Below are 110,247 nucleotides of genomic sequence, written 5' to 3'. Positions count from 1 at the left end.
ATGGCAAGGTTTCCTTCCTATCTGTCTGTAATCTCTGTCTCTAACCTAAATTATACTTCACGTAAAGAAAAAAAACACGCCAAGACCGCCTGCTTTCCAGATTTTGAGCTCCCCTTCGCCTTGTTAACGGAATCATTCTTTGTTAATATAGGAACATATATTCGTATTATGAACGGAGGGCCTTCCTATGAAGCGAAGAATCGAATACGACCGAATCACCACGAAACAGATTCTTAATCGGGTGACCACCCCCTCTATGCCTTTTGAATGGTCCATCAATCCCTACAGAGGCTGCCAACATGGATGCAGCTTCTGCTACGCCAGGGCGTTCCATTCTTTTCTCGGAATGGATTATGACGATACGTTCCAGAATCATATTCTTATAAAAGAAAACGCCGCCGCCTCACTGGAGGCTCAGCTGGCCAAGATGGCCAAATCTAAGGGAGGTCTTAAACAGATTGGCCGCATTGCCATCGGAACGGCGACCATCCCTACCAGCCTGCGGAAGCCGCCGAGAAGCTTACCCGGCAGTGTCTCGAAGTACTGATGCGTTATCCGGTCCCGCTCACCATTACCACCCGGTCTCCGCTCGTCCTAAGGGATCTCGACTTGCTGAAGCGGCTCCCGGTGTTATCGGTCAATTTCAGCCTTCAGACGATGAATACGGAGGTCTGGAAGGCGATGGAGCCCTCTACCCCATCACCCGCCAAGCGGCTGGAGGCGGTTCAGGCCTTGACGCAAGCCGGAATACCGGTCGGCGTCTTCATGGCGCCTATCCTCCCACGGTTAACAGACCGGGAAGCCGACCTGCGGGCCGTCATGGAGAAAGCGGCGGAAGCAAGCGTAAGCTTCGTTATGGCCTCCTACTTGCGGCTCACCCCGGATGTTAAGGTATGGTTCTTCCGCAACCTGGAGGAGAAGTATCCTCATCTCGTCCCCCTATATGCCGAGCTGTACCAGGCTTCCGCCTATTTGCCGAGAGCTTATAAGGATCCCAAGGATGCCCTCATCCGCTCGCTGCTTAAGGAGTACCGGCTGAACGATACGGACCGGGACAGCCGTTTTTTTGGAAGCATGACCGCTTCAAAGGGGATTACGGCCCCGCATGGAATGGCCTCCACAACCGAAGGAGCCTCCTTCGAGCCTGAACCGGAGCCTGTTCAGTTAAGCTTTACGTTTGCCTAGGGACCCTATAAGGGAGAGTTGTTCGGCTCCCTCTGATGATTTTTCGTTCATATATAATAAACAACCCCCTTCACGGCCTTTTGCAAAGCCGGAGGGGGTTGTTTTGTTAGATCTCATAAGGAAGATTAGGCTTATCGGTACAGCCAAACCCTCATGAGCGAAAGAAGCTGGGTGCTGTTGACCGGCTTGGTAATGTAGTCCGAAGCGCCGGCCTCAATACATTTCTCGCGGTCTCCCTTCATGGCTTTGGCCGTCAGGGCAATGATCGGCAGCGATTTGAATTTCGGAATTTCGCGGATCGCGCACATGGTCTCGTAGCCGTCCATTCCCGGCATCATGATATCCATTAGGACAATGTTAATGTCCGGATTCTTTTCCAGCAGGTCAATGGCATCCCGGCCGCTTTCCGCCGGAATGACCCTCATCTGGTGCCTTTCGAGAATGGTGGTAAGAGCAAAGATGTTACGGATGTCGTCATCGACGACCAGTACTTTTTTGTAGGCAATCATCTCGTCGGTTTGGTGAATTTTGGTGAGGGTCGATTTCTGCGTATCGGTCAGCTCGTCGGCTTTAAAATGCAGATAAAGCGCCGTTTCGTCCAAAATTCTAACCGGAGACTTGACTTCCTTCAAGACACAGGTTTTGAGCAGCTCCTCCAATTCAAATTCTTCTTCCTTCGTCAGCTTCTTCGAGGTATTCATAATGATCGGAATCTCTTTGTTCGGAGAAACCTTAAGCAGTTCCCGGATAAATTGGATCCCGCTCATGTCCTCCAGATCATTGTCGAAGATAACGGCGTCGAAATCTTTTTTGAGCTGGTTCAGAGCCTTTCGCGGCGTCTCTAAAGCCGTGATATTCACGTCACTGCCCTCGACGGCTTCCACAATCTCCTTCCGCTGGTCCGGATTCATGGCCAGAACCAGCAGATTACGCGTGGTTCTCTCCGAGAAGGCCAGGATCTTGTCCAGGGCTTTATCGAGCTCCTCGTTCGTCACCGGTTTACACAAATAAGCATAGGCTCCCCGTTGAAGAAGCGGGATCCGGTCGTCGTCAACCGTGATCACACAAATGGGAATATGACGTACGTCGATATCGTTCTTCATGTGATCGATCACCGACCAGCCATCCACTTCCGTCATCCGGATATCCAACGTAATGGCAGCCGGCTTGAAGTGACGCGCCAGCTCCAGGACACTATTGCCCTTGGAAGTAACAATGGCTTTCATCCCGCGTTTGCGGATCGTATCGAGGAGAATGCGGGCAAATTTCTGGTCGTCCTCCACGATCAGGAAAACGGTATCCCCAGGTAGAATATGGCCCCGATCATCCTCGAGCTCTTCCGTGCTGTTGCCGATAAAGACGCTTGGCAGATCGATCTTGGTCGGCTTGAGGTCAATGACCTCGGGCACATATTTCGTCGCCGCTACCTGGAACTCCACCTCTTCCGGAGTCATTTTGGGTTCCTTCTCCCGGAGCAGCGCCGGTTCGAGCTCAAGCGGCAGGAACAAGGTAAAGATACTGCCGCGGTTCGGTACGCTGAATACCTTGATTTCCCCATGAAGCATATGGCTGATCTCACGGGAAATGGCAAGGCCCAGCCCGGTCCCGCCGTATTCCCGGCTAGTGCTTCCATCCGCTTGCTGGAAGGCTTCGAAAATGATTTGCTGCTTGTTCTCCGGAATACCGATTCCGGTATCGCTCACTGAGAAGGCCAGCACCATTTTGGCGTTGTTAAGGATCTCGTTATCGTTCGCCCAGCCTTCCTTCACCTGACGGATCAGGAGGTGGACCTGCCCTTTGTGCGTGAATTTGAACGCGTTCGAAAGCAGGTTGGTCATCACTTGCTGGAGCCTTTTCGAATCCGTTGTGATCCTTTCCGGCAGGGTAGGCTCCATTTTGATCTGGAAGTCCAAGCCCTTGTCAACTGCCATGTGAGAGAACGTCCTCTCCAAACTGTCGGCCAGCTCGCTAAGCTTAAATTCGTTCATCTCCGGTGAGGCCGTTCCCGATTCGATCTTGGAAAGGTCCAAAATATCGTTAATCAGGTTAAGCAGGTCAAGCCCCGATTCATGAATCGTCTTGGAGAACTTAACCTGTTCCTCCGTCAGATTCTCGTCCACGTTATCCGACAGCTGCTCCGACAGAAGAAGCAGGCTGTTAAGCGGAGTGCGAAGCTCATGTGACATATTGGCAAGGAATTCCGATTTGTACCGGGAGGTCAGAGCCAGCTGCTCGGCCTTTTCCTCGAGGAATCGCTTGGCAAGCTCCACTTCCTTGTTCTTGCTCTCGACCTCGGCCTTCTGCAGCACGAGCATCTTGGCCTTCTCCTCGAGCTCCTCATTCGTGTGCTGCAGCTCTTCCTGCTGCTGCTGAAGCTCTTCGGTCAGGGACTGGGACTGCATGAGCAGTTCCTCCGTCCGCATATTGGCCTGCATCGTATTCAGAACGATCCCGATGCTTTCCGTCAGCTGATCCAAGAAGGCCAGGTCGATCGGCGTAAAGGACCGGAACGATGCGAGCTCCATAACGGCCAGCACCTGGTCCTCAAAAATAATGGGCAGAAGCACAATGTTGAGCGGAGTGGACTCCCCGAGCGCCGAATTGATGCTCACGTAGTCGCGCGGCACATTCGTCAGCAGAATCCTCTGCTTCTCGATGAGGCATTGCCCCAAGAGACCTTCTCCCGCCTTGAACTGGTTGGACAGATGCTTGCGTTCCTGGTAAGCGTAGCTTGCAAACAGCTTGAGCACCTGCTCGCCGTTAAGCGTTTCGTTAATGAACAGCACGCCGTGCTGAACGGACACAAGCGGAGCGAGCTCGGACAGAATCATGCGGCAGACGGCATAGAGATCCCGCTGCCCCTGCAGCATCCGGCTGAACTTGGCCAGATTCGTCTTGAGCCAATCCTGCTCGGTATTGATGCGGGTCGTTTCCTTCAGATTCCGGATCATCTCGTTCAGGTTATCTTTAAGGGTCGCCACCTCACCGGCGGCCTGAACATCAATCGCACGCGACAGATCACCGTTCGTTACCGCCGTCGCCACATTCGTGATGGCGCGGATCTGAGTGGTAAGTGTCTCGGCCAGCATATTAACGTTGTCGGTCAAGTCCCGCCACGTTCCCGATGCTCCCGGAACGCTCGCCTGGCCGCCCAGCTTCCCTTCTACGCCAACTTCCCGCGCCACGGAAGTAACCTGCTCGGCAAAAATAGCGAGCGTATCGATCATGTTGTTGATCGTTTCGGCCAGCTCGGCGATCTCGCCCTTCGCTTCCACCGTCAGCTTGCGCTTCAAATCCCCGTTCGCGACGGCGGTCACCACCTTGGCGATTCCCCGAACCTGATCGGTGAGGTTCGTCGCCATGATGTTAACGTTATCGGTGAGATCCTTCCAGGTTCCGCCGACTCCCCGGACCTGCGCCTGGCCGCCCAGCTTACCGTCCGTTCCCACCTCACGGGCCACACGCGTAACCTCGGAGGCAAACGAGTTCAGCTGATCCACCATTGTATTGATCGTATTCTTCAGTTCGAGAAGCTCGCCTTTTACGTCGACGGTGATCTTCTTCGACAGGTCGCCGTTGGCGACGGCCGTGGTAACGTCCGCAATGTTCCGCACCTGGCTCGTCAGGTTCCCCGTCATGTAGTTAACGGAATCGGTCAAATCCTTCCACGTTCCCGATACATCCTTAACGTCCGCCTGGCCGCCGAGCTTCCCTTCCGTCCCGAATTCACGCGCCACGCGCGTAACCTCCGAAGCGAAGTTGCTCAGCTGGTCGACCATTGTATTGATGGTGTTCTTGAGTTCCAGAATTTCCCCTTGAGTATTAACGGTAATTTTCTTCGAGAGGTTCCCGTTAGCAACAGCCGTGGTCACCTCGGCGATGTTCCGCACCTGATTGGTCAAGTTGCTCGCCATGTTATTAACACTCTCGGTCAAGTCACGCCATGTGCCGCCTACGCCTTTAACCTCGGCCTGGCCGCCCAGCTTCCCTTCGGTGCCAACCTCCCGGGCTACACGGGTTACCTCAGAAGCAAACGTACTGAGCTGATCGACCATCGTATTGATCGTGTTCTTCATCTCAAGAATTTCGCCCTGCGCATCGGCGGTAATCTTCTTCGACAGATCCCCGTTGGCGACGGCCGTCGTCACGGTCGCGATATTACGCACCTGATTCGTCAGATTGCCCGCCATGTAGTTAACGGAATCGGTCAGATCCTTCCATGTGCCGGCAATGCCTTTCACCTGAGCCTGACCGCCGAGCTTCCCTTCGGTGCCAACCTCATAAGCCACGCGCGTTACCTCGGAGGCAAACGTGCTCAGCTGGTCGACCATTGTGTTGATCGTATTCTTCAGCTCTGAAATTTCACCGCGCGCGGTAACGGTGATTTGCTTCGTCAAATCTCCCTTGGCGACAGCGGTAGTAACCTCGGCGATGTTACGCACCTGATCGGTCAGGTTGCTCGCCATGTTGTTAACGCCGTCCGTCAGTACCTTCCAGGTCCCGGAGACCCCCTGAACATCCGCTTGACCGCCCAGCTTGCCTTCAATTCCGACCTCGCTCGCGACACGGTTGACCTCGGAGGCAAAGGTGCTCAGCTGATCCACCATCGTGTTGATCGTGTTCTTCAGCTGCAGCATTTCCCCTTTGACGTCGACCGTAATTTTCTTGGTCAGGTCTCCACTGGCTACGGCCGTTGTGACTTCCGCCACGTTTCGCACTTGACCGGTCAGGTTGCTCGCCATGTAGTTGACGCTCTCGGTCAAGTCACGCCACGTACCGCCTGCGCCTTCCACCTCGGCCTGGCCCCCGAGCTTTCCTTCGGTGCCGACCTCGCGGGCCACGCGCGTTACCTCGGAGGCAAAAGTGCTCAGCTGATCCACCATCGTGTTAATGGTGTTCTTGAGCTCGAGGATCTCTCCCTGGAAATCCGCCGTAATCTTCTTCGATAGATCCCCCTTCGCCACCGCCGTCGTCACCGCCGCGATGTTACGCACCTGATCGGTCAGATTGCTCGCCATGTAGTTGACGCTCTCGGTCAGATCTCGCCATGTGCCTTCCACTCCGGCGACCTGGGCCTGGCCGCCGAGCTTCCCTTCGGTTCCTACTTCGCGGGCCACACGGGTAACCTCGGAAGAGAAGGTGCGAAGCTGATCCACCATCCGGTTGATCGTGCTCTTCATTTCCAGGATTTCGCCCTTGGCGTCCACGGTAATCTGCTTTGAGAGATCCCCGTTGGCTACGGCCGTCGTTACCTCGGCAATGTTACGCACCTGGTCGGTCAACGTGCTCGCCATGTAGTTGACGCTCTCGGTCAAATCACGCCACGTGCCGCCCACGCCTTGAACCTCGGCTTGGCCGCCCAGCTGTCCTTCCGTCGCCACCTCGCGGGCCACACGCGTTACCTCGGAGGCAAAGGTACTCAGCTGATCCACCATCGTGTTGATGGTGATCTTCATTTCAAGAATTTCGCCCTGTGCGTCGGCCGTGATTTTTTTGGACAGGTCGCCGTTCGCGACAGCCGTTGTCACCACCGCAATGTTGCGCACCTGGTTGGTCAGGTTGCTCGCCATCGAATTAACGCTGTCGGTCAGATCCTTCCAGGTTCCCGCTACACCCTGAACATCCGCTTGGCCGCCCAGAATGCCTTCCGTTCCAACCTCACGGGCCACACGCGTAACCTCGGATGAGAACCGCCGGAGCTGGTCAACCATCGTGTTCATCGTGCTCTTCAGCTCCAGAATTTCCCCTTTGGCGTCCACGGTGATCTGCTTCGATAGATCTCCGTTCGCGACCGCGGTCGTCACCTCGGCGATATTCCGCACCTGATCGGTCAAGCTGCTCGCCATGTTGTTAACGTTGTCGGTAAGGTCTTTCCACGTACCGGAAACTCCTTGAACGTCCGCCTGGCCGCCCAGGATCCCTTCCGTGCCGACCTCGCGCGCGACTCGGGTGACCTCGGAGGCAAACGTGCTCAGCTGATCGACCATGGTATTGATGGTGCTCTTCAGCTCCAGAATTTCCCCTTTGGCATCAACGGTGATCTGCTTCGACAGGTTCCCGTTCGCTACAGCCGTCGTCACATCCGCGATATTCCGTACCTGGTTCGTCAGATTGCTCGCCATCGAATTGACGCTTTCCGTCAAATCCTTCCACGTTCCATCCAAGCCGGTGACTTCCGCCTGGCCGCCCAGAATTCCTTCGGTACCAACTTCACGCGCCACGCGCGTAACCTCGGAGGCAAAGGTGCTCAGCTGGTCCACCATCGTATTGATCGTATTCTTCAGCTCCAGAATTTCGCCCTGGGCCTCTTCCGTTATCGTCTTGGTCAAATCCCCGTTGGCCACGGCCGTAGTGACCACCGCGATGTTCCGTACCTGATTAGTGAGGTTGCTCGCCATATAGTTGACGCTCTCGGTCAAATCACGCCACGTACCGCCTACGCCTTTAACCTCGGCTTGGCCGCCGAGCTTTCCTTCCGTCCCGACTTCACGGGCAACGCGCGTAACCTCGGAAGCAAAGGTGCTCAGCTGATCCACCATTGTGTTAATCGTGCTCTTCAACTGGAGAATCTCGCCCTTGGCATCCACCGTGATCTTCTTGGAGAGGTCGCCATTGGCCACCGCGGTGGTAACCGTCGCGATGTTCCGCACCTGATCGGTCAAATTGCTCGCCATGAAGTTGACGCTGTCCGTCAGGAGCTTCCAAGTGCCCGATACATTCTTAACCTGGGCTTGTCCGCCTAATTTCCCTTCCGTTCCTACCTCATAGGCCACCCGTGTAACCTCGGAAGCAAAGGTGGACAGCTGGTCGACCATCGTATTAAAGTTATTCGCCGTTCTCAGAAACTCGCCGGTCAAGGCGCGTCCTTCGGTCTCCAGATCGATCTTCTGGGTCAGGTCGCCGCGGGCAACCGCCCCAATCACCCGAACCATCTCAACGGTAGGCTGGGACAGATCGGCAACGAGTCCGTTCAAGGAATCGGTAAGGGTTTCCCAAGAGCCGTCACGATTCTTCAAGGTAAACCGGCGGCTCAGCTTCCCCTCCTTGCCGACGACATTGGCGACATCCTGAACCTCGCCTACCAGTTCCTGCTGCGTATCCATAATTTCATTGAAGGTATCGGCAATTTTGCCTGCCAGACCGCTCTTGTCATAAGGAAGCCTTACGGAGAAGTCTCCTTTCTTGAAAGCCATTAAAGCGTGGAGCAAATCCTTCGGATCCAAATGATTCTCATTCTGCTCCGGCGTATTCGTATCCTGATTGGCCATGGTCCGGTTCCTTTCGTATATAAAGTCGTTATCCCGCACCGTAATAGTGCAGCAAACTGAAACATATATTCTCACTCTTCATTTTATCGGTTTTTGTCATATCCGGGAAGAACCAATTTAATGGAACGCCAAGCTCCGGCAGCAGGCAGCCCCATCGTTATCCTTCCCGTTTTGCCACAAAAAAAGGCTTTTCCGCTGATAGGCTGTGCCTTACTAGCGAAAAAGCCAGACCGGAAATCCGTACCCGAGCCCAGGCCGGTTTCCTTATCCGTTTATAGAACTTTAGCCAAAAAATCCTTCGTCCGCGGATGCTTCGGGTTTCCGAAAAGCTCCTGCGGCTTGCCTTCCTCCACCACGACGCCCCCGTCCATGAAAACGATCCGGTTGCCGACCTCGCGGGCAAAGCCCATCTCGTGGGTAACGACAACCATGGTCATGCCCCCGGAGGCGAGCCGTTTCATGACGTCCAGCACCTCGCCCACCATCTCGGGATCCAGGGCGGAGGTCGGCTCGTCAAACAGCATCACATCGGGATTCATAGCTAGGGCGCGGGCAATCGCAATCCGCTGTTTCTGACCGCCCGACAGCTGTCCCGGGAAGCTCGACGCTTTGTCTTCGAGGCCTACGAGCTTAAGCAGTCTCCTCGCCTCCGTCTCGGCTTCCGCCTGGGGAACGCCTTTTACCTTGCGGGGGGCCAGGGTGATGTTGTCCATAATGGACAGGTGAGGGAACAGATTGAACTGCTGGAACACCATTCCCATCTTCTGGCGCAGCTTGTTGATGTCCTGCTTCGGATCCGTAATGGAGATCCCTTCAAAAACGATCTCCCCGCCGCTCGGAACCTCGAGGAGATTCAGGCAGCGCAGGAAGGTGCTTTTGCCGGACCCGCTCGGCCCGATCACAACAACCACCTCGCCCTTGGCGATCTCCATATCAATCCCTTTCAGAACGTGCAGATCGCCGAACGCCTTCTTCAGCCCTGTTACTTGGATCATTCCGTCCTCATCCTCCTCTCGGCAACACCCAGCAGCTTAGACAGCGTGAAGGTGAGAATGAAGTATAGAATGGCAGCCGCGACAAGCGGCTCGAAAGGCCGGTAGATGGCCCCTTTGACGACGTTGGCGTTGTACATGAGCTCATGAATCCCGATGACCATGACGATCGAGGATTCCTTGATGACGACAATAAACTCATTGCCTAGTGCCGGAAGAATGTTCTTGAAGGCCTGGGGCAGAATGATATGCCGCATCGCCATCCGTTTGCTCATCCCGAGGGAACGGGCCGCTTCCATCTGGCCTTTGTCAATGGCTTGAATCCCGGCACGGAAAATTTCCGCCACATACGCCGCACTGTTGATGGACAAAGCCAAGGCTCCGGCTACGAAATCCGGCATCTCGAGAAACTGCGAAAGCTGGGGGAGGCCGTAGAAGATGATGAATAGCTGAACGAGAAGCGGAGTCCCCCGGATGAACTCGATATAAGCGGTGGCCGCCCAGCGGAACGGCTTGATCTCCGACATTTTCATGAGGGCGAGCAGAATCCCCAAAAGGACCCCAAGCACGACCGTCACAATAGATAGGTAGATGGTGATTTGAGCACCCTTCAGGAAATAGTCGTAGTATTCAGGCAAAAAGGAAAAGTCCACTTACCCCACCCTACTCTGCCATTTGGGCGGAAGCGTTCTTCGTAAACTCATCGATCTTCTTCCCGCTGATCAGCTTATCGATGGTTTTGTCCACTTCCTTCACCAGGCTTGGATTGTTTTTCTTGATGGCCACCGCTGAGCCTCCCACCGCTTCTTTCGGCTTGAGACCGGAAACGGCCAGTTCTTTATTCTTATCGACATAAGCAGTGGCAACCGGCAGCTCGACGACGAGCGCATCCACTTTATTGGATTTCAGCTGAAGCATTAGGTCGGAGACGGATTGCAGTCCTTTAATATCCGCATTCGGAATTTGGGTTTTGGCGATTTCTTCCTGGATGGAGCCCGTTTGAACGCCGATCCTCAAGCCTTTCAAATCGTCCATGGATTTATATTTGTCTTTGTTGGCAGCCGGTACGACGACACCTTGCTCCGCCTGGTAATAAATTTTGGAGAAGTCCACGCTCTTCTTGCGCTTCTCGTCCGGTGTCATGCCAGCTAGGACGATATCGACGTTCCCGGCGGTGAGGGCCGCCAGCAGGCCGTCAAAGCTCATGTCCTTAATCTCCAGCTGTACCCCCAGATCGGCGGCGATCGCTTTGGCGATTTCCACATCGAATCCTACGATTTCATCTTTGCCATTCACCTTCTTATGAAATTCATAAGGAGGGTAGTCGGCGCTTGTCCCCAGCACGAGCTTGCCCGACTTCTGGATATCGGCCAGCTTGGTGTCCTTGGCCCCGCAGCCGGCAAGCATGGCGACAAGACTGACGGCGAGAAAGCCGGTAAACATTTTTCTAAACATGAATAATTCCTCCCTGATTGTCTATCGTGGTGTATAATTATACAATGGTCAATAACTCAGCCATTATAAAAGATTTCCCGGCCGGATTCAACTGTCATTTCTTAGGCTATTGTCGGCCGCGCGGATATTTCTTATGATATAGGAATAATCTTTTTTACACGAAATTATGGGGGATGCACCATGAAATCCATTATTCACCAAACCATCGATCATTACTCCACGCGCTTCAAGGAAATCTCCCACTATATAGGGCAGCATCCGGAGCTGGGGCATGAAGAGTTTTTGGCCTGCGCGCGCTTGACCGAAGAGCTGCGTATGCATGGGTTTACAGTGGAAACCGGTGTGCTCGATCTGCCTACGGCTTTCCTCGCCACCTACTCGTCGCCTAAGCCCGGTCCCACAATAGCCTTTCTGAGCGAATATGACGCCCTTCCCGACTTGGGGCATGCGTGCGGGCATCACCTGATCTGCATGATGAGCATCGGCGCCGCCGTCGGGCTTAAGGCCGTCATCAATCAGATCGGCGGGACGATCCGCGTATACGGAACCCCGGCAGAGGAGTCCAAAGGAGCCAAGGTCCCCATGGCGGCCGCCGGTCTGTTCGATGATGTGGATGTAGCCCTGATGGCCCACCCGTACCATTCGTACATTCCGTCCGGCACCTCCCTCGCCATGGACGCCATCGAGTTCGAATACTTCGGCCGTCCGGCCCACGCGGCAGCGAGCCCGCACGACGGAATCAACGCCCTGGACGCGGTGCTTCAGCTTTTCAACTCCATCAATGCGCTTCGCCAGCAGCTGCAAAGCCATACCCGGATCCACGGCATCATCACCGAGGGAGGCAAAGCCGCCAACATCATCCCTGATTATGCCGCGGCGCAGTTCTACATCCGTTCGGCCAACCGTCCGTATACCGACGAAGTGGCGGCTAAGGTGCTGCGGTGCGCGGAAGGAGCCGCGCTTCAGACGGGAGCCCGCCTCCAAACGTCCAACTATGAATATTCGTACGATGATCTCGTGACCAACGCGGCCCTTTCCCGGACCTTTACGGAGAATTTGATCGCTTCCGGAGTCCGTTCCGACGAAATTCTGGAGGAGAAGGACAGCGGATCGCTCGATCTCGGGAATGTCTCCCGGCATTGTCCCACCATTCACCCGTACGTGAAAGTCATCGAGGAGAAATACTTGCTTCATACGCAGGAATTCCGCGAATCCGCCATGACCGAACGCGCAATGGAAGGCATGCTTCTAGCCGCCAAAGTGCTCGCCTCCACGGCTTACGATGTTATGACCCGCCCCGGGCTGCTCGAGGAAATCAAGGAAGAATTTCGCCGCAGCATTCCGGAGAGAGCGTTCCTTGAGCTTCAGCCTGCGGGACGTTAGAGCGGACGGGGCTCTCGCCCTCTAAACGGCTTTCTTCGCAAGATCGTTTTGGGGATAAACCGACAAAAGGAACCTAGGAGCCCAACGGCTCCAGGTTCCTTTTTCGTGTATCCATCCATTCCTCTTAGCGGGCCATCCATCCGCCATCGACGCAAAGAATGTGTCCATTCATATAAGCACCTGCCTCGGAAGCCAGGAAAACGGCCGGCCCCTTCATGTCGTCAATGGTGCCCCACCGTCCCGCTGGAATCCGCTCCAGAATTTGCTGGCTGCGGTTCGGATCGTTCCTAAGCGCTTCCGTATTGTCGGTCGCCATATAGCCCGGAGCAATGGCGTTGACATTCACGCCTTTGCCGGCCCATTCGTTGGCCAGGGCCTTGGTCAGCCCAGCCACCGCATGCTTGCTGGCCGTGTAGCCGGGTACATTGATGCCGCCCTGAAAGGACAGCATGGAGGCGATGTTGATGATTTTGCCGGAGCCCTGCTTGATCATTTCCCTGCCTGCGAGCTGGCAAAGAAAATAAACGGAATTCAAGTTAACGTCCAGCACGTCGTGCCAATCCTTAGAGGAATGCTCCGCAGCCGGCGTGCGCCGGATAATTCCGGCGTTGTTAACCAGAATATCAATCCTGCCGAAGCGGTCCAGCGTTCCCCGGACGATCTCTTCCAGTTTGCTCTCGTCGCTGACATCGGCTTGAATCGCATGAGCCCGGCGGCCCAGCGCTTCCACCTGCGCCTTCGTCTCTTCCGCGCTGCTTCCGTTGGTCACGAGGACGACATCGGCTCCCGCCTCGGCCAAGCCTACGGCTAGACCTTGTCCGAGACCGCGCCCCGCTCCGGTAACGACGGCCGTCCGGCCGGTTAAATCAAACAGCTTCATCTCTTCACCCCATGGTTACAGGTCGATGCCGACTCCGGCATTCCGGTACCTTTCGGCCCGTTCCGGAGTCAAGCCCGAATCCGTAATAATCAAATCCAAATCGGAAAGCTTGGCAAAGGTCAGCAGGGCGCTCTTGTCAAACTTGCTGTGATCGGCCACCACATACACCTTCTCCGCTCTCTCCATCATCGTCTGCTTCTGCTCCACGAGAGCCCCGGTATAAATCGTCAGCCCGTATTCGGGATGAATCCCCGTGGCGGTAATGAACGCTTTGCGGATATTCATGCGGCGCAGGGCGTTCACCCCTTCTTCTCCCACAAGGAGATTGCGGGTCCGCTGCCCCCCGGGAACAACCAGCCGAATCCGGTCCTTTCGGGCAAGCTCTCCGATGATGTACACATCATTGGTGATGACGGTCAGCGGCTCGTTCTCGAGCAGCTTGGCCAGCTCCAGTGTCGTACTGCCGCCGTCAAGCGCTATGATATCGTTCGGCTCGATGTAACGGAGGGCCTTCCGGGCCGCCTGCAGCTTCTCGGGCAGGAGCTTGGTGTTGGGGGTTTCCACGGACAAAAGGCCCGCGTCCTCCTCCACTGCCAGAACCGCCCCGCCTCGCATCCGGCGCAGCAGGCCCTTCTGCTCGAGCTTCTCCAGGTCTTCTCTAACCGTTTTCTCCGTTACCCCAAGCAAGCTGCCAAGCTCCGAGACGGTAACCGACCGTTCCTGCAGCAGCTTCTCCATAATGATTTCATGACGTTTGACGGACAGCATAGGACCTCCCGATTGCCTTATTTCAAATCCTGCATCGCGACGGCATCCATATCCGAGAACTGCTGGTTCTCCCCGGCCATGGCCCAGATGAAGGTATAGTTGGAAGTGCCCACTCCGCTATGGATGGACCAGCTTGGAGAAATGATCGCCTGTTCGTTGCGGACTACCACATGGCGGGTTTCGGTCGGCTCGCCCATAAGATGGAACACCACACCGTCTTCCGGCATGTCAAAATAAAAATAAACCTCCGAGCGCCGGTTGTGCGTATGGCACGGCATCGTGTTCCACATGTTGCCCGGCTTGAGCATGGTCAGACCCATCACGAGCTGGCAGCTGCGGATTCCTTCTTCATGAATGTATTTGTAAATCGTCCGCTCATTGGAATTCGTAATGCTCCCGAGATGCTGAGGCGTAGCCTCACTGATGGCTGCCTTGACCGTAGGATATTCCTTATGGGCCGGTGTGGAGGTGAAATAGAAGCGGGCCGGCTCCGAAGCCTGGTCGCTCTCGAATACGACATTTTCCTTGCCCAAGCCGATATAAAGGCAATCCTTGCTGTCCATGGAGAACTTCTCGCCGTCCACGGTAACCGAACCTTTGGCGCCCACATTAATGATTCCGATCTCCCGGCGCTGGAGGAAGAACGGTGCCCCCATGGTCTTCGTGTCGGCTTCAAGCTTGATGCCTTTATCCGTGGGGATCGCCCCGCCGGTAATGAACCGGTCCACATGACTGTAAACGAGCTTCAGTTCTCCGGGAACAAACAGACCGGGAATGAGATACTCCTCGCGGAGCTTCTCGGTGTCAAACTGCTTCGTCGCTTCTGGATTGGTCGCATAACGAATTTCCATAATGGGATAAAGGCCTCCTTATTGGTAATGAGGTCATTATAACACTAAGGTTCGAAAATGTGTACTATCGTTCGATAATGTTTTAATTTCATACCTTAACGAACCCACCGATCCCTCTCTATCTCCTGAGCAAAAGAAAAACCCCCAGCGTCCGCCGGGGGTATCTGCCTTTTAGGCCTTGCGTTTGGAGAGAGAAACGAGGAGGGAAAGGGCTCCAAGGACAACGGCCGCGATGGACAGATACAGAGGAAGCTTGGCATTGTCCTGGGCCGGCTCCATGCTATGGCTGGAATCGGCTGCTCCGTGGCTGTCCGTGGCCGCACCGGCCGGTTTCGCCTTAACGATCGTCACGGAAGCGGGCTTGTCCGAGTCTGGGGCTCCCACCCACTCGACCTTGCTTCCGTCCGCAGCGGTCTGATAGGCCTTCCAGGAAAGAGAGGTAGCCGTATCTCCGACTTTTCCCTGCATATTGAACTCGGCGAATTCCGTCTTGCTCAAGCCCGGCCCCTCGGCGGTCCAGATCATGCTCGTATTCTTGCCGGAAGCGTCCTTAACGAACTCCACCTTCCAGCCCGGCTTTGGCTCCACGCGGCTAATTTCGGCTTCCGGCGGAATTCTCACCTCCACCTTCACCGTCGGGGAGTCGCTCTCCGTCGGAACCCTTACCGTGAATTTCTCATAAGCCCCTTGTACGGATTCTTTAGGCATCACCGTTACGTGCGCACTAGCCAAGCCGCTGAACAAGGTTAGCCCAAGCACGATGGCGGAAACGTAAACCGTCCATTTTTTCATTGTTAAAGTCCCACTCCTTTAGACTTGGTTGTTCCTTTATCAAGGTAACCCAAAAAGGGGCCAGGCACTATGACTCCTCTTGGCTATTTTTGTGACACAAAAAAGAACAAACCGCCCTGAAGGACGGTTTGATAAGAAGACGGCCGCTCGAAACAGGATACCCCTTAAACGCGGAACTTCGAGAGCGACTCCTGAAGCGACGTGGACAGCCCTTCCAGGTTCTCGGAAAGCTTCACCAGGCCCTCGCTGACGCTAAGCTGTTCGTTGCTCAGGGAGGCCACCTCCTGCGAAGTGGCGGAGGATTCTTCGGAGACGGCGCTTACGTTGCTCATGGCTTCGGTCAGCATGCTCTGGGAGTTCTCCAAATGCTGAATGGACTCGGTCACGTCGGAAAGCTGGTCGACGAACCCGCTCATCTGCTCCTGCACCTTGCCGAAGATCAGCTCGGCTTCTTTAACCGATTGGATCTGCTCCTTAAACAGCGGATAGGCGTCTGACAGAACCGCCACCGTCTCGTCAACTTCCGTCTGGATCGTCTCCGTAATTTCGCCCACCACTTGAATTGACTGCTTCGACTGCTCGGCCAGCTTGCGGATTTCATCGGCCACCACCATGAAGCCCTTGCCGGCGGCTCCCGCTCTTGCCGCTTCGATGGTCGCGTTCAGCGAAAGGATATTGGTCTGCTTCGTGATATTGTTCAGCATCTCAAGAATTTTGCGGATGGACGAGGTGCTTTCCTTCAGCCGGTCGACCTTCTCCACCATGGAACGGGTCATCTCCTCGGTGGCTCCCGTCTTGGTGGTCAGCTCGGCCATGTACTGCGTTCCCTGGCGGCTGGCCTTTTGGACCTCGGAAGCCGCGGCTCCCATCTGCACGTTGGACTGAACGACCTCTTTCATCTGGACGCTGATGTCATGTGTCAGCCCGTTTCCTCTCTCCGCTTCGACCGCGAGGCTGGATGCGCCGCTTGCAATCTCTTCGATGGCGACGGCAATCTCCTTAGCGGAGGTCGCCGTCTGCTTCGAGGCATTTAGAAGCACGCCCGCCGTCGTCAGCACCTCGGAAGCGGAATAATTCGTCTGCTGAACCAGACGGGTAATCTGGCTCATCATTTGATTGAAGCTGGCGCCTACCTGACCTATCTCATCCTTGCTGCTGAAGTTCGTTCGTACGGTAAGATTCCCCTGTTCGCCTTCCTTCATCAGGTTCCGCAGCGTTTGCAGCGGCTTGCCAATCATCCGGGCGACCAGCCAGCCTGCAAGGGAGACTACCACAATGGAGAGAAAGGCCATCCAATACGTGATGTCGCGGATCTTCTTAGCTTCGCTGATCAGTTCCGAAACCGGCTCCACGGCCGCGATGGTCCAGCCGGATACCTTCATCTGCTTATAGACGACCAGCTGGTCTTGTCCGTTGACCAACGCATTGGTCCGGCGTGCCCCTGACAAGCTTGCCTCTTTCTCTTCTTGCGAAAGAGGGATCTCAAAGGTACTTCCGACTTTGGCCGGATCCGCCGCCCGGACCAGCTGGTTGTCATTATTGAAGATGCTGATATAACCGGTTTGGCCGATTTTGATCTCGGAAACGTACTTATCCAGGTAGTTCAGCTGGACATCCATCAGGAGGATAAATTCCTTGCTGCCCATATTGGCATTTCGAAGAACGCGGGCGACACCGAAATAGTTCTGATCCCCCGAGACCGCATATCCGCCCTTGCGGCTTTCCAGCCAGACAAGAGCTCCGTCTGCCGCGAGGACCCTCTTGAACCAGTTTTCTTTCAGATAGGATCCGTCCCGGAGAGCCGCGTTGGTGGACATCGCCCCTACCCCGAGAACTTTGGAGTTCTCCGTCAGTCCAACCAGATGCAGGGCCGCAATCCCCAGCTTACCGCTGCTGACCGTATTCAGTTTGTCATTGATAACTTGGGTTAGAGCCAATTTCTCATAAGCGGTTGTCGATGGGTCATTGTAGCTGCTCAAGGTCTGCATGAAGGAGGAGTCCGTCAGAAGCTGCATGGACAAATCTTCGTAATTGTTCAGAATCAGCTCCAGCTTATCGCCCGTTTGCATCAGGGTCTGCTCGGTGGCTTCCCCCATTTTGGTCTGGATGATCTTTTTGGATTGATTATAGGAGAAAAGCCCTACGATCAGAACAAGGGAAGTGGTCAGGGCAAAAAAAGTCAAAAACAGCTTTAAGCCCACCGAACGGATCGGATTCTTAGCTTTAATCGCTTGAAGATTTTCCTTGTTAAGCCGGCTGATGCCCTCCTTTCCCGCCTTCGAGAAGGCACCTTTGAGCTTGGTATACATCGAATTCATTTGGGTCCACCGTCCTATTTCTTATTCGCTTTCCCTCTAAATTCGACATGGTTTTTGAAATTCCTTTCCTTCTTTACCCAATTTTAAGAAAAAATTTATGAAAAATTTCCTAACTTTTTCCAAGAGATTCTTTGTCCGCATAAATGACCTTTATTCCGCCGAACAAAAATCAGCTAAAAGTCCCATCCGGCAGCCGAAAGGACCAAGAAAAAACTCCCAAAGCCCATACGGGCTGCGGGAGCAGCAAGTTGTTCCGTTATTTGGTTTTTCCTGACTTTTTGCGCATCATATCGAATTCCTTAACGGGATGGTTGATCCGAAAGCGAACCCGCTGCATCGGGTGGCGGGCGGCGTCCAGCTCGTTGCCCTCTTCGTCCCAGAGCGTGTCTACCTTCTGCTTAAAGAAAGTGCCTCCGGGTCCGAAGAACTCGACCTCCTGTCCCGGTTTGAAGTGATTCCGCTGCTGAACCGTGACCATCCCTTCGGCTTCGTCATAGCCGACGACAAGTCCCGCAAAATCATATTCGTTCGGCTTGTCCTCCGGTGCGAAAATTTGGTCCTCATGGTCCGGCATTTCATAGAAGAAGCCGGTATTCAACGGCCGATTGGCCGCCTTGTTGATTTCTTCCACCCATTCCGGCTTAAGCACGTAGCCTTCCGGATCGGCCAGATAGGAATCGATGGCCTGCCGGTAGGCGTTGACGACAGTTGCCACGTAATGAATGCTCTTCATCCGGCCCTCGATCTTGAAGCTGTCCACCCCGGAACGAATCATGTCCGGAATATGCTCGATCATGCACATATCCTTCGAGCCCATGGAGAATGCCTCGTCCCCCTGCTCGAACAGCGGATTCTCTTCGGACTCCGTGAACAGATCGTACTTCCACCGGCACGATTGGCAGCATCCGCCCCGGTTGGAATCCCGGTCAGTGAAGTGATTCGAGAGCACGCAGCGTCCGGACCAGGAGGAGCACATCGCCCCATGGATGAAGGTTTCGATCTCAATGTCCACGTGTTTCTTAATATCCAGAATCTCTTGCATGCTGGCTTCCCGCGCCAGAACGACCCGGTCGACTCCATTCTCTTTCCACCATTGGACCGCCTGCCAGTTCATGGTGGACTGCTGGGTGCTCAGGTGAACCTCCAGCTTCGGAGCCGCCCGGCGGCACGTTTCAATAATGGCCGGATCCGCTACAATAATCGCGGAAATCCCGGCATCCTGAAGGTTGCGAAGATAGTCCTCGATTCCTTCGATGTCTTCATTATGGGCATAAATGTTAGCCGCGACGAACACCTTGGCCCCGTAGCGGTTGGCAAACTCTACGCCTTCCTTCATCTCCTCGAATGAGAAATTGTCCGCATTCGAGCGCAGGCCGTATTTTTGGCCGCCGATATAGACCGCATCCGCCCCGTAATGAATGGCGAATTTCAGCTTCTCCAGGCTGCCCGCCGGAGCCAGAAGCTCTGGTCTTGCGAGCGGCTTGGCCTTCGTCGGCACGACCGGTTGGGTTGTAGTTTCCATGATCCTCACCTCAATACACTTGTTCTTTATAGAAAAATCCGTACGACAGAGGCCGGTTCCCGGGCTGAACCCGTTCCACCGCCTCCAGCCATTCGTCTTGAAATTCATAGTGCTCCGGATCCGCCGTATAAGCATCGATTACCCGGCGGTAGGCTTTAACCACCGCCTCGTTATACTCCGGCGTCTTCAGGAGCCCTTCGATCTTGAAGCTGTCGATTCCGCCCTCCATCAATTCGTGAAGGTTCTCCAGCATACAAAGATCCTCGGAGCTCATAATATGCGTCCCATTGCGGTCTTCGTAAATCGGGTAGCGTTCATCCCGTCTCTCCGCTTCGATCAGGAAGAGTCCCTGCTCCGGGGAATAGGTTTCTCCTTCGGCTTTGCGGCCGAGATGATTCCGGTAATTGGCGACCAGTTCCCGCTTGGAATGGTAAATGTTCGTGATGCCGTGAACTTGCACCTGAACCTCGACCTCCGCCTTGCGCTTGATCTCGAGAACCTGTTCCAGGTTCAGCTCTCGGGCGAGCACGACCCGGGTCGCTCCCTTCGTCCCCCAGTAGTTGGCCGTCACGTAGTTGGTCGACGTCATCTCGGCGTTCCAGTGAAGCGGAAGGTTCACTCCCGCCTGCCGCATGGCGATCAGAACGGCCGGATCACCGAACACGAGCGCATCGGCTCCCGCCTGCTCCACCTGCTTGAGATAGTCCGGAAGGCCCGCCAGCAGATCGTTGCTCATGATATTGTTGACGACCACATAAACCTTGGCCTCCCGCTCATGTGCCCGCTTGGCCACTTCCCTTATTTCCTCTATCGTAAAATCGCCCGGAAGCCTCATTCCGTAAGTGGATTCCCCGATCGTTACGGCGTCCGCTCCCGCGTCTATTATCTTCGTTACTTCCTCTAACGAGCCTGCTGTCGCGAGCAGCTCGGGTTTGTATCCCAATGCGTTCACCTTCTTATAAAATTAGGCCTATCCTTTATCTTATCACAAAAAAGGGGGATGGAGCCATCCCCGCCTGCCGTTATTTTTTGCTAAGCTCGATGTTCTTCAAATGCTCGGCATACGTCACGGCAAAATAATGCTTATGCGAGCCGTCCTTCCGGGTTACATAGTACATGTAATCGGTAGCGGCCGGTTCCAGAGCAGCCTCTATCGCGGACAGGCCGGGACTGCCGATCGGCCCCGGAGGAAGCCCTTCCTTGCGGTAAGTGTTATAGGGACTGTCGACCTCCAGGTCCTTCTCCATCACCCGCTCGATGGGTAAGCCCAAGGCATAAATCACGGTGGCATCGATCTGAAGCCTCATGTTCTGTTTAAGCCGGTTGTAGATGACCCCGGCAACGAGCGGACGCTCTTCGGGAACCGCCACCTCCTTCTCGATTAGGGAGGCTACGGTCAACAGCTGGTGGAACGTCATGCCTCTTGCCTTCAGCTTGTCCTGCCACCCTTCAGGCAGAGCCTCCAATTGGCGGGACCATTCGTTCAGCATCCGTTCCAGAATTTGTTCCCCTGTGCTCGATTTCTTCATCTCGTACGTCTCCGGAAACAAGTAGCCCTCAAGCGGGTGCTTGGCTTCCGGAACGGCAGGGAGCGGCTCGGGAAGATGGACGCTTGCGGGAACGGGCTCGTCCGTCAGCTTGGTAAAGCTGGCGGCATCCAGGATGCCAAGCTCGGCCAGCCGGTCGGCAGCTTGCTGGATCGTGAAGCCCTCGGGTATGGTAAACCGGATCATCTCCTCCTTCACGACCTCTCCTTTATTGAGCTTGTCAACAAGGCCGTCCAAGGAGCTGCCGGGCGTCATCTCGTATAAGCCTGCCTGGAATCGGCTGCCCTGTTTCTTGTATTTCACATATCCGGCGAACACGGCGGCGTTCCGCACCAGCCCGCTCTTTTCGAGCAGCCGGGCAATCTGAAGTGTACCGGTTCCTGAGGGAACCGTGACCCGGACAGGCTCCCCTTTCGCGGCCGGCTGAAGATTGGCATAGACGTAGCCGGCCGCCGCTCCGATTATTCCCAGTACCGCGGCTGCGGCTATAAGCCATGCCCTGTACCTCCGCCGTCTAGGGCGAACCGGTGCCTCTTCCTTGCGCTCTTCCACGTAAGCAAACTCCTTTCCCCTTCAGAGGGATCAACGTTTAGGGTTGGGATTACCTTTTAAGGATAGACAAAAAGAGCAGCTTTTACGCCGCTCTTCTCATCCTATCATAGGCATGCTTTCAAAAGCTAATCCTCGTCAAAGGAAAAGGTCATTTCGTCGTACAACTCCGCCATGCTCTCCCACTCTTCGTCGTCTTCGACGGTTTCGAGCAGAAGCCGGCCGCTGCTGTCTTCCCCGATGTGGAACACTTCGACTTCGTCGAGCTTCCTCATCGCCTCCGACTGAAGCACCGCATACTTCCGCTCCCCAAGGGCGAATTCCGCCAGGATCCGGAACGGCTTGGAATCTCCCTTCCCGGTATCCAGAACAACTTCTTCGCCGTAAGTGTGCTTGAGCAGATCGAGCGGTTTGACGTCACTAACCCGGTACTCCGGCATGCTTACCCCTCTTCTTCCTCGGATTCAGCCATCAAGGTGTTGAAGGTTTCTTCCACGATATTCCATTCCTCTTCATCATCGATGGTGAAGAGCTGGAGGTCGTCGCCGTCTTCCTCATAACGAAAAGCATAGACTTCGTCCGTTTCTTCGTCTTCGGCCGCTTCCACCGGAACGACCATCATGTACTTCTTGTCGGAGCCGTCCACTTCGAATTTCATGATTACTTCGAATTCTTCTTCGTTGCCCTCGTCATCCGGAATATAAATGATTTCCGGCTCTTCCATGTTCAACTCGTCGTTTGCCATAGATAACCTCACCTCTTCGTCTTGGAATCGAGAAAATTTTGAAGAATAAGCGCCGCCGCCATTTTGTCGATGACCAGCTTTCGTTTCTTTCGACTGACGTCCGCTTCTATTAATGTACGCGTTGCGGAGACCGTAGTCAATCTTTCATCCCAAAGGTGGACCGGCAAAGATAGTATTTCCCTTAGCCTTTCCGCGAATTCCATGCAGATCTCTCCGCGGGGGCCTATCGAACCGTTCATATTCTTCGGGAGACCGACGACGATTTCCGTCACCTCGTATTCTTTAACAATTTGCTTCAGGCGATTCATATCCTGCTCTTCGTTCTTCTGTCTGCGGATGACTTCCAGCCCTTGGGCCGTCCAAAGCATCTCGTCGCTTACGGCAACGCCAATCGTCTTGTCCCCGTAATCCAACCCCATGATTCTCATGGCCCAACTCCCGGCTTTTTACTTGTTATGCTGAAGATAAGAGCGGACAAGCTCTTCGATCAGCTCATCCCGTTCTCTTTTGCGGATGATGCTTCTTGCGTTGTTGTGTCTGGGGATATAGGCCGGATCGCCGGACAGAAGATACCCGACAATTTGGTTGATCGGATTGTAGCCCTTCTCCTGAAGGGAATCGTAAACGGAAAGGATCACTTCCTTGGGCGAGTTCTCCAAGCCGTCCGCTTTGACGTCAAATTTCATTGTCTTATCCATGGAACTCATAACCGGCACCTCCCGAATAACTGGATTGATCTAGAAAAAGCTGCGGCCTATAGTAGTGATATATTCTTCACGACTGGGCGAATTCCTGTCATTCCCCAAAAATTCCTTCCTCTTTCGCCTTTGGAAAGGAAAGGATTACCGCTGAGCGGCTATCCATTCCTCCGCCTTACGTAGGGCGTCTCCCAGCTTGGAGGTGTCCTTGCCTCCGGCTTGCGCCATATCCGGACGGCCGCCGCCGCCTCCCCCGCAGGCCGCCGCCGCTTCCTTGACAATTTTGCCGGCATGGAAGCCTTGGCTCACGAGATCAGGGGTAACCGCCGCGACAAGATTGACCTTGTCATCCGCCGTGGAGCCAAGAACAATGACGCCGGAGCCGATCTGGCCCTTCAGCTCATCCACGGTCGTCCGCAGGGAATCCATGTCGGCCGAGCCAACCTGGGCGGCCAGCACACGAACGCCTCCGATCTCCTTCACCTGATCGATCAGGCTTCCGGCCTCTACCCGGCTCAGCTTGCTCTTCAGCGACTCATTCTCGCGGCCGAGGTCTTTTAGCTGCTGAAGCAGCCCGTCCACCCGCTTGGGCACTTCAGCCGTATTGGTTTTGAGGAGACCGGCGGCCTGCTTGAGCAGGTCGAACTGCCCGTCCATATATTCGTAGGCATGGCGCCCGGTAACGGCTTCGATCCGGCGGATGCCGGAGCCGATTCCGCTCTCGCTCACCAGCTTGAAAAGTCCGATTTGCGAAGTGCTTCCTACGTGGCAGCCCCCGCACAGCTCTATGCTGTAGTCGCCAACCCGGACAACCCGGACGATATCGCCATATTTCTCTCCGAACAAAGCCATGGCCCCCATCGATTTGGCTTCGGCAATGGGCATCAGGCGGATATCAAGCGCCGTTCCGGCCCAGATCTGGCGGTTGACCCGCAGCTCGATGTCCTGCAGCTCTTCGGGGCTGATGCTCCCGAAGTGGGAGAAATCGAACCGGAGCCGGGAAGCCGTGACCAATGATCCCGCCTGGTTGACGTGCTCGCCCAGTACTTCTTTGAGCGCCTTGTGGAGCAGGTGGGTAGCGGTATGGTTCTTGATAATGTCTTCCCGCAAGGAGCGGTCGACCATAGCCTCCACCGTCTCGCCTTTGCGCAGCGTTCCCTTTACGATCCGAACCGTCATGACGTGCTGTCCGTGCGGGGCCTTGGAGACATCCTCCACAACGGCCTCTACACCCGAAGCCGTAATCGTTCCGTGATCGCTGATCTGACCGCCGCTTTCCGCATAGAACGGGGTACGGTCGAGAATAATGCGGCACGTTTGCCCTTCCCCGGCCAAATCCACCATCTCGTTATTGAGCACAATGGCGAGAACTTTAGCATTAGTTACCAAATCATTATAACCAACAAACTCGCTTTTAACCGTTAAGTCCGCCAGCGGACCGCCCTGCACCTTCATGCTTTCCGTGTCCTGGCGTGCGGCACGCGCTCTCTCCCGCTGCTCTTCCATGGCGCGGTCGAAGCCTTGCCGGTCTACCGTCAATCCCTGCTCCGCGGCGTAATCCTCGGTCAGATCGAAGGGAAAGCCGTACGTGTCATACAGCTTGAAGGCATCGGGTCCGGAGATCCGGTCGACTCCTTCCTCGCGGGCCTTCTCCGTCAGGTCGGCCAGAATGGCCAGTCCATCGGACAACGTCTCGTGGAACCGCTCTTCTTCGGTGCGGATTACTTTCTCGATAAACTCGCGCTTCTCCACCACCTCCGGGTAGTAGCCGCCCATGATCTCTCCTACAACGGGCGTTAGCTTGAACAGGAAGGGCCTGTCCATGCCGAGCACTTTTCCGTAGCGGACCGCCCGGCGGAGGAGGCGGCGAATGACATACCCTCTTCCTTCATTCGAAGGAAGAACCCCGTCGCCAACGGCGAAGACGACCGTGCGGATATGATCCGCTATTACTTTTAACGCAATATCGGTCTCTATGGATTCCTTATACTTCACACCGGCTTCCCGGCAGGTCGCTTCTATGATGGGAGTGAACAAGTCCGTGTCGAAGTTCGAATCCACATTCTGCAGAATGGAAGCAAACCGCTCCAGACCGGCTCCGGTATCGATGTTCTTGTTGGGAAGCGGCGTGTAGCTGCCGTCCTTGTTATGGTTGAATTGGGAGAACACCAGGTTCCAAACTTCGAGGAAGCGCTCATTCTCCCCTCCCGGCCAGCATTCCGGATCGTTCAGATCGCCATAAGCCTCGCCGCGGTCATAGAAAATTTCGGTGCACGGGCCGCACGGGCCTTCGCCGATGTCCCAGAAGTTCTCTTCAAGCTTGTAGATGCGGTTCTCCGGCAGGCCGATTTTCTTGTTCCAGAAATCATAAGCCTCCGTGTCCTCAGGATAAACGGTTACCGACAGACGCTCCGGGTCGAAGCCGATCCACTTGGGGTCGGTGAGGAACTCCCACGCCCACGTAATGACTTCTTCTTTAAAGTAATCCCCGATGGAGAAATTCCCGAGCATTTCGAAGAACGTATGGTGGCGGCGCGTTTTGCCCACATTCTCGATATCGTTCGTGCGGATGCACTTCTGGGCGTTCGCGATGCGCGGGTTCTCCGGCTTCACCCTTCCGTCGAAGTAGGGCTTCAGCGGGGCCATCCCCGCATTGATCCACAGGAGGGAAGGATCGTTATGCGGCACGAGCGGAGCGCTCGGTTCGATCTTATGCCCCTTCTCCGCAAAAAACTCCAGCCATTTCCGGCGTATTTCACTTGCTTTCATTTTGAATGCCTCCATTTGCCTAATAATCGTTCCGAACCCCAAAAAACAAAAAAACGCCCCTGAAAACAGGGACGAATCATTCGCGGTACCACCCTGGTTATTGCCCATCACGTTTTCCATGAGCAATCGCCTTGTCCGGACGATAACGGGTCCAACCGGTGGAGTTCATCCACGCTCCGGAACCGGCGGGGCTTTCCTTCGTCATGAAAGGTTCTTTCAGCAGCGGCATCCGCATGGACACCGTGAACCTTCTCTCTGGCCGACGGGCTAAAGCCTTCTTGTTCCATCTGCGCTTTGTTACGCAAATTATAAGGGATTCTCTTCCTTCATGTCAACTTTTCAGGTCGTTCGCCGGTGGATGTAATACCCGTAAAAATGCTGGACAAGCACTTTCAGCACGGCGAAGAAAGGAACCGCTAGAATCAGCCCGACTACGCCCGCAAACTCTCCCCCGACCAGAAGGGCAAAAATGATCGTGAGCGGGTGCATGTGCAGCGTCCGGCCCACCACCTGCGGGGAAATGACGTTTCCTTCTAGAATCTGCACCGCCGTATTGACGATGATGACGTAGACGACCATCTTCCAGGAAACCGCCGCCGCCATCAAAATCGCCGGAGCCGCCCCGAAGAAGGGGCCGAGATACGGGATGATGTTCATGAGCGCCACCACGCTCGCCAGCAGCAGGGGGTACGGCATGCCGATGATCCAGTAACCAATGTAGGCGAGCAGCCCGACGATCACGCAGACGAGCAGCTGACCGCGGATGTAATTGCCGAGCGCCCGGTCGATGTCGAGAAACAGCTTCACGGTCTGTTTGCGGTGTTTCTTGGGGACACTGGCCAGAATTCCCCGCTCGATGACCTGGAAATCCTTCATAAAATAGAAGGCCAGGAACGGGATAATGAACGCCACGAAAAGCATGTTGATCGTATTGCCGATCCCGTTGATATAGTCCGTGATCATGGTCGACACGCCGGTTTCCATCTTCGTAAGCGCCCGGTTGATCCCCGCTCGTACGCTGTCGGGAAGATAACGGTTCTCGTTGAAATCGTTCATGATGCTTTGGGCTCTCACATTCAGCTGCGGCATGTGTTCGTTCAACTCCATCAACTGGCGGATGAACATGGGAATAAGATTCATCAGAATAACCGTCATGGAGGTAATGAAGACGGCATAAATCAAGAGAACGGCCACGGTTCTCGGTACCTTGCGGTGATGCAGCAGGTTGACCACCGGGTTCAGCACGTACGAAATCATCAAAGCCACGGCAAACGGCATCAGGACCGCCTTCAGAAACAGATAGACGCCGGAAACCAGCGGCCGGAGCTGGGCGAACATGTAGAGGACGGCCAGACTCAGCAGCGTATAGACCAATGCCCGGAACCACCGGTTCCTCGTAAACATATCCACTTCCCCCACCTCGCTAGCCGTCTTGTCCCTGTCTTACGGTTAAGCTAGTATATGTGAAGAGAAGCCAATTTAAGCGTGCCCTTCTATGAAAATGTTTGTCCCGTTTCCCGGAAACGGCCCCACAAAAAAATCCGGGTTTGATCCAAACCGCCCGGCCGGCGGCTTGGATCAAACCCGGATTGGATTCCCAGCGTTAGTTGACATGAAGCTGAGGAACCGATTCTTCAAAGAAGAGATCGTCCAGCGAGCTCAACGTCCCGTCCTCTTCGACCTGAAAGACGGACATTTTCTCTCCGTTCACGGTCAATTCGATAAAGCAGCCCCAGCAATAAAACTGGTGGGAACCAATTTTCCCAATGTCCTTGGAATTGCAGTTTGGACAGCGCATCATCAATGATCACCCTATTCCTGTTTAGTGAGTGGTTTAACTTCCAGTTGGCATTGAACCGGGACAAGGATGCAATCTTCGCCCATCACTGCCTTTCCGGGTAAGGGAAGCCATTTGCGTCCCTCGGTTATGTCGGACAGAAACCCGTCGGTCAATTCAAAACCTATTATTCTTTTATCCAATTCTTCCGGGAAATAAACATCCTCGGTTAAGCCTAATTGAACTCCATTGACGGTGATCACGGGCAGACCCGATAATTTTCGCCGTCCTTCCAGCAAAAATATGGCTTCGTCCGAATCCGAACATTCTGTGACAGCCTGTCCGCCATCGACCGTAACGGCATCCTCGCCGATCGAATAGGCATCCTCCCAGCGGATGCAGCGGGGAGCGGTAAACCAGGTTTTGGTTTCGAGCAAGAGAGAAACCGCCTCCCAGTCACCACCCATCACGAGGTCCTTGACCGTTCCCAGCTGCTTTCCCGAACGAAGATCGATGACCGGCAGTCCTATTATTTCCTTAGCTTTGCGCATTCCGTCCCTCCTGACCGGTTCCCGATCGGCCGTTTCTATCATTGTTGGCCAAAACCGGGACGGCTATTCCGAGAGGGGAGAAGCAGGCGGACTCCCGCCAGGTTATGTATTACGGATTCGGCGTACAATGGTTGCAGTTTCTTGCGCCGCCCGATGAACTTCTTCTTCCGTCGTTCCAGGCCCGAAGCTGAAGCGTACGGCCGAGCGCATAACCTCCTCCGGAAGGTTCATCGCTTTCAATACGTGGGACAGCTCCAAGGAACCGGAGGTGCAGGCGGAACCGCTTGCCGCGGCAATGCCGGCCAGGTCGAGATTCATCAGCATGGTTTCAGAGGATACTCCGGGAAAGCTGACGTTGAGAATATGGGGCAGCCGGTGGTCCGGATCCCCGTTAATGACGAAGCCTTCCTTGGTTAAAGTTTGCTCAAGTTCCCGAATCATAACGGTTCTTAAGGTGTTAAGCTTGTCTCTCTTCGCCGGAAGATCTTCATAGGCAAGCCTTACCGCTTCCGCAAATCCGACAATCCCTGCTACATTCTCGGTTCCGGCCCGGCGGGAACGTTCCTGGGTGCCGCCGAACAGCTGGGGGGACAGCTTGGTTTGGCCCGCTGCATAGAGCGCTCCTATCCCTTTGGGTCCTTGAATTTTGTGAGCGGAGAAGCTCATTAAATCAACGGGAAGCTTATTTAAATCCAACTCCTCCACGCCTAAAGCCTGAACCGCATCCACATGAAAAGGAATGCCGTGCTCCCGCGCAAGGTTGCCGATTTCCCGGATGGGCTGAAGGGTGCCTACCTCGTTATTGCCGTACATGATAGAGATCAGGATGGTATCGGGGCGGATGGCCGCCCGGACGTCTTCGATGGAGATTCGTCCGGTGGAGCTTACAGGAAGGTAAGTTACACGGTAGCCTAGCTGCTCTAACCGGCGGCAGCTGTGGAGAACGGCATGGTGTTCGATTTGGGAAGTGATGATGTGACCCGGGGAGCCGGCAAGGGAAGCCGTCCCGAATAAAGCAAGGTTGTCACTCTCTGTTCCTCCGCTTGTGAAGACAAGCTGTCTCCCGGGGAAGCCGAGTCGGGCTCCGATGGTATCCCGCGCCTCCCTAACGGCATTTTGAGCGGACCGCCCGAAGGCATGAAGGCTTGAAGGATTTCCGAAGCCATGCGTTAGATAAGGCATCATCTGTTCCAGCACGGCCGGATGAAGAGGGGTGGCAGCGGCATAATCCAGGTAAATGGGATTCATGAAAACCCCCTAAATGTAAAACATATAATTATCGGTTTGGCCCTCGTCCTTGAACGTGATCAGCGATTGCAGCGTCGTCGAATCCAGCACGCCGGCAATGCTGTCGCGGATACGGACCCACAGGTCCCGCTTCGCCGGATCGTCCTCATCGGTGAAATCGACCGGACTGATCGGTCCTTCCAGCACCCGGATGATGTCCCCCGAGGTGATCTCTTCGGCCGGCTTGGAGAGGATGTACCCGCCGTATGCTCCCCGTATGCTCTTCACGAGTCCTGCGTTGCGCAGCGGCGCGATCAGCTGCTCCAGGTAGTGCTCCGAGAGCTGGTGCTTTTCGGCGATGCTTTTCAGAGAGGTGGGCCCTTCCCCGTACTTGACGGCAAGCTCCATCATGATCGTTAAACCGTAGCGTCCCTTGGTTGAAATTTTCACAGCGGCACCTTCTTTGCATTATAGTCTACTAGGATTAAAAGAATATTAATTTCTGCCGGCTGTCCGCCTGAAATTTTGGTAAGCCTCTATATAAAACAGCGGAACCTTATAAGCATAGCCCAAAATCTTCTGTCCGAAACCGTTAGCTTTCCATAATTTCGTAAAAACACGGCGGAATGCACGCCTTTCTCCATCGGTTACTATGGTAACATAATCCGAACAAACATGGGAGAGCAACAATGACAACTTCATGAAAATAAATGTGGTACAATAAGAAACAGTTTCTTACTTTAAAGAGAGGTCGATTTCTATGACAACCCATATAGATAAACCGCGTGTCGTGCTCGGCATGTCGGGAGGCGTCGACTCCTCCGTAGCCGCTCTTCTCCTTAAGGAGCAGGGCTATGAGGTCATCGGGATCTTCATGAAGAACTGGGATGACACGGACGAGTTCGGCGTTTGCACGGCGGAGGAAGATGCCGCGGATGTGCGCCGCGTCTGCGCCCAGATCGGCATCCCCTGCTACACCGTCAACTTCGAGAAGGAGTATTACGACAAGGTCTTCTCCTACTTCTTGGACGAATACCGCAAAGGACGCACTCCCAATCCCGATGTCATGTGCAACCGGGAGATCAAGTTCGGCGAGTTTCTGAACAAGGCGCTGGAGCTTGGGGCGGATTATATCGCAACCGGCCATTACGCCCGGGTGGAAAAAGCAGAGGACGGCTATCGTCTTCTGCGGGGAGTCGATTCCAATAAGGATCAGACCTATTTCCTGAACGCCCTCAATCAATACCAGCTGTCGAAGGCCATGTTCCCGATCGGCCACCTGCCGAAGCCCAAAGTACGCGAAATCGCCGAGCAAGCGGGCCTGGCTACCGCGAAGAAGAAGGACAGCACCGGCGTTTGCTTTATCGGGGAGCGCAACTTCAAGGAATTCTTGAGCCAATACCTTCCCGCCCAGCCGGGTGAGATGCGCACCTTCGCCGGGGAAGTAAAGGGCCGCCACGAAGGCCTTATGTATTATACGCTGGGTCAAAGGCAGGGCCTCGGCATCGGAGGGTCGGGCTCGGGCGAACCATGGTTCGTGGCGGACAAGGATCTGGAGAACAATATCCTGTATGTGGTTCAGGGCGAGAAGGACGAAAGCCTCTATTCCACCGCTCTGCATGCGACGGATATAAACTGGATCAGCGGACATCCTCCGGCTGGTCCCTTCCAGTGTACCGCCAAATTCCGGTACCGCCAGCCGGATCAAGGTGTCACCTTAGAATGCAGCCCGGACGGGACGGCTCATGTCGTCTTCGACCAAGACCAGAAAGCCATCACCCCGGGGCAGGCGGTCGTTTTCTATGACGGAGAGGTTTGCCTGGGCGGAGGAATCATCGACAAGGTGGTCAAAAAGGCCGGGCTCCCCGCCGGGAAGTAAGCAAGTGAAAGAACATCCAGCAAATCCGGCAAAAAGCCGGAAGCAGGCCCTCTGCTTCCGGCTTTTTGCTTTGCAAGGCCTGATTACGTAAGCATAAAACCTTTGTTTTGTAAAGGGGTTCGGTTCAATTTCTTCAAGAGGGGTTAAGGTAATGGTACTTGTAAAGGCGTCCGAACTTTCCACTCAAGGAGGAATGATCCATGCATCCATTCGTCAAAGGGTTGCTTTATGGAGGAACTTCCCTGTTGGCAGCCGGGCTGTACTGGTATATAAGCGGCTGTTTTTTTCATATGGGGAAGCTGCCGGGAGATCTGGTTTTCGTGAAGAATCACGTTTATTTCTATTTTCCGCTCATGAGCACCATCCTGCTCAGCCTGTTCGCATCCGCGATTCTGGGCTTCCTGCGGCTCCTCCGGCTGGTGAAGGCCAGACAGCCGGCTGCGGTTCGGGTCCACAGCCAACCCGGTATGTCCGGTCAAAGGTGGACCGGACCGATGCAAGGCCAGCGCTGAACGCTTGGTAACGGACGGAAGATTCATAACGGGCTTGGCGACACCAAGCTGCTGGCTGTGGGAGCAGTCTTAGGTCGGATAGATAGCATTAGGACGAAGCGGGCCGGTTGCGCCGGCGCTGCTGGTTAACCTTCATCTTCTCTTCCATCCCCTGCTCGCTAGCCTCGAAGAACACTTCCTTCCCGAGATTGTCCGGAAGGTATGGCTGGTCCACATAATGCCCGGGGTAATCATGCGGGTACCGGTAGCCGACGTATCCGAGCTTCGCGGCGCCGCTGTAATGCGCGTCTCTTAGGTGATGCGGGACTTCTGCGGATTTCAGCCGGTCAAACGCGGCCGTTATTTTGGAGAGCGTCACCGGTATGGAATTCGACTTGGGGCTCTCCACCGCAAACAAGATGGCTTGGGCGATCACATATTTGGATTCGGGCCAGCCGATCTTGTGGTAGGCGTCCATGGCCGTGACGGATTGGACCATCGCCTGCGGGTTGGCGAGGCCGATGTCCTCGCTGCTTGCCACGATGAGCCTCCGCAGGAAGGTCATCGGGTCCATGCCGAGCTTCTCGACGGCATAGAGGAACCAGAAGAGCGCGGCGTCGCTTGAGCCGCGGATGCTCTTGTGAAAAGCGGAGAGGACATCGTACTGGGTGGACTCGTCCGCTTTGATCGTGGGACGGCGAATCGACTCCTCCGCGACCTCGAGCGTGAGGCGGATGGTGCCGTCCGGCGCCGGCGGCGTCGTGAGCGCGGCGAGCTCGAGCGCATTGAGCGCCCGGCGGATATCGCCGTTCGCCATGCGCGCGATGTGCTCGAGGGCTTCCTCGTCCGCCTCCAGCGGAAGGAAGCCCAGGCCGCGCTCGCCGTCGGCCAGCGCCCGGCGCATGGCGGTCAGCGAGTGCTCGTGCGTCAGCGCGTGCAGCTCGAAGAGCGTCGACCGCGAGAGGAGCGCGCCGTTGACGTGGTGATACGGGTTCTCCGTGGTGGCCCCGATGAAAATGATGATTCCCTGCTCGACGGCAGGCAGAAGGGCATCCTGGCGGGCCGTGTTGAACCGGTGAACTTCGTCTAGGAAGAGAATCGTTTTGCGGTTATAGAGGGCTTTGGTCTGCTTTGCCTGCTCGATGACCTCCCGCACATCCTTGACGGAGGCGTCCACGGCGTTCAGCTTCACGAACTCCCCTTGGGTCCGGTGGGAGATGATATGGGCGAGCGTCGTCTTGCCGGTCCCCGGAGGGCCGTACAGCAGGATGGACGAGATCTGATCGGCCTCGATGGCCCGTCTCAGAAGCTTGCCCGGCCCCACGATGTGTTCTTGTCCAATATACTCATCCAAGGTTAACGGACGCATCCGGTCGGCAAGGAGCTTGGCCCCCGGTGTGTTCTCGGCCTGGTAAGAAAACAAATCCAAAGCGTTCACGATCCTTTGCTGTCGGGCTTGAGGACAAGCCTGAAGGGTGATGAAGCGAATGAGCATGGAAACACAAAAAAGGCATGCCGCCCGTCCGCGTAGAACGGGTTGCATGCCTTTAGTATACCATTCGGAACAAACGTTTGTCATTGGATGCCCTTCGACGCCAGAAGGTCCCGGACCACTACACTGGCGGCAATCAGACCCGCCACGGAAGGCACGAACGCATTGCTGGAAGGCGGCTGCTGGGCTTTGCGGATCTCGGAGGCCGCATTCCCGACTACCTTGGTCACTTCCTCGCGAGGTTTGATCGGCTCCTCCGTAGAGAAGACGACCTTAACCCCCTTGTGTATCCCTTCCTTGCGCAGCTTCTGACGGATGACCCGGGCAATCGGGTCCATGGTGGTCTTGGAAATATCGGCAACCTGGAACCGGGTAGGGTCCATCTTATTCGCGGCGCCCATGCTCGAAATGAGCGGAATCTTCCGCTGCAGGCACTGCTTGATGAGATGAATCTTGTACATAATCGTGTCTGAAGCATCCACGACATAGTCCAGCGGATACTCGAACAGCTTCTCATAGGTTTCTTCGGTGTAGAACATCCGCAGGGCGATGGCCTCGCATTCCGGGTTGATGAGGCCGATCCGTTCCTTCATGAGCTCGGCCTTAGGCTGGCCGACAGTGGTCAGCAGAGCGTGAATCTGCCGGTTGACGTTCGTGATGTCCACGACGTCCTTGTCGATCAGAATGATCCGGCCGACCCCTGTGCGGGCCAGGGCCTCCGCCGCGAACGACCCGACTCCCCCGATTCCCAATACGGCTACGGTGCTGTTCTTCATGATGTCCAGGCCTTCCGGTCCCATGGCAAGCTCATTGCGGGAAAACTGATGCAGCATGCTGGCTCCTCCTTTTCTCGGATGTGGCCTTCTTCCTTGTTACGCCTTGCCGGCCGGCTGCTTGATCGCAACCTTGATCGAAAGCTGCTCCAGCTGCTTCTCCTCTACCGGTCCAGGGGCATCGGTCAGCAGGTCTGTGGCGCTGGCCGTTTTCGGGAAGGCAATCGTTTCACGAAGATTGGTGCGGCCGGCAAGCAGCATCACCAGGCGGTCAAAGCCGAATGCGATTCCGCCGTGCGGAGGGGTGCCGTATTCGAAGGCTTCGAGCAGGAAGCCGAATTTCTCCTGGGCTTCCTCCTTGGAAAAGCCGAGCGCCTGGAACATTTTCTCCTGAACATCCCGCTTGTAAATCCTCATGGAGCCGCCGCCCACCTCATAGCCGTTCAATACGAGGTCATAGGCTTGAGCGCGGATTTGGCCCGGGTCGGTGTCAAAATAATGCACGTCCTCTTCACGCGGACGGGTGAACGGATGGTGCTCCGCCACATAGCGCTTCTCTTCCTCGTCGTAGCCTAACAGCGGGAAGTCCACGACCCAGGCGAATTTGTACTGGCTCTCGTCGATCAGGCCAAGCTCGCGGCCGATCTTCAGGCGCAGGTTGCCGAGCACATCGGCTACCACTTTCTTGTTGTCCGCGGAGAACAATAGAACGTCGCCGTCCTCGGCTTCCAACCGTTCGGTCAGGGCCGCAATCTCTTCCGGAGTTAAGAACTTCACGATCGGTCCTTTCCACTCTCCGTCCTTCACTTGGATCCAGGCCAGGCCTTTGCCTCCGTAGCGGGCCGCGAACGGCTGAAGGTCGTCGAGCTCCTTGCGGCTCCAGTTTCCGCAGCCCTTGGCGTTCAGAGCCTTGACCTGACCGCCGCCGGCGATAACGGAAGCGAATACCTTCACCCCGCAGTTCGCCACGAGGTCGGAGATGTCCTTAAGCTCCAGGCCGAAACGCAGGTCCGGCTTGTCGGAGCCGTATTTGCCCATGGCGTCCGCATAGGTCAGGCGCTGGAACGGACGGGGAATGTCCACGCCCTTGGTTTCCTTGAACAGGCGGGCCACCAGCTCTTCCATCATGTCCTGCAGCTGATCCTGGGTCAGGAAGGACGTCTCGATGTCCACCTGCGTGAATTCCGGCTGGCGGTCGGCGCGAAGGTCCTCATCCCGGAAACAGCGGGCGATCTGGTAGTAGCGCTCCAGTCCTCCGACCATGAGCAGCTGCTTGAAGATTTGCGGCGATTGCGGCAGGGCGAAGAATTCGCCCGGATGCACGCGGCTTGGCACCAGGTAGTCTCGGGCGCCTTCCGGAGTGCTCTTGGTCAGGATCGGCGTCTCGACCTCGATGAACCCGTTCTCGTCCAGATAGTCGCGGAACACTTTGGCGGCCTTGGACCGGAGCCAGAGCGTTTTCTGCATTTCGGGACGGCGCAGGTCCAGATAGCGGTATTTCAGTCGAAGGGATTCGTCGATTTCAATGCCGTCTTCGATGAAGAACGGAGGATTTTTGGCCTGGTTGAGAATTTCGATTTCGGTGACCTGCACCTCGATTTCTCCGGTCGCCAGGTTCGGGTTCTTCGTCTCTTCGTCGCGCTCGACCACCTTGCCTTTCACAGCCAGCACGTACTCGTTCCTAGCTTTGTCGCCCGTTTCAAGCGCTTCTCCCGAGAAATCCGGATTGAAGACGATCTGGATCAGCCCGCTGCGGTCGCGCAGGTCGATAAACAGCACCCCGCCCAGGTCGCGGCGTCTTTGTACCCATCCGTTCAGGACGACAGTTTCCCCTACGTGTTCTTTGCCTAATGCCCCACAATGGTGCGTTTTCATCATAGCCATGTTCTTTCCTATCCCCTTACTTTTATAGTTTGCCTGCTGGTTTCAGCCGGATTAAGCCTGCTTCAAATAGTCGATCAGCCCGTCCAGCGGAACATTCGTCTGCTCTCCGGTCGCCATTGTTTTGACGGCCAAGATTCCCTGGATCAATTCGTCCTCCCCGAGGATGGCCACATAACGCGCGTGATACCGGTCGGCGGATTTCATTTGGGCCTTCATCTTGCGTCCCAGGTAATCTTTCTCCGCCAGAAGACCGGCCCCCCTCAGCTCATAGAGCAGAGGAACAGCCCTTTTCTCCGCCTCGTCCCCCATGGCAACCAGGTAGACGTCAAGAGGCGGCTGGGCCGGGATTTCTACTCCCTGGGCTTCGAGAATGAGGAGGGTACGCTCCAAGCCGAGTCCCAAACCGACCCCCGGCTGGTCGTTTCCTCCAATTTGCCCGACGAGTCCGTTATACCGGCCGCCGCCTCCGATCGTATCGATCGCTCCGATTCCCTCCGCCTTGTATTCAAAAGCGGTATGGGTGTAATAATCCAGCCCCCGAACGAGACGGGGGTTGATGTCGAACGGGATGCCCATGCCGGTCAGATAGTACTGGACTAGCCCGAAGTGGGTCCGGCATTCTTCGTCGAGCGAATCCAGAATGGAGGGGGCGCCCACGAATTTGTCCTGGTCCACCTTGCAGTCGAGCACCCTAAGCGGATTGCGGTCGATGCGGGATTGGCAGTCCTTGCACAGGGTCTCCCTCATCGGGTTAAGGAAAGCAAGAAGCGTTTCCCGGTAAGCCTCTCTCGATGCCGGGTTCCCGACGGAATTGATCTCCACCCGAAGCTCGCGGATGCCGACCTCCTTGTAGAAGGTGTAGCCAAGGGCGATGACCTCCGCGTCGATCGCCGGGTCGGTGGCCCCGAACGCCTCGATCCCGAACTGGTGAAGCTGCCGGTACCGCCCAGCCATGGGACGCTCATAGCGGAACATCGGCCCGATGTAGTACAGCTTCGTAACGTCCGGCTCGGCGTACAGCTTGTTCTCCACGTAGGATCGAACCACTCCGGCCGTTCCCTCCGGGCGAAGCGAGATGCTGCGGTCTCCCTTGTCAAGGAAGGTGTACATCTCCTTCTCGACGACGTCGGTGGTCTCCCCTACCCCGCGCTGGAACAGCTCGGTGTGCTCGAAGATCGGGGTACGGATCTCCCGGTAGTTGTACCGCCGGCAGAGCTCGCGTGCTTTGTTCTCCAGGTACTGCCATTTCTCCACCACTCCCGGGAGAAGATCCTGGGTGCCTTTGGGCTTCTGAAAGCTCATCTATGTGACCTCCTTTGAAATTACGGCTGGCCGGATCCAACCGGCGAAAACTAAAAAATCCCCCGCCCCTGACATCAGTCAGGGACGAGAGATTGACAACCAATCACCCGCGGTACCACCCGGATTCGGGATCATTCATGTCGAGCCGGCCGGCCTGTGCCAGCGTTCCAGCTTGGAATGCATCCCCTCTTTGCGGTTAACGCCCGCTATTACGCCTGATGGCTACTGGCGAAGCTGCCTAAACAGCGTTCGGTTTCCCCACAGGTTCTCCGGGAGGTCTAACAATCGCTCGTCCACGGAAGCTTTCAGCCGGAGGCTTCCTCTCTGAAGTGGCGGTTTCGAATGCCTTTATCCCTTCAACGAATCACAGAATCAAACAGAATTTAGTTATGATTGTAAGTTCCCACCGTGCAAAAGTCAAGCCCGTATCCGCTGCTTGCCGAAAACAAACAAAGAGACCTGCGATTTCGATCCGCAGGCCTTAAAGGAAACTATATGATTAAAAGGGGGTCATGTTTGTAGTATAGCGCCCGGACATTAAAGGATGATGAAGCGCTCGTTACAGTTATATTACATTTCATTAAGGCTTCTTATCTAACCCCGAAGAGCATCAGAACCGGACATTCGCCATCGCTTCCAGCACGTCCTTGAGAATCAGATAAGACTCTCCTTTGGTCAGCTTCTGCTTGTCGGTGATGAGGCTGACGGTCTTGTCGGTGACTACCCGCATCGAAACCGCCTTCTGCTCCGCCTCCTCGGGAGTCGTCTGGATTCCCGCGAGAAGGGCGGCCGTATACACCGCTTGCTTGTATGTCAGAGGCTGCTTGGCCGGCTCTCCCGTCACCTGCTTGAGAGCTTGAGACGGATCGCCCTTCAGCGCCGGGGAGAATACCCGCTTCGCGGTGAGAAGAAGGTTAACGAAGCCTTGCGGATTCGCCGCATCATCCAGCTTAAAGTCGTTCGCCACCTTGTCGTGCACCGAGCCTACCATTCCCAGGTAAACCGCGGCTTTGAGACCCGGATACGCCTTGTGCTTCATGTATTCGGTGCCCGGCTTGCCATCCGCCGAGAACGGCTTCAGGTCCATTCCCTGCTTGTTCAGAGTATCTTGCAGCCGGCTGATCAGGTCCTTCTTGTCCGCCATCTGGCGGAAGGTGACCCCTTGGTCAATGGCGATTTTGGCCGCCGCTCCCGCCGCCTGGGCCGTGGCCATCCCGACCGGGATGACGCGTGCACTTCCGTGAGCGAGAGAGTCAAAGCTCGCGCTGCGTCCCACCACCAGCAGCCCGTCCACAGCCTGCGGCACAATGCTGCGAAATGGAATGGCATACTTGTAAGGAGCGAGAATTTCGAGCCCGTTGTCCTGTGGAGAGATCCTTTGCAGGTCTACCCGGTAGGAGCCGAAGGCGATCCGGTCCGGGAAATCCCGGTTTTCCAGCACATCGATGATGCTAAGCCGGTAAAGACCCTTAATGTGGCGGGTCTCCCGCACATAAAGCTCGGGCGCCATTCCGCCCAGCTCCAGATTGGCGAATTCCGGATAGAGCTTCTTCATATACGCCAGAATATGGGGCAGCTCGTTCTCGGCCAGCTTGAAGGCTTTCGCCCGCGAAGCGGGATCGAGCGGGTCAATGCCAAAAATCTGCATGGCATTGATCAGGATCGTATCGTCATTCTGCCGGCCGACATTAAGCCCGCGCATCTTGATCTGGTCATGGGTCGGAGGGTATTTCTGCATTTCTCCGAAGCCCCAGGCGGAATGTTCGTCCGCCCCCGTTTCGCTGCTGTTGTCATTGTCCAGCCGGATCCGCACCTGCTTCCAGAACGCGTTGTCCGCATTCTTCAGACGGAAGACGACCGTGACGGCCATGCGGTCATCCGGCCGCTTCAAATCTTCCCGTCCCACGGTGTAGGGAACGCCGGCCGCGGCCGCCAGATCGGCGTCCTGTGTCGCGTCGATGACCTCCTTAGCGTGGATGGTCTGCTTGCTACCATTCTGCAGCGTGACTTGAATGCCCTCGAGAAGCTTGGTGCCCTCCGTTCCGTCCTTCATCAGAGGCTCGATGGCTTTGTTTTTGAGGGAAACGTCAATGTTTTTCTCATTCCTGACAAGAGTATGGAAAGCGTTGGCCCCCGTGTTGATGTCGAAGGACGTGCCTTCCACCATATCGTACCATTCTTTGAATATTCCATTGTTGTAGACGGCTCTTCTCTGGCCGGGAAGCGCCGAAGGTTTATCGCTGTCATAGTTGTTGTCGATCATGTTGAGCCACCCCAGGGTCATGAGACCGCCGAGGATGTCCCGGTTCTTTCCGTCGATCAGCAGCGTGTGCAAGCCGTTCCGGGCTGCGGAAACGGCCGCCGCCACGCCTTCCGGGTCGGTCCCCACTACTATGACATCATAGCTGTCCTTGGGCTTCGCGACGGTATCCACCTTCGTCAAAGGCTGGGCCACTCCTTCCGAAACGGAAATGCCCCCGCCGTATTTCTCCTTGTAATACAGGTAACTCCCGCCCACCGCCAAAAGGACGATAAACGTTGCAACTAACGTAATCCAAGCTCTCCGCATCAATTCAAACCCCTCAACCTAAGAATTAGAATGCCTGCGCCTGTGTAGGCTCAATCTTCCCTAGTTTAACATAAGTTGAAGAGGGAAGGAATTTACCAATATGTCAAAAAGACCTGCCGTTTCCAAGGGAAACCCGCAGGTCTTCTCGCTTTGGTGGACCTCCGCTTTCCATAAGCCGTCGAAAGGTTCGGCCGTTTACCGGCGCATCGTTCTTGGGACCAGCTGGACAACCTCGACAGGCTGCATCGCGTTTTCTTCGAAGGGAGGGCCTCCGTTCTCCCGGCCCAGCTCGGATACGGTGCTTTCCCCATAGGGGGCGGGCAGGGCTATAGCCACGGCGGACAGGAGGAGGGCTTCTTTGGCCGACCGGCGCATGCGAATCACGGCTCCTTTGCAGGGATTGCCTCTAGTTTCTCCTGAAAGCGGGCCGCATATCCCTGGACCCTCCAAAGCCGAAAGCCCGGGGGCTTCCTCCCGGGCTTTCCACGTAAGTGCTCATTTGCTGTCGATGATCAAGGTCACCGGTCCCCAATTGACCAACTGGACGTCCATCATCGCGCCGAAAACGCCCGTTTCCACCATCAAGCCGGTCTCACGCAGGAGGCCGTTGAAGCGTTCATACAGCTCCTCCGCCTGTGCGGGCCGCGCGGCCGCCATGAAATTCGGCCTCTTTCCTTTGCGGCAGTCTCCGTACAGGGTAAATTGCGAGACGGACAGGATCTGCCCGCCGATGTCCCGAACGGAAAGATTCATCTTCTCCGAGTCATCCTCAAAAATCCGAAGGCCGGCCACCTTATCGGCCAAGTACCGAGCATCCTGCTCCGTATCCTCATGGGTAATTCCCACCAGGACCACCAGTCCCTGCTCTATGCTTCCCGTAACCTCACCGTCTACGGTTACGCTCGCGGCTTTGCTCCTCTGAACAACCACTCTCATGTCCGGTTCACTCTCTTCTGTAACGCTAGGTTTGCATAATCCGCGTAACGGAATAGACATCCTCGATCCGCTTGATTTTCTCGACGACTGAGTGAAGATGATCGATATTCCGAATGAGGATCGTCATATGAATAAGGGCCATCTTGTTCTTGTCCGAACGGCCCGAAACGGCCGAAATCATCGTCTTGCTCTCCGATACCGCCTGCAGCACCTCGTTCAGCAGCCCCCGGCGGTCGTGGCCGGTAATCTCGATCTCGACACTGTAATTGGCCTCGACCGATTCCGCCCATTCCACCTCAATGACCCGGTTACCTTCTTCACCGTCCCCAACGGGAATGTTCGTGCAGTCGGCCCGGTGGACGGACACTCCCCGTCCGCGGGTAATGTAGCCGATAATACCGTCTCCCGGAACCGGGTTGCAGCAGCGGGCGAACCGGACGAGCAGGTTGTCCACACCCTTAACCTGAACGCCGTGGGTCGGCCGGCTCTTCTTCTCGGGAGCGGCCTTTACTTCCTTAATCTCGCTCGTCAGCTGAATCTGGGCGGCTTCCTCGTTCTCCTTGCGGAGCTTCTCGGTCAAGCGCGTGCAGATTTGAGCGGCGGTAATTCCGCCAAAGCCGACGGCCGAGAGCATGTCATCCGTGTCGTTGAAATTAAACTTGTTGGCGACCTCAAGCATCTTGTCATCGGTCATCACCGTGACCGGATCCAGGGCAAGGCGCTTCAGCTCACGCTCGATCGCTTCGCGGCCTTTGCCCACGTTCTCTTCCCGCCGCTCCTTTTTGAACCACTGCTTGATTTTGCTTCGGGTATGGGAGGATTGGGCGATCTTGAGCCAGTCCTGGCTGGGGCCGTACGAATGCTTGGATGTGAGAATTTCGATAATATCCCCGTTCTTCAACCGATGATCGAGGGGAACGATGCGTCCGTTCACCTTGGCTCCGATGGTCCGGTTCCCGACTTCCGTATGGATGCGGTAGGCAAAATCAAGCGGGACCGAGCCGGCAGGCAGCTCAATAACCTCCCCTTTCGGGGTGAAAACGAAAACCAGATCGGAGAAGAAATCCATCTTCAAGGACTCCATAAATTCCGAAGCGTCGTTCGTCTCGCTCTGGAGCTCGAGGATTTCGCGGAACCAATGCATTTTGTCCTCGAAGTTGCCGGTCGGCACTACCGTTCCTTCCTTGTAGGCCCAGTGCGCGGCGATCCCGTACTCCGACGTGCGGTGCATTTCCCAGGTCCGGATCTGAACCTCCAGCGGTTCTCCTTTAGGCCCGATCACGGTGGTATGAAGCGACTGGTACATGTTCGCCTTCGGCATCGCGATGTAATCCTTGAACCGCCCCGGCATCGGCTTCCACAGCGTGTGGATAATGCCAAGGGTTGCGTAACAATCCTTGATGTTGTCCACAATAACACGGATGGCCAGCAGGTCATAGATTTCATTAAACTGCTTGCCTCTGGTGGTCATCTTCTTATAGATGCTGTAAATATGCTTCGGGCGTCCGGAAATGTCGCTGTCTATGCCCATCTCCGACACCTTGTCTTTGATGTTATGGATAACGTCCTGAATATACTGCTCCCGCTCCGTCCGTTTCTTCTGCATGAGATTGACGATCCGGTAGTACTGCTGCGGGTTCAGGTAACGGAGGGCAATGTCCTCCATCTCCCACTTGATGGCGGATATCCCGAGCCGGTGGGCGATCGGACAGAAAATCTCCAGCGTTTCGTCCGCAATGCGGCGCTGGCTCTCCTCCGACTGGTATTTAAGCGTACGCATATTGTGAAGCCGGTCGGCAAGCTTAATCAGAATGACGCGGATGTCCTGGGCCATCGCCACGAACATTTTGCGGTAGTTCTCATTCTGCTGCTCTACCTTCGACTTGAATTTGATTTTCTCCAGCTTGGTCAGCCCGTCCACAATCATGGCGCACGTTTCGCCAAAATGCTGCCGGACGACTTCCAGGGATACGGTTGTATCCTCGACCACATCGTGCAGAAGAGCGGCGATGATCGAGGTTGCGTCCATCTGCATGTTAACTAGGATGTCGGCGACAGCGAGCGGATGCAGAATATAGGGCTCCCCGGATTTGCGAACTTGTCCCTCATGGGCCTGGTCGGCGAATTCGTAAGCTTCCTGTATTCTTTTCAGATCGCTTTCCTTGATGTAGGCGGATGCCTTGCCGATTAACTGCTCAATGCCCATTGACAAACCCTTTCCGTTTGCATGTTTTAATCCATTATGCCCCTGAACCCGTGACTTCGTCAAGAAACGAGTCGTTTGACCCCCGCGGGCAAGAAGAGCCGCCTCTCAATGAAGATATCGTCGGATTTTGTCAAAAACCCTCTGCCCATCCGGTTTCTTTTCTGTTAAGATAAGCGATGGTGAATTTTACCCTATCCGTTAACTTTCCAAAGGAGGATCCCCCATTGTCTCGTGTCATCCAAGTGAATGAACGGCCGTCCGCCGCCGAATTCATTCCCTTAAGCCTGCAGCACCTGTTTGCCATGTTCGGCTCGAACGTGCTGGTGCCCATCTTATTCAAGGTGGACCCGGCCGCCATTCTGCTCATGAACGGAATCGGCACTCTGCTCTATCTTCTGATCTGCCGCGGGAGAATTCCGGCGTTCCTCGGGTCGAGCTTCGCCTTCCTGTCGCCTGTCTTCCTAGTGCTTTCCAAGGGTTCTTACGAAGCGGCGCTGGGCGGCTTTATCGCCTCCGGGATCGTCTTCATTCTGGTGGCCCTGATCATCCGCGCGGCAGGAACCGGCTGGATTAACGTGGTCTTCCCTCCGGCGGCGATGGGAGCCATCGTCGCGGTCATCGGCCTGGAGCTGGTTCCGACCGCCGCCGATATGGCCGGACTCATCCGTCCGCTGAACAATCCTCCGGCTGACTGGAGCATGAACGCCAATACCGTCACTGTCTCCGTCATTACGCTTCTCGTCACGATCCTTGGCAATGTGCTGTTCCGCGGCTTCCTCAAGATCATCCCGATTCTGATCGGGATCATCGTCGGCTATATCGCCGGATGGCTGTTTGGGATGGTTGACTTTACTCCTGTAGCCCAGGCCGCCTGGTTCGCTCTGCCGGATTTCCGTACCCCGGTCTTCGACTGGGCGAGCATCGCGGTTATTCTGCCCGCTTCTCTCGTGGTCATTGCCGAGCACATCGGCCACCTTATCGTCACAAGCAACATTGTAGGCAAGGATCTGGCGAAGGACCCCGGGCTCGATCGCTCCCTGATGGGCAACGGCATCTCTACGGTGCTGTCCGGCTTTGTCGGGTCCACGCCGAATACGACCTACGGGGAGAACATCGGAGTACTGGCGCTGTCTAGGGTCTACTCGGTATGGGTCATTGGCGGCGCAGCCGTTTTCGCCGTCCTGCTCTCCTTCCTCGGTAAGCTGGCCGCCCTGATCTCCACGATTCCTACGCCGGTCATGGGCGGGGTGTCCCTCCTTCTCTTCGGGGTCATCGCCTCTTCCGGGATCCGGATGCTGGTGGAAGCCAAGGTGGATTACAGCCGTCCCGTTAACCTGATTCTGACGACAATCGTTCTGGTCATCGGAATCAGCGGCGCTACCTTCACGTGGGGCAACTTCTCCTTGAAGGGTATGGCGCTGGCCACGGTGGTGGCCATCGTTCTGAGCCTGCTCCTTAAACTCTTCGAAAAAATCGGCTGGAGCAACGAATCCACCGATTCGGCTCATTAGCCCTTCCCTTCGCGGAAATGAAAAAGCCTGTTCCGGTTTGCGGAACAGGCTTTTTTTAATGGCTAGGTGTTTTATGCAGTCGATAATCCGAGGATGCCCCAGGTCTAGTACTTAACCAGCGAGAACACGTCTACGCCTTCCAGCTTGTCGCGCCCGTTCAAATAGCCGAGCTCAATAAGGAAAGCCGCTCCGACGATTTCTCCGCCGAGCTGTTTGATCAGCTTGATCGTGGTAACAAGAGTACCGCCCGTAGCCAGCAGATCGTCAGCGATGAGCACCTTCTGGCCTTTCAGGATGGAATCCTTGTGAACCGCCAGCTTGTCCTTGCCGTATTCGAGCGAATAGTCGGCTTCGATCGTTTCGCCGGGAAGCTTGCCGCTTTTGCGGATGGGCACGAAGCCAACACCCAAGGAATAAGCAAGGGGCGCCCCAATGACGAAGCCCCGGGCTTCCGGACCGGCTATCAGATCAATCTCCTTATCGGAGACGGCAGCCTTCATGGCGTCGATGGCTTCCCGGTAAACCGGCCCGTTCTTCAGCAGGGTGGTAATATCTTTAAAACGGATTCCCGGCTGCGGGAAATCCGGAATGACGCGAATGTGTTCTTTAAAATCCATGTGGGTAGGTGACCTCCGTTAATGAGTTTTGGGGACAGACTGAAGCAGCAGGCGGGTCAGCTCGGCGGCTGAAGAATAAATCAGCTGCTGCTCCACCTCCTGAAGCCGCTGCCTTTGACGAAACCGCTCCGATTGGGTGAATTCCTTCTTCGCCGGAGCAGGAACGCAGCGGTAATCGGTCCCCGTATATTCGACGAGTGACAGCTCTTCAAACACTTCCATAATAAACTTAACGAGCGGCCGAGACAAGCCCGAGCGTTTACTGAAATAATTCAGGGGATCTTCCCGGCTGCCCCGGTATGTATTCTCCTGCCGGACGACGGCATACACCTGCTTGAACATGTCCCGGGTGGGAAGAATCGACTGATCGGCACTAGGATATTCCCGGAATACGGCATAGATTCGCTCCACGCCCCCTAGCGAGCCCAGAACGGCTTCCAGCTGCCCGATACTGCGGGGAAGGGAGTAAAGAACCAAATCCCGGACGGCGCCCGGTTCGGCAGCCGGATCGCCCGGCTCCAAGGAAACGATCGATCCGTCCTCTTCCGCCATCCAAAGGCGGGCACCGATGGAATCGGCCAGCCGCATAGGCTGGCGCTGGTCCCCCTCGCTGAATACCAGGAGAACCCGGGATACGGTGGCTTCCTCCTGTTCCCTCCACGCCTTCCACCGGTTGTCCGGATCCTGAATGCCCCTCCAGTCGAATACCTGAACGTCGGGAACGCGAATGTCCTGGATGATGAGCTGGGATTTCTTGGATCCGTTCCATTCGTTAATGGAAAGCTCCCCGAGCACGTCCACCCGGGATGTGGGCGAGATGCGCTCCGAGAGGAAGCTTTTGCCAAAGCCGAGGGCATCGATGGTACAGCCGTCTTCCGTTTGGTGGGCCAGCTGAAATTTAATGTGCTGCTGTTCCTTGCCCATGACCTTGCGGTCGAGCACCCGAAGGCCGTGAAAGGCGAATTTCGGTGTGGGGTTGCCCATCCCAAAAGGGGCCAGCTTCTCGAGCTGCCGGATCCACTTCATCGGATCTTTGTCCAGCTCGCACTGAAGATCCACGTTAAGCACGGGCTGGTAGTCCTCTTCCGTCAGCCATTCCGAGGCGAGCCGCTGCATGCGCTCTCTGAACTCAGCCAGGTTATCGGCGTGAAGCGACATGCCGGCTGCGGCCTGATGGCCGCCGTAGTGGGTAAACAGCTCGTTGCAACGGGTCAGCGCCTGGTACAAATCGAAGCCCGGAATGGAGCGAGCCGACCCTTTGGCCATGCCCGTTTCGGGATTAATGCCGAGCACGATGACCGGACGGTAATACTTCTCCAGCAGCTTGGAAGCGACAATTCCGATGACCCCGACATTCCAGTTCTCCTTGGCGACCACGAGCACCTTGTCGTGCCCTTCGGCGATCGACTCTTCCGCCAGCTTGACGGCTTCTCCGGTCATGTCCGTGACCAGCTGCTGCCGTTCCTTGTTGAGCCCGTCCAGGACGAAGGCCAGCCTCTCCGCTTCCTGCTCATCCTGAACCGTCAGCAGACGAACGGCGTCCTCCGCCCCTTCGAGTCTCCCGCTGGCATTGATCCGAGGGCCTAGGCCAAAACCGATATGTCCGGCCGTCACCTCTCCCCGGTCGACTCCGCACAAGCTGAGCAGCGATTTGATGCCGGGGTAGGCGGTCGTTCTCATCCGTTCCAGGCCCAGCTTCACCAGTGCGCGGTTCTCGTCCTGCAGCGGCATCAAGTCGGCTACCGTTCCGATTGTCGCGATTTCGAGAAGCTCGACGGGGAGCTCTCCTAGGAGGGCGTGCGCCAGTTTAAAAGCAACCCCGGCCCCCGCCAGCTGCTTGAAAGGATAGGGACAGCCCGGCTTCTTGGGGTTAATGACGGCCAAGGCTTCGGGAAGCTGTTCCGGCGGCTCATGATGGTCCGTTACGATAACCTCCAGGCCCAGTGACCCGGCGTAGGCAATCTCCTCCCTAGCGCTTATCCCGGTATCCACCGTGATGATCAGATCAACGCCCTGCTCCTTGGCGAGCTCCATCGCCTTCTTGTTTAGGCCATAGCCTTCGTGAACGCGGTGAGGGATGTAAAAGTCGAACCGGGCCCCGAGCCTCCGGAACAGGTGAATGAGCAGAGACGTGGAGCTGACGCCGTCCGCATCATAATCTCCGTATATTCGAATGAATTCCCCGTGTTCCAAGGCCCGTTTGATCCGGCGGACGGCGGTTTCCATCCCGTCCATAAGAAAAGGATCATGGAAATGATCCTTTCCCGCCTGCAGGAACCGTTTGGCCTGCTCTATGGTAGTAATGCCGCGAACCGCCAGCAGCCGCGCCACGACCGGCTCCACTTTAAGCTCGTGGGCCAATCGATCGGCGACGGCAGGGTCCGGCTCGCTGATGTTCCATCTGGCTTTCGAATAAAGCATGTAATCTCCTTTCGTTTTGGCGGTATGCTTAACCCCTTCTTAGTGAAGAAGCGTAGGGTAAAGATCGGCATCCGCTTCCGGACTGCTTTTGTAAGGATAGCCCGGATCGTAAGGCTGCACTTGTACAATGACTTCCGAAACATGAATAAACCGTTTAAGCAGATAATGCCGGACCATCTTGGCGATTTCGCTGCCTTCCATCACACTGATTTTGGGATTGACGCTTATTTTCGCCTCGACTACGACATAATGTCCTTGTTCTTTGGCTTTCAGGTCATCGACCGTAATAACCCCTTTAACACACTGAACCGCACGGATCAGCTCCTCGATATCATCGCGGTGCAGCAGACGGTCCATGGTCTGATTGACGGCCTCCGCCACCAGCCGGTAACCTGTCTTGAGGACAAGCAGGGAAATAAAGAGGCCTGCCGCCGCATCCAGATAGTAGAACTGGGGAATGTCATAATAGCTTCCCGCAAGTGCTCCTGCAATTCCGATAAAGGCGGCGAGCGAAGAATAAACGTCCGAGCGCCCCTCCCACGCTCCTGCCACCGACAACCGGTCGCTTAGGCGCCGTCCGGGTTTCTTGCCGTACTGGGCCAGCAGCTGCTTGCCGATCATGGTAAGGAGCACGATGACCGCCGCATACCAGCTCGGAGGGGTCCCTACTCCGTGATAAATCGTCTTAAGCGAACTCAGGGCAATCTCCAAGCCCAGCATAAGCAGCAGCACGGAGATGACAATCGCGCCCACGTACTCGGCATTTTTCCGTCTTCCGGCATATTCTTCGTCGGATGAAGGGGCGGTCCGGGTACCGACCAGCACCGCTATCCATCCTACCATATCCGAAGCCGAATGGGCGGCATCCGCCAGCAAGGCGCGGCTTCCCGCCAGCCAGCCGAACGTTCCTTTGATTACGGCAAGAAACATATTCCCGACAACTCCGACCCAAGCGGCATTCTCCGCCTGTACAACTCGCTTAGTAGACATCCGGCACCTCTTGTGGGAAAAGTATAAATACGTTCAAGACATGGCGATCAACAATGGTTCCCGTCTTGCGAACAGGACCTCTTAAACGGAAGAGTGCTAAAGATATCACTTGCAGGCGGCATGTTCAACCTCGAAAAACGAGAAGCCGCAAGAAGTCTGCGGCCCGTTTCGTCTATTCTTTTGCTGGCGTCAGCTTGCCCTGTTTCATCGATTTGTTTTTCATGACCAGCCACAGAGGGCTTGCAATAAAGATGGAGGAGTAGGCTCCGCAGAAGAGGCCGAGAATAATGGCCAGAGAGAAGTAGCGGATCGACTCGCTGCCGAAGATGAACAGGCAGATGGCTCCGACCAGAACGGTAATGACCGTGTTGATCGAACGGGTCATCGTTTGCCAGACGCTGGCATTCACCAGCTTGGCCAGATCGTCGAAATTCTTGAGCTTGGCAAAGCGCATGTTCTCCCGGATCCGGTCGAAGATAACGATCGTATCGTTGATCGAGTACCCGATAATCGTCAGAATGGCAGCCAAGAAGGGAAGATTGACTTCCCAGCGGAAGATCGAGAACAGGCTGACGACGATAAACGCGTCATGCAGCAGGGCTAGGATAGCGGCCACCCCGAAGCGCCATTCGAAGCGGATGGCCACATAGATAATAATGCCCAGGCTTGCGATCAGGACGGAGTAGATGGCCTTTTGCGCCAACTCCTTCGCCATGGTGGTATCCACGGTGTTCTCCTCGAAGCTAACCTTATCGCCGTAGGCTCCGGAGAAGCCGCTCTTGATCTTGGCTACCTCTTGCTCGGTCAGCACTTTATCGAAGCGCAGCGAGGCCCGCTCGCCGCCAACCGTGACGCTGGGGACTTCCTGGCCGGCTTCCTTCACCAGCTGCTCGGCCTTTGCTTTGTCAATGGCTTGTCCGGCCGTTACGTCGATGGTGGTTCCCGCCTTGAAGTCCACGCCCGTTGACAGGCCGAAGATCAGCAGGGAGGCGATTCCGATAGCGGTGATGATAAGAGACAGCGTAAAGAACAACCGGCGGTTCTTGACTACATCGAACCTTACATTGTAATTATAGCGCATGAATTTCGTCCTCCTTCACTCCAAAGTTCCCAGGTTTCTTGGCTGCATTGGAGCGAACAAGCAGTTGAAGCAAGAAGCGGGACAAGAATACGTTCGTGATGAAGCTGACCAGAATACTGAAGATCAGGGTAAGGGCAAAGCCCCGGATGGCCCCGGTTCCGATGAAATAAAGCACGGCACCCGCCAGAATGGTCGTGAGGTTGGCGTCCAGGATGGTCCGGAAGGAGTTTTTAGAGCCCGCCCGTAGAGCGGACAGGATGCTTTTGCCGCTGCGGATCTCTTCCTTGATCCGTTCATAAGTAATGATGTTGGCGTCGACCGCCATCCCGATTCCGAGAACGAAGGCCGCAATGCCCGGCAGCGTCAAGGTAGCGTTCAGCAGAACGAAGACGAGCAGAAGCAGCCAGCTGAACACGATAAGCGTGACCGTGGCCACAATACCCGGCACCCGGTAGAAGAAGAGCATGAAGAGAAGAATCAGACCGACGGCAATCAGGCCCGCCATAACGGTGCTGGTCAAAGACTTCTGCCCGAGCGTGGCGTCCACCTGCTGGGTGTATTTCTCCGTCAGCTTAAGGGGAAGGGCCCCCAGGTTGATGGTATCCGCAATATTTTTGGCTTCGTCCAGGGAGTAGCTTCCCGAGATGGTGGCCGTTCCGTCCGTCAGCACATCCTGAACCACGGGAGCGGAAAGCTCCTTGTCATCCAGGTAAATGGCGAGCGGCTTACCGAGAAGGCGTTTCGTCACATCCGCAAACTTGTCCTTGTCCTTGACTTGTATGGAAATCATCGGGCGGTTGTACTGGTCGTACCCCACCTTCGCCGCGCCGGGAACAAAGTCGCTTCCGATCATTTCATTCTTCCCGTCAGGTCCCCGGAAGGTAAGCTCGGCCGGCTTCTTCAGCGTCTCGCGAACTTTAGACGAGTCTACCCCGCCCGTAGCGATCCGGACGCGGATGCGGTCCTGGCCCTCCGTCGTAATGTCCGGTTCCGCGATTCCCGTCTTGTTTACGCGTTCCTCGAGACTGCGCGCCGTTTCCGTCAGGGATTCCTTCGTGACCGGCTGGCCTTCCTCAAGCGGGGTGGCCACATAAAGGATTTCGAAGCCCCCTTTCAAATCCAAGCCGAGCCGTACTTTGCTAACCAAATACGGAGTCGTTGCCCCCACTACGGCGAGGAGCAAGACCGAAATCAATAAAAATGCCGTAAACCGTTTGCGATCCATGCTAGAGTTAAGCTCCCTTCCCTATCCAATATTCCCATTATACTCACCCTCCAAAAACCAGTCAATTTCATGAAAAAGCTTACAGCTTTCCAGGCGCGCTGCCTTACGGCATGAAAAAAAGAACCTTTGCGGGGTTCTCAGAAGGGCGCTCCTTTGTAAGCCTGCATCGTAAGCCAGTTCATATAAGACGTAATTTTCAAAGAGAGGATGTCATTGACCAGACGATGCAAGGGAGGCTCCCCCGTCTTCTCGTACCGGGCCCGGATGCAGTTCCAGATGTCGTGAGCGGTCACCTGCTCGTAGCCCAGCATGACGAACTCCTCCGCTTTACTGAGGCAAAGGGCCTCCATGGCCTTCTCGCTGATGGGTTCCACCCGGTCTTCTTCCATTATGCTTCTGCCCTCCTTACCTTCCTCTCTTCCCTATTCGCCACAACGGAAGAAAATCCTGCCCGCCTTTTGAAGAAACCCCGTCCAGCAAGCGGCCACCCTTCCTGTCCAAGAAGAAAGCATGAGCTTGGCCATCGTCCGCATAATCATAGGTAGACGGCGTTGAATCCAAGCCAGGAAGAAGGTATCCAAATTGACCAACTACAAGCAATCCTTTATGAAAGGCACCCTAATTCTGCTCGCGGCGGGAATCATTAACCGGATTCTCGGATTCGTGCCCCGAATTGCGCTCCCCCGGGTGATCGGAGCGGAAGGGGTCGGCCTGTATCAGATGGGATACCCCTTTCTTATCGTCATCCTTACGCTAACAACAGGGGGCATTCCGCTTGCCGTCGCAAAGCTGGTGGCGGAGGCCGAGTCGGAAGGAAAGGAAGCCCGGGTGAGGCATGTGCTTATGATGTCCCTAGCCCTTACCAGCGGCTTGAGCCTGCTATTCACCGCCTTCTGTCTCGCAGCGGCTCCTTGGATGACTTCCGTTCTGTTCACGGACAAGCGCGTGTACTGGACCTTCCTCTGCATGAGCCCGATTATCCCTATCGTAGGCGTTTCTTCGGTCTTTCGGGGGTACTTCCAAGGCAGGCAGAACATGATTCCGACCGCCGTTTCCCAGGTGACCGAAACGCTTATTCGTATCGTCGCCATGCTGGGGCTTTCTCTGCTTCTGATGCCCTACGGGCTCGAATATGCGGCAGCCGGAGCCATGCTTGGGGTGCTGATCGGGGAGATAGGGGGGATGCTGGTCCTGCTGCTGGAGCATGCCCGCACCCGGAAAGCCTACAAGCTGTTCAAGCGCGCCACCATCGGCAGCGGGAGCTCCTTTGGAGGAAGAAAGGATGCCCTGCGCCGGCTGATCCGGCTTTCCGTTCCGGTAACGGCGAGCCGGCTTGTCGGATCCGCCTCCTACTTTCTCGAGTCCATTCTCATCGTGCAGAGCCTGGCTATCGCCGGAGTGGCTACCGTGGCCGCCACCGTGCAATATGGCGCCCTGCAGGGGATGATCATCCCCATTCTGCTGCTGCCAAGCGCTCTCACGTTCTCGCTGTCCACTTCTCTTGTTCCGTCTCTATCCGAAGCCGCCGCCCGCAAGGACATGCGGACCATCCACAGCCGGCTTCACCAGTCCCTCCGCCTTGCGCTGGTGACAGGCGCCCCTTTTGCCGTGTTTATGTATGTGCTGGCCGAGCCGATCTGCTACTACCTGTACAAGAACGGGGAAATCGGCGTCATGCTCAAAATGATGGCCCCCGCCGCTTTATTTATCTATTTCCAAGCACCGCTTCAAGCCGCCCTTCAGGCCCTGAACCGCCCGGGAGCCGCCTTGGTGAATACGCTGATCGGCTCGGTGGTCAAGCTGGCCCTCATCGCCCTCCTGGCGACGAAGCCTCAATTCGGCATTCTTGGCGCGGTGATGGCGATTATCGTTAACATCATGCTCGTCACGCTGCTTCATTGGAACAGCGTGGCCCGCCTGTTGAAGTTCCGCATGCAGGTGTCCGACTTTCTTAAGGTGGGCTCGGCCATGGGCATTACCGCCGTCTGCTGCTGGTTCATCGGCTTTGCCGGGACCACCGAAACCTCTTTCTCCCGTTTGATTCTATCCCTCTCGACCGGGCTGCTCGTCTACTTGGGGGCCATCCTTGGATTCAAGCTGATCGAGCCCGGCGATTTCAAGCGGCTTACTCTTCTTTTCCATAAAAAAAGATAACCGTAAGGAAGCTTATTTGTCCTTTCGGTCGATAAACAGCCGGCCTTTGTAATCGATAGAGCAGAAAAAGACATCCTTGACATCCTGGACGCCCTCCGCCTGCAGCCGGTTTTTGAGCCAGAATCTCGTTTGGCCGAGCTTGGCCAGGCCTTCCTCCTGGACCTTTCCGTCCATGATGACAACCACCGGCAGGCTTTGCAGCTTATAGTCGGCCTTTGGCCCCGGAGCCTCCTCCGTCTTCTTGTCCTTCTCCACGACCGTCAGCTTGCCGGAGGTTTCGAGGATCGCGAATTCCACATCCGCCACGTCCATCACCCGGTTCTGCCTAAGCTGAACAAGGAGATCATCGAGACTGTACCGCTGCTTTCTCATCTCTTCCCGGTTCATCCGGCCGTTCTGAATCAGGATGCTGGGCCTTCCCTCAAACCAGGTTCTCAACGTTTGGTTGCGCAGCGAGACCAGGGCCAAGGTAATTTGCAGCGCAACCAGCGTAAGAATGGGAATCAGCCCCTCTCCAAGCGGTTTGCCGGTATCCTCAATGACGAACACGCCGATTTCCGCAATCATAATCGAAATGACCAGGTCCACCACCGAGAGCTTGCCGATTTCCCGTTTGCCCATAAGCCTCATCACCGCAAAAATGACCACATAAATAAGGATGGTCCGCAAAACCAGTATCCCATACTCCACCGGATTCCCTCCCGCGCCTCCCGGCTTCCAATTACCAGATAGTCTGGCCTGCGGATCCCGCCCCCATTCGAGCCCACTCCTCTCCCGCCTTACCAATTTCAAGCAGCAGCCGAATCCTTCTGGCGGACAAACCCGGTCATATTCCGGACAACCATCCCATAGAATGGTGGAAAAGGAGGTTGCTGCGGATGAAAGCATGGAAAGATTCGGAAGCCCCCCGCAAAATGCCGCATGTCTTCTCGGGCCTGCTCTACGCCTTTCTTATTATGGGGGGAGCGGCGTTTCTTCTAGCTCTGCTCCTTCTGCTTGGCGGGCAGAAGGAAGAATCCCTTCCCGCTTCCCGTTACGTCATTCACGCCATGTCCCTATTGGCCGGAGGCTTCATGGCGGGAAGGAAATCGGGAAGCCGGGGCTGGTATGCGGGCGGAATGACCGGGCTTGCTTACAGCGCCATTATTTCCCTTACGGGTTATTTGGGCTTCGACAAAGGCGTGGATTGGACCAGCGTGTGGTTCACCGTTGGGGCTTTCCTGGCAGGTGCCTTAGGCGGGATGACGGGAGTCCAAACCAAAAAATAACACGTCCTTCTCTCATCTTCACTCCCCCTTAACAATTGTGCTATAATACTTAGGTTGTTGAAGCGGCCCAACCGACTGCCTTCGGCCGGTATAACTTGGATTTCACGGGCGGAGGGGCCGGCAATTCCGGTCTTCCGCTTTTGCCTAGATTAGGGGGAGCCTTATGATTCTGTTCCACTCCATGACCGAAGTCACTGTCTGGATTACCGTAGTCGTCTTTTTTCTTCTTCTGTTCGCCTTGCGCGTCAATCCGTTCCGGGCGGCGGGAGCTTTTGTTCAGGAACTGTTTACGAACCGTAAATTCCTTCTGCACTTTCTTGCTTTGATCGGCATTTTGTTTATGAACAAAGTGGAGTTGATTCTCGAGAACCGGATGGTTCAGAAGAACGATTTCACTTCTGATATTTATCGGCTCGAAGGCGATTTTGTAGCCGCGGTTCAGCATCTCTTTCGAAGCGACTGGCTGACGATCGCGTCAAGCTTTTTTTATGTAGTGGTCTTTACCGCCATCATGGTGGCCTCACTCGGCATCTACACCTACCAGAAGAACCATAAGCTGTTTTACGCCGTTTGTTATGCCATGATGTTCAATTACATGATCGCCATTCCGTTCTATCTGTTCTTCCCGGTTAACGAAGTCTGGTACTACGCCTCCACCAAAGTGGAATTTCTGATGACTTCCGTCTTTCCGACCTTCGAACAGGAATATCGTCCCTTGTCGGGCTTGAATAACTGCTTCCCGAGCCTTCACACTTCCCTGTCCGTCACCATGGCCGTGATCGCGTGGAAATCGAACAGCGTGTTCTGGCGCCGGTTTACGATAGGCAGCGCGGCGTTTATCATCTTCTCGATCTTCTACCTGGGAATCCACTGGCTTACGGACATGTGCGGCGGTCTCCTGCTGGGCTTGTTTGCCGGAACCATGGCCCTTCGGTTAAGCGAAGGCCGCAGCCTCTTCCAGAACTACGTCGTGAGCTTTCTCAAGAATAGGGAAGTCGGCAAAAACGGTTAAACGGACAGAAACGTCCGAGGCTCGGAGAATTCCTGAAATCGGACGATAGTTATCTCAAATAAGCACCTATCCTCTTTTCGGACGGCCCTGGCGGCCATCGCGGTAAAGCGGAAGGTGCTTTTTGGTTGCTCCTGCTCCATAAGAAAAACCCCGGATAGTCCGGGGTTCGCCAGGGCCTTGCAGGAGCCTGCTTATTTCTTCTCAGGCGCCGGAGCGGCCACTGGGGCAGGTGCCGAAGCGCTTACGGAATTGATTGCCGAACGGTCAAACGTCAGCTTGGTTGCATCGTTGACCCTGAGGACGACCGTTTCGTCGTTAATCTCCATGATCGTTCCGTGCAGCCCGCCGATGGTAACGACCTTGTCCCCCTTCTTTAAGCCGCCCAGCATCATGTTGCGGGTCTTGCTCCGTTTCTGCTGGGGACGGATCAGGAGAAAATACAGCACCGCAAACATCAAGATGATCGGGAGCAGGGAATAGAGGAAGCTGCCCGATTGCTGGGTCGTTGTACCTTCCGCTAAAAACATCATTCCAAATGCCTCCTTTCGGTTAGTGGATCAGAAACCCCTCTCGTTCTCCTTCATGCCATACTGCTCAAAGAACTCATCGCGAAAATCGCCCAGCCGGTCCTCCCGGATCGCCTGCCGCACCTTTCTCATCAGATCCAGCAGGAAATGAAGGTTGTGATACGTCGTCAAGCGGATTCCGAAGGTTTCATCCGCCTTGATCAGATGACGGATATAAGCGCGGGAATAATTCCGGCACGTGTAGCAATCGCAATTCGGATCGAGCGGCCCGAAATCTTCCATGTACTTGGCGTTGCGAACGACCAGCCTTCCCTGGCTCGTCATGCAGGTGCCGTTGCGGGCAATCCGCGTAGGCAGCACGCAGTCGAACATGTCCACTCCCCGGATGGCACCCTCAATCAAGGCGTCGGGGGAACCGACCCCCATGAGGTAACGGGGCTTGTTGGCAGGGAGCAGCGGCACGGTATAGTCCAGCACCTCATACATGAGGGGCTTGGGCTCGCCCACGCTAAGTCCACCAATAGCATACCCCGGGAAATCCATGGAAGTCAACTCGGCGGCACTCTGCCGGCGGAGGTCCTCGAACATGCCTCCCTGGACGATGGCGAAGAGGCCCTGATCATTCGGACGGGCATGGCTGCGAAGGCAGCGCTCCGCCCAGCGGGTCGTCCGCTCGAGCGACTTTTTGGCATATTCATGCTCCGCCGGATACGGAGGACATTCATCAAAGGCCATCATAATATCCGATCCGAGGGCATTCTGGATCTCCATGGCCTTCTCCGGGGAAAGGAACAGCGTATCTCCGTTAAGGTGGGATTTGAACTGCACGCCGTCCTCCGAGATTTTACGCATCTCGCTCAAGGAGAAGACCTGGAAGCCTCCGCTGTCCGTCAGAATCGGCCGGTCCCAGTTCATAAACCGGTGCAGGCCTCCCGCCTTCTTGATCAATTCATGGCCGGGCCGAAGAAACAGGTGATAGGTATTGCTCAGGATGATCTGCGCATCCATGGTTTTGAGCTCTTCCGGGCTCATCGTTTTCACGGTAGCCTGGGTGCCCACCGGCATGAAGGCCGGGGTTTCGATCGTCCCGTGCGGGGTATGAACCTTGCCCAGCCGGGCCCCCGTTTGTTTGCACGTTTTGATCGGTTCGTACGTAACCGCCATAAGTTTCATCCGTCCTTTTATCTGCTAATAAATAAACATGGCATCACCGAAGCTGAAGAAGCGGTACTCCTTCTCCACGGCTTCCTTATAAGCCCGTAAAATGTTCTCTCTTCCCGCGAGGGCGCTGACCAGCATCACGAGAGTCGATTTGGGTAAGTGGAAATTCGTCAGCAAGGCATCCACGACGAGCAGGGGTACCCCCGGATAGATGAAAATATCCGTCCAGCCCGAACAAGCCATCAGGGTTCCTTCCGGAAGCCCAGCATCCCGGCTAATCCGCGCGGCCGACTCCAGCGTCCGGGCCGAGGTCGTCCCTACCGCCGCCACCTTGCCCCCTTCCGCTTTAACCCGGTTGATCAGCTCGGCGGTTTCGGGCGGCAGCTCGAAATATTCCTCATGCATCCGATGCTCCTCCACCTTGTCGGCGGAGACGGGACGGAAGGTCCCGAGCCCCACATGCAGGGTCAGGTAGGCGATATGAACCCCGCACTCCCGAAGCCTCTCCAGATAAGCCTGGGTAAAATGAAGCCCGGCCGTCGGAGCGGCCGCCGACCCTTCATGCTTGGCGTAGACCGTCTGGTACCGTTCCTTCTCGGACAGCTGTTCCTTGATGTAGGGAGGAAGAGGCATCTGCCCGAGACGCTCCAAAATTTCCGCAAAAATTCCTTTATAGGTGAACCGGAGCACCCGGCCCCCCATGTCGCTCGCCTCTTCAATAACGGCGGTAAGCGGAGCTTCCCCACCGGCCCCCGCTTCCGCCACGCCGAATTGAATCTGGGCCCCAACGGGAAGCTTCTTCCCGGGCTTGACCAACGCTTCCCAGCGATCCTCTCCGAGGGCCTTCAGAAGCAGTACCTCCGCCTTCGCTCCGGTATCCGCTTTGAAGCCAAAAAGCCGGGCTGGAATTACCCGTGTGTCGTTCAACACGAGTACGTCCCCGGCTTTCAGAAATTGATCCAGCTGCTCGAACATCAGGTGATCGACCGCCCCCGTCTCCTTGTTCAGGGCCAGCAGACGCGAACCCGTCCGGTTGGGCAGGGGCGTCTGGGCAATCAGTGATTCGGGCAGCTCATAATCAAACAAATCTACGTTCATGTATTCTTCAGTCCTTAACGATAGTAGCTCCGGAATAATAGTATGTCAGAATGTAGCGGTAATCATTCCCTTGCTCCGCCATCGCCCGGGCTCCCCATTGGGACATGCCCAAGCCGTGGCCATACCCTTTTCCGGTGAACAGAAACTGGGCGTCGGCCGTAGCAAGCCGTACCTTCCCACCACCGTCCATCATATACAGATTGTCTCCTTGAAGCGGCGTGGAGGTTCCTTGTGCGCTCAGGACATTCAAAGTGCCTGGTCCCCGGCCCGTTATCTCCTGCTTCGTTCCGTTTGCTCCTAGTACAGTATACCGTCCGGTCTCCTCGATATCAAACAGCGTACTCGGGAGCCCGTTCAGCATGGTACGGAAGCTGTCCGCGTAAGGTACCTTGATTTCACTTCCGTTAACCTTTAAGGAAATCACCCGGTTGGAAGGCCCCCTCGCTCCGGTCTCCAGACGGGTCAGCAGTCCCGACAGCGGAGACGTCAAGCCGGCGTTAATCTTCGGAAGCAGAACATCGGCTTTATAGGGACCGCGAATCCAGGCGTACTCGGTCGATTCCGGTGTACTGCCGATAATGGTGACGCGCTCGGCCGCAGCAAGCTGCCCGAGGACTACGCTGTTATTCTGGTTCGTTGTAGGAATCGACCGAACATTGACCACTTCGGTAGCCTGGTAGACCGGCAGGCCGGCCGGGTTCTTCTTGCCCGTGTCCTTCAAATAGGAAGGATGAACATACCCGACAGCCCCGTCCTTACGGACAACCTTGTACCATACCGGCTTGTCCTTCGAAGCTCTTTCGTCCGGACTCGGGACGCTCTTCAGGTAAGGAACACCGGCGTTCCACACTTCGGAGGATTCCGACGACATGCCTCCGGCATTGGAGGAGTAGTAGGGAGTGATCAGAGCCCCGGTCTTGTCGGCCAGCATTTCTCCGCGTGTCGCTTCCACGGCCTGGGTCACATCCGCATATTCATTTCCGTTGTATGCCTGGTCCGCCACGCTGTCGCTTACATGGGCGATCTGGTATTTGAGTCCCGCCTTCGCGGCGTAGGTTCGGGCCGCAACCGCCTGGGCTTTCAGGGCTTCCTTCGGCCATCCCGTATTCATCTCCGAGGTGACGACCGAATACAGATACTCCTCGAAAGGAAGCTCGTTAATGACGGCAAGCTTGCTGTTGAAGGGGCTGAGTTCGATCGTTCCCCGGTAGGCCCGATTCTTTTCTTTCACTTGAATCTTCGATTGCTTGGGCGAAACCAGCACCTTCTCCCCGTTGCTGTTGAAGGAATAGTGGGTGAGGCCCGAAGCCCCGTTCGTGCTGGCCGAAACATCCGTCCGTTTCATTAGATAAGGAGCTGCGGCATCCACAGGGGCAAGCGTAAGCCCGGGAGCGGCCGCAAGGGCTTGTGCCTTAACGGCTTCTAACCGGCTGGCTTCGCTTTCGCCGCCGAGCCACAGCGAATAAACCGGAATGCCGGCGTTCTCCTGAAGCACCAGCTCGGTCATGACTCCTGCCGCGGCCAAGGCGCTCTTCTGCTTAAGGGCTTCGGCTTCGCTCGAGAAGCTGCCGGTATTCCAGTATAGCGTTCCGCCCAAGCTCGTCCCGGCGGAATAGGCGGCCATTTCAGGCTTGGTAGTGAGCGCTGCCTTGGCTGCCGTTGCCTCGGCTAAGGTAACGTAGGGACCCGCCACGACCTGGTAAACCGGCTTGCCCAGGCTCTCATTCTTATAGATAAAGGAATTTTGCCCGGCCGCAGCCGCACTCTTGCCGGCGGCTTGCGCAGCGGCCCAATCGCCGGTCGTCAGCACTTTGACGGAATATCCGTTCAGACTGGCTTTGACCGCTTGGGGACCATTGACGGTATCGAGCGGAGCCGCTCCCGCAGCCGTCCGGATTCCCAGCGTTAATCCGCCGTCGGCGGAAAGGGTGACACTTGCGGTGTTGACCTTGTATTTATCCGCATTGATATACAAGGCGACCCGGATCGTATCCAGCTTGGGAGCAGCGGCCTGAGCCGGCTTCTCCCATCCGGGGGAGCCCGCCAGGGCAAAAGTAACAGCAGCAGTCAGGATAAGCTTCGTAGGACGGTTCAGCTTCCATTTCATGGGGCAGAGAATCTCCTTTTGGTCGTTAGCGTTATAAAGGGTTAGACTCCCCTCCGCGTAAAAAGTTGCTGCTTACGTCCGATTCTCGGGAGGCTCCATGCCCAAATGACGGTAGGCCAGCGGAGTAACCGCCCGTCCCCTCGGGGTTCGCTGCAGAAAACCGATCTGCAGGAGATAAGGCTCGTAGACGTCTTCTATCGTCTGGCTCTCTTCCCCGATTGTAGCCGCGATGGTATCCAGGCCGACCGGCCCTCCGCGGAAGTTGGTAACAATGGAGCGCAGCATCTTATGATCGACCTCATCGAGTCCAAGCTCGTCCACCTGGATCATCTGAAGGGCCATCCGAGCCATTTCCAGCGTAATAACGCCGTCTCCCTTCACTTGGGCAAAATCCCTCACCCGTTTCAGCAGACGGTTCGCAATGCGGGGCGTTCCCCGGGACCGCATGCCGATCTCGGCAGCCGCCTCCCCGATAATCGGCACTTCAAGAATGTCCGAAGCCCGGCTGACGATAAAGCTGAGCTCGTCGTTGGTATAATACTCAAGCCGGCTGACGACGCCGAAGCGATCGCGCAGAGGAGCGGACAGAAGACCCGCCCGCGTCGTCGCCCCAATCAGGGTAAACGGCGGCAGGTCCAGCCGGACGGAACGGGCGCTCGGACCCTTGCCGATAATAATGTCCAAGGCGAAGTCTTCCATAGCGGGATAGAGCACCTCTTCCACCGTCCGGTGGAGCCGGTGAATTTCGTCGATGAAGAGTACGTCCCCTTCCTGCAGGTTCGTCAGCAGGGCCGCGAGATCGCCCGGCCGTTCAATAGCCGGCCCGGAAGTCGTCCGGATGTTGACGCCCAGCTCATTCGCAATGATATTGGATAAGGTCGTCTTGCCAAGCCCAGGGGGCCCGTACAGGAGCACATGATCCAATGCCTCCTTGCGCTGCTTCGCCGCTTCTATATAAATCTTCAGATTCTCTTTCGCTTGCGTCTGCCCTATATATTCCGCCAAGAAACGGGGACGCAGGCTGAGCTCTACCGCCTGGTCCTCCATCATCAAGTTAGCGGAGATGATTCTGTCTTCCATGAAGTCCTCCCTCCGGCCTCTAACCGGACCCGCCGGCAGAAGCCATAACCGTTACCTATGGGCCGTCGCCTCTCATCCCGTGAAAGGGGATCGGGGCCTGCCCGATGAGGCTTAGAATACTGGCTGCTTGCCCGTGGTGTCCCGTCAGCCGCGGAAAAGGACCTGCAGCGCCAGCTTCACCAGTGCGTCCGCCCCTTCCGTTCCCGTGGCGGCTTCCTGCACCGCCGGCTTCACGCGCTCCACCTCGGCCTCCGTATAGCCGAGGGCCTGGAGCGCCTCCTTCGCTTCGCTCCACGGCCCCCGCGGCGCGGCAGCCGGTACGGCAGCGCTCTTCCCGACCGGACCGGCAAGCTGTCCAACCGGAAGGTCGGACAGCTTGTCCTTCAGGTCGAGCACAATCCGCTGCGCCGTCTTCTTGCCTATGCCGGGGAGGCGGGTCAGAAACGCGACATCCTCCGTGTAGATCGCGGAAACCACCGCCTCCGGCTCGCCGGCACCGACAATCCCGAGCGCCACCTTGGGTCCTATGCCGCTCACCTCAAGAAGCCGTCGGAACAAGGTCTGCTCCTCCCGGCTGCGGAATCCGAACAGGAGATGGGCGTCTTCCCGCACATGGTAATGAATAAAGAGTGTGATGCCTTCCGCCTCGCCGGCCTGCACGGCATAGGGATTGGCGCAAAACACCCGGTAGCCGACTCCGTTCACATCCAGCACCACGTAATCGGTTTCCCGGTGAACCAGGCTTCCCCTCAGAAAATCAATCATCGTTTCCCCACCCCGTTCAATTTGTCCGTCAGCACGTAGGAATGGGCGTGGCAGATCGCCACGGCCAGCGCATCCGCCACATCGTCAGGCTTGGGCACGGCGGAAAGGTTAAGAAACATTCTCACCATTTCCTGCACCTGCTTCTTCTCGGCTTTGCCGTATCCGACCGTCGCCTGCTTCACCTGAAGCGGAGTATACTCTCCTACAGGAATCCCCTTCTGTACGGCGGCCAGGATCAGCACCCCCCGGGCCTGAGCAACGGTGAAGGCCGTCGTCACGTTGCGGTTGAAGAACAGCTTCTCGATCGCCATCGCGTCCGGCTTGTACTTCTCGATGAGATGAACCGCCGAATCGTAAACGTCCTTCAGACGCTGGCCGGGATCCGTATGGGCTTCCGTCTGGATACTTCCGTACTGAACCGGGGTCAGCTTGCTTCCCTGCTTATCGATAAACCCGAAGCCGACAATGGCGATCCCCGGGTCAATTCCCAAAATGCGCAATCCACTCTCTCCATTCCTAAAGCGAACATATGTATCGTTTTTTTCATTATAGCAGATTATCGTCCCCCTGAGTACCGCCCTCCCCGCACTCTCCCGCAAATAAAAAAAGAAGCCCGCATGGCGGGCTTCTTGGACTAACCGGTGGAAAAAACCTCTTTCTAAATCAAGAGCTTAACATCGCGGCCCGCCTTTCACGCGTTCGGCGCTTTGCCTTCCGGATGGTCCGTTACGGCAAAATTGGAGAAGGTGGAGATGACGCTGTTGTACTCCTCCACATCCGAGACACGGATGCCCGCGTGAAGCTGCTCCCAGGTTTCGATCGGGAGACTGCTTTTCAAATATTGAAGATTCAGCTGGAAGAAGGTCCGAATCACCTTGTCATTCTCCGGCACGCCTTCGAACAAGGACAGGTTCCCGTTCTTGTCCAGACCGAAGTAAGCCCGGTCCTTGCATTGGCTGGAGAGGTCATCCACCCGCTCCGTAAAATGGACGCGCCCTTCCGCATCCAAGGAAACCTCCTGCGCCGGATGCTCCTTCCCATATTGGAGAACCGCTTCCGGCTTCCATACGCCGCTGTCCTCCGTCTCCTCGCCGCACAAATAAATCCTCTCCAGCAGCACGGTCCGGTCCTTCGCACTTTCCTTTACCTTCTGCAGCGGGTCGTCTCCAGCGGGCCGTTCGCTTGCTGCGACCGTCTTCATGACGGGTGCGTCCGGCTCCGGACCTTCTTCTCTTGAACCGACCCATACGGCTCCTGCGGCAAAAACCCCGGCAGCCAGTATCCATGCTCCTAAAGAAAGCCAGCGCTTGCGCAGGCGAAGCTTCTTTCTCAGCTGTTTCAAAAGGTTGGAATAGCCCATGGCAAATCCCCCTGTCCTGAAAGTTGTTTCTAGCTTTTCCAGGGGGAAGGGGGATTATGCACGGAGCGTTTCCTTACCGGTAGTAGTTTAACCAGGGCAAATTATCCCGGCTGTCGGCCTTTCTTTCGGTCTTCTCGTAAGCCGGCAGAGCGTGCAGCGCCGCCTTGGAGGACGATTTGGCTTTGCTCTTCGCAGGTTTGCGGATGGGCTCCACCTGTTCCTTGCGGAAGGAGGAGATCGGAACGTGATCTTCCTGACGGCCTCCACAGCCGCAGCCGCAGTCCTTTCCACCTTCGGCTCCGAGGACGGGATTCTCTTTTCCTCCCCCGGTGGGATAAGGAGGATAGCCCCAAGGCATGGCCCCTCCCGCATACGGGTTCATATACCCGCCCCCGTAGGGCTGCATGCCGTAAGGCTGGGCTCCATAGGTCTCCATACCATGAAGGGCAGGCATTCCATAGCCGGGCGCCGCATAGCTTTGCGGTCCATAGGCGTAGCCGTGCATGCCGTAAGGGTCCATTCCATAGCCATGTTGGCCTCCCATTCCGTAAGGGGACACACCCGGAGCTCCGTACGGCATCATGCCGGCGTCCTGACCATGAAGCCCAGGAAACGGCTGATTCTCAATCGGCGATGTTTTCTCGGCCGGTCCGGTCGGGGCATTTTCCAGCGGGCTGACCATGGAGTTTTCCATAGGACTGAACATAGCATTGGTAACCGGGGCTGCCATCATCGGGCTCACCATCGCGTTGTTGACCGGTGCCGTCATCATCGGGCTTACCATCGCGTTGTTGACCGGTGCCGTCATCATCGGGCTTACCATCGCGTTATTGACCGGGGCTGCCATCATCGGGCTTACCATCGCGTTGTTGACCGGTGCCGTCATCATCGGGCTTACCATCGCGTTCTCCCAAGGGGCGGCCTTGTTCTCTGCCGGGCTGATCTCGCCGCATCCGCAGTCTGGGCCCATCATTCCGTATGGCGCCACTCCGCCATAAGGAGGAACAGGAGGATATCCGGGTACCCCTTCATACGGCATAATGCCATGCGGCATGCAGTAATCCGGATGCATCGGGATCATGTGATGCCCCCACGGCTCCGACATCATGCCGGTGCCATACGGGGAAATCGGAGCGTTCTCCATCCCTTCGGCCTGGTAAGGATAAGGGATTCCCGCGCACGGATCCATCTGGGCGGGACCGGTCTGCCCGGGATAAGGCATATTCGGCTGAGGCTGGTAGGCCATCGGTGAGAGGAGAGGCGCATTGGGCGCAGCCTGCCCGGCTCCGAGCCCGCCCACCTGCGGCATATTGGGCATGGCCTGCATGGCCCCGAGCTCCGGAAGGTTCGATGCCGATTCCATGCCCATCATCGGAGGATAATTTCCTCCCCCAAGAGGTGCTGCTTGGGTTTGGCTGTACGGCGTGGCATAGGGATTGGCATGCATATAAGTAGAAGGCATGGCGTACCCCGTTCCCATTACTTCCGTTGCCGGCACGTGGTACTGCTCGAAAGGATGCACCGCCTGCTCGGCATAAGGCGAGACGGACGGGGCCGATGGAGCGTAAGGTGTGGGCACGGCTCCCTTGTCGGCCCATCCTCCCTTCTCCGCCGGTTTCTCCTTCTGCGCTGGCTTAGCGGTCTCGAGTGGAAGGCTAAGGGGAACCGGCTCCGCTTTGGCGGCCGGGTTCACATTCGGCACGTTGGCCTCTTTCTCCTCCAGGGGAGCTTCCTTTTCTTTGGCGAGCGGAGCGACAATCGGGTTCTCCTTCTCCAGAGGCTTAACTTCCGGAGCTTCTTTCTCCTCCTGAATAGGAGCCGCTTCCTCCTTATTCTCCTCCAGCGGCATGAGTTCCGGCACCGGGGCATTGTTCTGCTTTTGGATCGGACTCTCCATCGGCGCGTTGTTCTTTTTCCCCGAAGGCAGGATGACATTCCCCGCCCCCGCCTCGCTCGTGACCGTCGGTCCCTGGATCGGAATGAAGACGCTCATGCCGGTCATCAGAATGTTCGGGTTCGTTAGCTGCTTGTTGGCGTTGATCATGGCTTGCAGGGAGACTCCATACTTCTTGGAGAGCTTCCAGAGGGTATCGCCCTGGACCACCTTATGTTCAATCGTGCCCGGAGGAGGCGTAACCGGAACCGACCCGGACGGGATCTTGATTTTGGCTCCCACCTCCAGCGTATCGGGGTTCGTCAGTTGCGGATTGGCCGCAATGAGCTTGTCGAGGTCCACGTGATACTTTTTGGACAGCTCGTAAAGGGTATCCCCTTTCTTGACCATATGAATTTTCAAAACGGTTCCCTCCTTAATCATTTGCAAACGATACTGGGGTCCTGCCCAGAATGACATTACAGTCTATGCACGGAAATGGGCAATTGACATCCCTCTACAAAAAAAACTCCCTTTCCCGCCGGCAGGCGTAGAAAGGGAGTTCTTCAAGTGCTGCTATTCGTATACTTTCACGCCGTCGATTTCGACGACGCTGCGGAATTCCTTAAGCAGATGGGTCGTGATCGGGCCGGCTGCTCCGGAGCCGATAATGCGGGCATCCACCTCGCGAACCGCGATGACCTCCGCCGCCGTGCCGGTGAAGAAGACTTCATCGGCGACATAGACGTCATGAAGGGTAAACGGCTCTTCCTTAACCGGATAGCCGACCTTCTGGCAGATTTCGATAATGGCGGCACGGGTAATGCCTTCGAGCGCTCCCACATAGCAGGGAGGCGTGTAGACGACGCCGCGCTTCACGATAAAGATGTTATCGGACGAGCCTTCGGCTACGTAGCCTTGGGAATTCAGCATGATCGCCTCGCCGACTCCGGCCAGGTTGGCCTGGATTTTGACGAGAATGTTATTCAGGTAGTTAAGCGATTTGATCTTCGGGTTTAGCGCGTCCGGAATGTTGCGGCGGGTGGACACCGAAACGGTCTTGAGCCCGTTCAGATAAGCCTCTTCCGGGTAAATGGCCAGCTGCTCCACGATGATGATGACATTGGCCTTCGGGGAGCGGCGGGGGTCCAGCCCCAGGTCTCCGGGCCCGCGGGATACCACGAGACGGATATAGCCGTCGCGGAGCTCGTTCTTGCGGATCGATTCCACGAGCACGTTCTGCATATCGCCGAACGAAAGGGGAATATCCAGCATAATGGACTTCGCGGAATCATACAGCCGGTCCAGATGCTCCTTGCACTTAAAAATGTTCCCGTTGTAGACACGGATGCCCTCGAAGATTCCGTCTCCGTACAAGAACCCGTGGTCGTAAACGGAAACCAGAGCCTTGTCCTTCTCCACAAACTCGCCGTTTAAATAAATCCACTGTGCCATTGCTGCTATTGCACCTCCGCATTATGGTAAGAATAGCTGGGATAAGAGCCCATCAACCGGACTTGGCAGCCGATCGCCTCGATTTCAGCCAAGGCCGAAGGCAGCAGAACCGTGTCCATGGACATTTCGATATCGATGTAGAAATAATAGCTCCCAAGCCGAAGCTTGGTCGGACGGGACTCGATTTTGGACAGGTTGATCCGGCGCCAGGCAAACGCCGAAAGCACCTGATGCAGCGCCCCCGGATAATCCTCGGGCAGCGTAACCAGAATGGTGGTCTTCACGTTTTGGGCAGGCTTCAGAGCGGGACGATCCCGCCCAATTAGAATGAACCTCGTGTAGTTGTTGTCATGGTCAGTAATGTTAGAGGCCAGCACGTCGAGCCCGTACTGCTCGGCCGCGAGACGCGTGCCGATCGCCGCCGTTCCCCCATTTGGATGGTCCTTCACCATGAGTACCCCTTCGGCCGTGGAGCTTACATAGACGAGCTCCGCGTTGGGCAAATGCTCCTTCAAGAAGGAACGGCACTGAGCAATGGCCACATCGATGGAGATGACCTTCTTGATCCCGCTATAATCGGGTTTATCGGAATCGGACCCGGCGTCCTGGCGGTGACCGATCAAGTTCTGGATGGACGGATACACCCATTCCGCCTGGATGGGCAGGTTGACTTCTTCGCTGACCAGCCAGTCCATATGCAAACGGACGGAGCCGTCGATCGTATTCTCGATGGGAATGACACTCAAATCCGTCTCTCCGGTGACCGTCGCCATGCAGACATCGGAAATCAGCTTATAGGGAATAAATTCGTGCTCTTCCCCTGCAAAAAAATATCGCACCGCTTCCTGTGAAACCGTTCCGACGGGTCCCAGATAGGCAATCCGCTTCATACCCGGACCTCTCCTTTGGTTTAGCAGGCTAATCCAAGCCCTTGATTAATTGAACCGCATTTAAAAAATATACCACAAGACCTGACAAATTTAAAATGAAAGAGGGAAGCCGCCAACAAGAAAAACCCTTGACCTCAAGGGTTTTGGACCGTTTCTCCTTGGATGCTCTCGATCAAGGTCCGATTTCCCGGCGTTACGTTCCAGCACTGGACGCCGCTGCGGCACGGCTTAAGCAGCCGGATATCCGCCTCCACCTGGGCGGAGCGGAAGGCCTCCAGCAGAAAGCTCTCCAACTCCTGCTGCTTTCCGGCCTTGGAATCGACGAGGGCAAGCACTGTGGGCCCCGCTCCGCTCAGGGCCGCTCCGAGCGCCCCGTGATCCGTTGCCTCCCCCAGAATTCGTTCCATTCCGGGAATCAGCGCGGCGCGGTAAGGCTGGTGCACGGCGTCTTTCATGGCCTTCGCGATCATGTCGTACCGACCGGTTGCAAACGCCGCAACGAGAAGCGAGCTGTGGCCGATGTTGAACACCGCATCGCCCATCGACAGTTCCTTCGGCAGGACGTTCCGTGCTTTCTCCGTCGCCAGCTGGAAGCGGGGAATGGCAACCATGATCTCCAGACTCTCCTCTGGTTCGATGCGGATGTATTCCGCCCGTTCTCCGTCCCAGTAAGAAACGATCAGCCCGCCGAACAGGGAAGCCCCGACATTATCGGGATGCTTCTCCATAGCGGCCGCCATCTGAAACAGCTCGTCGTCCGACAAAGGACTCCCGATAAGAGCATTGGCGGCCGCCATCGCACCGACGATGGCGGAGGCGCTGCTGCCGAGCCCCCGGGTGAGGGGAATCTCGCTGTGCATGGAGATCTCCAGTTCCGGGTAGCTTACTCCTGCCCGCCGGAACACATCCTGTGCCACCTTGTAGATGAGATTGGACTTGTCGGTGGGAATGCCCTGCATTTCCCCGCCGTGGAGATGAATGACCGTCTTCTCGGCGACGTCCATTTCAATCCAAGAATACAGGTTCAGCGCCATGCCGAGGGAATCGAAGCCCGGTCCGAGATTGGCCGTGCTGGCCGGAACCTTCGCGCATACTTTGGTAGGGTTCATGAGACCGGCTCCTTAATGCTGCTGCGCGAAGTTCTGCGCTTCCAGACGGGAGATGGCCTCCATCACGTCCTGCTCGGTATCCTTGACGAGCACCGGCTCGGCGCTAACGCTCTTGATGGCGATGTTAGGGTCCTTAAGGCCGTGCCCGGTCAGGACGCAGACCACGGATTCGCCGCCCCTGAAGTAGCCTTCCTTCTTCAGCTTCATAACTCCCGCAATGGATGCCGCAGAAGCCGGCTCGGCGAAGATGCCTTCCTTCGAAGCGATCGTCCGGTAGGCATGCAGAATCTCTTCATCGGTCACATAGTTGATTTGGCCGCCCGATTCATTCGCAGCGTTCACCGCGCTGTCCCAGCTCGCCGGGTTTCCGATCCGGATGGCCGTTGCGATCGTTTCCGGGTTTTTGATCGGCTCTCCCTTAACAATGGCCATGGCTCCTTCCGCCTCAAAGCCAATCATCTTGGGAAGCGAGGAAGAACGACCCTTCGCGTGGTATTCCTTGAAGCCTTTCCAGTACGCTGTGATGTTCCCGGCATTCCCAACCGGGATAGCCAGGAAGTCTGGAGCTTTGCCCAGCTGATCGACCACCTCGAAGGCAGCCGTCTTCTGGCCTTCGATCCGGTACGGGTTAACGGAGTTAACCAGGGTAATCGGATGCTTGGCCGTAATTTCGCGGACGATCTCCAGCGCCCGGTCAAAATTCCCCTCGATCGCAATGACCTTCGCCCCGTAAATGATAGCCTGGGCCAGCTTGCCGAGGGCGATGTTGTTGTTAGGGATGAGCACGATGCAGTTCAAGTTTCCGCGAGCCGCATAGGCAGCCGCCGCAGCAGATGTGTTGCCCGTGGAAGCGCACATGATGGTGCGGCTTCCTTCCTCCATCGCCTTGGCCACGGCCATAACCATGCCGCGGTCCTTGAAGGAGCCCGTCGGATTAAGGCCCTCGTATTTGAAATAGACATCCAGATCCAGCTCATCCGACAGCTTCTCCGCGCGGACAAGCGGGGTATTGCCTTCCTGAAGGGTCAAAAGCGGCGTGGCGTCCGTTACAGGCAGATAATCGCGGTACGTTTGCAGCAATCCCATGTATCTCATTGTAATAACTCCTAACTGGTCTATAGATTTAGCCTTCTACGCGGTAAACGCTTTGGATGGTTTGAATGACGTCCATGGTTTCAAAATGCTTGAGCACCTTTTTCATGCTGGCCTGATTAGCATCATGAGTAATGATGATGATCTCGGCTTTCGGGTTGTTTGCATTGGGGTGCTGAAGCACCGACTCCAGGCTGACTTCATGCTCGGCAAACACTTGCGTGATTTGGGCGAGCACGCCCGCCTTGTCCTCTACGTGAAGCAGAATGAAGTTTTTGGCGGAGATCTGCTCGTCCGTCTTCAGCTTCTTCTCCTTGTAGGGAGCAAGCACCTTTCGGCCGTTGACGCCGAGCCTCAAGTTCTTCACCACCGCCACCAGGTCCGCCACGATCGAGGTGGCCGTCGGAAGCTCCCCGGCGCCCGGTCCGTAGAACATCGTTTCCCCGACCGCTTCTCCGTATACATAGACGGCGTTGAATACTCCGTTTACAGAGGAAATCGGGTGGGACGTCTTGACCATGGTCGGCTGAACGCTGATGGAAATATGGTCGTCCTGGCGTTCGGCGATCCCGAGCAGCTTAACCTCGTAGCCGAGCTTCTTGCCGTACAGGATATCCTCCTTGGTAATTCCGGTGATGCCCTTAACCGAGACGTCGCTCAGTTCCACGTTGACCCCGAAGCCGAGGGAGCCCAGAATGGTCATCTTGCGGGCGGCATCCAATCCCTCCACATCGGAGGTCGGGTCCGCTTCCGCGTAGCCCAGTTCTTGGGCTTCCTTCAGCACGTCCTCATAGGCGGCGCCTTCTTGGCTCATCTTCGTGAGGATGTAGTTGGTCGTTCCGTTGACGATCCCCATAATTTTGGTTATTCTGTCGGAAGAAAAGCCCTCCGCCAAGGTACGGATGATCGGAATGCCACCGGCCACGCTCGCTTCGTAGAGGACGTCGCAGCGGTGCTCCACAGCCTTCGCCAGAATCTCCGTCCCGTGCAGCGCCATAAGATCCTTATTGGCCGTCACGATATGCTTTCCCCGGCTTAAGGCCTCGAGAATGAAGCCTTTGGTCGGTTCGATGCCGCCCATTACTTCTATGATCACGTCGATCTCCGGATCGCGGATGATGTCCCACGGGTCGTCCGTCAGCTTCCCGGCATCCACCGCTATGTTTCTTGCTTTGGTCGGATTCTGCACCAGAATCTTCTCGATTCGGATCGGGGAGCCTACCTGCCGCTGCAGATCCTCCTGATGTCCTTCTACGATCCGCACCACTCCGGTGCCGACCGTTCCCAAGCCGAGCAGGCCTACTTTTATCGGTTTCATCTCTTTAACGGAACCCTCCTGTACATTCGGTATCTATAAAAGGCCGACCGCCAGACCGACCGGCGATCTCCTTCTATTCGCTTATCGGCATACTTCGGGACACCGTGCCCCTGCCGTCTTACCCTTGGCCGACGAGAACGGCGCGCTTGACTCCATCCTGCTCGTTCAGCTTCTTCATCAGCACATTCCAATGGTCTCCCATATGGGAGGTGTCCGCGGAGATCACCACGTTCGCCATGCCCTGAAGGGGAATCGTCTGGTGAATGGTCAGCACATTGCCCTCCAGGCCGGCGATTAACGCCAACACCTTGGACAAGATGCCGGAGCGGTGCTCGAGGTCCATGGATATGGTCACGATGCGTTCCCGGTCCAGCTTGCTGAGCGGGTAAATGCCATCCTTGTATTTATAGAAGGCGCTGCGGCTTAACCCTACCTGATCCACGGCTTCATGAATGGTCTTCACCCGTCCATGGGCGAGAAGCTCCTTGGCCTGGATCGTCTTCAATACGGCTTCGGGCAAAATGTCTTCCCGCACCAAGTAATATCGCTCCAATTGATTCTGGTCCAGCACCCGGAATACGTCCTCCCCATGTAGACTGTTGTTTCTGTATAGTGGACATTATAACGAACTTGCATGGATCCGGCAATAGGTAAAATTCATAAAGGAGAATCCAAAGACATGAGATTACGTATGATAGCCGCGGCTATGCTGTTTAACGGGGACGACCTGCTGATGATGAAAAGAGCCCCCGAGCGCACCCTGCATCCGGGCATGTGGGCGGCCGTAGGCGGTCACCTGGAGCCGCAGGAGCTGAACGATCCGGAGACCGCCTGTCTACGGGAAATTCACGAAGAAACGGGACTCCTCCCTCACGAAATCCGGAACTTCAAGATGCAGTATATCCTGATCCGGCTGAAGGACAACGAGATCCGGCAGCAGTTCTTCTATATCGGAGAGACCGTACGCCGGAATGTGAGCGAAACGGGGGAAGGCGAGCTGCATTGGATTCCCCGGAAGCATGTGCTTCAGGAGGACCGGCATATCCCTTTCGTATACCGGTCGCTTCTAGAGCACTACCTCACGTTCGGCCCCGCTCCCCACTTGTGGGTGGCCACCGCCGGCTGGACGGACCTTCCTACTCCCGGCATGCCGACTCTGCATTGGACTCCCTTGCTCGATCCGAACGTCATCTGATGGGGCTGACGGATGACCCTCTTGGACAAGCACTCTTTCCCCCCGTTGGCCGCACGCAAAAAGAACCTTCCGGTCCGCAAGCCGCGGCGGGAAGGTTCTTCGTTTACAAGGAAGGAGACGAAAAACGTTATTCGTGCTCCACAAATTCAAACTCAAAGTCCGCAATGCGGATCGTCTGTCCGTCTACCGCCCCGCGGCGGCGCAGCTCCGCATCGATACCCATGTTCCGCAGGATCCGCGCGAACCGCATAACGGCGTCATGCGAGCCAAAGTTCGTCCGCTTGATGAGCTTCTCGAGGCTCGGACTGTCGATGACGAAATCCTCGTTGTCCCGGCGGATGGTGTAGTCCTGCTCCTCCCGCTTGTCCAGACGATAGACCTTGCGCTCCTCCACCTCGGCCACTTCTTCGACCAGCGGCTGATCCGGAATGGCATCCAGGAGATCGGCGGCTTTGTAAAGCACCTCCTGAATCCCTTGGTTGGCGGCAGCCGAAATGGCAAAGATCGCACGGTCGGTTCCCGTTTCGGCCAGCTTCCGGCGGAATTCCTGCAGGTTTTCCTCCGCTTCCGGAATATCCATCTTGTTCGCTACGATCAGCTGGGGGCGTTCCTCCAGCTTGGCGTTGTACAGCTTGATTTCCTCGTTGATTTTCAAGTAGTCGTCGAAGGGATCCCTTCCCTCCGAGCCGGACATGTCCACCACATGAAGGATCACCCTCGTCCGCTCCACGTGCCTCAGAAATTCATGTCCGAGGCCGACTCCCTCGTGGGCCCCTTCGATCAAGCCCGGAAGATCGGCCATGACGAAGCTGCGCCCGTCCCCGACATCCACGACGCCGAGGTTCGGCGTAATGGTCGTGAAGTGATAGGCCCCGATCTTGGGCTGAGCGGCGGAAACAACCGACAGCAGGGTCGATTTGCCCACGCTGGGGAAGCCCACGAGACCGACGTCGGCCATTACCTTAAGCTCCAGCACGATCCAGCGTTCCTGGCCTTCCTCCCCGTTCTCGGCAATCTCCGGAGCGGTGTTGCTCTGGGTGGCGAAGCGTGTGTTACCCCGGCCCCCTCGGCCTCCCTTCGCCACCACGACCCGCTGGCCCTGCCGGGTCAGGTCGGCAATCACCTCCTGGGTATCGTCATCGATGACGATCGTCCCTGGAGGTACCTTAACGATCATGTCGTCGGCATTCGCCCCATGCATGTTCTTGTTGCGTCCCTTCACCCCGCGGTCCGCTTTGAAATGCCTTTGGTAGCGGAAATCCATCAGCGTGCGTAAGCCTTCGTCCACCACGAAGATGACATCGCCGCCGTTGCCTCCGTCACCACCGGCCGGGCCGCCTTCCGGGACATACTTCTCCCGACGGAAAGCCACGACTCCGTCGCCGCCGTCGCCGCCTTTTACAAAAATTTTCGCTTTATCTACAAACATGAATGCACCTCATTGGTTATGAAATGGGAGCCGGATCGTCACCGCCGCTCCCTCGTCTTCTTCGTTGTGTTCCAGTTGGGTCCCATCCGGATAGGAGTCTCTAAGCCCTTCCAGCCCTTGCCGGAGATTTGCCTTATCCATAACGCCGGTATAGACGAAATCAAGCAGCAGGCCTTCTTCTTCCAAATCGAAAGCAAGGCTCAGCACATTCGGCTCCCCTTCTACCGCGTTCTCGCGGAAAAGTTCGACGGTTCGGCGAATAAGCTCTCCTGCTTTCTCGCTGTCCAATGGCAGCTTGGTGAGCACGATTTCCCTTTCAATCTCGATCTCGAGCTCCATGGCTTTCTTATCCGTCCGGTACGAGTAGAAGTAGACGATAAGCGAAGGAAGGCCGAGCTTCGAGACATAGCTTTCCCGGTAGGCGTCTGCGTTTATTTTGTCCATGTAATCGAGCAGCTTATCATATTTTTTCAACCTGATGTACCCAAACAGCACCTGGAAGTCGTTCATCCAGTCATGCCGGTATTCGTTCATGGCCTTGATCAGACGGTTGTTCTCGGCCGCTTCTCGGTGTTTCCCCTGCTCCTGAACGCTCCTTCTCCAGCCGAGAAGGCCCAGCAGGCCCAACAGGGCCAGGATGACCCGGTACGGCCAGTCCATCGGAACCGCGGCCAGACCAGCCAATGACGCAACAATTAAGGCAACAGCAGGCCTTTGCAGGCTGCTCCAACGTTTCATGGTATCTCTCCCGTTCCGGCAACTCCGTCAATCCCGTCCCCTCAGTATACCACAGGTCCCCCCAAAAAGTGGAACCGAGATTTCTCTCCCCACAAGAAAAAACCCCGGCGTCGCCGCCAGGGTTCGATCGGATCTTCCTTATCTTACACTTCTACAGCGGCTGCAACCGGAGCTTCTTGAACCGGATACACGCTCACTTTCTTGCGGTCACGTCCCCAGCGCTCGAACTTCACAACGCCTTCGACTTTGGCGAACAGGGTGTCATCGGAACCGATGCCCACGTTGTTGCCTGGGTGGATCTTCGTTCCGCGTTGACGAACGAGGATGCTTCCTGCCGTTACCGTCTGGCCGTCAGCACGCTTAACGCCAAGGCGCTTCGCGATGCTGTCGCGTCCGTTCTTGGTGGAACCTACCCCTTTTTTGGATGCAAAAAGCTGAAGGTTTAATTTCAACATCTCGGTTACCTCCTTCTTTACTTAGTGGTCTTCCAAAGCTATATATTTCCCGTAGGACTCTTCAATGGAATGAAGCATGACAATCATCGATTCGAGAAGCAGCTGGACTTGCGCCTGCTGGTCCTCCTTCAGATTGCCGGGCACCGACGCCTGCAGGAATCCGTTCTTCATCTTGCTTGGCATTTCCACTCCGGTCAGCTTCTCCACGGCATTCACCGTGCCGACCGTCACCGCAGATACACCGGCGCAGACGATGTCTTGTCCCGGATCCGCATAGCGGGCATGGCCTTCTACACGAAAAGCACAGACGGTCCCTTTTTCGGCTCTCTCAATAAGAACTCGAATCATGGGTGCCTTACGCTTGGATCTTGTCGATCACAACTTTGGTGTATGGCTGACGGTGGCCTTGCTTGCGACGGTAGTTCTTCTTCGCTTTGTATTTATACACGATGATCTTGCGACCTTTGCCGTGCTTTTCTACTTTAGCGGATACGGAAGCACCGGAAACAACCGGAGAACCGATTTGCAAACCGTTGTCGTTGGAAACAGCCAGAACACGGTCAAACGTAACCGCATCGCCCTCGCCGACCGTCAGCTTCTCAATGAAGAGAACGTCGCCTTCTTGGACCTTGTACTGTTTACCGCCCGTTTCAATAATAGCGTACATTGTTGCACCTCCCTCAATAGTAAGACTCGCCTATGTCCAGGTGACGAGGCATCCGAGAACGCTCCATACTTAAACCCGACTCGTGCGGTTGGCAACACACTGAACTATTCTACCATAGCCACCTGAACAAAGCAACGGCTAATTGGACTGCCGCAGAAGCTTTCTTCCGGCGGGTTACTGCCCGTACAAAGGGTGATCTTTGGAGTGCACCTTCCCCGAGCCCCCGCAGTAAGGACAGCTGTCGAAGAACTGGCCGTCCAGCGCCTGGCGGTTCTTCTTGCGGGTCAATTCGAAAAGGCCCAGCTTCGTCCAGCCGATCATCAGCGTCTTGGTCCGGTCGGCGCGTGCGGACTCCTCCATCTGCCGACGAACCGCCTGACGGTGGTTCTCGTCCTTCATGTCGATAAAATCGACGACAATGATCCCCCCGATATCCCGGAGCCGGAGAAGCCGCACAATCTCACGCGCGGCCTCCATGTTCGTTTCGAACACGGTCTGCTCCAGGTTCTCCCCGCCCGTATACCTCCCGGTATTGACATCAATAACCGTAAGCGCTTCGGTCTGGTCCATAACCAGGTAGGCGCCGTTGTTCAGCCAAATTTTGCGGCGGAAAGCCTTCTCAAGCTCCTCCGCCACGGGGAAAGAATAGAACACCGGGATTTCCCCGCGGTACACCCGGACGCAGCGGGCCAGCTTCGGGGCCGTGTCCTTCACCATGCGGCCGATCTGTTCCGCGAGCTCCTCGTCATCCACAACCAGCTCATCAATCCCGTCGGTGAACAAGTCCCGGGCCAGGCGGGGCACGAGGGCCAAGTCCTGAAACAAGAGACAGGGGGCTTTCTGAAGCGAAGCCTCCTGCAGGACGCCCTCCCAGACGCTGTGCAGTCTCTCCCAATCCCGGCCGAGCGATTCCGCCGGCTGGCCGGCCGCTATGGTTCGGAGGATAATGCCGTCTCCGCCGCTTCGCAGCTCGTCACCGATCTGCTTCAGCCGCAGCTTCTCTTCGTTGGACTCGATCTTGCGGGAAACCGCCGTATAATCGGCGTTTGGCATATAGACGATCCAACGTCCGGGCAAGGTGAAATGGGTCGTGACCCTTGCCCCCTTGCTGCCGCTTGGTTCTTTTTTGACCTGAACGATGAGCTCTTGACCGGGGCGGACCAACTCTTGGATGCACGGCTTGTCCGCGGGCTGCTTCTCCAGGTGGGCGGGCAGGAGATCGTCCCGGTACAGAAAAGCGTTCTTCTCGAGACCGATGTCCACAAAGGCCGACTGCATGCCGGGAAGAACGTTCACCACCCGTCCTTTGTACAGATTGCCGGCCCGTTCCTTCTCGCCCGTCTGCTCCACATAAAATTCCGATAACCGACCGTCCTCCAGCAGCGCCGCTTTGCTTGTTCCGTTTGCATGATGAATGATGACCTGCTTCACCGTTCCACCCCCGGTCCTTCCTGCTTCCTATTCTACATGATCAGCTCGGAAACCGCACGGCCCGTTTTGGCATCGGTGAAGTAGGAGTCGATCAGCCTTCTCTCCGGCAGTACTCCCCGGATTCGGCCTTCGGGACCGCAGACGTAGATCAGGTGATGCCGCTCCCTCATCAACCGACGGGCCACCTCACCGACCGGAGCTTGTTCGTGGACAAGGAGGGGCTGGGCAGGAATACCCTTCCCGCGCTGGCGGGCCGCCGTTTTCTCCCGGCTCATGAGAAAGCGGATAAACTGGTAGGGAAGGTGCCGGTAACCGTACCAATTGGAATAAAGAAGGAAGACGCCAATCATGAGAAGATTGAGGTGAAGACCGGCTGTGGACAGGGTAAGAAGCGTTCCCCCAAGCAGCACGCAGGAAAAGGCCAGGCTGCTCCAGGCGCAGAAGAGCATGGCTCGGTGGTAGCTGACCCAGTAGCTGAGCACAGAAAGCAGCACCTTGCCCCCGTCCAGCGGAAGAACCGGCAGCAGGTTGAAAAGCCCGAGCATGGCATTGGCCTTCAGGAAATAATCCCACCAGCCGTCGTTATCCCAGCCTGCAGCCTTCATCAAGAGGGCCAGGGCGATCATCCAGAGGTTCTGCAGAGGCCCCGCTAAGGCTACCCACAATTCCTCGCGGGCCGGCATGCTGCCGGATTCCTCCACGACGGCCACTCCCCCGAACGGGAGGAACTGCACTTCCCGAACCGTCCAGCCGAACGCTTTAGCCGCGGCGACATGGCCCATCTCGTGAATGAACACGAGCCCGAAAAGGGTGAGCAGCTCCACAAAATAACCCGTCGCCAAGGAAAGCAGCATAAGCATAACAAACAGAGGGTGGAAGCGGTAAGCCGTTCCTCCCAGGTTAATCAAAGCGGACCACATCCGCCGGATTTAGGTATTCTTTGTCCTTCATAACGGCAAAATAAAAACTTCCCCGGCCCGTTTGGCTGTTGAGCGAGGCTTTGCCGAGCGCTTCGCCGCCCTTCACCCAGTCTCCGGCGGCCCAGGCTCCTTTATCCAGCAGCCCGTAGGTGGTCTGCAGGCCGTTCGCGTGCTGAATAACAAGGGTATAGCCGGAGGATTCCTTCAGTCCTGCGGAAAGGATACGCCCGGTATCCATGGCATGAATGACCGTTCCCGGCTCCGTCTGCAGTACCACCCATGGGTGAGAATTGGCAAAGGCAGACACGATGGTGCCGCGGGCCGGGACGTGGAAGGCTTGCAGGCTCTTGGAGGCAGCCTTGGTCTCTCCCTCCTCCCCCGGATGAAAGGCCGGAAGGAAGGAGGGCACCGCACCAAACCTCTCTTCGTACCAGACGGCGGCCCGGGTGAAATCCCATTCCCGTGTGAGCGACTGACGGACCACGGCTTGGACATCCGCGGCCCACGGGGCTTGCACCTGGAAGAGGCCCCATACCGCGGCAAACAGCACCGCGCTGACCGTCAGCCTCCATCCGATGGGACGAACCGGCCTCCCCGGCCGGTCCGTCTCCCACTCGGGGAGGGTCGGGGGCAGCCCAAGCAGCTGCCGTTCCTTAAGCTTCCACACGTACTCGGGATCCTCGAACCGCTTGTCCGGTGGTGACACCGGCAACGGCGGGTTGTCCCGATAGCCTGTGGGGAAACCGCTTGCCACTCTTGCGTTACTCGGGGCGCGCTCTTCTGTCGCTTCCGGCCGCCCTCCCCGGCTTGTCCTCTCCTGAATTTCGCGGATCCGGTCCTGCCGCCGCTGCCTCACGCTCGATATCCTTTCCATATCCGTGCCCCCGTTTCGCGATAGCTTGTTTACTCTCATCTTATGAAATGGGGATAGGGATTTATTCCGTTCGCGCTTGGAGACGGACAACCTACCGGGAATAGACGTTTCTACAAATAAAAAACCTTCCGTCGGCTATGCAACGGAAGGTAGGGGTAAGGAGAGGCAAGAAAGACACTCAGGTTCGGCCGTCACTCCAGTTCGTCCGGCTTCTCCTGGTGAACCCGGATGCTCATGACGAGTCCGATCGCCACCATATTGATCAGCAGGGAGGTCCCCCCGTAGCTGACGAACGGAAGGGTAATGCCGGTAATCGGCATAAGGCCTATGAGCATGCCGACGTTCTCGAAAATCTGGAACACATACAGGGAAACGATTCCCACGATGATGTACGAGCCCCGCAAATCCTCCGTCTCCATCGAGATAATGATCATCCGGTAGATCATGATGAAATACAGGACAAGCAGGATGACGGCGCCCCGGAAGCCGAATTCCTCTCCCACCACGACAAAGATGGCGTCGGAGTAAGCGACGGGAATAAAGTTGCTGTGAACGGAGGTTCCCTTCAGATAGCCGTTCCCGGTCAAGTTCCCGGAGCCGATCGCAATCTTGGAATTTTCGCCCTGGAAGTTGGTGTCCCGGCTGCTCGTTTCCGGGCTCAGGAAGGAGTCGAACCGCTGGACCCAGTGCCCCCCGCCCATCGCCTCCATGACCTTGGAGACTTCATCATGGTAAGAGCTGAACAGAAAGACGAACAATCCGATGCTCCCCGCCACCAGCGTCGTCCCGATCAGCACATGGAGGAATTTGATGTTTCCGATCCAATACATGCCGAGCAGGATGACAATGAAGATAATGGCGTTCCCAAGATCCGGCATGAGGACGACCATCGCGAAAGGAACGGCCACAATGACGCCGATCGGGATAACATCGCGCAGCAGCTCCAGCTTCTCCCCTTCCCGCCGTCCGATGTAAGCGGCTATGGTAATGATGAGGATCAGCTTCACAAGCTCCGCCGGCTGAAAATCCATGTTAAGTCCGGGAATGGTATACCATCCCCGCGCCCCGAAATAGACTTTGCCGAGGGGGGTGTACAGACCGGCGAGAAGAATCAGCCCGATGGCATATAAATAGATGGAGGATTTCAGCAGCCACCGGAAGTTAAACAGCGCCACTCCAAAGAGGGCGACGAATCCGACCGCATAGAATACCAGGTTCTTCTTATGAAAGCCCATATCAGCGTATTTCGAGCTGATCGTAGCGCTGTAAATCAGAAACGTGCTGATTACCATAAACGCTAGGAGGATAAGGACAAGGGACCAGTCAATTCTTTTAAACTTGTTAAATAAGGGAAACATCTTATCCTATCCCATACCAAAAAATTTCTTCATCTTCGCGAACATGCTCGGCTTCTCGTTCAAAGACATGAGAGGAACCGTATCCCCCAGAATCCGTCTCGCGATGTTGCGGTAAGCTACGGCCGCCCGGGACGTCGGATTCATAACCGTCGGTTCGCCCGAATTGGCAGCCTTGATGACGTGCTCGTCATCCGGAACAATGCCCAGGAGATCAATCGCCAGCACCTGGCAAATCTCGTCTATGTCGAGCATTTCGCCCTTCTTTACCATATTCGGGCGGATCCGGTTCACCACAAGGCTGGTCGATTGCATGTTCTCTTTCTCTAAGAGGCCGATGATCCGGTCCGCATCCCGAACGGCGGCGTTCTCTGGAGTGGTCACCACGATGGCTTTGTCCGCGCCGGCTACCGCATTCTTGAATCCCTGCTCGATCCCGGCCGGACAGTCAATTATAACAAAATCAAACTCTTTCTTAAGCTCCAGAACGATTTCCCGCACACTCTCCGGCGAGACGGAATGTTTATCCTTCGTCTGCGCAGCGGGGAGCAGGTACAGCTCATCGAACCGCTTGTCCTTGATTAGAGCCTGCTTCAGACGGCATCGGCCCTCTACCACATCGACCAGATCGTAGATGATGCGGTTCTCCAGGCCCATGACGACATCCAGGTTCCGCAGGCCGATATCGGTATCGACCATGCAGACTTTCTTCCCTTGAAGCGCCAGCGCGGTGCCGATGTTGGCCGATGTCGTGGTTTTTCCCACTCCGCCTTTGCCTGAAGTGATGACAATTGCCTCTCCCATAGGCTCACTCCCTCTCTATTTGTCGATCCGGGCAAGCAGGCTGACAGGCCGGGACCTCTTACGGTTGCTCGGCCCTAAGGCCGGATGCGGTGCAGGTTATGGATCTTGTCGATCTCCATCGCTCCGTCCCGGATATAAGCGAATTCCATAAAGGCCTCTTCCACTCCCCACTCATCCGGCGGACGGCTGATGACATTCGCAATTCTCAGCTGGGTGGGTCTTAAGTGAGAAGCACCGATGATGGCATCCTCCTTGCCTTCCATTCCGGCGTGAGCCATCCCGCGCAGCGACCCCATAATGATAATATCACCGGACGCGAGAATCGATCCTCCCGGGTTAACATCTCCGAGCAGCATCAGGTTACCTTCAAAGGATACGGTCTGGCCGGAACGAACCATTCCCCGGATCACCTTGAACTCCTCGAGTCCTGGAATAATCTCATCCGTTACAGCCTGCTCCGTTTCGATCGACTGGACGAGAAGGTTGCCCCTCTTCCCGATCAATTCCCGGATCTGCTCTTTCTCCGCCTCGTTCAGAACCCGCTCTCCCAGCTTGACCTGAACGTAAATTTGAGGACCGGACAAAATCTTGTTGTGGGTTCCGGTCAGCTTCTCTTCGAGCTCCGCCAGCAGGTCGGTGTAGCGGCAGGTGTCATCCAGGACGAACAGCAGGCCTTCCTTGACTCCTTTTATATTCACATGCTGTTTCTTGGCTGGTGCCGTCATAAATGGGTATACCTCCTGGCCAAGAATAACGGCCGTCCGTCCTCGGCGGACGGGGATGATGGAATGGGCTTTACACGTCGCCGTTGTAATCCTCCGTCCGGACGCCCGCTTTCACTTTCTCGAGTAGCCTCCGCATCGGGACATAAATGACGAGGGCAAACAGCAAATTGATCAGAATGCTCGGCAGCATCTGGTACAGGAAGATGCGGTTGACGTCGGTGTGGATCACCTGAAATACACGGTAAATGCCGTAGATGAGCCACTCAAAGGCGAAGTTGCCGACCGTCACCAGAAACATGCTCGTCAAAATGCTGCTGTAGGAACGGAAGGAAATGAGACCCGCGGCGTACCCCAATAGCCCCATGCATAAGCAGTAAGGTCCGATCATCGGTCCGTAATAAACGATGTCATGAAGAAGGCCGAAACCGGCCCCGTAAAGTAGCGCGGTATGCCGGTTGACATAGATGCCTATTAGAAGAACCGCCGTCAGAAGCAGGTGAGGAGCGACGATTACGTTCTCCTGCCATTCCGGCGGTATGATCCATTTAAGCCAAGTGCCTTCTATAAGAAATAAGACGAATAGAACCAGGGTTAATCGGTTGCGGTTCATAGGCTCACCTCATGTCCGGGACTTCGACGACAAGCACTTCCCGCAGGTGAGTGAACTTGGCGGCAGGCTCCACCGTCGCCATATAATTCAGACCGAAACGGTCGACTTCCTTCGTCAGCACCTTGCCGATGACGATGCCTTTCGGGAAGATTTCCCCGAGTCCCGAGGTAATGACGACATCATTCGGAGCCAGCTCGTCCGTCTGGGGAATTTTGGTCATCACCAAAGCCTGCTTGTCGATATCGTAGCTCACGATGCCAAAGGAGGAATCCTCCTTGCCCTTGATGGTGGCGGAGATTCCTTTGGCCGCGGCGTCGGAATCATTGCCGGTCAGCAGCTGCACCTTCGAATGGAAATCCGTTACATGGGAGATCCGGCCGATCAGCCCGTCGACCGACATCACCGCCATATTCGGCTTAATGCCGTCCCGGGTGCCGAGGTTAATTGTGATCGTACTGCTGTAGGTGTCGGGACTGTAGGCTACCACCTCAGCCACATGATAAATATAATTATTGGCGGCTTTCTGTTGCTCCGTAAAGCCTAGTAAATCCTTCAGCCTCTTGTTCTGGGCTTCCAGGTCGTTCAGCCGCATCGTATCCCGGGCATACTGGGACAGCGTCATCCGCAGGGCTTTGTTCTCCTGGTAAAGCACCCGCAATTCCCCGATATCCTCAAAGACTCCCGCGATGAAGCTGGCCGGCTTGTTGAACAAGCCCTGCGTCCACGAGACGGTATCCGTAATGATTCTTTCCGGATAGGTGAGTTTCTCCCTCGTCCTCAAGGTCAACCCGAACAGAGTCATAAAGAATATCAAGGAAAGCATCAGCACAAGCATCTTTTTATTCCCCATAAGCTTGAACAAGACGGCACACCTTCTATAATTCGTTTTTAACGCTTGGATCTGCCGGAAGAGCCGCTTCTTACTTTAAAGAGATGAATGTTGTCGAGGGCTCGTCCGGTTCCGATGGCCACGCAGTCAAGCGGATTCTCGGCCACCATGACCGGCATTCCCGTCTCCCGGGAAAGAAGCTTGTCCAGGTTGCGCAGAAGTCCACCGCCGCCGGTGAGCACGATGCCGCGGTCCATGATGTCGGCGGCAAGCTCCGGAGGACATTTCTCCAGCGTAATTTTGACAGCGTCCACAATGCTGTTGACCGTATCGGCCAAAGCTTCCGTTACTTCGTCCGATGTAACCGTCATGGTCTTCGGCAGTCCGCTGACCAGGTCGCGGCCGCGGATTTCCATCGTCTCGCCCTTCTCCATGGGCAGTGCGGAGCCGATCTCGATCTTGAGCTGCTCGGCCGTACGCTCCCCGATCATGAGGTTGTACATGCGCTTGATGTATTGGGTAATCGCCTCGTCCATTTCGTCTCCCGCGATCCGGATCGAGCGGCTGGTGACAATGCCTCCGAGGGAGATGACGGCTACCTCCGTCGTGCCCCCTCCGATGTCGACCACCATGCTGCCCGTCGGCTCCCATACCGGAAGGTCCGCTCCGATAGCGGCGGCAAAAGGCTCTTCGATCGTATACGCTTCGCGGGCCCCCGCCTGCTTGGTGGCATCCTCTACCGCCCGCTTCTCCACAGCCGTAATGCCGGAAGGAACACAGACCATAACATTGGGATGACGCTGGAACAACACCCGTTGCTTTTGGGCTTGACGCAGAAAATACTTGATCATCGTGGCGGTCGTTTCGAAGTCGGCGATGACGCCGTCCTTCATAGGGCGAACCGCGCGGATGTTGCCGGGGGTCCGGCCGATCATCTTCTTGGCGGCTTCTCCCACCGCCTCGATCGTTTTCGTATCCGTCCGAAGGGCGACCACGGAAGGCTCCCTCACCACGATTCCTTTGCCTTTAACGTATACAAGGGTATTCGCCGTACCCAAATCGATCCCAAGATCCTTAGTAAATCCACCGAACATAACTAATTTGGCTCCCTTCAATGGCAGCGCGCAGCTGCCATCCCATTATATTACATGTGTCCTTTTTCCTTCAAACTCACAAAGCCCGTATCCGCAATGATGATGTGATCGAGCACTTCGATTCCTACGATTTGGCCCGCCTCTACCAGACGGGCGGTGATTTCGATGTCCTCCGGACTTGGCGTAGGATCCCCGCTCGGATGGTTATGTACGCAGATCAGGGAGGCGCTGCTGCATTTCATGGCAGCACGAAACACTTCCCGCGGATGGACGATGGAAGCGTTCAAGCTTCCCATGGACAGCGTTTCCTGGGCGATGACGTGATTTTTGGTATTCAGAAACAGGCACACAAAATGCTCCTTCTGAAGGTATCGCAAATCCTCCATAAGGAGCGCGGCGGCATCCCGGGGAGAACGAATGGTTATTTTATCATGCAGGGACGCCCGTGACAAACGACGCCCGAGTTCAATGCCTGCGCGGATCTGGAGGGCTTTGGCCTCTCCTATTCCTTTAACCCGCGTAAGCTCGTCGACGCTCATATCTACCAAATTACGAAGCGAACCGGATTCCTTCAGAACCCGCTCCGCCAGCCGGACAGCCGATTCGGCTACCGTCCCCGTACGGATTAGAATGGCGAGCAGTTCCGCGTTGCTTAATGCTTGAGCCCCAAAATGCAGCATGCGTTCTCTAGGTCGTTCTTCATTGGGAACATCGCGCAAAGTGATGCCTGGCGACTCCATCCATTCCCCTCTTTCTTGCAAAATTCTATGTAATTCGATGCAAGGGCACGAATCCATTTTATTATTATACCATGTTCTGCCTGACTGACAAACCGCCTATTTTTTCCGAAAAAATAAGGATAAGCTGGAAAAACCAACCTAAACACCGGTAGTCAGCCGCCCCGGAAATCTTCCATCTTTCGACAAAGAGGAAGCGGCCCGAAAGGCCTCGGGCATGAAAAGAGGGTCCCTGCATGAGGCAGGTCCCCTGCTTGCCGGATATAGAAGGTTCCTTCCTTCCAGACCGGAAGGAAGCTAAACGCGGCCCTCCGGCTGCCTAAAAGGGCTGATTCCAAACTCTAGAAGCATGGAATACAGGAGGTTCATCGGAAGGCCCATGACGGAGTAGAAGTCTCCGTCGATTCTCTCGACGAACAGCGAACCCAAGCCCTGCACGCCGTAGGAGCCGGCCTTGTCCATGGGCTCCCCCGTCGCGATGTACGCGCGGATCTCGTCGGGACTCATGGGACGGAAGGTCACCTTGCTGACCGAGTGGCCCACGGCGGCACTGGGCTTCTCTGTCTCGGCTCCGTGCCGGAGGCGGTAGCTCATGGACGGTCCGACGGAACGGGCCGCGGCAGCGGACTCCTGAGCCTGCTCCGGTTCACCGGCCGCCAGGCAGGCGACTCCGCTGAATACCTCGTGCGTGGAGCCCTGAAGACGGGTCAGCGTCATGAAGGCGTCCTCCCGGTCCCGTGGCTTGCCGAGCACCTCTCCGTCCAGTACCACCACCGTGTCGGATCCGATAATCACGCCTCCCTGCAGGTCGCGTTCCTTTCGGATTAGCTCGTGTACGGTTTCGGCCTTGCGGAGCGCCAGGGTCTCTACGATCTGCGCCGGAGAAAGCCCCGGCTCGACGGTTTCGTCGGCATCGCTTACCCGGATGACGTAAGGAAGGCCAAGCGTCCGGATCAGCTCCTGCCTTCGCGGAGAGGAGGAGGCCAGAATAAGCGGATGAGCGTTCGGTGACATGGGAGGCTCCTTTCGACAGCAAAGATGTCGGATTTCTTCTTAGAGCTTGCGGTAAATCCAAAAGGCGGCCACAATCCCCAGAATGCTGATCAGGTTGAGACGGATTTGGAGCGCAAGCGAATACTTGATAATGTGGAGATCGGCCCGGGGCTCCCAGGAAATCTCAGCCGATTTGGTCAGAAAAGACAGGGCCTTGACCGGCTCCAGCAGCTGGGAAACAATAGCTCCGGTGATGAGCCCGATGACGATAAAGATGATTAACGTAAACGCATTTTTTTTCATAGAATCCCTTACCTTATGTAGGATGAGTAAGAGGCCGAAAGCCTATCCCCCATTATACGGTCTTGTCCGGAGAGATACAATCGCATCACCAAAAACCGCCGGAGCTTGATCCCCGGCGGCTATCCTTCAGCTAACGAACGTTCTAGGAGGCCCCGATAATCCGGAGCAGCTCCTTCTCGGCCAATACGAACTGCATGAGATTTGTCTGCGCATTCCAAAGCGTAGCCGTGGCCGGAGCCTCCTTGTACTTGTCGAGCGACAGCTTCGCCGTGTTCATGGCGTTGTTCATCTTTTGGAGAGCGGTTTTGGCTTCGGCGGTAGCGCCGGAGGCGACCTCCGCCTGACCGGCCGTCCATTGGTCGTGGGCCTTCTTGACGGCCGTCATCGTAGCCTCGTCAAGCGGCGTCGGCTTGGCTTCCTCGAGATGAACGAGGGTCAGCCCGCTGATCATGCGGAGAAGCTGATCGGATTGGGACAGGTAGGTTTGAAGAGCCTCCGCTTTGCCGTTCCAGCGGATTTGGGAAGCCCCCGCCACCGAGACCGTTTTGGCGTAGACTTCGATCTTCTTGTCGATCAGGCTGGCGGTGACGGCTTTGGCGTCTTCCTTGCTTGCGGCAATGCCGGAGTAGACGAAGACAGTATCCCCCGGCTCCGTAACCGCCGCTACGCCCTTCTTGCGGAGCTCAGCCGCCTGGGCTTCCGCTGCCTGGGCCGTGCCGAAGCCGCCGGTCTGCAGGAACGTGTAGGTACGGGCCGGGATCGAGGCCGCTGTTCCGGCGGCCGCCTGGGCTGAAGCCGGTACGGAAGCGGCATCCGGCTTGGTGCCGCCCGCCGTCTGCGGGTCCGCCGTGCCGTTCTTGCCGGCGGATACGGCAGACTTGGAGCCTCCGCCGCCCGTTACGGACGGCAGCTCCTTGGAACCGGAATCGTCCGAGAACAGCGACAGGACGAAGAAGCCGAGGAGGGCACCTGTGGCCACCGCCCCCGTCACGGAAGCCGCCACCTTGATCCAGGGGGTTTTGGAATACCGGACGGTCCGGACCGTGCTCGGGATATACCCCCTCTCCCGAACCGTCCGGGGCGTTTCCTCCTGGTACGGTTCGTACCGGTCGTCCTCCACATACCCCGTCTCCGGGTGATGCGGCGGCTCCCATTCCTCCAGGTCCGTCGCGGAGGCTTCCCGGGACGGACGGACCACCTCCGGATGCTTATCCTGGCTGTGCCGGATGAGCTGTTCGATGCGGCGTGTTTCGGCGTCGAAGGGGCTGCTCCACGCCCCGTAGTCATTCGTATATTCGTTCAACGGCTGGGGATCCCCCACCACCCGAAATTCCTCTTCAGAAAGAGGGATGACCTTCTTCTCCCCCCCGGGAGGCTGGGTTCCTTTTCTCGGGTCAGGCTGGCGGTCCAGACGGTAAGTCAGCCGGGCTTTGTTCATTGGTTATCGCTCCCCTTGTCCATCGGTTATACTGCTATCCTATGAGACAAGAAGGGCATTTATGTTTCGTTCTAGCGGCCTTGCGGCGCATGGGCGAATACCTGCTAGGAGTCACCTTATTACGTGGCGGTCCGTTCGATCAGCAGCAGAAGATTACGGATGATATGATAAGGATCCTTCACCGGCAGCGCGACGACACGTTCGACCGGTTCCCCCGTCCGGGTACGGATCTGGATCCATTCCCTGCCCTTATCGGCCGGAAATGTTTGGAAGGTGTAAGCATGGACCAAGTCATACCATTCCAGAAAGCCGGTGTCATCCGTCAGCTGATAAGCGAGCCGGCAGGCATAGAGGGCTTCCGAGTGAGGCCACCACAGCTTCATGTCCCATGTCTCCCGGATCAGCGCCTCGAAACGCTCCGCTCCCGGATGCGGGTCGCCAGCAGGCACCCCTCCGTCCAAATCGACGTAACGGAGGAGTCCCCCGTGCTCCCGGTCCCAGCCCATCGAGAGTGCTTTTTTCAGCGCGGCGGAGCAGGCTTCGATCATCTCTTGGTCGCCGGCTTTCTCGGCCTCCGTCAGGACGAACCACAGGCTTTCAACGCTGTGGCCCGGATTCAGGTGGCGCAGCAGCAGGGTCCGGGGGGCGTCCTCGGGCCGTCCGGCGGGGATGACTTCCCGGATTCGGCAGGAGGAGTCGGTGAATAGGCTAACGATGCGCCGCGCATACTCCAGAGCCCTTCCTCGGTAGGCCTCCGCTTCCTCCATCCGCCCCAAGCCCTCCGCCGCATCGGCCAATGCCTGGCAGGAGTTGAGCAGAATCATGGCGTAGCCGTGCGCCTCGCATCCCGCAGGAATCGGATACGGCTCGCTTCGTGCCGTTTCCGCTCGAACACGCCGCTCCACATGCTCGAACAGGCTTACCGCCTTCCGATAGGCCTCTTCCTGCCCGGTTGCCCGGGCGTACTCCGCGTTTCCCATCACCACGAAGCAGTCGGCATAGAAGCTTATGTCCTGCCCCTCTCCCGGGATGCTCTCAAGCGGCTCGCCCTCCTCCGTCAGGAGAAAACGGCAGCTTCCGTCCGGCAAATACACATGGCGGTCGATGAACTCATAGGTCCGTTTTGCCTCGCGGAAATAAGTTTCCTCCTCTTCGTTCAGAACGCCCCGGCGGCACAAATCACCGATGCGCGACCAGATCCAGAGAAACCGCCCCTGTGACCAGGTAAATTTATCCCGGTGGAGGAGTGCCTCTCCCCGGTTATCAAAGCCGGTGAAGACCCCGCCGTACTTAGGGTCGACGGCTTTTTTCCAGAAAGGGAGAAGCTGTTCTGTCAGATGACGGATATAGAAGGAATGAAGATCGGTTGGGTTCATAAAAGACCGTCCTTTCTGGATAGGCGGCAGCCAAGACAAAAAGCCTCGGGTAAGAGCTTCTTGTCTTACGCTACCATACCATTTCTTCCTTCCTACTTTCCATTTTAGATTGGCGCCGTTTCCTGTCTAGAGCATTTCTGTGCGATGAACCGGACTTTCGTGACTTTTTCGGAGAATTTGGATGAAAAAAGAAGCCTCGCGGCTTCTTTTCAAAAACATTCATAAAACGGAACGATCCGTTTTCTTACTTAGAGGCTTGGCGAAGAGCCTTCGCCAGCCCGTCCGCGGCTTTCCATATGTCGCCCGCTCCCATCGTAATGACGAGGTCGCCGGATTTCACTTCCCCTTTCAGCGTCTCGAGCACCTCTTCCTTCGTCGGAATGTAACGAACGCTCGGGTTGCTGTTCTGCCGGATCAGGTCCACCAGCTTCGCGGAGGTAATTCCCTCGATCTGCTTCTCCCCTGCCGGGCTGTAAATATCGGTGATGATGACCTCGTCGGCCTCTCCGAACGCGCGGCTGAACTGTTCGAACAGGAAGTAGGTTCGCGTATAACGCTGCGGCTGGAACACAGCCACGATCCGCTTGCCGGTTGCCTTGGCCGCGCTGATGGTCGCCTGAATCTCGGTTGGGTGATGGGCATAATCGTCGATGACCAGAATGCCGTCCGTCTCCCCCAGCACCTGGAAGCGGCGCTTCGCTCCGCTGAAATCGGTAATCGCCCCCGCCGCCTTCTCAAAGGTCAAGCCGGCTTCCAGGCAGGCGATGATGGTGGCCAGCGCATTGTAAACGTTGTGCTTTCCGGGCACGGACAAGGTCACCGTTCCCAGCCGGGAACCGCGGTAGTCCACATCGAAGGATACCTTCCGGTCCCCCAGCTGAACGTTGGCAGCCGTATAATCGGCGTCAGCCTCCATACCGAAGGTGATGACCTCGCTCTTGATCGCGGGGATCATCTCCTGCAGGTAAGGATCGTCGCTGCAGACGATCGCCTTTCCGCCTTCCTGCACCTGGCTCAGAAACTGGGCGTAGGCGCCCTTCAGCTTGTTGAAATCACCGTCATAATTCTCCAGATGGTCCGCTTCGATATTCGTCACCACGGAGAGATACGGGTGATACTGCAGGAACGAGCCGTCGCTTTCGTCCGCCTCGGCAATGACGTAATCGCCTTTGCCCGCCTTGGCGTTGCTGCCCAGGTTCATGATCTCGCCGCCGATGATGTAGGTCGGGTCCGTTCCGCACTCTTCCATCACCAGGGCGATCATCGAGGACGTCGTCGTCTTGCCGTGGGCGCCGGCGACCGCAATGCCCTTGCGCTCGTTCATGAGCCGGGCGAGCATCTGGGAGCGGTGAAGGATCGGGATGTTCAACTCCTCCGCCTTCACTCTCTCCACATTGTCCCGGGATGCTGCGGTGGAGTACACTACGAGGTCCGCTCCTTGCACATGGTCCGCCTCATGCCCGATGAAGACCTGGGCGCCCTTCGCGGCCAGCTTCTCGGTCAGCTCCTGCTGGGCGAGATCGGAGCCGGATACCCGGTATCCCATCTCCAGCATAACCTTGGCAATGGCACTCATTCCATAACCGCCGATGCCGATAAAATGCACGTGTTCTGTCGTAGTCAAGTCTGCTCACCAACCTTTTTCGGAATCGGACTGATACAAAATCCACGATCGGACATCGGAGATTAAATAGAGCGTGCCGGATACCACGGCCAGATCCTCGGGCCCGGTCAGCCCGCCTAAGAGCTTAAGCGCCTTCTTCCAGTCGGGCTCCACGAAGATCTCCACCCGGTCGTTCAGCTGGCTTCGCAGCTGCTCCACCTGCTCCGCCAGCTTGGCGGCCGGAAGGCCTTTGTGGAAGTCGGGTTCCGTAATCACGAGCGTATTCACCAATGGCAGGATATGCGTCAGGAAGCCCGAATGATCTTTCGTGGAAAGCATCCCGATCATGAGGCGAAGCCGGTCGTACCGATAGGTCTCCTTCAGCGCCGCCGCCAGGGTGGCTGCGCCTTCCGGATTGTGGGCGCCGTCGAGCAGAATCCTCGGCTGGTCCGAGATCATCTCCAGCCGGCCGGGCCAGTGGGTTTCATACAGCCCCTGCGTCAGCGCCTCATCCTCAAGGAGTAAGGCGTAATACTGGCGAAGCACCTCCAGCGTCATGACCGCCACTGCGGCATTCTCCATCTGGTGATGGCCGTTCATGGAGATCGGAAGGTCCGCTATCTGCCGGAAGGGACCGCTGAAATGAAACACCTGCTTGTTCAGCTCGGAGGACACCGTCTCATAGGAGTACTCCCGGTTCATAAGATAGAGGGTAGCCTTCTTCTCCCGGGCCGTGCGTTCGATCACTTCCTTCACCTCGGGCTGGTCCACCGCGCTGATGACGGGAACCCCCGCCTTGATGATCCCCGCCTTCGCTTTCGCTACCTTGACGAGCGAATCGCCGAGGATATCCATATGGTCGTGCCCCACGTTCGTGATAACCGTAACCACCGGGCTGACGATATTCGTGGAGTCGAATTCCCCGCCGAGCCCCGTTTCCCATACGACATAATCCGGATACGTCATCTTGGCAAAATAAAGGATGGCGAGCGCCGTGCAGATCTCAAACATCGTCGGAGCCCCGAGCTCGGTTGCCTCGATCTCATCGGCCAGCGGCTTAAGCCGGTTGGCCAGCTCGAGCAGCTGCTCCTCTTCGATATCCTTTCCGTTAAAGCGCAGCCGGTTGGTAAACTTCTCCAAGTAAGGAGAGGTGAACGTCCCCACGTCATACCCGCTTTTCTGAAGAACGCTCGTCAAGTAAGCGCAGGTCGAGCCTTTCCCGTTCGTTCCGGCCACATGAATAAACTTAAGCCTCCGTTCAGGGTGCTCCAGAAGTTCCATGAAGCGTTGCATCCGCTTCAAGCCGGGCTTGATCCCGTGAACGGGAGCCCTCCGTGTAATCCAGTCCACCGCTTCGGCATAACTGCCGAAGGCGGGGACAGATGTGTCGCTAGTCTTCATCATTCCAACTCATCCTTTTACTAATATATGAAAAGACGCCCCGGAATTGTCAGGGAATTTGACCAATTGTCACAGGACGCCTACGATTCATTCAACTATTCTTGGAGCTCGGCCAGCCGTGCGGTCACCTTAGCCCGCTTATCCGCATAATCGGCCAGCTTCGCCTTCTCTTCCTCGATTACCTTGGCTGGCGCCTTCGCCACGAAGCCCTCGTTGGACAGCTTCTTCTCGATGCGCTCCACCTCGCCGTGCAGCGTCTTCAGCTCTTTCTCAAGACGCGCGATTTCCTGCGAGATATCGATCAGCCCGGCAAGCGGCAGGTAGAGCTCGGCGCCCGTCACGAGGGCGGTCATTGCCTTGTCCGGTGCCGCGAGGTCTCCGCGGATCTCGAGCAGAGAGGTGCTGCAGAAGCGGCGCAGGTACTCTTCGTTACGGGAGAGGATACCCTGGTATTCCTCGTTCGCCGGCTTCACCAAGAGCTCGATCTTCTTGCTCATCGGCACGTTCACTTCGGCGCGGATATTGCGCACCGAACGGATGATGTCCATGAGGAGCTCCATCTCCCGTACGGCTTCCGGAGCTTCGAATCCGGCCTCGTAAACCGGCCAGGAAGCGAGCGTGATCGTCTCGCCTTCATGCGGCAGGTGCTGCCAGATCTCCTCGCTGATGTACGGCATGAACGGATGCAAGAGGCGCTGGGTCCGGTCAAGCACATAGGCAAGCACCGAGCGGGTGCTTTTCTTTGCCGCCTCGTCCGTTCCGTAAAGAGACAGCTTGCTGAACTCGATATACCAGTCGCACAGATCGTCCCAGATGAAATTATACAGCAGACGGCCCGTTTCCCCAAATTCATACGATTCGTTCAAGCGGGTGACATCGCGTACCGTTTCGTTCAGGCGGTGAAGAATCCAGCGGTCGGCGGTGCCGAGCTCTCCGGACAGGTCGATATCGGCTGCGGTCATGCCTTCCAGGTTCATGAGGGCGAAGCGGGACGCATTCCAGATCTTGTTGGCAAAATTCCGCGCCTGCTCGACCTTCTCCCAGCGGAAGCGGAGATCCTGTCCCGGCGTGCTGCCCGTGGAGATCATGAAGCGCATCGCGTCGGCGCCGTACTTCTCGATCACCTCAAGAGGATCGACTCCGTTGCCTAGCGACTTCGACATTTTGCGGCCTTCGGCATCCCGCACGAGGCCGTGCATGAGAACATCCTTGAACGGGATCTCCCCTGTGAATTCGAGAGCCGTAAAGATCATACGGGCCACCCAGAAATAGATGATGTCATAGCCCGTTACGAGAACATCGGTCGGATAGAACCGCTTGAGGTCCTCCGTCTGCTCCGGCCAGCCAAGCGTCGAGAACGGCCACAGCGCCGAGCTGAACCACGTGTCGAGCACGTCATTGTCCTGCTTCAGCTTGCTGCTGCCGCAATGGGAGCAGGCTTCCGCTTCTGTGCGGGACACTTGAACCTCACCGCAGTCCTCGCAGTACCACGCGGGAATCCGGTGGCCCCACCAAAGCTGGCGGGAGATACACCAGTCTCGCACGTTCTCGATCCAGTTGAGGTACGTCCGCTCGAAGCGCTCCGGTACGAAGTTGACGCCCTTGCCCGCCTTCTGGGCGGAGATGGCGGCTTCGGCGAGCGGCTTCATCTTCACGAACCACTGCGTGGACAGATACGGCTCCACCACGGCTCCGCTCCGCTCGCTGTGCCCGACCTGGTGAACATGCTCTTCGATCTTCACGAGCACGCCGAGCTCCTTCATGTCCGCCACAATCTGCTTGCGGCATTCGAAGCGGTCGAGCCCTTGGTACTTGCCGGCGTTCGCATTCATCGTCCCCGTCTCGTCCATGACAAGAACCTGTGGAAGATCATGCCGCTTGCCGACCTCGAAATCGTTCGGGTCGTGGGCCGGGGTGATTTTGACCGCACCGCTTCCGAACTCCTTCTCGACATACTCGTCGGCCACCACCGGAATCTCCCGGCCGATGATCGGCAGCACGAGCATTTTGCCCACCATGTCCTTGTACCGCTCGTCCTCCGGATGAACCGCTACGGCCGTATCCCCGAGCATCGTCTCCGGACGGGTTGTCGCCACCGTAATCGAACCGCTGCCGTCCTTAAGAGGATACACGAGGTGGTACAGGTTGCCCTGAACCTCTTTGTACTCGACCTCAATGTCCGACAGCGCCGTACGGGCGGCCGGGTCCCAGTTGATGATATACTTGCCGCGGTAAATCAAGCCTTTCTCGTAGAGACGGACGAATACTTCCCGAACCGCATCCGACAGCCCGGCATCCAAGGTAAAGCGCTCGCGGGTATAATCGAGGGACAGGCCCATCTTGCCCCACTGCTCGCGGATTCGATTCGCGTACAGCTCCTTCCACTCCCATACCTTCTCGAGAAACTTCTCGCGGCCCAGGTCGTGGCGGCTGATTCCTTCCTTGCGGAGGTTCGTTTCCACCACCGCCTGGGTGGCGATTCCCGCGTGGTCCGACCCCGGCAGCCACAGCGTGTCGAAGCCCTGCATCCGCTTCATGCGGATAATGATGTCCTGCAGCGTAAAATCGAGCGCATGCCCGATATGCAGCATCCCCGTGACGTTAGGGGGCGGGATGACGATCGTAAACTTCTCGGCATCGGGTCTTGTTCCCGCCGCGAAGTAATTTCCTTTCAGCCAGTACTCGTACCATTTGGACTCCGCGTTTTTCGGATCGTACTGGGTCGGCATTTCGTTCTGCGTTTTCGTTTCGTTAGCTTCCGCCATGGGTAACCCTCCAAGATATGAAAATAAAAAAGCCTTCCGCCCGCAAAGGACGAAAGGCTTAAGCTTCCGTGGTACCACCTTCATTCCGCACCCATGAAAAGGGCACGGCTCTCAAACAGATAACGGCTGCGGCCGGCAGGGGACGCGGCATTCCATGAATGCGGCTTAAGGCGTTCCTGCAACTCCGGGGCGACTTCGGCAATTACATCCTGCGGGGCCTCTCAGCGTAACGGCTCCACTCTCTGAAGGGTTGGCTGCCTACTCCTCCCTTTCCAAGTCTTTCACCTATAGTTCCTTCCTATAATACCATATTCCCCGGGACAGTCAATGTTTACGGGGAGGTTAGCGGCTTTTTTCGGATTCCCGGCGTGAGCCCGGAACCCTTCTTCTCTATTACAAGCATATCCAGGTTTGTCCAAATCATAAGCTAAGAGCAGATGAAAATTTGGATAGTGGAGGCAGCCCGATGCAAAGATGGTGGTGGAAGGTGCGGTTTACGGTCAGGGGAGTGATGCTGCCTCTGATTTGCATACAGTTCGTTCGGACGCTTATTTTTCCGAATCCGTTCGATGTGTTTCTCCTGTTCGTGTTCTTCCTGCTGTACCTCGGCTTCTTGTTCAGTCTTTACTAAGAGCCCCAAAAAGTGAAGCAGATGCTGACGTAGCTTTAGTCCGATTACTTTTCGGGGACCCCGACAGGATTAATCCCCAAAAAGGGAAGCGGATGCTGACGTAGCTTTAGACCGATTACTTTTCGGGGACCCCGACAGGATTAATCCCCAAAAAGGGAAGCGGATGCTGGCGTAGCTTATTCCGATTACTTTTCGGGGAGCCCCGCCCAACATTAAACCTTACCTGACAGAAGCAAAAGCTTCCCCAAGTCATACCAAAACAAACCCGGCCTCTCTTGGCGAGCGGCCGGGTTTTTGTTTGCAGCGAGGGTCAGGGAATATAAATGATCTGCCCCTCTCCGATTTCGGGGCTCGCCAGCCGGTTGAAGAGCTGGATCTCGCGCGAATTGATGCTGTACCGCTGGGCAATCTGCTCCAGGGTCTCTTCCTTCTGCACAATGCAGATCCTCATCCGCTTGAACCGGTTCTGCTCCTTCTCCTCCCCGATGAAGAGCTTCTTCCATTCCAGCGCGTCGCTCGAAACCGGCTCGGGGGCAGGCTCGGCAGACTTAATGGCGGCCTTCGGCTCCCGCTGGACCGCCGCCTTGACGGGCTCCAGCGGATTCGGCAGGATTCGGCTGCTGACGGCCGCATGGCTGTCAGCAGCCGCCTCTGCCGCCGGGTCTTCCGCTTCTTCTTCCTGATAAGTAAAATAGGAGGAAACCGGCTGGGCCTGGGGCTGTCCGAACAACGGCTCGTACTCCGGCTTATCCGGCTGATGGTAAGCTCCCTGTTGCTGCTTGGCGACCGGCTGGTGCACCGGTGCCGGCTCTTCCGCCGCCAGCTCCTGCATCAGAGGATTTTCGTTGAATTCCTGAACCGGCTCCTCCTCGGACTCGGCTTCCGCCAGGCTGTAAGGAATCTCCTGCTCCGGCTCCCGGTAGGTGGGGGGATCAGGCTGATGGACGAAAACCTCCTCATCCTGGGCTTCCTCCCAAGCCGGAGACGAGCTGTCCAGCATCTCAATTCCATGCAGCGACAGAACTCCCGTCACATTCAAGCTGCGGTCGGACAGCTTGTCGATATCGAACTGGTCGATCTCGACGCGTATGTCCTCAACCCGGTGGACACGGTTGAAGGGCATCGTAATCTCAACCGGAATCAAATGCTCCAGCCGGCAACCCTGCTCCCCGTTATCGCCTGCATACCGGCCCGAAAGAAACAGGTGGCCCTTGATGACCGCATAGTCTCTTTCTTCCGAAACCTGAATATGAGGAACCAGCTCCGCTTCCTCCAGTTCCCTTACACCTGCCAGTCCATCCGGCAGATGAACCCGTTCGTAAATATCAAACCTCAACCCGGAACGCTGCTCCGTCATCGTTCATCCTCCCTTCATATGCCTAACGCATTTCCCTAACATTATATGGATGAGGGAAGGGGAGCATGACTATATTTTCCCTAGTGCCTTATCCGGTGGCTTTGTTGTCGAGAAAACCTCCGAATCGAAAATTAATAGGAAAGCATGAAAAATACTCACGGATAGGCCACTATTTCTAATAACGCCCGGCAGGAATTACTAGATAAGGCGACAAGGTTCAGCTTTTCGAGCGGTTTCGAAGCCATTCCAGCGTCTCGGCAAAATCGGAAGGAAAGGGGGCGTCCGCCTCTCTCTCTTCACCGGTCAGCGGATCAATCCAGCGCAGCTTCTCCCCATGAAGCGCCTGCCGCTTCATGCCCGCCACCGGACGGCCCCCGTACAAGGCATCCCCGATAAGCGGGTGGCCGAGATGGGCCAGGTGAACGCGGATTTGATGCGTACGCCCGGTTTCGAGCCGGAGCCTCACCCACGTATGGGCATCGAACGACTCGACCACCTCGTAATGGGTGACAGCCGGCACTCCGGTGGGGCTTACCCGCCGCCGGGAAGCATGATGGCGGTCCTTCCCGATAGGAGCGTCCACGGTGCCTTTCCTCTTCGGCAGGCGTCCCTCGACGAGGGCCGAGTAAATGCGTTCGATTCTCTTTTCCCTCATAGCGGCATCCAGCCGGATTTGAGCCCATTCGTTCTTGGCGTACAGCACGGGACCCGTCGTCTCCTCATCGAGCCGGTGAATGTGACGTACCCGGCACGCCTGTCCGCTCATTTCATAATAAGAGGCGATCCCATTCGCGAGCGTTCCGCCCTGCCCCGGACGGGACGGATGGACCGGGACACCTGCGGGTTTATCCGCCACGAGACAAAAATCATCCTCATACAGAATAGAAAGATCCATCCATTCCGGCTCATACCCGCCTTTCTCCGACGGAAACAGATGGAGCCGGACACGGCCTCCCTTGTACTGAATGCCTCCGCCGGCTGCGAGAGCCCGCCAGAACTTATCCGTACCCGACAGCGCTTCCTTTACGGCTCCTTCCGAAGACTGGCCTTCGCGGAGCTCCAAATGAAATTCCAACCACTCACCTTTGCGTACGGACCCCCGAATCATGGCTTCCTCGCCGCCGCGTACAGAATGGCCAAAAAGAGGAGACCGAATCCGGCCACAAACAGGAGCAGATCGAGCGGAAATCCATAGAAATTATATTTTCCCAGCAAGAGATAAACCTCCCTCTGCATCAGCGCCCTCAGGGGCATAATCCATAAATTTTAACAAATTCCTTATACTTTTCAAATAGACTCTATGGTAAGATAGATCTGGTATATTCAGGTTATGCACTTTGAGCACCAGGAGGAAAGTTAATTTGAGTTCTACGGTTCCTAAACTCGCCGGAACATCCGGCGGGATGCGCAGCTGGAGCTGGTACAAGAAGAGCTTGCTCGCTATTGCCGCCGCCGGATTTCTGGCGTCCAGTTTTCTCTTCCTTACTCCGCCCGGACTCACCATTCGTGAGAAGCTTGCGGAGACGGTCATCACGACCCAGCATCGGAATTGGGCATGGATCTTCGTCGGTGCCGAACAACGGGACCGCATGGTCGCCCAGATGCAGCAGGACATGGAGGAGATGGGCAGCGGGCATATCGACACCAGCAAAATTATCGTACCGGCCAAACGCCCGGTAGGGGATCTTATAAAAGTGGAAGACATCTCGGGGCAGTTCTGGAAAGGCAAGAAGATTTACGTCTATGACCCCAAATCCATCCGGGTCGTCGTTCCCGGCAAGGTCGGGGAAGGGGAAAAAATCACCTCCATGGTGGAACGAACCGGAGCGGTGGCCGGCGTTAACGGAGGCGGTTTCGACGACCCCGACGGCCTCGGCAACGGCTTCGCCCCCATCGGCTTTATTATGTCCGGCGGCAATTTGCTGTTTACCGGACTAGAGGGAAGCATTCCCCAGCACGTCGTCGGTTTTACGAAGGAAGGCAAATTAATCGTAGGCAAATACAGCATTAACGAGCTGATCGATCTGCACGTAACGGAAGCCGTCTCCTTCTATCCCCGCGTCATTGCGGACGGCAAGCCGCTCATTACGAGCGGGGACGGCGGCTGGGGCCGCGGACCGCGGACCGCGGTCGGCCAGAAGGCGGACGGAACCGTCATTTTCGTCGTCATCGACGGCCGTCAGGCCCACAGTGTGGGGGCTACTCTTAAGGAAGTGCAGGATCTCCTGCTTGAGGACGGGGTGATAAATGCCGGATTCCTGGACGGAGGGGCTTCTTCCGAGCTCGTGGTCGGCGATGAGCTGCTGACCAAACCGTCGAGCAAATATGGGGAACGCCGTCTCCCCTCCGCCTTTCTGGTTTTTGATGATCCCTCCTCCTACAAGGAGAACAATCCGTGGAAGGGACTCGATCACATCGATCCCGGCGGTGCGGCGACTCACGAGGAATACCAAAGGGACCTGGCCTCTCAGAAGGCCGCGAACAAGGACAAAGCGACCCCGACGCCGGCCAAGACCGCATCACCTTCGCCTAAAACGTCGGAATCGGTCAAACCGAGGGAAACCGACGAGCCTAAGCCGACGGCCACCAGAACCCCGGCCAAAACCGATCCTCCGGCTTCCACCAAGCCGGAACCGACCGCAACGCCTGCATCGGAGTCGGTACCGCCCAAGCCGACACCGCCACCTTCGACACCGAAGCCGTCGGCCCCGGCAGCCACGGCAACGCCAGGTACTACGCCACCGGCAAGTACGGCTCCAACAGCGGCACCACCTGCCTCTACGGGACCGGGCGCCACAGCTGCACCGGCAGGGTCATCCCCGACAGGCGGCAAAACCAATTGATCGGTCTGGTTCGGACTTATCCATGAAAGAACAACGGCATGGCCAGAGAAGGAAGCTGGCTTGTTGCCCCGATGCCTCCTCCCCCCGGTTCCATCAGGAACCGGGGGCTTTCGTTTTTATGGGAGAACCGCTAGGAGAAGAACCCTTCCCCTATTCGGCTAACGCAGATTCAAGCATAAAACGAGGCCGTCCCTAGTCATCTTGGATGACGATGGGAACAGCCTCGTTTTTAATGCATCATCCAGCCGCCGTCCACGTTCAGCGTCTGGCCGGAAATGAAGTCACTGTCGGACGAAGCCAGGAACAGAAAGGCTCCCTCCACATCAGCCGCCACTTCCCTCCTAGGAAAGCATTGGGCTTTGGCCAGGAATTCCCCGCTTTCCCGGATCGTCTCCCCGCTGACCTTCTCGTACTCGGTCTCGGTGAGCACCGCTCCCGGTGTAATGCAGTTTACCGTGATGTTGTGCTCTCCCACCTCCCGGGCGAGAGCCCGCGTGAAGCCGACGATGGCTCCCTTCGAAGTGACGTAATGAAGAAATTGCTTCTGGCCGGTAAAGAACGTGACCGAGGAGACATTGATGATTTTACCGTATCCCTGCTTCTTCATGTAAGGAAAGACGGCCTTCGCACAGAAGAATTGGGAACGCACGTTTACCCCCATAATGCGGTCCCACTCTTCTCCGGTAATTTCGTACCACGTCTTACGCGGGTCCATGGCGGCGTTGTTGACCAGAATATCGACCGTTCCGTACCGGGCGGCCGTCTCCTTCACCATCGCCTCCACCTCGGCCTCCACGGAAACATCCGCCCCGCAGGCAAAAGCTTCTCCCCCCTCGGCGCGAATTTCCTCGACCACCTGGTCGGCGAGCTCGGGGTGGGACCGGTAATTGATCACGACACGGGCTCCCTCCCGGGCGTACCGCTTCGCCACCGCCGCTCCTATCGAGCGGGACGAACCGGTAATCAGAGCGGTTCTTCCTTGCAGCTTCATCGTCCCATCCCCCCTGCGGCACAGGAGCCCCCTTGAAGGGCCGGCCGTGCCAGTCTCGTGTACTGCTCCAGAATTCCCCGGTGCCGGAAAACGGGCGGCTTCCAGCGGCTTCGTCTTTCGTCGAAGGCCCGCTGAATTTCGTCCGGTGTCTTCTCTTTGCCGTCAATGCCGACCACGTCGATGGACCGGTTCGGAATGTCGATGCGGATGAGGTCTCCTTCCCGGACGAAGGCGATCGGGCCGCCCTCCAGCGCTTCCGGGCCGAGATAGCCGACGCACGGTCCGCGGGTGGCGCCCGAGAAGCGGCCGTCCGTCACGAGCGACGTCGTGTGCGAGAGCACCGGGTCGGAGGCGATCAGCTCGGAGAGGAAGAACATCTCCGGCATGCCGACCGCTTTAGGCCCCTGGTAGCGGACCAGAACGACGTCGCCCGGCTGGATGCGCTTCCCGACTAAGGCGTCCACCGCTTCGCGCTCGCTGTCGAACGGCCGGGCCGGGCCTTGATGCACCTGCATCGAATCGGCTACCGCAAACTTCTTGACAGTCGCTCCTTCTGGAGCAAGATTGCCCGTAAGCAACGCAAGGGAGCCTTCGTTCTTGAGCGGCTTGCCGATCGGATAGATGAGGTCCCGGCGGTTCAGCTTGTAATTCGCCAGGAACATCTCGGCGAAGGAGCGCATCTCGTTCTTCCGGTAGTGCTCCAGGTTCTCTCTCAGCGTATGGCCGGTGACGGTTAGAACGTCCAGGTAAAGATGCTCCCGGATTTCCTCCATAACCGCCGGTACGCCGCCGGCGTACCAGAACAGCTCGGTCGGGTAATGGCCGGCGGTTTTGGTATCCACCAGCACGGGAATGCTCCGGTGGATTTCGTCGAACCGGGAAGCCTCGAGCCGGATTCCCGCTTCATCAGCGATGGCGATGAGGTGCATGACCGCGTTCAGCGAACCTCCGATGGCCGAATGCACCATGATCGCATTCTCGAACGCTTCGCGCGTCAGAATGTCCCTCGGCCGCAGGTTCAACTCCATCAGGCGCATCACCTGCTGGCCGGCGGCACGGGAGGCGCGCCGGATCTCCGCGTTAACGGCGGGAATCAGCGCCGTCCAGGGCAGGGCGAGACCCAGCGCTTCCGCCATCACCTGCATGGTGGCGGCGGTGCCCATGTATTGGCACGCCCCGCAGGTCGGGCAGCAGGCCCGCTGGAAGGCGAGAAACTCTTCCTTCGACATCCGGTTCTTCTCGACCTCCACGCTCATGTGCCACAGCTCCTCGTTGCTGCGCAGGCACGGGCCGGCGCTCATTGCGCCTCCCGGCACATGGATGGCGGGGATGTCGAGGCGGGCGATGGCCATCAGATGGGCGGGGACGGCTTTATCCCCCGCGGAGGTGAGCACCATCGCGTCGAAGGGCGTGGCCAGCGCATGGATCTCCACCATAGAAGCGATCATGTCGCGGGAGGGGAGCGAATAATGCATGCCTCCGTGCGCTTGGGCCACCCCGTCACAAATGTCGGTGGTGGTGTAAATGGCGGGCTTCCCCCCCTGCTGGAAGACCCCTTTCTCGATCTCTTCCACGAGCTCGCCCAAATGATAGGAGCTCGGATGACTCGCTCCGTGCGTACTCTCTACGAGGACCTGCACTTTGTCCAGATCCTCGACCGTCCAGTCCATGGACATTCTGAGGGCATCACCCTCGAAGCTGATTTTGCGCACCTTCTGGCTTCGGCGCTCCTCCGTCTCACCGGCGGCCGACCGCTCGGGGGGCCGGCCGGAATTAGAACAATCCATCGGTTTCTTCCTCCTTACGCTGCTTGGTCCTCCCGTACAGAGGATGCTCCGTCCAATCGTCCGGATCGTCCAAAGGATAGAACGGACGGTTTACCCGGCGGAAGGGAAGGCTTTTCAAATTAGCCGAACTGTACCCCGGCGTGTCGAGAATATGAATGGAACGGGCCAATTTCCCGTAATCGGCACGAAACTGATTGGCGGACTTCACCACGACGACATCCGCATCAAGGGGCTCCAGGCCCATGCTGCGGTACATTGCCGGGTCGCCGGAGAAGGTCGGCCGCTCGGTCAGAAGGACGGAGACACGGCCCGTCTCGAAGACCGCACAGCGGCCCATGAACGCTTCCGTGTTCTTGGCGTACCCGCCCTGCAGAGTGAACCGCCCGTCCCCGATCCGGCGCACGCGGCCCTTCACCTCGAGCGGCAGTCCGAACCGGCTGCCGGCGCTGCCAACGCTAACGTACCCGAGCGGCAGGACGAGCTCCTGGCCGACGCCGGCTTCGACCGCGCGGTCCACGGCAGCCGGGTCCACCATCGTAAGCAGGCAGCTTCGGCTCCGGTGCAGGCCGCTTTCGAGAAGCGCCTTCAGGACGGCGTTGCTGTCCCCGGTGGAGCCGGCGCTCGGGCTGTCGGCCGAATCGGAGAAGACGAGCGGCCCTTCCCTTTCGGCTCGGCTGCAGCTCCGGACAAGCCCGATCATTTCCTCAAGACTGAGCAGCCGGACGTCAAAAGCCTTTCGAAGGCTCCAGAACAAGTCCGCAAGCCGTTCCGCTTCCCGAACGCCGTCTTCCCTTCTTCGCGCATCCCCAACGACCACAACCGTGCTGCCGGCTTCTTCGATATCGAGCCAAGGCTGCATAGGAAAGAGGGACGTGACGAGCGAATCGCCGCGAGCCTCTCCTTTCTCAGCCTCCATCCAGAGCTCGGCAAAGGGACCGGATGTTGATTGGCTGTTCTCCGCCGGTACGATCAGCGGAAGCTTCCGCATGGTCACGAAGGGCCGGATCTCTCCCCGTACCGCTGCAAACAGAAGCCGGGCGGCTCTCTTTCCCGTCTCGTAAAAGTCCGTATGCGGGTAGGTCCGGAAGCCGACCAGTCCGTCCACCTGCCGAACGAGCGCCCTCGTCACATTCGCATGGAGGTCCAGCGATACCACCAAGGGAACGCCCGGCCCCGCCGTCTGCCGGATGATTCCGGCAAGCTCCGCTTCGGTGTCGTCGGTTCCTTCCGCTACCATGGCCCCGTGAAGGGCGAAATAAACGCCGCCGACCGTACCCGCCTCACGGACCGCTTCCTGCAGCCGTCTCCGAAGGACCTCTTTCATCTCCCGGAAAGCATCCGCCGTCAGCATGCCGGAGGAAACCGCGTTGGCGGAAAGCACCGGGACCGTATCCACTCCCTCTTCCCCGGCGGCCTCCAGGAAGCCCTTCAGCTCGTTTTCGGTTGTAATGCCTCTTACCGCTTCCCCCATCAGCCAATGATGCCGGTAGAAATCGTCCATCGTGCTTCGGACGGGACTGAACGTATTGCTTTCCTGAATGATGCTTCCGATCAGAATCTTCATTCTCTTACTCTCCCGCCGGTCTAGCTGGAGTCGAAGGCGACCATTCCAGCAGGGTTACACTGTAAGCCGGAAGGAGCCAGCTCAGCTCTTCGCCTGGCTCCACCCTCTGCTCCTTACGCAGATCGAACCGGTGATCGTCGTCGATGCTGTAGATTTGGACCGTGTACGCCGATTCTTGGCCTTCCCACCGGACGGTATGGAGGCGGACGGACGCGCCGTATCCCGTAATGAGCACGGCCCCACTCCCGTCTTCCTGCGTTCCCGCAACGGCGCAGACCCCCCCTGTCTTGTCATCTATAACGGTCCGGATCCTCGAGGACAGCTCCGTCATCCGCTGAAAAGCCTTGAACGTGTAATACGTCTTCTGGGGCACCCCGTGATAATCGAACAGCCCGCAGAACAGGGCCGTCGGCTGCCCGTCGTAATAATTGGCGGCATCCACCCTTTCATCCTGCAGCAGAGTCAGGACAGTCGCCGTGAAGGCCGCCCCATGGGCGTTTTTCTGCTTGTCGAAGTTGCTTTTGCGGGCGTATTCGTTCCCCCGGTGCCAGATTTTCGTGAAATCCGACTCCAGAAAGTTCCACTCGTTCAAGTGGCTTTCCGTGTCCAGGAAGCCCCGGGAGTCGAGCTCGGAACGGACATGGCGGGCATGCTGGACGATTTTGTACGGGTCCCCGGTATAGGTATGCCAGGTGAAGAAATCCAGGGGAAGCTTCCGCTCCTCGCAGTAATTCAGGAAATCCGTAAGGAAGGGAAGCATCGGCCGGGCGGCCGCGTAGCCTCCTACCTTTAGTTCGGGGTTATGCGCCTTGATGGCCTTTGCCGTCGTTTCGTACAGCTCGAACAATTGCAGGGGAGTGCCCGACCACATGCGTTCGTCCAGGTCAGGCTCGTTCCATACTTCCCAATACTCGATTCCATGGCGGAATCCGCCGGCCCAGCCTTCGTTGTAATGGCGGATAATGTTCACGCAGATCCGTGCCCATTTCGCATAATCCCGGGGCGGGTGCACGTAGTATTTCCGCTTCGTATGCTCGATGCTTTCGCCCAGCCGGTAGACGATCTTCGCCCCCGTATCGAGGATGGTCTGAAGGTATTCGTCCGTGCGGGAGAAATCATAGCTGGCCGGATCCTCGGGATCCTTGTCGAAGTCCGGAAAAATGGTGTGGATGTCGACCTCCCAGGCATGAGGCCAGTTCGGGTCGTGAATGCGGACAAGCGGGATGCCCGCTTCCTTGTAATAATCGGTGACGTCGATCAGCGAACCGTAGCAGATGGGGCCGTTGTTGACCCCGTGAAGCTTGCGGATAGAGCCGGCCGGTTCGTTGAGCTTGATCTGGATATCGGACATGCGAATGGACCTCCTAAAGCGGCTCTCCCGCATTTAGCGGAAGATGATGATCCCGGTATTCCTGAGGGGTCATGCCGAATTCTTTTTTGAACACTTTAATAAAATACGGGGTGTTGAGATAGCCTACCGAGGCGGTGATTTCATAAACTTTCATCTCGCTGCTCTTAAGCAAATGGACCGCTCTCTCCATCCTCACCCGGTGCAGGTATTCCTTCAAGCCTTCTCCTGTCTCCAGCTTGAACACCTTGGACAGATAAACGGGATGCAGGTGGACCTGCTCGGCCAGCACATGAAGGGACACGTCCTTCTCCAGATGCGTATGGATATAGTCCTTGACCTGCTTGACGGCCAGCCCCCGGGTGTCCCGGATCTCCTCCGAGTTGTCCAGGGAAAGCCTCCGGCAGAGCCCGAGCCCCCATTCCTTCATCCGGGTAACCGAGAGCAGCTTGCCCATCTCCGGGAGCCCGTCGTGCTCCCCGATCCGCTCGAACAGCTGCCCGAGCGTTTCCTCGTTGACATGAGCGTAATGGTAGCAGGCGGAAGCGAGAGCGTGGTACCACTCGGCAAGCAGCTCCGGCGAATCGATCCATACTTGGTCCAACTCCTCCGCGATTCGCTCGAGCTTCCGGGCCGCCTCCTCCCACATGCCCGCTTCGAACAGATGGAGAAGCGAAGGGGGCTCATGCAGTGTCTTCAGCGCCGCCGCAGGAGCCTTCACCGGATCGTTCACGGTCATGAGCAGGCCCTCGTCCTTGCCGATTCCTCGGCGCATGGTCTTCAAGGCGGACTGGTAGCTGCCCGGCAGCGAATCCGGATAGAGGGCGGGATTGCCGATCACGACGGAGATTTCGCTGTGCAGGAAGAGCATCACGCTGTGCTGAAGCTGGCTGCATAGGCGGGAAAGGAGCTCCTGGCCGTTGCCGTTCCCTTCCGGCTCTTTGCTTCTCAGAGCCAGCACGAGGTAATCGTAGCGGTCCCGGCACGACCAGGTTTCGAAGAACGGGCCGAAGATCTCCTCGGCCATATTCCCGACCGAGAACTCCATAAGGAGCCGGTCCCGCCGGTTGTACTCGTGGAATCGGCCTTCCAGCCGGATCAGCACCAGGGAAATGGGGTCTCCCGGGGCAAAGGGAACGCCTATCATCGAAAGGCTGTTCTCCGAATCCACCCGTCCTTGCTCCAGAAGAACGGCCAGCATCTCCGACTTCAAGGCGGGCTGATGTTCCTTCAACAGCTCGGCGGCCTTCCGGTAGACGGCCGACTCCTCCCCTTCCTGCGTCAGCTTGCGGATAACCTTACGGATGGAATCCGTCAAGTCTTCGTCGCTGACCGGCTTCAGAAGGTAATCCGCCGCCTGGAGCTGCAGCCCTTGCTTGGCATACTCAAATTCCGCGTAGCCGGTTAGCAGAATGACTTCCGTATGCCGGGAGAAGCGGCGGATCTGCTCGATGAGCTGAATGCCGTTCATTCCCGGCATGCGGATATCAGTGATGACGATATCAACAACCTGCCGTTTGACGATATCGAGCGCCTCCTGGCCGGAATAAGCGCAGAGCACATCCTCTACCCCAAGATCTCCCCATGGCAAGGTATGGGCGATGGCATCGACTACGCTTGGCTCGTCATCCACAATCAGCAGCTGGTACATGGTCTTCTCCCTCCCTTATGTACAGGGTGACGGTTACCCGTACGCCTCCGTTGCCTCCCGGCGAGAAGAACAAGCCGGAGCCTTCCCCGTACATCAGCTTGATCCGCTGGTTGACATTCCACAAGCCGAAGCCGAAGCCTCCGTCGTCCTCATTCTCACTGCGGTTCACGTACCGCTGCATTCTCTCGAGCTGCTCCGGTTCCATGCCGGCCCCGTCGTCTTCCACATACACCCGGTATTCTCCATTCATGGCTTCTCCCGTGATCCGGACGGTTCCCCGGCCCGGCTTCGGCTCGATGCCGTGAAGGACGGCGTTCTCCACCAGCGGCTGAAGCATCAGCCGGGGGATGCGGAGAGCTTTCATCTCTTCCGGCACGTCAATCTCATAGGCGATCCGCCTCATGCGCAGGTTTTGGATTTCCAGGTAATTGGTTACCACCGACAGCTCTTCCGCGAGATTGGCCGATTGGTTGGCGAGACGGGTCGTATACCGGAAATATTCTCCGAGGTTCAAGGCCATGGCGACCACCGCCTCCTCATCCCCCATCCGCGCCGTATTCTTGATGAAGAACAAGCAATTGTACAGAAAATGCGGATTGATCTGCGACTGCAGCTGCTTAAGCACCGCCTCCCGGGAACGCAGGCGCTCGGCGTACACCTTCTCCAAGAGATCCTGGATCTGCTCCGTCATGTCATTGAACCGTTCGAACAGGAAGGCGAATTCCGCTCCGCCGTTGAATCGGACCCGGGTTCCGTAATCGCCCTTCTGGATCCGCTGGACGTGCCGGATGAGGACCCGAATGGGAACCTGGACGTTCCGGTACAGCATATAAGCGGCAAAAAGACTGAGCAGCAGAAGCAGCAGTGTCGATCCGTAAAAGAAATTCCGCGTCTTGGTCACCGGAGTCAGGATGTCTTCCATCGGCACATAGTCGACGAGGTACCAGCCCAAGTTACCCAGCTTGAGATAGCTGGCCAAGGACTGCCTCCCCTCCGTGTCGACCGTGAAATGCGTTCGGGCCTCTTCCAGACTTTCGCCGCCGAGCTGTCGGATGAGGCCCTGGGAGCCCGCCTCGTTCAAGGTGCGGTTGCCGATGACTCCGTACTGGGGGTGATACAAGAACGGATCTCCCTGACCGTTCGCCTTGTATTGGTCGAGCATATCCTGAAGATAGGAGGGCGAGAACGAAGTCCGCACAATGAGCTTAGCCGTCTCCGGACGGTCGTAGGCGTTAATAGGGTCGACGGCGAAATAAACGAACTCCGGCTTGACCTTCTTCCCGTTCGACTCGGTCACATACGTCCAGCCTTTTGTAATCTCCCTCAAGAGAAGCGTCTCCTTCAAATCGACCGAAGCGCTCGACGTGGAGACCATTTCCTTCGTCAGGCGGGAGTAGACGGTGATGTCCGTCATCCACCCGCTGATCCCCGACTGCAGGTTGATGTTGTCGAGAATCATCCGCAGCAGCCGGTCCCGGTCGAAGCCCGTTCCCGACAGCTGGCGGAATTCCAGCTCCCGGATGGAGGCGTCGTTCGACATGGCGATGGAATTCATCGACAGCTGGTCGATTTTGCCCTCCATCTGCTGATGCAGGAAACGGAGCTTGTTCAGGTTGTTCGTTTTCATCTCGTCCTCGATGACCCGCACAGCCGTCTGGTTGGAATAGGCGAAAAGCGCCATGACGGGGATCAGCAGCCCCATGATCATCCCGACGATTTTCGTATAAATTGTTAGCTTCTTGTCCATTTGCCGGTTCACCGTCCCTGTAGTCTGACCGAGGCGCTTAGAGCCTTCTCCTAAGATGCCTTCTCTGCCAGGGTGGGAAATCCTTCTACCGGGCTCTTACATAAGAGGGAAGGAAGAAAGGGGACCTCTTGCTTTAGGAAAGTCCCCTGCCCTACCGGTTATTTGGCTCCTACGCTCTTATACCATTCATTGACTTCCTTCGTAATGGCGTCTCCGCCCTGGGCTTTCCACGTCTGAATGAATTTGTCGTAGGCCTCTACCGGCTCGTCACCGAAGACGATTTTGCTGAACGTTTCCATCTCCAGCTTATTCAGATAATCCCCTTTGTCCGTCATCGTGGCCGTGGCTCCTCCGGTATAAGCGGTCATCACCCGGTTCTGGCGCTGGTTCCACACATTGCTCGAGGATTGAATTTCGATCGGCGGGGCGAGCTGGGACCAGTAGCGCTCGTACGGCGTTTGCGGCTTTCCGTTCTGGGCGAGGTTGACCAGCGCTTTGATGTTCTGGGAAGGAATACGCGGTCCTTGGGTCATCAGCAGGCTGTAGAAGAACACGCGGACGCCTCCTCCCGGGATTTTGGCCAGATCGGTCGTGACCTTGCCGTCCACTTCATCCCAGTCATAGCCCTTCGCCCAGCCGTTCTCGAACTCGCTTCCCGCCTTCGGATCGGCGACGTTGTCAAACAGGTAATTGCCATAGGTAAAGAATATTTCCGGATTCTTCATTTCCTTGTTGATGAAGATCGCCCCGCTGTAAGGATGCGTGGCAAAATGCATCCCTTTCCCGTTCGCCCCGACCGGCAGCTGGAACGTCTGCAGCTCCGCCTTAGGGTCGTTCTTCGTCAGGTCGCCCATCGGCCAGGCCTCGGACCAATACGGGCCGGTGAAGGTGCCCGCTCTTCCGGCGGAAACATAAGAACCGGCTTTGGCTTCGTCCCATACCGGAGCTTCCTTGGGAATGTAGCCCTTCTGCACCCAATCCTTCAGCTTCGCGAGCCCCTGCTTCACGCCCGGCTGAATGGAGCCGTAGGCAAGCGTCCCGTCTGCCTGCTTCTGCCAGATGCCCGGAATCGCCCCGTAAGCCCCGAACAGCCAGCTTACGCCGAAATGGTTTCCGTAGGATTTATCTTTCTTGAAGCCGACCGACAAGCCGAAGGTGTTCTTCTGGCCGTCTCCGTCGGGGTCCTGGTTCGTGAACGCATCCAGTATCTTTTCGTAGTCGTCAATCGTTTTGGGCGGGGCAAGGTTGAGCTTCTTCATCCAGTCGCCGCGCACCCACATAACAGGGTCGTTGTTGTAGTCATAATCGAGGGCGGGAATGCCGTAGCGCTTGCCGTCCCGCGTATATTCGTACCAAACGGTAGGGTCCTCCGCCATCGCTTTCTTCCACGTCTCGCTCGCATACTTGTCAAAAAGGACTCCCGCGTCCTGGAACCGTCCCGATTCGATCAGCAGCCGGGCCATCTCGCCCGATGCATGCACGATATCCGGCATCGGCTCGTTCGCCGACAAGGCGAGCTTCAGCTTCGTGTCATAGGCGTTGTTCGCGTTGACCACCGACCACAGGCTTTTGATCTCAATGCCGAGCTTCTCCTTCGCCCAGCGCGTATGCACGTTGTCGTCGATCGTCTCCCCGTTCTTGAACGTAGCCGGGCCGGGTACTC

The 110,247-nt window shown here is 56.8% G+C and carries 97 protein-coding genes and 1 other annotated feature (2 of these 98 only partly in view); of the genes, 12 read left to right on the top strand and 85 right to left on the bottom strand.

Annotation, left to right across the window (positions count from 1 at the left end; translation table 11 throughout):
* Positions 1 to 2: a 2-nt sliver of a YpdA family putative bacillithiol disulfide reductase gene (locus MJA45_RS08445; RefSeq protein ID WP_315606824.1), read on the bottom strand. 994 nt of this gene lie to the left of the window's left edge; a 2-nt sliver of its 996-nt coding sequence is all that appears in the window; the start codon is cut by the window's left edge — 2 of its three bases fall inside, at positions 1 to 2; the stop codon falls past the left edge of the window.
* 185 nt (positions 3 to 187) lie between these two features.
* Between MJA45_RS08445 and MJA45_RS08440 the strand changes: the two genes are divergently transcribed.
* Positions 188 to 547 (top strand): radical SAM family protein, encoded by a 360-nt coding sequence (locus tag MJA45_RS08440; RefSeq protein WP_315606823.1) that lies wholly within the window; start codon positions 188 to 190, stop codon positions 545 to 547.
* On the top strand, positions 547 to 1,185 hold the full coding sequence (locus MJA45_RS08435) for an SPL family radical SAM protein (RefSeq protein WP_315606822.1): 639 nt from the start codon (positions 547 to 549) through the stop codon (positions 1,183 to 1,185). Before MJA45_RS08440 ends, MJA45_RS08435 begins: the two co-directional genes overlap by 1 nt.
* 131 nt (positions 1,186 to 1,316) lie before the next feature.
* Here the strand turns inward: MJA45_RS08435 and MJA45_RS08430 are convergent, their stop codons facing one another.
* The 4 genes from MJA45_RS08430 to MJA45_RS08415 form a co-directional block, all read right to left on the bottom strand.
* Positions 1,317 to 8,453, bottom strand: coding sequence for a HAMP domain-containing protein (locus MJA45_RS08430; protein ID WP_315606821.1), 7,137 nt, complete (start codon positions 8,451 to 8,453; stop codon positions 1,317 to 1,319).
* A 272-nt stretch (positions 8,454 to 8,725) separates the two neighbouring features.
* Positions 8,726 to 9,448: an amino acid ABC transporter ATP-binding protein gene (locus MJA45_RS08425; RefSeq protein ID WP_315606820.1), complete on the bottom strand. Its 723-nt coding sequence runs from the start codon at positions 9,446 to 9,448 to the stop codon at positions 8,726 to 8,728.
* Positions 9,445 to 10,098: an amino acid ABC transporter permease gene (locus MJA45_RS08420; RefSeq protein WP_315606819.1), complete on the bottom strand. Its 654-nt coding sequence runs from the start codon at positions 10,096 to 10,098 to the stop codon at positions 9,445 to 9,447. Before MJA45_RS08420 ends, MJA45_RS08425 begins: the two co-directional genes overlap by 4 nt.
* A gap of 10 nt (positions 10,099 to 10,108) precedes the next feature.
* A complete protein-coding gene (locus tag MJA45_RS08415) occupies positions 10,109 to 10,900 on the bottom strand; it encodes an ABC transporter substrate-binding protein (protein ID WP_315606818.1) in 792 nt (263 codons plus the stop codon).
* 180 nt (positions 10,901 to 11,080) lie between these two features.
* Between MJA45_RS08415 and MJA45_RS08410 the strand changes: the two genes are divergently transcribed.
* Positions 11,081 to 12,283, top strand: a complete 1,203-nt coding sequence (locus MJA45_RS08410; protein WP_315606817.1) for a M20 family metallopeptidase — start codon at positions 11,081 to 11,083, stop codon at positions 12,281 to 12,283.
* 124 nt (positions 12,284 to 12,407) lie between these two features.
* Here the strand turns inward: MJA45_RS08410 and kduD are convergent, their stop codons facing one another.
* The 19 genes from kduD to cymR form a co-directional block, all read right to left on the bottom strand.
* Positions 12,408 to 13,163, bottom strand: a complete 756-nt coding sequence (gene kduD / locus MJA45_RS08405; protein ID WP_315606816.1) for a 2-dehydro-3-deoxy-D-gluconate 5-dehydrogenase KduD — start codon at positions 13,161 to 13,163, stop codon at positions 12,408 to 12,410.
* A 15-nt stretch (positions 13,164 to 13,178) separates the two neighbouring features.
* Complete coding sequence (locus tag MJA45_RS08400; RefSeq protein WP_315606815.1) at positions 13,179 to 13,931, bottom strand: DeoR/GlpR family DNA-binding transcription regulator; 753 nt, start codon at positions 13,929 to 13,931, stop codon at positions 13,179 to 13,181.
* A 17-nt stretch (positions 13,932 to 13,948) separates the two neighbouring features.
* A complete protein-coding gene (gene kduI, locus MJA45_RS08395; protein ID WP_315606814.1) occupies positions 13,949 to 14,782 on the bottom strand; it encodes a 5-dehydro-4-deoxy-D-glucuronate isomerase in 834 nt (277 codons plus the stop codon).
* A 171-nt stretch (positions 14,783 to 14,953) separates the two neighbouring features.
* Positions 14,954 to 15,574 carry a YcnI family copper-binding membrane protein gene (locus tag MJA45_RS08390; protein ID WP_315606813.1) on the bottom strand — a complete coding sequence of 207 codons (621 nt, stop codon included), beginning with the start codon at positions 15,572 to 15,574 and terminating at the stop codon, positions 14,954 to 14,956.
* Between the two features lie 164 nt (positions 15,575 to 15,738).
* Entirely contained in the window at positions 15,739 to 17,892 is a 2,154-nt protein-coding gene (locus MJA45_RS08385) for a methyl-accepting chemotaxis protein (protein WP_315606812.1), read from the bottom strand.
* Positions 17,893 to 18,148: 256 nt separating this feature from the next.
* A complete protein-coding gene (locus MJA45_RS08380) occupies positions 18,149 to 19,414 on the bottom strand; it encodes a peptidase U32 family protein (protein WP_315606811.1) in 1,266 nt (421 codons plus the stop codon).
* A gap of 10 nt (positions 19,415 to 19,424) precedes the next feature.
* The gene (locus MJA45_RS08375; RefSeq protein WP_315606810.1) at positions 19,425 to 20,357 is read right to left on the bottom strand and encodes a peptidase U32 family protein; all 933 of its coding nucleotides are present in this window, start codon (positions 20,355 to 20,357) and stop codon (positions 19,425 to 19,427) included.
* 79 nt (positions 20,358 to 20,436) lie between these two features.
* On the bottom strand, positions 20,437 to 21,513 hold the full coding sequence (gene mltG, locus MJA45_RS08370) for an endolytic transglycosylase MltG (protein ID WP_315606809.1): 1,077 nt from the start codon (positions 21,511 to 21,513) through the stop codon (positions 20,437 to 20,439).
* A 125-nt stretch (positions 21,514 to 21,638) separates the two neighbouring features.
* Positions 21,639 to 21,950 carry a DUF1292 domain-containing protein gene (locus MJA45_RS08365; protein WP_315606808.1) on the bottom strand — a complete coding sequence of 104 codons (312 nt, stop codon included), beginning with the start codon at positions 21,948 to 21,950 and terminating at the stop codon, positions 21,639 to 21,641.
* Positions 21,951 to 21,952: 2 nt separating this feature from the next.
* Positions 21,953 to 22,255 carry a DUF1292 domain-containing protein gene (locus tag MJA45_RS08360; RefSeq protein ID WP_315606807.1) on the bottom strand — a complete coding sequence of 101 codons (303 nt, stop codon included), beginning with the start codon at positions 22,253 to 22,255 and terminating at the stop codon, positions 21,953 to 21,955.
* Positions 22,256 to 22,263: 8 nt separating this feature from the next.
* Positions 22,264 to 22,683, bottom strand: a complete 420-nt coding sequence (gene ruvX / locus MJA45_RS08355) for a Holliday junction resolvase RuvX (protein WP_315606806.1) — start codon at positions 22,681 to 22,683, stop codon at positions 22,264 to 22,266.
* Positions 22,684 to 22,701: 18 nt separating this feature from the next.
* Positions 22,702 to 22,962 carry an IreB family regulatory phosphoprotein gene (locus MJA45_RS08350; protein WP_315606805.1) on the bottom strand — a complete coding sequence of 87 codons (261 nt, stop codon included), beginning with the start codon at positions 22,960 to 22,962 and terminating at the stop codon, positions 22,702 to 22,704.
* A 135-nt stretch (positions 22,963 to 23,097) separates the two neighbouring features.
* Complete coding sequence (gene alaS, locus MJA45_RS08345; RefSeq protein ID WP_315606804.1) at positions 23,098 to 25,722, bottom strand: alanine--tRNA ligase; 2,625 nt, start codon at positions 25,720 to 25,722, stop codon at positions 23,098 to 23,100.
* A 97-nt stretch (positions 25,723 to 25,819) separates the two neighbouring features.
* Positions 25,820 to 25,951 (bottom strand): hypothetical protein, encoded by a 132-nt coding sequence (locus MJA45_RS08340; protein ID WP_315606803.1) that lies wholly within the window; start codon positions 25,949 to 25,951, stop codon positions 25,820 to 25,822.
* Between the two features lie 110 nt (positions 25,952 to 26,061).
* On the bottom strand, positions 26,062 to 27,132 hold the full coding sequence (locus tag MJA45_RS08335; RefSeq protein ID WP_315606802.1) for an AI-2E family transporter: 1,071 nt from the start codon (positions 27,130 to 27,132) through the stop codon (positions 26,062 to 26,064).
* A gap of 193 nt (positions 27,133 to 27,325) precedes the next feature.
* A complete protein-coding gene (locus MJA45_RS08330; RefSeq protein WP_315606801.1) occupies positions 27,326 to 27,523 on the bottom strand; it encodes a hypothetical protein in 198 nt (65 codons plus the stop codon).
* 11 nt (positions 27,524 to 27,534) lie between these two features.
* Positions 27,535 to 28,050: a PRC-barrel domain-containing protein gene (locus MJA45_RS08325; protein WP_315606800.1), complete on the bottom strand. Its 516-nt coding sequence runs from the start codon at positions 28,048 to 28,050 to the stop codon at positions 27,535 to 27,537.
* Positions 28,051 to 28,152: 102 nt separating this feature from the next.
* Complete coding sequence (locus MJA45_RS08320; RefSeq protein ID WP_315606799.1) at positions 28,153 to 29,298, bottom strand: cysteine desulfurase family protein; 1,146 nt, start codon at positions 29,296 to 29,298, stop codon at positions 28,153 to 28,155.
* A 9-nt stretch (positions 29,299 to 29,307) separates the two neighbouring features.
* Complete coding sequence (gene cymR, locus MJA45_RS08315; RefSeq protein ID WP_315606798.1) at positions 29,308 to 29,727, bottom strand: cysteine metabolism transcriptional regulator CymR; 420 nt, start codon at positions 29,725 to 29,727, stop codon at positions 29,308 to 29,310.
* 310 nt (positions 29,728 to 30,037) lie between these two features.
* On the opposite strand from cymR, the gene mnmA reads away from it, so the two are divergent.
* Both mnmA and MJA45_RS08305 read left to right on the top strand, forming a co-directional pair.
* Positions 30,038 to 31,156, top strand: coding sequence for a tRNA 2-thiouridine(34) synthase MnmA (mnmA, locus tag MJA45_RS08310; RefSeq protein WP_315606797.1), 1,119 nt, complete (start codon positions 30,038 to 30,040; stop codon positions 31,154 to 31,156).
* Positions 31,157 to 31,356: 200 nt separating this feature from the next.
* Positions 31,357 to 31,668, top strand: a complete 312-nt coding sequence (locus tag MJA45_RS08305) for a DUF2905 domain-containing protein (RefSeq protein ID WP_315606796.1) — start codon at positions 31,357 to 31,359, stop codon at positions 31,666 to 31,668.
* 88 nt (positions 31,669 to 31,756) lie between these two features.
* Here MJA45_RS08305 and MJA45_RS08300 read toward each other — a convergent pair whose 3' ends face one another.
* The 8 genes from MJA45_RS08300 to MJA45_RS08265 form a co-directional block, all read right to left on the bottom strand.
* The gene (locus MJA45_RS08300) at positions 31,757 to 33,076 is read right to left on the bottom strand and encodes a replication-associated recombination protein A (RefSeq protein WP_315606795.1); all 1,320 of its coding nucleotides are present in this window, start codon (positions 33,074 to 33,076) and stop codon (positions 31,757 to 31,759) included.
* A gap of 146 nt (positions 33,077 to 33,222) precedes the next feature.
* Positions 33,223 to 33,972, bottom strand: coding sequence for a tRNA threonylcarbamoyladenosine dehydratase (locus tag MJA45_RS08295; protein WP_315606794.1), 750 nt, complete (start codon positions 33,970 to 33,972; stop codon positions 33,223 to 33,225).
* Positions 33,973 to 34,011: 39 nt separating this feature from the next.
* Positions 34,012 to 35,790: an aspartate--tRNA ligase gene (gene aspS / locus MJA45_RS08290; protein WP_315607967.1), complete on the bottom strand. Its 1,779-nt coding sequence runs from the start codon at positions 35,788 to 35,790 to the stop codon at positions 34,012 to 34,014.
* Positions 35,791 to 35,847: 57 nt separating this feature from the next.
* A complete protein-coding gene (hisS, locus tag MJA45_RS08285; protein ID WP_315606793.1) occupies positions 35,848 to 37,098 on the bottom strand; it encodes a histidine--tRNA ligase in 1,251 nt (416 codons plus the stop codon).
* 610 nt (positions 37,099 to 37,708) lie between these two features.
* Positions 37,709 to 39,667 carry an FAD-dependent oxidoreductase gene (locus tag MJA45_RS08280; protein ID WP_315606792.1) on the bottom strand — a complete coding sequence of 653 codons (1,959 nt, stop codon included), beginning with the start codon at positions 39,665 to 39,667 and terminating at the stop codon, positions 37,709 to 37,711.
* 195 nt (positions 39,668 to 39,862) lie between these two features.
* A complete protein-coding gene (locus MJA45_RS08275; RefSeq protein WP_315606791.1) occupies positions 39,863 to 40,042 on the bottom strand; it encodes a hypothetical protein in 180 nt (59 codons plus the stop codon).
* Between the two features lie 120 nt (positions 40,043 to 40,162).
* Positions 40,163 to 40,603, bottom strand: coding sequence for a D-aminoacyl-tRNA deacylase (gene dtd / locus MJA45_RS08270; RefSeq protein ID WP_315606790.1), 441 nt, complete (start codon positions 40,601 to 40,603; stop codon positions 40,163 to 40,165).
* Between the two features lie 25 nt (positions 40,604 to 40,628).
* A complete protein-coding gene (locus tag MJA45_RS08265) occupies positions 40,629 to 42,809 on the bottom strand; it encodes a RelA/SpoT family protein (protein ID WP_315606789.1) in 2,181 nt (726 codons plus the stop codon).
* A gap of 224 nt (positions 42,810 to 43,033) precedes the next feature.
* Between MJA45_RS08265 and uraA the strand changes: the two genes are divergently transcribed.
* Positions 43,034 to 44,320 carry a uracil permease gene (gene uraA / locus MJA45_RS08260; protein WP_315606788.1) on the top strand — a complete coding sequence of 429 codons (1,287 nt, stop codon included), beginning with the start codon at positions 43,034 to 43,036 and terminating at the stop codon, positions 44,318 to 44,320.
* Between the two features lie 104 nt (positions 44,321 to 44,424).
* Here the strand turns inward: uraA and MJA45_RS08255 are convergent, their stop codons facing one another.
* From MJA45_RS08255 to MJA45_RS08230, 6 genes are all read right to left on the bottom strand, one after another.
* Positions 44,425 to 44,937 (bottom strand): adenine phosphoribosyltransferase, encoded by a 513-nt coding sequence (locus MJA45_RS08255; protein WP_315606787.1) that lies wholly within the window; start codon positions 44,935 to 44,937, stop codon positions 44,425 to 44,427.
* A gap of 18 nt (positions 44,938 to 44,955) precedes the next feature.
* Complete coding sequence (gene recJ / locus MJA45_RS08250; RefSeq protein ID WP_315606786.1) at positions 44,956 to 47,358, bottom strand: single-stranded-DNA-specific exonuclease RecJ; 2,403 nt, start codon at positions 47,356 to 47,358, stop codon at positions 44,956 to 44,958.
* Between the two features lie 39 nt (positions 47,359 to 47,397).
* Entirely contained in the window at positions 47,398 to 48,348 is a 951-nt protein-coding gene (locus MJA45_RS08245; RefSeq protein ID WP_315606785.1) for a cation diffusion facilitator family transporter, read from the bottom strand.
* Between the two features lie 172 nt (positions 48,349 to 48,520).
* The gene (secF, locus tag MJA45_RS08240) at positions 48,521 to 49,429 is read right to left on the bottom strand and encodes a protein translocase subunit SecF (RefSeq protein ID WP_315606784.1); all 909 of its coding nucleotides are present in this window, start codon (positions 49,427 to 49,429) and stop codon (positions 48,521 to 48,523) included.
* Positions 49,419 to 50,654: a protein translocase subunit SecD gene (gene secD, locus MJA45_RS08235; RefSeq protein ID WP_315606783.1), complete on the bottom strand. Its 1,236-nt coding sequence runs from the start codon at positions 50,652 to 50,654 to the stop codon at positions 49,419 to 49,421. Before secD ends, secF begins: the two co-directional genes overlap by 11 nt.
* 137 nt (positions 50,655 to 50,791) lie before the next feature.
* Entirely contained in the window at positions 50,792 to 51,043 is a 252-nt protein-coding gene (locus MJA45_RS08230) for a post-transcriptional regulator (RefSeq protein WP_315606782.1), read from the bottom strand.
* Positions 51,044 to 51,260: 217 nt separating this feature from the next.
* Here MJA45_RS08230 and spoVB point away from each other — a divergent pair, with 217 nt between their 5' ends.
* Positions 51,261 to 52,808 carry a stage V sporulation protein B gene (gene spoVB, locus MJA45_RS08225; RefSeq protein ID WP_315607966.1) on the top strand — a complete coding sequence of 516 codons (1,548 nt, stop codon included), beginning with the start codon at positions 51,261 to 51,263 and terminating at the stop codon, positions 52,806 to 52,808.
* Between the two features lie 12 nt (positions 52,809 to 52,820).
* On the opposite strand, the gene MJA45_RS08220 is transcribed toward spoVB, so the two are convergent.
* Positions 52,821 to 53,498 (bottom strand): DUF421 domain-containing protein, encoded by a 678-nt coding sequence (locus MJA45_RS08220; RefSeq protein ID WP_315606781.1) that lies wholly within the window; start codon positions 53,496 to 53,498, stop codon positions 52,821 to 52,823.
* A gap of 188 nt (positions 53,499 to 53,686) precedes the next feature.
* Between MJA45_RS08220 and MJA45_RS08215 the strand changes: the two genes are divergently transcribed.
* Positions 53,687 to 54,076 (top strand): TIGR04086 family membrane protein, encoded by a 390-nt coding sequence (locus MJA45_RS08215; RefSeq protein ID WP_315606780.1) that lies wholly within the window; start codon positions 53,687 to 53,689, stop codon positions 54,074 to 54,076.
* Between the two features lie 181 nt (positions 54,077 to 54,257).
* Positions 54,258 to 55,088: a phosphatase PAP2 family protein gene (locus tag MJA45_RS08210; RefSeq protein ID WP_315606779.1), complete on the top strand. Its 831-nt coding sequence runs from the start codon at positions 54,258 to 54,260 to the stop codon at positions 55,086 to 55,088.
* Between the two features lie 191 nt (positions 55,089 to 55,279).
* On the opposite strand, the gene yajC is transcribed toward MJA45_RS08210, so the two are convergent.
* From yajC to MJA45_RS08135, 15 genes are all read right to left on the bottom strand, one after another.
* Positions 55,280 to 55,615, bottom strand: a complete 336-nt coding sequence (gene yajC / locus MJA45_RS08205) for a preprotein translocase subunit YajC (protein ID WP_315607965.1) — start codon at positions 55,613 to 55,615, stop codon at positions 55,280 to 55,282.
* 30 nt (positions 55,616 to 55,645) lie between these two features.
* Positions 55,646 to 56,788, bottom strand: a complete 1,143-nt coding sequence (tgt, locus tag MJA45_RS08200; protein WP_315606778.1) for a tRNA guanosine(34) transglycosylase Tgt — start codon at positions 56,786 to 56,788, stop codon at positions 55,646 to 55,648.
* Positions 56,789 to 56,803: 15 nt separating this feature from the next.
* On the bottom strand, positions 56,804 to 57,874 hold the full coding sequence (queA, locus tag MJA45_RS08195; RefSeq protein WP_315606777.1) for a tRNA preQ1(34) S-adenosylmethionine ribosyltransferase-isomerase QueA: 1,071 nt from the start codon (positions 57,872 to 57,874) through the stop codon (positions 56,804 to 56,806).
* A 7-nt stretch (positions 57,875 to 57,881) separates the two neighbouring features.
* Positions 57,882 to 59,981, bottom strand: a complete 2,100-nt coding sequence (locus MJA45_RS08190) for a SpoIID/LytB domain-containing protein (protein ID WP_315606776.1) — start codon at positions 59,979 to 59,981, stop codon at positions 57,882 to 57,884.
* Between the two features lie 72 nt (positions 59,982 to 60,053).
* Positions 60,054 to 61,061, bottom strand: coding sequence for a Holliday junction branch migration DNA helicase RuvB (gene ruvB / locus MJA45_RS08185; protein WP_315606775.1), 1,008 nt, complete (start codon positions 61,059 to 61,061; stop codon positions 60,054 to 60,056).
* Between the two features lie 144 nt (positions 61,062 to 61,205).
* Positions 61,206 to 61,826: a Holliday junction branch migration protein RuvA gene (ruvA, locus tag MJA45_RS08180; protein ID WP_315606774.1), complete on the bottom strand. Its 621-nt coding sequence runs from the start codon at positions 61,824 to 61,826 to the stop codon at positions 61,206 to 61,208.
* Entirely contained in the window at positions 61,823 to 62,326 is a 504-nt protein-coding gene (gene ruvC / locus MJA45_RS08175) for a crossover junction endodeoxyribonuclease RuvC (protein WP_315606773.1), read from the bottom strand. Before ruvC ends, ruvA begins: the two co-directional genes overlap by 4 nt.
* Positions 62,327 to 62,517: 191 nt before the next feature.
* Positions 62,518 to 63,186 (bottom strand): BofC C-terminal domain-containing protein, encoded by a 669-nt coding sequence (locus MJA45_RS08170; protein WP_315606772.1) that lies wholly within the window; start codon positions 63,184 to 63,186, stop codon positions 62,518 to 62,520.
* Positions 63,187 to 63,259: 73 nt separating this feature from the next.
* On the bottom strand, positions 63,260 to 65,482 hold the full coding sequence (locus MJA45_RS08165) for a LysM peptidoglycan-binding domain-containing protein (protein WP_315606771.1): 2,223 nt from the start codon (positions 65,480 to 65,482) through the stop codon (positions 63,260 to 63,262).
* Positions 65,483 to 65,635: 153 nt separating this feature from the next.
* Positions 65,636 to 66,514 carry a branched-chain-amino-acid transaminase gene (gene ilvE / locus MJA45_RS08160; RefSeq protein ID WP_315606770.1) on the bottom strand — a complete coding sequence of 293 codons (879 nt, stop codon included), beginning with the start codon at positions 66,512 to 66,514 and terminating at the stop codon, positions 65,636 to 65,638.
* 5 nt (positions 66,515 to 66,519) lie between these two features.
* Entirely contained in the window at positions 66,520 to 67,404 is an 885-nt protein-coding gene (gene pheA / locus MJA45_RS08155; protein WP_315606769.1) for a prephenate dehydratase, read from the bottom strand.
* A 134-nt stretch (positions 67,405 to 67,538) separates the two neighbouring features.
* Positions 67,539 to 68,513 carry a homoserine kinase gene (thrB, locus tag MJA45_RS08150; protein WP_315606768.1) on the bottom strand — a complete coding sequence of 325 codons (975 nt, stop codon included), beginning with the start codon at positions 68,511 to 68,513 and terminating at the stop codon, positions 67,539 to 67,541.
* Positions 68,514 to 68,525: 12 nt separating this feature from the next.
* Positions 68,526 to 69,608, bottom strand: a complete 1,083-nt coding sequence (gene thrC / locus MJA45_RS08145; RefSeq protein ID WP_315606767.1) for a threonine synthase — start codon at positions 69,606 to 69,608, stop codon at positions 68,526 to 68,528.
* Positions 69,609 to 69,636: 28 nt separating this feature from the next.
* The gene (locus tag MJA45_RS08140) at positions 69,637 to 70,923 is read right to left on the bottom strand and encodes a homoserine dehydrogenase (protein WP_315606766.1); all 1,287 of its coding nucleotides are present in this window, start codon (positions 70,921 to 70,923) and stop codon (positions 69,637 to 69,639) included.
* A gap of 118 nt (positions 70,924 to 71,041) precedes the next feature.
* Positions 71,042 to 71,494: an ACT domain-containing protein gene (locus tag MJA45_RS08135; protein WP_407083115.1), complete on the bottom strand. Its 453-nt coding sequence runs from the start codon at positions 71,492 to 71,494 to the stop codon at positions 71,042 to 71,044.
* A 108-nt stretch (positions 71,495 to 71,602) separates the two neighbouring features.
* Between MJA45_RS08135 and MJA45_RS08130 the strand changes: the two genes are divergently transcribed.
* Positions 71,603 to 72,118 carry an NUDIX domain-containing protein gene (locus tag MJA45_RS08130; protein WP_315606765.1) on the top strand — a complete coding sequence of 172 codons (516 nt, stop codon included), beginning with the start codon at positions 71,603 to 71,605 and terminating at the stop codon, positions 72,116 to 72,118.
* A gap of 127 nt (positions 72,119 to 72,245) precedes the next feature.
* Here MJA45_RS08130 and obgE read toward each other — a convergent pair whose 3' ends face one another.
* The 22 genes from obgE to MJA45_RS08020 form a co-directional block, all read right to left on the bottom strand.
* Entirely contained in the window at positions 72,246 to 73,547 is a 1,302-nt protein-coding gene (gene obgE / locus MJA45_RS08125) for a GTPase ObgE (RefSeq protein WP_315606764.1), read from the bottom strand.
* 9 nt (positions 73,548 to 73,556) lie between these two features.
* On the bottom strand, positions 73,557 to 74,285 hold the full coding sequence (locus tag MJA45_RS08120) for a Spo0B domain-containing protein (protein ID WP_315606763.1): 729 nt from the start codon (positions 74,283 to 74,285) through the stop codon (positions 73,557 to 73,559).
* Positions 74,286 to 74,428: 143 nt separating this feature from the next.
* A complete protein-coding gene (gene rpmA / locus MJA45_RS08115) occupies positions 74,429 to 74,740 on the bottom strand; it encodes a 50S ribosomal protein L27 (protein WP_315606762.1) in 312 nt (103 codons plus the stop codon).
* Between the two features lie 21 nt (positions 74,741 to 74,761).
* Positions 74,762 to 75,088 (bottom strand): ribosomal-processing cysteine protease Prp, encoded by a 327-nt coding sequence (locus tag MJA45_RS08110; RefSeq protein WP_315606761.1) that lies wholly within the window; start codon positions 75,086 to 75,088, stop codon positions 74,762 to 74,764.
* A gap of 7 nt (positions 75,089 to 75,095) precedes the next feature.
* On the bottom strand, positions 75,096 to 75,407 hold the full coding sequence (gene rplU, locus MJA45_RS08105; RefSeq protein ID WP_315606760.1) for a 50S ribosomal protein L21: 312 nt from the start codon (positions 75,405 to 75,407) through the stop codon (positions 75,096 to 75,098).
* A gap of 12 nt (positions 75,408 to 75,419) precedes the next feature.
* Positions 75,420 to 75,508, bottom strand: a sequence feature (ribosomal protein L21 leader region).
* A 73-nt stretch (positions 75,509 to 75,581) separates the two neighbouring features.
* Positions 75,582 to 76,838, bottom strand: a complete 1,257-nt coding sequence (locus MJA45_RS08100; RefSeq protein WP_315606759.1) for an Rne/Rng family ribonuclease — start codon at positions 76,836 to 76,838, stop codon at positions 75,582 to 75,584.
* A gap of 32 nt (positions 76,839 to 76,870) precedes the next feature.
* Positions 76,871 to 77,746, bottom strand: a complete 876-nt coding sequence (locus tag MJA45_RS08095; RefSeq protein WP_315606758.1) for a site-2 protease family protein — start codon at positions 77,744 to 77,746, stop codon at positions 76,871 to 76,873.
* Positions 77,739 to 78,632: a peptidoglycan DD-metalloendopeptidase family protein gene (locus tag MJA45_RS08090; RefSeq protein ID WP_315606757.1), complete on the bottom strand. Its 894-nt coding sequence runs from the start codon at positions 78,630 to 78,632 to the stop codon at positions 77,739 to 77,741. The genes MJA45_RS08095 and MJA45_RS08090 overlap by 8 nt, the downstream gene beginning before the upstream one ends.
* A gap of 191 nt (positions 78,633 to 78,823) precedes the next feature.
* Positions 78,824 to 79,990 carry an FtsW/RodA/SpoVE family cell cycle protein gene (locus MJA45_RS08085; protein WP_407083114.1) on the bottom strand — a complete coding sequence of 389 codons (1,167 nt, stop codon included), beginning with the start codon at positions 79,988 to 79,990 and terminating at the stop codon, positions 78,824 to 78,826.
* 6 nt (positions 79,991 to 79,996) lie between these two features.
* Positions 79,997 to 80,791, bottom strand: a complete 795-nt coding sequence (minD, locus tag MJA45_RS08080; RefSeq protein WP_315606755.1) for a septum site-determining protein MinD — start codon at positions 80,789 to 80,791, stop codon at positions 79,997 to 79,999.
* A 74-nt stretch (positions 80,792 to 80,865) separates the two neighbouring features.
* Complete coding sequence (gene minC, locus MJA45_RS08075; protein ID WP_315606754.1) at positions 80,866 to 81,516, bottom strand: septum site-determining protein MinC; 651 nt, start codon at positions 81,514 to 81,516, stop codon at positions 80,866 to 80,868.
* A gap of 70 nt (positions 81,517 to 81,586) precedes the next feature.
* A complete protein-coding gene (gene mreD, locus MJA45_RS08070) occupies positions 81,587 to 82,126 on the bottom strand; it encodes a rod shape-determining protein MreD (RefSeq protein WP_315606753.1) in 540 nt (179 codons plus the stop codon).
* Positions 82,127 to 82,130: 4 nt separating this feature from the next.
* Entirely contained in the window at positions 82,131 to 82,976 is an 846-nt protein-coding gene (mreC, locus tag MJA45_RS08065; protein ID WP_315606752.1) for a rod shape-determining protein MreC, read from the bottom strand.
* Positions 82,977 to 83,014: 38 nt separating this feature from the next.
* Positions 83,015 to 84,049 (bottom strand): rod shape-determining protein, encoded by a 1,035-nt coding sequence (locus tag MJA45_RS08060; RefSeq protein WP_315606751.1) that lies wholly within the window; start codon positions 84,047 to 84,049, stop codon positions 83,015 to 83,017.
* A 50-nt stretch (positions 84,050 to 84,099) separates the two neighbouring features.
* The gene (gene radC / locus MJA45_RS08055; RefSeq protein WP_315606750.1) at positions 84,100 to 84,789 is read right to left on the bottom strand and encodes a RadC family protein; all 690 of its coding nucleotides are present in this window, start codon (positions 84,787 to 84,789) and stop codon (positions 84,100 to 84,102) included.
* Positions 84,790 to 85,083: 294 nt separating this feature from the next.
* The gene (locus tag MJA45_RS08050; RefSeq protein WP_315606749.1) at positions 85,084 to 85,800 is read right to left on the bottom strand and encodes a Maf family protein; all 717 of its coding nucleotides are present in this window, start codon (positions 85,798 to 85,800) and stop codon (positions 85,084 to 85,086) included.
* 39 nt (positions 85,801 to 85,839) lie between these two features.
* Positions 85,840 to 86,082 carry a DUF4321 domain-containing protein gene (locus MJA45_RS08045; protein WP_315606748.1) on the bottom strand — a complete coding sequence of 81 codons (243 nt, stop codon included), beginning with the start codon at positions 86,080 to 86,082 and terminating at the stop codon, positions 85,840 to 85,842.
* Positions 86,083 to 86,224: 142 nt separating this feature from the next.
* Positions 86,225 to 87,520 carry an SPOR domain-containing protein gene (locus MJA45_RS08040; RefSeq protein WP_315606747.1) on the bottom strand — a complete coding sequence of 432 codons (1,296 nt, stop codon included), beginning with the start codon at positions 87,518 to 87,520 and terminating at the stop codon, positions 86,225 to 86,227.
* A gap of 119 nt (positions 87,521 to 87,639) precedes the next feature.
* Positions 87,640 to 88,896, bottom strand: coding sequence for an AGE family epimerase/isomerase (locus MJA45_RS08035; protein WP_315606746.1), 1,257 nt, complete (start codon positions 88,894 to 88,896; stop codon positions 87,640 to 87,642).
* 244 nt (positions 88,897 to 89,140) lie between these two features.
* Positions 89,141 to 90,520: a UDP-N-acetylmuramate--L-alanine ligase gene (gene murC, locus MJA45_RS08030; RefSeq protein WP_315606745.1), complete on the bottom strand. Its 1,380-nt coding sequence runs from the start codon at positions 90,518 to 90,520 to the stop codon at positions 89,141 to 89,143.
* A gap of 6 nt (positions 90,521 to 90,526) precedes the next feature.
* On the bottom strand, positions 90,527 to 91,900 hold the full coding sequence (locus MJA45_RS08025) for a bifunctional folylpolyglutamate synthase/dihydrofolate synthase (RefSeq protein WP_315607963.1): 1,374 nt from the start codon (positions 91,898 to 91,900) through the stop codon (positions 90,527 to 90,529).
* Between the two features lie 95 nt (positions 91,901 to 91,995).
* Positions 91,996 to 94,665 (bottom strand): valine--tRNA ligase, encoded by a 2,670-nt coding sequence (locus tag MJA45_RS08020; RefSeq protein WP_315606744.1) that lies wholly within the window; start codon positions 94,663 to 94,665, stop codon positions 91,996 to 91,998.
* Positions 94,666 to 95,131: 466 nt separating this feature from the next.
* On the opposite strand from MJA45_RS08020, the gene MJA45_RS08015 reads away from it, so the two are divergent.
* A complete protein-coding gene (locus MJA45_RS08015) occupies positions 95,132 to 95,296 on the top strand; it encodes a hypothetical protein (protein ID WP_315606743.1) in 165 nt (54 codons plus the stop codon).
* Between the two features lie 310 nt (positions 95,297 to 95,606).
* Here MJA45_RS08015 and MJA45_RS08010 read toward each other — a convergent pair whose 3' ends face one another.
* Together MJA45_RS08010 and MJA45_RS08005 are read right to left on the bottom strand one after the other, a co-directional pair.
* Positions 95,607 to 96,653 carry a LysM peptidoglycan-binding domain-containing protein gene (locus MJA45_RS08010; protein ID WP_315606742.1) on the bottom strand — a complete coding sequence of 349 codons (1,047 nt, stop codon included), beginning with the start codon at positions 96,651 to 96,653 and terminating at the stop codon, positions 95,607 to 95,609.
* Between the two features lie 217 nt (positions 96,654 to 96,870).
* Positions 96,871 to 97,761 carry an RluA family pseudouridine synthase gene (locus MJA45_RS08005; protein WP_407083113.1) on the bottom strand — a complete coding sequence of 297 codons (891 nt, stop codon included), beginning with the start codon at positions 97,759 to 97,761 and terminating at the stop codon, positions 96,871 to 96,873.
* A 253-nt stretch (positions 97,762 to 98,014) separates the two neighbouring features.
* Here MJA45_RS08005 and MJA45_RS08000 point away from each other — a divergent pair, with 253 nt between their 5' ends.
* The gene (locus tag MJA45_RS08000; RefSeq protein ID WP_315606740.1) at positions 98,015 to 99,496 is read left to right on the top strand and encodes a phosphodiester glycosidase family protein; all 1,482 of its coding nucleotides are present in this window, start codon (positions 98,015 to 98,017) and stop codon (positions 99,494 to 99,496) included.
* Between the two features lie 229 nt (positions 99,497 to 99,725).
* On the opposite strand, the gene MJA45_RS07995 is transcribed toward MJA45_RS08000, so the two are convergent.
* The 7 genes from MJA45_RS07995 to MJA45_RS07965 all read right to left on the bottom strand — a co-directional run.
* Positions 99,726 to 100,487, bottom strand: a complete 762-nt coding sequence (locus MJA45_RS07995) for an SDR family NAD(P)-dependent oxidoreductase (RefSeq protein WP_315606739.1) — start codon at positions 100,485 to 100,487, stop codon at positions 99,726 to 99,728.
* On the bottom strand, positions 100,484 to 102,274 hold the full coding sequence (gene ilvD, locus MJA45_RS07990; protein ID WP_315606738.1) for a dihydroxy-acid dehydratase: 1,791 nt from the start codon (positions 102,272 to 102,274) through the stop codon (positions 100,484 to 100,486). Before ilvD ends, MJA45_RS07995 begins: the two co-directional genes overlap by 4 nt.
* Positions 102,261 to 103,838 (bottom strand): M81 family metallopeptidase, encoded by a 1,578-nt coding sequence (locus MJA45_RS07985; RefSeq protein ID WP_315606737.1) that lies wholly within the window; start codon positions 103,836 to 103,838, stop codon positions 102,261 to 102,263. Before MJA45_RS07985 ends, ilvD begins: the two co-directional genes overlap by 14 nt.
* Positions 103,839 to 103,842: 4 nt before the next feature.
* On the bottom strand, positions 103,843 to 105,189 hold the full coding sequence (locus tag MJA45_RS07980; RefSeq protein ID WP_315606736.1) for a GH39 family glycosyl hydrolase: 1,347 nt from the start codon (positions 105,187 to 105,189) through the stop codon (positions 103,843 to 103,845).
* 13 nt (positions 105,190 to 105,202) lie between these two features.
* On the bottom strand, positions 105,203 to 106,837 hold the full coding sequence (locus MJA45_RS07975; RefSeq protein ID WP_315606735.1) for a response regulator transcription factor: 1,635 nt from the start codon (positions 106,835 to 106,837) through the stop codon (positions 105,203 to 105,205).
* Positions 106,812 to 108,596, bottom strand: coding sequence for a histidine kinase (locus MJA45_RS07970; protein WP_315606734.1), 1,785 nt, complete (start codon positions 108,594 to 108,596; stop codon positions 106,812 to 106,814). The genes MJA45_RS07975 and MJA45_RS07970 overlap by 26 nt, the downstream gene beginning before the upstream one ends.
* 146 nt (positions 108,597 to 108,742) lie before the next feature.
* Positions 108,743 to 110,247, bottom strand: partial view of a type 2 periplasmic-binding domain-containing protein gene (locus tag MJA45_RS07965; protein ID WP_315606733.1) — the 3' portion only. 172 nt of this gene lie beyond the right edge of the window; only the last 1,505 of its 1,677 coding nucleotides appear in the window; the start codon falls outside the window, past its right edge; the stop codon is at positions 108,743 to 108,745.

The organism is Paenibacillus aurantius (assembly GCF_032268605.1).
Classification (GTDB): domain Bacteria; phylum Bacillota; class Bacilli; order Paenibacillales; family NBRC-103111; genus Paenibacillus_AO; species Paenibacillus_AO aurantius.
Note: the sequence above shows the minus strand (reverse complement) of the source record. Positions and strands in the feature narration are given on the sequence as shown.

What these genes read in the sequence shown, in the direction of transcription:
- MJA45_RS08440 (WP_315606823.1), top strand. Translation starts at nt 188, where the DNA reads ATGAAGCGAAGAATCGAATACGACCGAATCACCACGAAACAGATTCTT.
- MJA45_RS08435 (WP_315606822.1), top strand. Translation starts at nt 547, where the DNA reads ATGCGTTATCCGGTCCCGCTCACCATTACCACCCGGTCTCCGCTCGTC.
- MJA45_RS08430 (WP_315606821.1), bottom strand. Translation starts at nt 8,453, where the DNA reads ATGGCCAATCAGGATACGAATACGCCGGAGCAGAATGAGAATCATTTG.
- MJA45_RS08425 (WP_315606820.1), bottom strand. Translation starts at nt 9,448, where the DNA reads ATGATCCAAGTAACAGGGCTGAAGAAGGCGTTCGGCGATCTGCACGTT.
- MJA45_RS08415 (WP_315606818.1), bottom strand. Translation starts at nt 10,900, where the DNA reads ATGTTTAGAAAAATGTTTACCGGCTTTCTCGCCGTCAGTCTTGTCGCC.
- MJA45_RS08410 (WP_315606817.1), top strand. Translation starts at nt 11,081, where the DNA reads ATGAAATCCATTATTCACCAAACCATCGATCATTACTCCACGCGCTTC.
- kduD (WP_315606816.1), bottom strand. Translation starts at nt 13,163, where the DNA reads ATGAAGCTGTTTGATTTAACCGGCCGGACGGCCGTCGTTACCGGAGCG.
- MJA45_RS08400 (WP_315606815.1), bottom strand. Translation starts at nt 13,931, where the DNA reads ATGCTGTCCGTCAAACGTCATGAAATCATTATGGAGAAGCTGCTGCAG.
- kduI (WP_315606814.1), bottom strand. Translation starts at nt 14,782, where the DNA reads ATGGAAATTCGTTATGCGACCAATCCAGAAGCGACGAAGCAGTTTGAC.
- MJA45_RS08390 (WP_315606813.1), bottom strand. Translation starts at nt 15,574, where the DNA reads ATGAAAAAATGGACGGTTTACGTTTCCGCCATCGTGCTTGGGCTAACC.
- MJA45_RS08385 (WP_315606812.1), bottom strand. Translation starts at nt 17,892, where the DNA reads ATGAATTCGATGTATACCAAGCTCAAAGGTGCCTTCTCGAAGGCGGGA.
- MJA45_RS08380 (WP_315606811.1), bottom strand. Translation starts at nt 19,414, where the DNA reads ATGGAAACTACAACCCAACCGGTCGTGCCGACGAAGGCCAAGCCGCTC.
- MJA45_RS08365 (WP_315606808.1), bottom strand. Translation starts at nt 21,950, where the DNA reads ATGCCGGAGTACCGGGTTAGTGACGTCAAACCGCTCGATCTGCTCAAG.
- MJA45_RS08360 (WP_315606807.1), bottom strand. Translation starts at nt 22,255, where the DNA reads ATGGCAAACGACGAGTTGAACATGGAAGAGCCGGAAATCATTTATATT.
- ruvX (WP_315606806.1), bottom strand. Translation starts at nt 22,683, where the DNA reads ATGAGAATCATGGGGTTGGATTACGGGGACAAGACGATTGGCGTTGCC.
- MJA45_RS08350 (WP_315606805.1), bottom strand. Translation starts at nt 22,962, where the DNA reads ATGAGTTCCATGGATAAGACAATGAAATTTGACGTCAAAGCGGACGGC.
- alaS (WP_315606804.1), bottom strand. Translation starts at nt 25,722, where the DNA reads ATGAAAGCAAGTGAAATACGCCGGAAATGGCTGGAGTTTTTTGCGGAG.
- MJA45_RS08340 (WP_315606803.1), bottom strand. Translation starts at nt 25,951, where the DNA reads ATGCCGCTGCTGAAAGAACCTTTCATGACGAAGGAAAGCCCCGCCGGT.
- MJA45_RS08330 (WP_315606801.1), bottom strand. Translation starts at nt 27,523, where the DNA reads ATGATGCGCTGTCCAAACTGCAATTCCAAGGACATTGGGAAAATTGGT.
- MJA45_RS08325 (WP_315606800.1), bottom strand. Translation starts at nt 28,050, where the DNA reads ATGCGCAAAGCTAAGGAAATAATAGGACTGCCGGTCATCGATCTTCGT.
- MJA45_RS08320 (WP_315606799.1), bottom strand. Translation starts at nt 29,298, where the DNA reads ATGAATCCCATTTACCTGGATTATGCCGCTGCCACCCCTCTTCATCCG.
- mnmA (WP_315606797.1), top strand. Translation starts at nt 30,038, where the DNA reads ATGACAACCCATATAGATAAACCGCGTGTCGTGCTCGGCATGTCGGGA.
- MJA45_RS08305 (WP_315606796.1), top strand. Translation starts at nt 31,357, where the DNA reads ATGCATCCATTCGTCAAAGGGTTGCTTTATGGAGGAACTTCCCTGTTG.
- MJA45_RS08295 (WP_315606794.1), bottom strand. Translation starts at nt 33,972, where the DNA reads ATGCTGCATCAGTTTTCCCGCAATGAGCTTGCCATGGGACCGGAAGGC.
- aspS (WP_315607967.1), bottom strand. Translation starts at nt 35,790, where the DNA reads ATGATGAAAACGCACCATTGTGGGGCATTAGGCAAAGAACACGTAGGG.
- hisS (WP_315606793.1), bottom strand. Translation starts at nt 37,098, where the DNA reads ATGAGCTTTCAGAAGCCCAAAGGCACCCAGGATCTTCTCCCGGGAGTG.
- MJA45_RS08280 (WP_315606792.1), bottom strand. Translation starts at nt 39,667, where the DNA reads ATGCGGAGAGCTTGGATTACGTTAGTTGCAACGTTTATCGTCCTTTTG.
- MJA45_RS08275 (WP_315606791.1), bottom strand. Translation starts at nt 40,042, where the DNA reads ATGCGCCGGTCGGCCAAAGAAGCCCTCCTCCTGTCCGCCGTGGCTATA.
- dtd (WP_315606790.1), bottom strand. Translation starts at nt 40,603, where the DNA reads ATGAGAGTGGTTGTTCAGAGGAGCAAAGCCGCGAGCGTAACCGTAGAC.
- MJA45_RS08265 (WP_315606789.1), bottom strand. Translation starts at nt 42,809, where the DNA reads ATGGGCATTGAGCAGTTAATCGGCAAGGCATCCGCCTACATCAAGGAA.
- MJA45_RS08255 (WP_315606787.1), bottom strand. Translation starts at nt 44,937, where the DNA reads ATGGATTTTAAAGAACACATTCGCGTCATTCCGGATTTCCCGCAGCCG.
- recJ (WP_315606786.1), bottom strand. Translation starts at nt 47,358, where the DNA reads ATGCTTTATTCGAAAGCCAGATGGAACATCAGCGAGCCGGACCCTGCC.
- MJA45_RS08245 (WP_315606785.1), bottom strand. Translation starts at nt 48,348, where the DNA reads ATGTCTACTAAGCGAGTTGTACAGGCGGAGAATGCCGCTTGGGTCGGA.
- secF (WP_315606784.1), bottom strand. Translation starts at nt 49,429, where the DNA reads ATGCGCTATAATTACAATGTAAGGTTCGATGTAGTCAAGAACCGCCGG.
- secD (WP_315606783.1), bottom strand. Translation starts at nt 50,654, where the DNA reads ATGGATCGCAAACGGTTTACGGCATTTTTATTGATTTCGGTCTTGCTC.
- MJA45_RS08230 (WP_315606782.1), bottom strand. Translation starts at nt 51,043, where the DNA reads ATGGAAGAAGACCGGGTGGAACCCATCAGCGAGAAGGCCATGGAGGCC.
- spoVB (WP_315607966.1), top strand. Translation starts at nt 51,261, where the DNA reads ATGAAAGGCACCCTAATTCTGCTCGCGGCGGGAATCATTAACCGGATT.
- MJA45_RS08215 (WP_315606780.1), top strand. Translation starts at nt 53,687, where the DNA reads ATGAAAGCATGGAAAGATTCGGAAGCCCCCCGCAAAATGCCGCATGTC.
- MJA45_RS08210 (WP_315606779.1), top strand. Translation starts at nt 54,258, where the DNA reads ATGACCGAAGTCACTGTCTGGATTACCGTAGTCGTCTTTTTTCTTCTT.
- yajC (WP_315607965.1), bottom strand. Translation starts at nt 55,615, where the DNA reads ATGTTTTTAGCGGAAGGTACAACGACCCAGCAATCGGGCAGCTTCCTC.
- tgt (WP_315606778.1), bottom strand. Translation starts at nt 56,788, where the DNA reads ATGAAACTTATGGCGGTTACGTACGAACCGATCAAAACGTGCAAACAA.
- queA (WP_315606777.1), bottom strand. Translation starts at nt 57,874, where the DNA reads ATGAACGTAGATTTGTTTGATTATGAGCTGCCCGAATCACTGATTGCC.
- MJA45_RS08190 (WP_315606776.1), bottom strand. Translation starts at nt 59,981, where the DNA reads ATGAAATGGAAGCTGAACCGTCCTACGAAGCTTATCCTGACTGCTGCT.
- ruvB (WP_315606775.1), bottom strand. Translation starts at nt 61,061, where the DNA reads ATGGAAGACAGAATCATCTCCGCTAACTTGATGATGGAGGACCAGGCG.
- ruvA (WP_315606774.1), bottom strand. Translation starts at nt 61,826, where the DNA reads ATGATTGATTTTCTGAGGGGAAGCCTGGTTCACCGGGAAACCGATTAC.
- MJA45_RS08170 (WP_315606772.1), bottom strand. Translation starts at nt 63,186, where the DNA reads ATGGGCTATTCCAACCTTTTGAAACAGCTGAGAAAGAAGCTTCGCCTG.
- ilvE (WP_315606770.1), bottom strand. Translation starts at nt 66,514, where the DNA reads ATGGCACAGTGGATTTATTTAAACGGCGAGTTTGTGGAGAAGGACAAG.
- pheA (WP_315606769.1), bottom strand. Translation starts at nt 67,404, where the DNA reads ATGAAGCGGATTGCCTATCTGGGACCCGTCGGAACGGTTTCACAGGAA.
- thrB (WP_315606768.1), bottom strand. Translation starts at nt 68,513, where the DNA reads ATGAACCCTACCAAAGTATGCGCGAAGGTTCCGGCCAGCACGGCCAAT.
- thrC (WP_315606767.1), bottom strand. Translation starts at nt 69,608, where the DNA reads ATGAGATACATGGGATTGCTGCAAACGTACCGCGATTATCTGCCTGTA.
- MJA45_RS08140 (WP_315606766.1), bottom strand. Translation starts at nt 70,923, where the DNA reads ATGAAACCGATAAAAGTAGGCCTGCTCGGCTTGGGAACGGTCGGCACC.
- MJA45_RS08130 (WP_315606765.1), top strand. Translation starts at nt 71,603, where the DNA reads ATGAGATTACGTATGATAGCCGCGGCTATGCTGTTTAACGGGGACGAC.
- obgE (WP_315606764.1), bottom strand. Translation starts at nt 73,547, where the DNA reads ATGTTTGTAGATAAAGCGAAAATTTTTGTAAAAGGCGGCGACGGCGGC.
- MJA45_RS08120 (WP_315606763.1), bottom strand. Translation starts at nt 74,285, where the DNA reads ATGAAACGTTGGAGCAGCCTGCAAAGGCCTGCTGTTGCCTTAATTGTT.
- rpmA (WP_315606762.1), bottom strand. Translation starts at nt 74,740, where the DNA reads ATGTTGAAATTAAACCTTCAGCTTTTTGCATCCAAAAAAGGGGTAGGT.
- MJA45_RS08110 (WP_315606761.1), bottom strand. Translation starts at nt 75,088, where the DNA reads ATGATTCGAGTTCTTATTGAGAGAGCCGAAAAAGGGACCGTCTGTGCT.
- rplU (WP_315606760.1), bottom strand. Translation starts at nt 75,407, where the DNA reads ATGTACGCTATTATTGAAACGGGCGGTAAACAGTACAAGGTCCAAGAA.
- MJA45_RS08090 (WP_315606757.1), bottom strand. Translation starts at nt 78,632, where the DNA reads ATGGAAAGGATATCGAGCGTGAGGCAGCGGCGGCAGGACCGGATCCGC.
- MJA45_RS08085 (WP_407083114.1), bottom strand. Translation starts at nt 79,990, where the DNA reads ATGTTTCCCTTATTTAACAAGTTTAAAAGAATTGACTGGTCCCTTGTC.
- minD (WP_315606755.1), bottom strand. Translation starts at nt 80,791, where the DNA reads ATGGGAGAGGCAATTGTCATCACTTCAGGCAAAGGCGGAGTGGGAAAA.
- minC (WP_315606754.1), bottom strand. Translation starts at nt 81,516, where the DNA reads ATGACGGCACCAGCCAAGAAACAGCATGTGAATATAAAAGGAGTCAAG.
- mreD (WP_315606753.1), bottom strand. Translation starts at nt 82,126, where the DNA reads ATGAACCGCAACCGATTAACCCTGGTTCTATTCGTCTTATTTCTTATA.
- mreC (WP_315606752.1), bottom strand. Translation starts at nt 82,976, where the DNA reads ATGGGGAATAAAAAGATGCTTGTGCTGATGCTTTCCTTGATATTCTTT.
- MJA45_RS08060 (WP_315606751.1), bottom strand. Translation starts at nt 84,049, where the DNA reads ATGTTCGGTGGATTTACTAAGGATCTTGGGATCGATTTGGGTACGGCG.
- radC (WP_315606750.1), bottom strand. Translation starts at nt 84,789, where the DNA reads ATGGAGTCGCCAGGCATCACTTTGCGCGATGTTCCCAATGAAGAACGA.
- MJA45_RS08050 (WP_315606749.1), bottom strand. Translation starts at nt 85,800, where the DNA reads ATGTCACCGAACGCTCATCCGCTTATTCTGGCCTCCTCCTCTCCGCGA.
- MJA45_RS08045 (WP_315606748.1), bottom strand. Translation starts at nt 86,082, where the DNA reads ATGAAAAAAAATGCGTTTACGTTAATCATCTTTATCGTCATCGGGCTC.
- MJA45_RS08040 (WP_315606747.1), bottom strand. Translation starts at nt 87,520, where the DNA reads ATGAACAAAGCCCGGCTGACTTACCGTCTGGACCGCCAGCCTGACCCG.
- MJA45_RS08035 (WP_315606746.1), bottom strand. Translation starts at nt 88,896, where the DNA reads ATGAACCCAACCGATCTTCATTCCTTCTATATCCGTCATCTGACAGAA.
- MJA45_RS08025 (WP_315607963.1), bottom strand. Translation starts at nt 91,900, where the DNA reads ATGAAGACTAGCGACACATCTGTCCCCGCCTTCGGCAGTTATGCCGAA.
- MJA45_RS08020 (WP_315606744.1), bottom strand. Translation starts at nt 94,665, where the DNA reads ATGGCGGAAGCTAACGAAACGAAAACGCAGAACGAAATGCCGACCCAG.
- MJA45_RS08015 (WP_315606743.1), top strand. Translation starts at nt 95,132, where the DNA reads ATGCAAAGATGGTGGTGGAAGGTGCGGTTTACGGTCAGGGGAGTGATG.
- MJA45_RS08010 (WP_315606742.1), bottom strand. Translation starts at nt 96,653, where the DNA reads ATGACGGAGCAGCGTTCCGGGTTGAGGTTTGATATTTACGAACGGGTT.
- MJA45_RS08005 (WP_407083113.1), bottom strand. Translation starts at nt 97,761, where the DNA reads ATGATTCGGGGGTCCGTACGCAAAGGTGAGTGGTTGGAATTTCATTTG.
- MJA45_RS07995 (WP_315606739.1), bottom strand. Translation starts at nt 100,487, where the DNA reads ATGAAGCTGCAAGGAAGAACCGCTCTGATTACCGGTTCGTCCCGCTCG.
- ilvD (WP_315606738.1), bottom strand. Translation starts at nt 102,274, where the DNA reads ATGGATTGTTCTAATTCCGGCCGGCCCCCCGAGCGGTCGGCCGCCGGT.
- MJA45_RS07985 (WP_315606737.1), bottom strand. Translation starts at nt 103,838, where the DNA reads ATGAAGATTCTGATCGGAAGCATCATTCAGGAAAGCAATACGTTCAGT.
- MJA45_RS07980 (WP_315606736.1), bottom strand. Translation starts at nt 105,189, where the DNA reads ATGTCCGATATCCAGATCAAGCTCAACGAACCGGCCGGCTCTATCCGC.
- MJA45_RS07975 (WP_315606735.1), bottom strand. Translation starts at nt 106,837, where the DNA reads ATGTACCAGCTGCTGATTGTGGATGACGAGCCAAGCGTAGTCGATGCC.